The 95838-nt window shown below is 61.9% G+C and carries 99 protein-coding genes; 80 read left to right on the top strand and 19 right to left on the bottom strand.

Translation table 11 applies throughout. The annotated features are described in order from the left end of the window. Window positions 1-366, bottom strand: a 366-nt coding sequence (locus B5G42_RS18475) for a hypothetical protein (protein WP_206406166.1), incomplete at its 3' end; no start/stop codon positions are given. Window positions 367-378: 12 nt separating this feature from the next. Beyond that, complete coding sequence (locus B5G42_RS07190) at window positions 379-792, bottom strand: S-layer homology domain-containing protein (protein ID WP_087268452.1); 414 nt, start codon at window positions 790-792, stop codon at window positions 379-381. A 182-nt stretch (window positions 793-974) separates the two neighbouring features. On the opposite strand from B5G42_RS07190, the gene B5G42_RS07195 reads away from it, so the two are divergent. The 3 genes from B5G42_RS07195 to B5G42_RS07205 are packed head-to-tail and all read left to right on the top strand — an operon-like array spanning window position 975 to window position 4943. Then, the gene (locus tag B5G42_RS07195; RefSeq protein ID WP_242961156.1) at window positions 975-1823 is read left to right on the top strand and encodes an undecaprenyl-diphosphate phosphatase; all 849 of its coding nucleotides are present in this window, start codon (window positions 975-977) and stop codon (window positions 1821-1823) included. A gap of 49 nt (window positions 1824-1872) precedes the next feature. Beyond that, a complete protein-coding gene (locus tag B5G42_RS07200; protein ID WP_087268455.1) occupies window positions 1873-4530 on the top strand; it encodes a DNA translocase FtsK in 2658 nt (885 codons plus the stop codon). Window positions 4531-4535: 5 nt separating this feature from the next. Continuing rightward, on the top strand, window positions 4536-4943 hold the full coding sequence (locus B5G42_RS07205) for a GNAT family N-acetyltransferase (RefSeq protein WP_162611063.1): 408 nt from the start codon (window positions 4536-4538) through the stop codon (window positions 4941-4943). Window positions 4944-5221: 278 nt separating this feature from the next. Here B5G42_RS07205 and B5G42_RS07210 read toward each other — a convergent pair whose 3' ends face one another. From B5G42_RS07210 to gltX, 3 genes are all read right to left on the bottom strand, one after another. Then, window positions 5222-6400, bottom strand: coding sequence for an iron-containing alcohol dehydrogenase (locus B5G42_RS07210; protein WP_087187869.1), 1179 nt, complete (start codon window positions 6398-6400; stop codon window positions 5222-5224). Window positions 6401-6593: 193 nt separating this feature from the next. Next, window positions 6594-7952 (bottom strand): PepSY1/2 domain-containing protein, encoded by a 1359-nt coding sequence (locus B5G42_RS07215; RefSeq protein WP_087268461.1) that lies wholly within the window; start codon window positions 7950-7952, stop codon window positions 6594-6596. 54 nt (window positions 7953-8006) lie between these two features. Continuing rightward, the gene (gene gltX, locus B5G42_RS07220) at window positions 8007-9491 is read right to left on the bottom strand and encodes a glutamate--tRNA ligase (protein ID WP_087268464.1); all 1485 of its coding nucleotides are present in this window, start codon (window positions 9489-9491) and stop codon (window positions 8007-8009) included. Between the two features lie 179 nt (window positions 9492-9670). Between gltX and trpS the strand changes: the two genes are divergently transcribed. From trpS to B5G42_RS07240, 4 genes are read left to right on the top strand one after another with little or no spacing between them, the layout of a single operon-like run. Beyond that, entirely contained in the window at window positions 9671-10672 is a 1002-nt protein-coding gene (gene trpS, locus B5G42_RS07225; protein WP_087187872.1) for a tryptophan--tRNA ligase, read from the top strand. A 22-nt stretch (window positions 10673-10694) separates the two neighbouring features. Further along, the gene (locus B5G42_RS07230; protein WP_087187873.1) at window positions 10695-11810 is read left to right on the top strand and encodes an MraY family glycosyltransferase; all 1116 of its coding nucleotides are present in this window, start codon (window positions 10695-10697) and stop codon (window positions 11808-11810) included. Then, a complete protein-coding gene (gene wecB / locus B5G42_RS07235) occupies window positions 11807-12955 on the top strand; it encodes a non-hydrolyzing UDP-N-acetylglucosamine 2-epimerase (protein WP_087187874.1) in 1149 nt (382 codons plus the stop codon). The genes B5G42_RS07230 and wecB overlap by 4 nt, the downstream gene beginning before the upstream one ends. Before the next feature lie 52 nt (window positions 12956-13007). Continuing rightward, window positions 13008-13763 carry a hypothetical protein gene (locus B5G42_RS07240; protein WP_087268467.1) on the top strand — a complete coding sequence of 252 codons (756 nt, stop codon included), beginning with the start codon at window positions 13008-13010 and terminating at the stop codon, window positions 13761-13763. Here the strand turns inward: B5G42_RS07240 and B5G42_RS07245 are convergent. From B5G42_RS07245 to B5G42_RS07255, 3 genes are read right to left on the bottom strand one after another with little or no spacing between them, the layout of a single operon-like run. Continuing rightward, on the bottom strand, window positions 13760-14035 hold the full coding sequence (locus tag B5G42_RS07245) for a hypothetical protein (protein WP_087187876.1): 276 nt from the start codon (window positions 14033-14035) through the stop codon (window positions 13760-13762). The genes B5G42_RS07240 and B5G42_RS07245 overlap by 4 nt on opposite strands. Then, window positions 14028-14447, bottom strand: a complete 420-nt coding sequence (locus B5G42_RS07250) for a hypothetical protein (RefSeq protein ID WP_087268470.1) — start codon at window positions 14445-14447, stop codon at window positions 14028-14030. Before B5G42_RS07250 ends, B5G42_RS07245 begins: the two co-directional genes overlap by 8 nt. 24 nt (window positions 14448-14471) lie before the next feature. Then, window positions 14472-14732, bottom strand: a complete 261-nt coding sequence (locus B5G42_RS07255) for a hypothetical protein (RefSeq protein ID WP_087187878.1) — start codon at window positions 14730-14732, stop codon at window positions 14472-14474. A gap of 72 nt (window positions 14733-14804) precedes the next feature. On the opposite strand from B5G42_RS07255, the gene B5G42_RS07260 reads away from it, so the two are divergent. Both B5G42_RS07260 and B5G42_RS07265 read left to right on the top strand, forming a co-directional pair. After that, entirely contained in the window at window positions 14805-15272 is a 468-nt protein-coding gene (locus B5G42_RS07260) for a YfcE family phosphodiesterase (RefSeq protein WP_087268473.1), read from the top strand. A 12-nt stretch (window positions 15273-15284) separates the two neighbouring features. Then, window positions 15285-16076: a type III pantothenate kinase gene (locus B5G42_RS07265; protein WP_242961157.1), complete on the top strand. Its 792-nt coding sequence runs from the start codon at window positions 15285-15287 to the stop codon at window positions 16074-16076. Between the two features lie 50 nt (window positions 16077-16126). Here the strand turns inward: B5G42_RS07265 and B5G42_RS07270 are convergent, their stop codons facing one another. The 7 genes from B5G42_RS07270 to nth all read right to left on the bottom strand — a co-directional run bounded on the left by B5G42_RS07270 (window position 16127) and on the right by nth (window position 22231). Then, entirely contained in the window at window positions 16127-16906 is a 780-nt protein-coding gene (locus tag B5G42_RS07270; RefSeq protein ID WP_087268478.1) for an ABC transporter ATP-binding protein, read from the bottom strand. Further along, window positions 16899-17846 (bottom strand): ABC transporter permease, encoded by a 948-nt coding sequence (locus B5G42_RS07275; protein WP_087268481.1) that lies wholly within the window; start codon window positions 17844-17846, stop codon window positions 16899-16901. The genes B5G42_RS07270 and B5G42_RS07275 overlap by 8 nt, the downstream gene beginning before the upstream one ends. Before the next feature lie 96 nt (window positions 17847-17942). Beyond that, the gene (locus B5G42_RS07280) at window positions 17943-18962 is read right to left on the bottom strand and encodes an ABC transporter substrate-binding protein (RefSeq protein WP_087268484.1); all 1020 of its coding nucleotides are present in this window, start codon (window positions 18960-18962) and stop codon (window positions 17943-17945) included. Between the two features lie 183 nt (window positions 18963-19145). Further along, window positions 19146-20168: a rod shape-determining protein gene (gene mreB / locus B5G42_RS07285; protein ID WP_087187880.1), complete on the bottom strand. Its 1023-nt coding sequence runs from the start codon at window positions 20166-20168 to the stop codon at window positions 19146-19148. A 189-nt stretch (window positions 20169-20357) separates the two neighbouring features. After that, the gene (locus tag B5G42_RS07290) at window positions 20358-21014 is read right to left on the bottom strand and encodes a ComF family protein (RefSeq protein WP_087268487.1); all 657 of its coding nucleotides are present in this window, start codon (window positions 21012-21014) and stop codon (window positions 20358-20360) included. Beyond that, window positions 21011-21190, bottom strand: a complete 180-nt coding sequence (locus B5G42_RS07295) for a hypothetical protein (RefSeq protein ID WP_087187882.1) — start codon at window positions 21188-21190, stop codon at window positions 21011-21013. The genes B5G42_RS07290 and B5G42_RS07295 overlap by 4 nt, the downstream gene beginning before the upstream one ends. A 393-nt stretch (window positions 21191-21583) precedes the next feature. Further along, a complete protein-coding gene (nth, locus tag B5G42_RS07300; RefSeq protein WP_087268490.1) occupies window positions 21584-22231 on the bottom strand; it encodes an endonuclease III in 648 nt (215 codons plus the stop codon). 138 nt (window positions 22232-22369) lie between these two features. Here nth and glyA point away from each other — a divergent pair, with 138 nt between their 5' ends. The 68 genes from glyA (at window position 22370) to B5G42_RS07630 (ending at window position 88261) form a co-directional block, all read left to right on the top strand. Continuing rightward, window positions 22370-23611, top strand: coding sequence for a serine hydroxymethyltransferase (glyA, locus tag B5G42_RS07305; RefSeq protein ID WP_087268493.1), 1242 nt, complete (start codon window positions 22370-22372; stop codon window positions 23609-23611). 142 nt (window positions 23612-23753) lie between these two features. Further along, window positions 23754-24824: an S-layer homology domain-containing protein gene (locus B5G42_RS07310; protein WP_206406167.1), complete on the top strand. Its 1071-nt coding sequence runs from the start codon at window positions 23754-23756 to the stop codon at window positions 24822-24824. 275 nt (window positions 24825-25099) lie between these two features. Then, window positions 25100-26371: a replication-associated recombination protein A gene (locus B5G42_RS07315; RefSeq protein WP_087187886.1), complete on the top strand. Its 1272-nt coding sequence runs from the start codon at window positions 25100-25102 to the stop codon at window positions 26369-26371. Window positions 26372-26447: 76 nt separating this feature from the next. Continuing rightward, window positions 26448-27419: a M23 family metallopeptidase gene (locus tag B5G42_RS07320; RefSeq protein ID WP_242961158.1), complete on the top strand. Its 972-nt coding sequence runs from the start codon at window positions 26448-26450 to the stop codon at window positions 27417-27419. A gap of 15 nt (window positions 27420-27434) precedes the next feature. Continuing rightward, entirely contained in the window at window positions 27435-28001 is a 567-nt protein-coding gene (locus tag B5G42_RS07325) for a site-2 protease family protein (RefSeq protein WP_242961159.1), read from the top strand. A 138-nt stretch (window positions 28002-28139) separates the two neighbouring features. Beyond that, complete coding sequence (gene rplS, locus B5G42_RS07330; protein WP_087187964.1) at window positions 28140-28481, top strand: 50S ribosomal protein L19; 342 nt, start codon at window positions 28140-28142, stop codon at window positions 28479-28481. A 367-nt stretch (window positions 28482-28848) separates the two neighbouring features. Next, entirely contained in the window at window positions 28849-30843 is a 1995-nt protein-coding gene (locus tag B5G42_RS07335) for an amidohydrolase family protein (RefSeq protein WP_087268505.1), read from the top strand. A 135-nt stretch (window positions 30844-30978) separates the two neighbouring features. Beyond that, window positions 30979-31833 carry a ribosome biogenesis GTPase YlqF gene (gene ylqF / locus B5G42_RS07340; protein ID WP_087268509.1) on the top strand — a complete coding sequence of 285 codons (855 nt, stop codon included), beginning with the start codon at window positions 30979-30981 and terminating at the stop codon, window positions 31831-31833. Between the two features lie 14 nt (window positions 31834-31847). After that, entirely contained in the window at window positions 31848-32453 is a 606-nt protein-coding gene (locus tag B5G42_RS07345; RefSeq protein WP_206406168.1) for a ribonuclease HII, read from the top strand. Next, complete coding sequence (locus B5G42_RS07350) at window positions 32450-32821, top strand: YraN family protein (RefSeq protein WP_087268515.1); 372 nt, start codon at window positions 32450-32452, stop codon at window positions 32819-32821. Before B5G42_RS07345 ends, B5G42_RS07350 begins: the two co-directional genes overlap by 4 nt. Before the next feature lie 14 nt (window positions 32822-32835). Continuing rightward, window positions 32836-33780: a dipeptidase gene (locus B5G42_RS07355; RefSeq protein WP_087268517.1), complete on the top strand. Its 945-nt coding sequence runs from the start codon at window positions 32836-32838 to the stop codon at window positions 33778-33780. Next, the gene (gene thrC, locus B5G42_RS07360; RefSeq protein WP_087268519.1) at window positions 33768-35255 is read left to right on the top strand and encodes a threonine synthase; all 1488 of its coding nucleotides are present in this window, start codon (window positions 33768-33770) and stop codon (window positions 35253-35255) included. Before B5G42_RS07355 ends, thrC begins: the two co-directional genes overlap by 13 nt. Further along, entirely contained in the window at window positions 35256-35936 is a 681-nt protein-coding gene (locus B5G42_RS07365; protein ID WP_087187895.1) for a metallophosphoesterase, read from the top strand. It abuts the gene before it with no gap. Between the two features lie 118 nt (window positions 35937-36054). Beyond that, the gene (gene tig, locus B5G42_RS07370) at window positions 36055-37488 is read left to right on the top strand and encodes a trigger factor (RefSeq protein ID WP_087268522.1); all 1434 of its coding nucleotides are present in this window, start codon (window positions 36055-36057) and stop codon (window positions 37486-37488) included. A 120-nt stretch (window positions 37489-37608) separates the two neighbouring features. Beyond that, window positions 37609-38190, top strand: a complete 582-nt coding sequence (locus B5G42_RS07375; RefSeq protein WP_087187897.1) for an ATP-dependent Clp protease proteolytic subunit — start codon at window positions 37609-37611, stop codon at window positions 38188-38190. Between the two features lie 94 nt (window positions 38191-38284). Further along, a complete protein-coding gene (gene clpX / locus B5G42_RS07380; protein WP_087268525.1) occupies window positions 38285-39598 on the top strand; it encodes an ATP-dependent Clp protease ATP-binding subunit ClpX in 1314 nt (437 codons plus the stop codon). Window positions 39599-39706: 108 nt separating this feature from the next. Then, window positions 39707-42106, top strand: coding sequence for an endopeptidase La (gene lon / locus B5G42_RS07385; protein ID WP_087268529.1), 2400 nt, complete (start codon window positions 39707-39709; stop codon window positions 42104-42106). A 45-nt stretch (window positions 42107-42151) separates the two neighbouring features. Continuing rightward, window positions 42152-42751, top strand: coding sequence for a ribosome biogenesis GTP-binding protein YihA/YsxC (yihA, locus tag B5G42_RS07390; protein WP_087187900.1), 600 nt, complete (start codon window positions 42152-42154; stop codon window positions 42749-42751). Then, window positions 42748-43500, top strand: a complete 753-nt coding sequence (locus B5G42_RS07395) for a fumarylacetoacetate hydrolase family protein (protein ID WP_087268531.1) — start codon at window positions 42748-42750, stop codon at window positions 43498-43500. The genes yihA and B5G42_RS07395 overlap by 4 nt, the downstream gene beginning before the upstream one ends. Window positions 43501-43605: 105 nt before the next feature. After that, window positions 43606-44301: a tyrosine-protein phosphatase gene (locus tag B5G42_RS07400; RefSeq protein ID WP_087268534.1), complete on the top strand. Its 696-nt coding sequence runs from the start codon at window positions 43606-43608 to the stop codon at window positions 44299-44301. Window positions 44302-44304: 3 nt separating this feature from the next. Continuing rightward, a complete protein-coding gene (locus tag B5G42_RS07405) occupies window positions 44305-45015 on the top strand; it encodes a site-2 protease family protein (protein ID WP_087268535.1) in 711 nt (236 codons plus the stop codon). Window position 45016: 1 nt separating this feature from the next. Next, a complete protein-coding gene (locus B5G42_RS07410; RefSeq protein WP_343286693.1) occupies window positions 45017-45838 on the top strand; it encodes a segregation and condensation protein A in 822 nt (273 codons plus the stop codon). 3 nt (window positions 45839-45841) lie between these two features. Beyond that, complete coding sequence (gene scpB / locus B5G42_RS07415) at window positions 45842-46507, top strand: SMC-Scp complex subunit ScpB (RefSeq protein WP_087268538.1); 666 nt, start codon at window positions 45842-45844, stop codon at window positions 46505-46507. Then, the gene (locus B5G42_RS07420) at window positions 46504-47139 is read left to right on the top strand and encodes a DUF2953 domain-containing protein (protein ID WP_087268541.1); all 636 of its coding nucleotides are present in this window, start codon (window positions 46504-46506) and stop codon (window positions 47137-47139) included. Before scpB ends, B5G42_RS07420 begins: the two co-directional genes overlap by 4 nt. 3 nt (window positions 47140-47142) lie before the next feature. Then, entirely contained in the window at window positions 47143-47589 is a 447-nt protein-coding gene (locus tag B5G42_RS07425; protein WP_087268544.1) for a GerW family sporulation protein, read from the top strand. A 26-nt stretch (window positions 47590-47615) separates the two neighbouring features. After that, complete coding sequence (locus tag B5G42_RS07430) at window positions 47616-48692, top strand: D-alanyl-D-alanine carboxypeptidase family protein (RefSeq protein WP_087268547.1); 1077 nt, start codon at window positions 47616-47618, stop codon at window positions 48690-48692. Window positions 48693-48759: 67 nt separating this feature from the next. Then, window positions 48760-49467, top strand: coding sequence for a pseudouridine synthase (locus B5G42_RS07435; RefSeq protein ID WP_087268549.1), 708 nt, complete (start codon window positions 48760-48762; stop codon window positions 49465-49467). A gap of 225 nt (window positions 49468-49692) precedes the next feature. Further along, complete coding sequence (locus B5G42_RS07440; protein ID WP_087268553.1) at window positions 49693-50562, top strand: MurR/RpiR family transcriptional regulator; 870 nt, start codon at window positions 49693-49695, stop codon at window positions 50560-50562. Further along, the gene (locus B5G42_RS07445) at window positions 50559-51812 is read left to right on the top strand and encodes an NAD(P)/FAD-dependent oxidoreductase (protein WP_087268556.1); all 1254 of its coding nucleotides are present in this window, start codon (window positions 50559-50561) and stop codon (window positions 51810-51812) included. Before B5G42_RS07440 ends, B5G42_RS07445 begins: the two co-directional genes overlap by 4 nt. A 1-nt stretch (window position 51813) precedes the next feature. Then, window positions 51814-52494 carry a (d)CMP kinase gene (gene cmk / locus B5G42_RS07450; protein WP_087268559.1) on the top strand — a complete coding sequence of 227 codons (681 nt, stop codon included), beginning with the start codon at window positions 51814-51816 and terminating at the stop codon, window positions 52492-52494. Further along, the gene (locus B5G42_RS07455; protein WP_087268562.1) at window positions 52491-53087 is read left to right on the top strand and encodes a lysophospholipid acyltransferase family protein; all 597 of its coding nucleotides are present in this window, start codon (window positions 52491-52493) and stop codon (window positions 53085-53087) included. The genes cmk and B5G42_RS07455 overlap by 4 nt, the downstream gene beginning before the upstream one ends. Then, window positions 53084-55027, top strand: a complete 1944-nt coding sequence (locus B5G42_RS07460) for a bifunctional 4-hydroxy-3-methylbut-2-enyl diphosphate reductase/30S ribosomal protein S1 (protein WP_087268565.1) — start codon at window positions 53084-53086, stop codon at window positions 55025-55027. The genes B5G42_RS07455 and B5G42_RS07460 overlap by 4 nt, the downstream gene beginning before the upstream one ends. Window positions 55028-55254: 227 nt before the next feature. Continuing rightward, the gene (locus B5G42_RS07465) at window positions 55255-55731 is read left to right on the top strand and encodes a CarD family transcriptional regulator (RefSeq protein ID WP_087187914.1); all 477 of its coding nucleotides are present in this window, start codon (window positions 55255-55257) and stop codon (window positions 55729-55731) included. 93 nt (window positions 55732-55824) lie between these two features. Then, complete coding sequence (ispD, locus tag B5G42_RS07470; protein ID WP_087268568.1) at window positions 55825-56556, top strand: 2-C-methyl-D-erythritol 4-phosphate cytidylyltransferase; 732 nt, start codon at window positions 55825-55827, stop codon at window positions 56554-56556. Further along, the gene (ispF, locus tag B5G42_RS07475; protein WP_087268571.1) at window positions 56553-57026 is read left to right on the top strand and encodes a 2-C-methyl-D-erythritol 2,4-cyclodiphosphate synthase; all 474 of its coding nucleotides are present in this window, start codon (window positions 56553-56555) and stop codon (window positions 57024-57026) included. Before ispD ends, ispF begins: the two co-directional genes overlap by 4 nt. A 59-nt stretch (window positions 57027-57085) precedes the next feature. Continuing rightward, entirely contained in the window at window positions 57086-57340 is a 255-nt protein-coding gene (locus B5G42_RS07480) for a DUF3343 domain-containing protein (RefSeq protein ID WP_087268574.1), read from the top strand. Next, window positions 57337-58464, top strand: coding sequence for an aminotransferase class V-fold PLP-dependent enzyme (locus B5G42_RS07485; RefSeq protein ID WP_087268577.1), 1128 nt, complete (start codon window positions 57337-57339; stop codon window positions 58462-58464). The genes B5G42_RS07480 and B5G42_RS07485 overlap by 4 nt, the downstream gene beginning before the upstream one ends. A 230-nt stretch (window positions 58465-58694) precedes the next feature. Next, window positions 58695-59582, top strand: coding sequence for a diadenylate cyclase CdaA (cdaA, locus tag B5G42_RS07490; RefSeq protein WP_087187919.1), 888 nt, complete (start codon window positions 58695-58697; stop codon window positions 59580-59582). Beyond that, entirely contained in the window at window positions 59563-60807 is a 1245-nt protein-coding gene (locus tag B5G42_RS07495; protein WP_087268580.1) for a CdaR family protein, read from the top strand. Before cdaA ends, B5G42_RS07495 begins: the two co-directional genes overlap by 20 nt. A gap of 40 nt (window positions 60808-60847) precedes the next feature. Continuing rightward, window positions 60848-61276 (top strand): SoxR reducing system RseC family protein, encoded by a 429-nt coding sequence (locus tag B5G42_RS07500; RefSeq protein ID WP_087187921.1) that lies wholly within the window; start codon window positions 60848-60850, stop codon window positions 61274-61276. Then, window positions 61276-62145 carry a DUF5685 family protein gene (locus tag B5G42_RS07505; protein WP_087268583.1) on the top strand — a complete coding sequence of 290 codons (870 nt, stop codon included), beginning with the start codon at window positions 61276-61278 and terminating at the stop codon, window positions 62143-62145. The genes B5G42_RS07500 and B5G42_RS07505 overlap by 1 nt, the downstream gene beginning before the upstream one ends. Beyond that, window positions 62142-62735, top strand: coding sequence for a J domain-containing protein (locus B5G42_RS07510; RefSeq protein ID WP_087268586.1), 594 nt, complete (start codon window positions 62142-62144; stop codon window positions 62733-62735). Before B5G42_RS07505 ends, B5G42_RS07510 begins: the two co-directional genes overlap by 4 nt. 3 nt (window positions 62736-62738) lie before the next feature. Next, window positions 62739-63278: a hypothetical protein gene (locus B5G42_RS07515; RefSeq protein WP_087268589.1), complete on the top strand. Its 540-nt coding sequence runs from the start codon at window positions 62739-62741 to the stop codon at window positions 63276-63278. 91 nt (window positions 63279-63369) lie between these two features. Continuing rightward, entirely contained in the window at window positions 63370-64236 is an 867-nt protein-coding gene (locus tag B5G42_RS07520) for a YicC/YloC family endoribonuclease (protein WP_191434774.1), read from the top strand. 11 nt (window positions 64237-64247) lie between these two features. Further along, window positions 64248-64517, top strand: a complete 270-nt coding sequence (locus tag B5G42_RS07525) for an extracellular matrix/biofilm regulator RemA (protein WP_087187926.1) — start codon at window positions 64248-64250, stop codon at window positions 64515-64517. After that, window positions 64517-65125 carry a guanylate kinase gene (gmk, locus tag B5G42_RS07530; protein ID WP_164475015.1) on the top strand — a complete coding sequence of 203 codons (609 nt, stop codon included), beginning with the start codon at window positions 64517-64519 and terminating at the stop codon, window positions 65123-65125. The genes B5G42_RS07525 and gmk overlap by 1 nt, the downstream gene beginning before the upstream one ends. A gap of 6 nt (window positions 65126-65131) precedes the next feature. Further along, window positions 65132-65332, top strand: a complete 201-nt coding sequence (rpoZ, locus tag B5G42_RS07535) for a DNA-directed RNA polymerase subunit omega (RefSeq protein WP_087187928.1) — start codon at window positions 65132-65134, stop codon at window positions 65330-65332. A gap of 250 nt (window positions 65333-65582) precedes the next feature. After that, on the top strand, window positions 65583-68048 hold the full coding sequence (gene priA, locus B5G42_RS07540) for a replication restart helicase PriA (RefSeq protein WP_242961160.1): 2466 nt from the start codon (window positions 65583-65585) through the stop codon (window positions 68046-68048). A gap of 13 nt (window positions 68049-68061) precedes the next feature. After that, window positions 68062-68556: a peptide deformylase gene (gene def, locus B5G42_RS07545; protein ID WP_087187930.1), complete on the top strand. Its 495-nt coding sequence runs from the start codon at window positions 68062-68064 to the stop codon at window positions 68554-68556. After that, window positions 68553-69503, top strand: coding sequence for a methionyl-tRNA formyltransferase (gene fmt / locus B5G42_RS07550; protein ID WP_087268604.1), 951 nt, complete (start codon window positions 68553-68555; stop codon window positions 69501-69503). Before def ends, fmt begins: the two co-directional genes overlap by 4 nt. Next, on the top strand, window positions 69500-70747 hold the full coding sequence (locus B5G42_RS07555; protein ID WP_087268607.1) for a glycosyltransferase family 39 protein: 1248 nt from the start codon (window positions 69500-69502) through the stop codon (window positions 70745-70747). Before fmt ends, B5G42_RS07555 begins: the two co-directional genes overlap by 4 nt. Before the next feature lie 12 nt (window positions 70748-70759). Further along, entirely contained in the window at window positions 70760-71458 is a 699-nt protein-coding gene (locus tag B5G42_RS07560) for a zinc metallopeptidase (protein ID WP_087187933.1), read from the top strand. Window positions 71459-71461: 3 nt separating this feature from the next. Continuing rightward, window positions 71462-73432: a 16S rRNA (cytosine(967)-C(5))-methyltransferase RsmB gene (rsmB, locus tag B5G42_RS07565; RefSeq protein WP_087268610.1), complete on the top strand. Its 1971-nt coding sequence runs from the start codon at window positions 71462-71464 to the stop codon at window positions 73430-73432. 1 nt (window position 73433) lies between these two features. Next, entirely contained in the window at window positions 73434-74462 is a 1029-nt protein-coding gene (gene rlmN, locus B5G42_RS07570; RefSeq protein WP_087268613.1) for a 23S rRNA (adenine(2503)-C(2))-methyltransferase RlmN, read from the top strand. Between the two features lie 85 nt (window positions 74463-74547). Continuing rightward, window positions 74548-75279, top strand: coding sequence for a Stp1/IreP family PP2C-type Ser/Thr phosphatase (locus B5G42_RS07575; protein ID WP_087187936.1), 732 nt, complete (start codon window positions 74548-74550; stop codon window positions 75277-75279). Window positions 75280-75296: 17 nt separating this feature from the next. Then, on the top strand, window positions 75297-77420 hold the full coding sequence (pknB, locus tag B5G42_RS07580) for a Stk1 family PASTA domain-containing Ser/Thr kinase (RefSeq protein ID WP_087268615.1): 2124 nt from the start codon (window positions 75297-75299) through the stop codon (window positions 77418-77420). A gap of 1 nt (window position 77421) precedes the next feature. Beyond that, window positions 77422-78303, top strand: a complete 882-nt coding sequence (gene rsgA / locus B5G42_RS07585; protein WP_087268619.1) for a ribosome small subunit-dependent GTPase A — start codon at window positions 77422-77424, stop codon at window positions 78301-78303. Next, window positions 78288-78938: a thiamine diphosphokinase gene (locus B5G42_RS07590; RefSeq protein ID WP_087268622.1), complete on the top strand. Its 651-nt coding sequence runs from the start codon at window positions 78288-78290 to the stop codon at window positions 78936-78938. Before rsgA ends, B5G42_RS07590 begins: the two co-directional genes overlap by 16 nt. 129 nt (window positions 78939-79067) lie before the next feature. After that, window positions 79068-79232 carry a hypothetical protein gene (locus tag B5G42_RS18115; protein WP_158098701.1) on the top strand — a complete coding sequence of 55 codons (165 nt, stop codon included), beginning with the start codon at window positions 79068-79070 and terminating at the stop codon, window positions 79230-79232. Window positions 79233-79235: 3 nt separating this feature from the next. Continuing rightward, window positions 79236-79337: a stage V sporulation protein SpoVM gene (gene spoVM / locus B5G42_RS17865; RefSeq protein WP_140399822.1), complete on the top strand. Its 102-nt coding sequence runs from the start codon at window positions 79236-79238 to the stop codon at window positions 79335-79337. Window positions 79338-79411: 74 nt separating this feature from the next. Next, entirely contained in the window at window positions 79412-80938 is a 1527-nt protein-coding gene (locus tag B5G42_RS18855) for a DUF3794 and LysM peptidoglycan-binding domain-containing protein (RefSeq protein ID WP_087268625.1), read from the top strand. 134 nt (window positions 80939-81072) lie between these two features. Continuing rightward, window positions 81073-81276, top strand: coding sequence for a 4Fe-4S binding protein (locus B5G42_RS07600; RefSeq protein WP_087268628.1), 204 nt, complete (start codon window positions 81073-81075; stop codon window positions 81274-81276). Further along, complete coding sequence (locus tag B5G42_RS07605; RefSeq protein WP_087268631.1) at window positions 81273-81893, top strand: 4Fe-4S binding protein; 621 nt, start codon at window positions 81273-81275, stop codon at window positions 81891-81893. Before B5G42_RS07600 ends, B5G42_RS07605 begins: the two co-directional genes overlap by 4 nt. 4 nt (window positions 81894-81897) lie before the next feature. Next, window positions 81898-82194 carry an ArsR/SmtB family transcription factor gene (locus tag B5G42_RS07610; RefSeq protein ID WP_242955348.1) on the top strand — a complete coding sequence of 99 codons (297 nt, stop codon included), beginning with the start codon at window positions 81898-81900 and terminating at the stop codon, window positions 82192-82194. A 188-nt stretch (window positions 82195-82382) separates the two neighbouring features. Next, the gene (locus B5G42_RS07615) at window positions 82383-84293 is read left to right on the top strand and encodes an acyl-CoA dehydrogenase family protein (protein WP_087268633.1); all 1911 of its coding nucleotides are present in this window, start codon (window positions 82383-82385) and stop codon (window positions 84291-84293) included. 176 nt (window positions 84294-84469) lie between these two features. After that, the gene (locus B5G42_RS07620; protein WP_087268636.1) at window positions 84470-85681 is read left to right on the top strand and encodes an FprA family A-type flavoprotein; all 1212 of its coding nucleotides are present in this window, start codon (window positions 84470-84472) and stop codon (window positions 85679-85681) included. 506 nt (window positions 85682-86187) lie between these two features. After that, window positions 86188-87666 (top strand): stage IV sporulation protein A, encoded by a 1479-nt coding sequence (spoIVA, locus tag B5G42_RS07625; RefSeq protein WP_087268638.1) that lies wholly within the window; start codon window positions 86188-86190, stop codon window positions 87664-87666. Between the two features lie 100 nt (window positions 87667-87766). Further along, window positions 87767-88261, top strand: coding sequence for a hypothetical protein (locus B5G42_RS07630; protein WP_087268641.1), 495 nt, complete (start codon window positions 87767-87769; stop codon window positions 88259-88261). 58 nt (window positions 88262-88319) lie between these two features. On the opposite strand, the gene B5G42_RS07635 is transcribed toward B5G42_RS07630, so the two are convergent. The 4 genes from B5G42_RS07635 to B5G42_RS07650 all read right to left on the bottom strand — a co-directional run bounded on the left by B5G42_RS07635 (window position 88320) and on the right by B5G42_RS07650 (window position 92590). Next, entirely contained in the window at window positions 88320-90599 is a 2280-nt protein-coding gene (locus tag B5G42_RS07635; RefSeq protein ID WP_087268662.1) for a xanthine dehydrogenase family protein molybdopterin-binding subunit, read from the bottom strand. 2 nt (window positions 90600-90601) lie between these two features. Continuing rightward, window positions 90602-91075, bottom strand: coding sequence for a (2Fe-2S)-binding protein (locus B5G42_RS07640; protein ID WP_087268644.1), 474 nt, complete (start codon window positions 91073-91075; stop codon window positions 90602-90604). Then, the gene (locus tag B5G42_RS07645) at window positions 91072-91869 is read right to left on the bottom strand and encodes an FAD binding domain-containing protein (protein ID WP_087268646.1); all 798 of its coding nucleotides are present in this window, start codon (window positions 91867-91869) and stop codon (window positions 91072-91074) included. Before B5G42_RS07645 ends, B5G42_RS07640 begins: the two co-directional genes overlap by 4 nt. A 103-nt stretch (window positions 91870-91972) precedes the next feature. Continuing rightward, window positions 91973-92590 (bottom strand): Crp/Fnr family transcriptional regulator, encoded by a 618-nt coding sequence (locus B5G42_RS07650; RefSeq protein WP_087268649.1) that lies wholly within the window; start codon window positions 92588-92590, stop codon window positions 91973-91975. 126 nt (window positions 92591-92716) lie between these two features. Between B5G42_RS07650 and leuC the strand changes: the two genes are divergently transcribed. From leuC to leuB, 3 genes are all read left to right on the top strand, one after another. Further along, a complete protein-coding gene (gene leuC, locus B5G42_RS07655) occupies window positions 92717-93976 on the top strand; it encodes a 3-isopropylmalate dehydratase large subunit (protein ID WP_087268652.1) in 1260 nt (419 codons plus the stop codon). A 149-nt stretch (window positions 93977-94125) separates the two neighbouring features. Next, complete coding sequence (locus B5G42_RS07660) at window positions 94126-94611, top strand: 3-isopropylmalate dehydratase small subunit (protein ID WP_087268654.1); 486 nt, start codon at window positions 94126-94128, stop codon at window positions 94609-94611. Continuing rightward, window positions 94608-95684, top strand: a complete 1077-nt coding sequence (gene leuB / locus B5G42_RS07665) for a 3-isopropylmalate dehydrogenase (protein ID WP_087187951.1) — start codon at window positions 94608-94610, stop codon at window positions 95682-95684. The genes B5G42_RS07660 and leuB overlap by 4 nt, the downstream gene beginning before the upstream one ends. Window positions 95685-95838 lie beyond the last annotated feature (154 nt).

A 95838-nucleotide genomic window follows, 5' to 3' on the forward strand; every position in this document is an offset into this window, starting at 1 on the left:
GGCAGCGACAAAGCCTTTAATTTCTGCTACCGGGGCGAGGGGCGCGGGAATGGCGGCCCACAGGCCCTGTTCTACCGCGGCATAGCCGGTGGCGCCGTAGACCGGCAGCTCCAGCCCGCCGGTCAGCTTGGGGACGCTCCGGTCCAGGGTATGGTCCTCATCCCACACAGGTACGGTTGGGGTGGGGGTCGGTGTAGGCTCCGCGCTGGGGGTGGGAGAAGGCTCCGGAGTGGTGGTGGGGATGGGAGTCTGCGTGGGGGAAGGCGAGGGCGGCGTTGGAGAGGGCTCCGGCTGTGGGGCGGCGCAGGCGGCCAGACCGGCCAGCAGGGCCAGGGCGCACAGCAGAGCGGCGGCGCGTCTCATCATACCCATTCTCCTTTATTGTTCCAGCATCTCAACCACACGGCTGAGCACAGTGGCGGCCTCGGCCCGGGTGGAGGTGGCCAACGGCATCAGAGCATTGCCGCTGCCGCCCTGGAACAGCCCGGCGGCAGAGGTGCGGGCGGCGGCTTCCAGGGCCCAGAAGGCAATGTCGCCGTCATCGGCAAAGCCCAGGCCGTTTTCGTCGGGCAGGTCCAGGCAGCGGTCGATGATGGTCATCATCTCCTGCCGGGTAATGGGTCGATCAGGAGCAAAGATGTTTTCATCGGAGCCAGCCACCAGACCCAGTCGGACGGCCTGATGGATGTAGTCGGCGGCCCAGGTGTTTTCCACATCGGCAAAGAGGGGTTCCTCCACACCTTTGGGTGCCTGAGGCAGAGCATTCTTCTGCGCCAGGGCAGTGTACAGCATAGCGGTAAATTCCGCAATTTTTTCAACTGGTGGGAAAAAGGATGGAAAAACTCCGCCGGATATGATATGATAAAAACTAACCGCCCTGACGCAGTATACCGCGTACAGGGGCGATGTACCGGGGACGAACTCATTTTCAAACGGGTTTCGATTCCCAAAAATCGTGAATGGAGGAAGTCGTTTTGAGCTATTTGATGGCCATCCTCATGGGGATCATCCAGGGTGTGGCGGAGTTTCTGCCCATCTCCAGCTCCGGCCACCTGGCCCTATTCCAGCAGTTCTTCGGTATGGAGAACGTAGAAGAGAAGTACATGATGTTTACGGTGATGCTCCACTTCGGTACCCTGCTCTCGGTGCTGGTGGTCTATTGGAAGGATGTGGCGGAGATGATCCGGGAATTCTTCCTGGGTATTGCCGCCCTGGCAGGGAAGGACACCGGTACACCTCCACCCCCTGCCCGGCGGATGGTAATGCTCATCATCATCGCCACTCTGCCCCTGTTTATAATGGTGCTGCTCCAGGATGCGGTAAACGCTCTGTTTGCCAGTTCCATTATGGTGTCCATTGCGCTGCTGGCCACCGGCTTTATCCTTTTTTTCTCTGACCGGCTGGCCCATGGTCGCAAGACCGCCAAGAACGCCACCGTGGTGGACGCTCTCATCGTGGGCTGCAGCCAGGCGCTGGCGGTGATCCCCGGCCTGTCCCGCTCCGGTACCACCATCTCCGTGGGTATGCTGCGGGGCTTTGACCGGGCCTTTGCCGTCCGCTTCTCCTTTCTGATGTCCCTGCCCGCCATTGTGGGCGCCAATATCCTGGAGCTGAAGGACGCGGCGGAGAGCGGCTTTGTAACCTCTGAACTGCCCATGTACCTGGTGGGTGTGGCGGTGGCTGCCGTGGTAGGCTATTTCGCCATTCGGTTGGTCAAGAGCCTGTCCGACAAGGGCAAGTTCGGCAAGTTCGCCTACTACTGCTGGGCGGTGGGCCTGGGCAGCCTGATTGCCGGAATTGTAAAGACTGTGGTGCTGAAATAAGCACTGCCGCTGTAAAGCGGAAAACCCGACCCTGAAAGGATCTGATACCATGGCCACAGCAAAAAAGAAAAGCACGGGAGGAAAGCGTACCACTGCAAACCGGTCTACCTCTTCCCGTACAACTGCTAGCCGGAAAAAAGCCGCCTCCCGTCCGGTGCGCCGGGAGGTGGGGGCTGTGGTGTGTCTGCTGCTGGCCATTTTTGCCGCCTTGGGCTACTTCCACATCCAGGCCATCTTTATCGACTTCTTCTGCGGACTGGTCAAGGGCCTCATCGGCTACGGCTATCTGCTGCTGCCTCCCATGCTGTTGGTGGCCAGCGGTATTCTGGCCTTCCATCGGGGCCGCCCGGTGCGGCTTCGGGTGTGGTGCGCTCTGCTGCTGCCGGTGCTGGCAGGCGGCTTCTTCCACCTGCTGCTGGCCCAGGCTGCCTATGCCTGGGATATGAAGCTGCCGGAACTGCTCTGGAAACAGGGCGAGGCTTTGGCCAGCGGCGGTGTGATCAGCGGTGTGATTGCACTGGGTCTCACGGCTGTGTTCAGCAAGATCGGCGCCGGTATCATTTTTGTGCTGCTGGCTGTGATCCTGGTTATGGTGTGCTTCCATATTTCTCCCACCGATGTGGTGGACAGGCTTCGCAGCCGTCCGGAGTACGAGGAGGAGGAGATCCCCGAGCCCCGTCCCCGCCGGAAGAAAGCCGAGCGTGAGCCGGAACCTGTCCGGGAGGGCCGCAGACAGCAGCCCCAGATCGACATCCCGGTGGACGACGGTCCCCTGGTGGGCAAGAAGCGGGAGCCCAAGCCCATTGAGAAGAAGGAGCGCTTCTTCAACCGCAAGCCTTCGGTGCCCACCCCCGACCAGGTGCTGACCGGCACTACCCAGGCCCAGACGGAGGCGCCGGAGGAGGAGGCCCTGCCCTTTGCCGCTCCGGCGGAGATCCGGCATGAAGCCGTCCAGCCCCAGCCTGTGGTCCAGCCGGAGCCGGAACCCATTCCGGAGACTCAGCCTGTGCCTGAGATCGTGCGGGAGCCCGCCGTGCCCCCCACCTCCGCCAAGGCCCGCCAGAAGGAGGAGACCGCCCAGGTTGTCGCCGAGGTGGCCCAGGACATTGCCCGAAGCCTGGAGGAAGAGCCTGTGGCTTACCAGTATCCCCCTGTCTCGCTGTTGACGGAAGGGGAGGGGGTATCCAGCTCCGATGTGGCGGGGGAGCTGCGGGTCAATCAGGCCCGTCTGTCTGATACCATCCGCTCCTTCGGCATCGACGCCAGCATCTCCAACGTGACCCGGGGCCCCTCGGTGACCCGGTATGAGCTGGAGCTGGACCAGGGCGTGCGGCTCAACAAGCTGACCAACCTGGCCGACGATATCGCTCTGGCTCTGGGCGCCACCGGCGTGCGTATCGCCCCCATCCCCAACCAAATCTCCATGGTGGGCATCGAGGTACCCAACCGCTTGGTGTCCCCGGTGTACATCCATGACGTCATCGACTCCCGGGAATTCCGGGACAACCCCTCAAAGGTATCCTTTGCCGTGGGCAAGGACATCGGCGGCAACAATATTGTGGGCAACATCGCCAAGCTGCCCCACCTGCTGATCGCCGGTACCACCGGCTCCGGTAAGTCGGTGTGTACCAACTCCCTCATCATCTCTCTGCTGTACAAGGCTACGCCGGAGGAGGTCCGCCTCATCATGGTGGACCCAAAGATGGTGGAGCTGGGCATCTACAACGGCATTCCTCATCTGCTCATCCCGGTGGTTACCGACCCCAAGAAGGCCGCCGGCGCCCTCCAATGGGCGGTGGTGGAGATGATGAAGCGATACCGGGCGTTCTCCGAGATCGGCGTCCGGGACCTGGCCTCCTACAATGCCCACGCCGCCAAGACCGACGACATGGAGAAGATGCCCCAGATCGTGGTGGTCATCGACGAGCTGGCCGACCTGATGCTGGTGGCTGCCAAGGAGGTGGAGGAATCCATCTGCCGGGTGGCCCAGATGGGCCGTGCTGCCGGTATGCACCTCATCATCGCCACCCAGCGGCCCTCTGCCGACGTGATCACCGGCCTGATGAAGGCCAACATCCCCAGCCGTATCGCCTTCGCCGTGGCCTCCTCTCTGGAGTCCCGTATTATTCTTGATACCACCGGCGCGGAAAAGCTGGTGGGCCGGGGCGATATGCTGTATTTCCCCCTGGGTTCCGGCAAGCCCCAGCGTGTTCAGGGCTGCCTGATCTCCGATGAGGAGGTGGCCGCCGTGGTGGGCTTCATCAAGCAGAACAGCGGCGGGGCCGAGTACGATCAGGAGATCATGCACGACATCGAAAAGCACGCCGCCGAGAAGGAAAAGGGCTCCAAGGGCGTGGGCGGCTCCGAACCCGAGGATGTGGGAGACGACTACGACGAGCTGCTGCCTGCCGCCATCGAAGTGGTGGTGGAGACCGGTATGGCCTCGGTGTCCATGCTCCAGCGGCGGCTCAAGCTGGGCTATTCCCGTGCCGCCCGTCTGGTGGACCAGATGGAGGAGAAGGGGGTCGTTGGACCCTTTGAGGGCTCCAAGCCCCGGCAGGTACTCATCAGCAAGGAACAGTGGCAGGAGATGCAGTTCAAGCAGAATATGGCTGGCGGCGCGCCGGAGCCGGTGCCCGATGAGCTGGAGTTTGAGGGGGACGCCATTCCCCAGAGCCGGGATATGCCCCCCTTTGATATGGAGTGATGGGAATGGAGCAGTTTGTAATCCGTCCCGCCAACGAGGGGGCCGGTGAGGCCATCCACGCCGGACTGCGGGCCTATAACCGGAAGTTTGTGCCGGATACGGCGGATCTGTCCCTGGTGGTTATCGACCAGGCCAGGCGGATCATCGGCGGCTGCGATGCCTTCCGGATGGGGGAGCTGGCCATGCTGGATGTGCTGTGGGTGGCAGAGGACCACCGAGGCGCCGGTCTGGGCGCCTGCATCCTGGAGCAGCAGGAGGAGAACGCAGCCCGGCAGGGCGCCAAGCGGCTGGAGCTGAATACCTTCGGCTTTCAGGCCCCCCGCTTCTATGAGAAGATGGGCTACCACCGCTTCGGTGCGGTAGAGCAGGGGACCGGCAGCTACGGCCACTATTTCTATGTCAAAGAGCTGTAATCAAATCAAACAAGAGGAGCGCAGTCGCCGGACTGCGCTCCTCCTATCTTTATGAGACTGCCCAAAACCTGTATGGCCCAGATTTCGGAGGGAAAGATAGTGTGAAAGACTGCCCCGCAGGGCGATTCGAAGCGCAACCGCCACAAGGTGGCGGCACTTAGCGCGGAGATAAACCGTCAGGGTTGTCTTTCGCGTCTGATCAAAAAGATAACATACAAGAGGAGCGCAGCCCGACAGCTGCGCTCCTCTTGTATGTATGGGTAAGGGTTTGTGGGAGATCAGAAGTTGACTTCTTCACCGTAGTAGATGCAGGTGAAGAGCTTGGCCATGGTCTCGGGATCGATGGGACGGGGGTTGGAGCCGGTGCAGGCGTCGCCCACCGCGTTGGTGGCGATGGCGGTCAGCTTCTCCTTGAACTCGTCCTCGATGATGCCGAAGTCCTTCAGGGTGTTGGGGATGCCCATGGCGTCGTTCATGGAGCGGATCTTGGCACGCAGGCCCTCCACGCACTCCTCCACGGTGCCGGTGATGCCCATGGTCTTCGCGATGTCAGCATAGCGCTCCGCCACGCCGGGCGCTTTCGCGTTGTAGGCGATGACGTAGGGCAGGTACATGGCGTTGGCCAGGCCATGGGTGATGTGGCCGGTGGAGAAGGCGGCGCCGGTCTTGTGGGCCATGGAGTGAACGATGCCCAGCAGAGCGTTGGAGAAAGCCATACCGGCCAGGCACTGACCGTAGTGCATCTCCTCACGGCAAGTCATGTCGCCGTTGTAGGACTTGATGAGATCATGGTTCACAATGTCAATGGCCTTCAGGGCCAGAGGATCGGTAAAGACGGTGTGCAGGGTGGACACATAGGCCTCGATGGCGTGAGTCAGAGCGTCCATGCCGGTGTGAGCCACCAGCTTGGGGGGCATGGTTTCGGCCAGAGCGGGGTCGATGATGGCCACGTCGGGGGTGATGTTGAAGTCGGCCAGAGGATACTTGATGCCCTTCTGATAGTCGGTGATGACGGAGAAGGCGGTGACCTCGGTGGCAGTGCCGGAGGTAGAGGGGATGGCGCAGAACTTGGCTTTCTGACGCAGCTCGGGGAAGGAGAAGGGGGTGATCAGATCCTCAAAGGTGGTCTCGGGGTATTCATAGAAGGCCCACATTGCCTTGGCGGCGTCGATGGGGGAGCCGCCGCCCATGGAGATGATCCAGTCGGGCTGGAATTCCCGCATCACGGCAGCGCCGCTCATGACGGTCTCCACAGAGGGATCGGGCTCCACGTTCTCGATGAGCTTGGTCTCAATACCGGCTTCCTTCAGATAGGCAACCGCCTTGTCCACAAAGCCGAAGCGCTTCATGGAGCCGCCGCCCAGCACCAGTACCGCGCGGGTGCCCTTCAGATTCTTCAGATTTTCCAGGGCGTTGGGGCCGTAATAGATGTCTCTGGGAAGGGTAAAACGGGACATGGTAAATACCTCCGTATGTCTCATTAAATTTTAATCGTTAAATGTTTAACGATCTTACGGCCCCTATTATGGCACATTGTTAATTCTTTGTCAATCCATGAAGAAGAAACTATTCGTTCCAAACTTTTGGTTCTACCAATTTCCGCAAAAAAGCCACAGCAGGCATACAACTGTACGCCTGCTGTGGCTTTTATCATAGAACCAAGGTGCCGTTTTCGGCCTCCAGAAGAAGGAGAATGTGCTGCTGCTTGCCGGTTTGGGCGTTGACGTAGATGAGAACATGGGTGCCGTCCTGGGCCTGGCACTTGAATTCGTGGCATAATACCTCGTATTCGCCGCCGGTGGGGATGAGAGCCAACTGGTGGGAGAGAACGGTGAGGGAGTCGTCCACCAGGGCCTGGGCGGTCTGGGCGTCCACGGCGGGGGAGGACAGGTCCCGGCTGCCGTGGTGGGTCAGGTAGCCCGCCGCCTCAAAGCCCACCACCTCGCCGGTGTCCAGGGCCACCGACACCTTCACCAGATCGGGGTAGCAGTAGACGCCGTTCTCCACCGGGGCAAAGTTGATTGCCAGCACTCCGTCCTGCTCTATGAAATAGCTGGGGGCCATATTGGCGTAGCCTTTTTCCGCCAGGAAGGCGGCGGCTTTTTCACAGCCCTCCGTCCGGCTGAGCACCGGCTCTCCGGCGGTACGGGAGGAGAATACCTCCAGGATCTGTCCGCCCTGACAGGTGACCTGGATATAGAGCTGTCCGCCGTCCACCATGGCGGTAAAGCCGTAGGAGGGCAGATTGCCCTCGGACTTGGCGGTGAGAGTGAATACCTCAGGCCGCAGGTCCAGGAAAGCCGCCGCCGCTTCGCGGGCCTGCTCCTCAGTGACCTGGGGCAGGCCCTCCAGCATCCGGGGGGTGCGGCCGTCCAGGTGCTGGGAGAAGGGGCCGTCGTAGATCAGGGTGGGTACCTCGGGGAAGTCGGACTCCACGCTTTGGAAGGCGGAGCCGCCGTTGACCTGACCGCTGCCGTCCTCGGCCGCCAGCCGCTCCCGGGCCTCCGCCAGATCCTCCGGCCGGATAGCCCCGGCGCTCAGCTGAGCCTGGAGGGTCTCCAGGGTGAGGGAGAGTTCGCCGGCCGCCTCGGACAGCTGGAACAGGGCGTCCCGGTGCTCGTCGGTGCATACCAGCTCCGCTGAGGTCCCCTGGGCCAGGGCCATGGCGTAATCACCCGCCCGGGCCAGGAAGGCGGCAGTCTGCTCCAGCTCCACATTGCCGTAGGGCAGCTCGCCCAGAGCAGCCTGGGCGGCCTGAGCCTTGGAGTAGGCCTGGGCGCACAGGGAGGCGAACAGGGCGGGGGAGGTGGCGTGGCTCATTTTGGTCAATGCCACCTCCAGTTCTCCCGTGGCGGTGGTCAGCTCGGCGAAGGCATGGCGGTAGCCGTTGTCCAGCAGCCGCCGGTACTGAGCGGCCCGGACATGGCCCTGAACGGCAAAGCCGGCGGTAATGACAAAGGCCGCCGCCAGAAAGCTGACAGCCAGCACCCGAATCTTTTGTTTTGACATAAAAACGCCCCCTTTTCCTCTAGTATGGGGAAAAGGGGGCATACTATGTGACACTTATTTTGCCAGCTGAGCCATACCCAGCTTGATGCGGCGGAGGGTTTCCTCCTTGCCCAGAATGTGGCACAGCTCCACCGCGCCGCCGGGGGTGACCGCCTTACCAGACAGGGCGGTACGCACCGGCCACATGATGCGGCCGTTCTTCAGCTCCAGCTTCTGAGCCAGGCCGATGAGGGCGTCGTGGATGGCGTCGTAGGTCCACTCGGGCAGATTCTCCAGCACGGGCAGCACCTGCTCCAGGGCCTCCAGGGAGTTCTCCTCGTTGGTCTTCATCTTCTTGTGGCAGTAAAGCTCATTGGAGTACTCGGGCAGGGCGTCGAAGAAGTCCACCTGAGGAGCGATGTCCAGCCAGGTGTCGCACCGGGGCTGCACCAGGGGAGCGATGAGCTTCAGGTCAATGCCCTCGGTCTTGACGGCTTCCTTCAGGTAGGGCTCGGCGCCCTCATAGAAGGCCTCGGGGGAGAGGGCGCGGAGATAGTTGGCGTTGAAGTATTTCAGCTTTTCGATGTCAAAGATGGCGGGGGACTTGGAGATACCGCCGATGTCGAACACATCAGCCAACTCGCTGAGGGTGAAGAACTCCCGCTCAGCGTACTCGCCCTTGGGGGACCAACCCAGCAGGGTGACGTAGTTTACGACCGCCTCGGACAGGTAGCCCATGGCGATGAGGTCCTCGTAGGAGGGGTCACCCTTGCGCTTGCTCATCTTGTTGTGCTGGTCACGCATAACGGGGGAGCAGTGGATATAGGTGGGCACCTCCCAGCCGAAGCCCTCGTACAGCAGGTTGTACTTGGGGGCGGAGGACAGGTACTCGGAGCCGCGGACCACATGGGTGATGCCCATGAGATGGTCGTCGATGACGTTGGCGAAGTTATAGGTGGGCAGACCGTCCCGCTTCATGAGCACCTGGTCGTCCAGGGTCTTGTTCTCCACGGTAATATCGCCGAACACAGCGTCGGAGAAGGTGGTGGTGCCCTCAGCAGGGATGCGCTGGCGGATGACGTAGGGCTCGCCGGCGGCCACCCGGGCCTTGGCAACCTCCGGGTCCAGATCCCGGCAGGGATCAGCGGCCCGGTCAAAATCGCCGGAGTCCTCCTCGGATTCGGTCTTTTCACAGAAGCAGTAGTAGGCGTGACCCTTCTCCACCAGCAGCTCGGCAAACTTGCCGTACAGGTCCCGGCGCTGGGTCTGGATGTAGGGGCCCACAGGGCCGCCCAGATCGGGACCCTCGTCCCAGGTCAGGCCGCACTTGCGCAGGGTGTTGTAGATGACGTCGGTGGCGCCCTCCACCAGACGGCCCTGGTCGGTGTCCTCGATGCGGAGAATGAATTTACCGCCGTTGTGACGGGCGATGAGCCAGGTGTACAGGGCGGTACGCAGGTTGCCGACGTGCATATAGCCCGTGGGGGAAGGGGCGAAACGGGTGCGCACGCCGTCGTGGGGGATGCGGCCCTCCAGTTCCTCAAACCAGTTCAGATCCATACAGATCCCTCCCTTGAACAAAATACCCGGGTGACGGGTGTCAAATCGTAACCTTTATTCTACCGTTTCAGCCCTAGAATTGTCAATAGTGCGGCCCTGTTATTCTTGTCAACCGCCGGGAAATGTGGTATTATATCGTCAACTATGCAGAAATCTCTTGACAAGGGTGTGAACCTGTTATGGAAACGAATAAGAAAGTCATCTTCAGCGGCATCCAGCCCAGCGGCGCCCTCCACCTGGGCAACTATCTGGGAGCCCTGCGCAACTGGGTAGCCCTGCAGGACGAATATAACTGTGTCTACTGTGTGGTGGATGAGCACGCCATTACCGTGCGGCAGGACCCCGCCGCCCTCCGCCGCCAGACCATCGAGCTCTTTGCCCAGCTGGTGGCCTGCGGCATCGACCCGGAGAAGTCCATCCTGTTCATCCAGTCCCACGTCCCCGCCCATGCCGAGCTGGCCTGGGTGCTCAACTGCTACACCATGTTCGGTGAGCTGTCCCGCATGACCCAGTTCAAGGACAAGTCCGCCAAGCACGCCGACAACGTCAACGCCGGTCTGTTCACCTACCCCTCCCTGATGGCCGCCGATATCATGCTCTATCAGGCCGACCTGGTACCGGTGGGGGAGGACCAGAAGCAGCACGTGGAGCTCACCCGCAACATTGTCCAGCGCTTCAACGGCATCTACGGCGATGTGTTCACCATGCCTGACGCCTATATCCCCAAGGTGGGCGCCCGGGTCATGAGCCTGAACCAGCCCGACAGCAAGATGAGCAAGTCCATCCCCGAGGGCTGCGTTTACCTGATGGACAGCCCCGACGATATTATGCGCAAGTTCAAGCGTGCCATCACTGACAGCGACACGGAAAACTGTGTCCGCTATGACCGTGCCAACAAGCCCGGCGTGGCCACCCTCATTGACATCTATGCCGCCGTTACCGGCAAGACCTATGAGCAGATCGAGGTGGAGTTTGAGGGCAAGGGCTACGGCGCCTTCAAGCCCGCTGTGGGTGAGGCCGTGGTGGAACTGCTCCGGCCTGTCCGGGAGGAGACGGTGCGACTGCTGGGCGACAAGGCCTATCTGGAGGGCCTGTACCGCGCCGGCGCAGAGAAGGCCGCCTCGGTGGCCCAGCGGACCCTGCGTAAGGTCCATAAAAAAGTGGGCTTCATCCCCCGCTGAGAGATAAAGGAGCATCTTTCCTATGCCAATCAATTCCGAGCTTCCCCTGCTGGGGATGGTGGCGGCCGCTCTGGTGGTGGCCTTTCTGGTGGCGCTGATTGCCACGCCGGTGGTCAAGAGCCTGGCCTTTAAGGTGGGCGCGGTGGACGTACCCAAGGACAACCGCCGGATGCACGATCATCCTATTCCCCGGATGGGAGGCCTTGCCATTTACCTGGGCTTCCTGCTCAGCGTACTGCTCTTCCTGGATCTGAACGCCCAGATGCGGGGAATGCTGCTGGGCGCCACCATCATCGTGGTGCTGGGTATTTTTGACGATATCTATGCTCTGGGCGCCAAGCTGAAGTTTCTGATCCAGATCGGCGCCGCCCTGGTGGCGGTGCTCTCGGGCAATGTCATCGAGACCCTGTCCAATCCCAACGTCTTTTCTTCCAATCTGTACTGGGATCTGGGCTGGCTGTCCATCCCGGTGACGGTGCTGTGGATCGTGGCCATCACCAACGCCGTCAACCTGATCGACGGCCTGGACGGCCTGGCCTGCGGTGTCTCCACCATCAGCTCCATGACGCTGCTGGTCATCGCCCTGGTGGTCAGCGAGGGCGACGTGGCCCTGCTTATGGCCGCTCTGGCCGGCGGGTGTATCGGCTTTTTGCCCTACAACATGAACCCCGCCAAGATCTTCATGGGCGACACCGGCTCCACCTTCCTGGGTTATATCCTGGCGGTGGTGTCGGTCAACGGCCTGTTCAAGTTCTATACCATTATCTCCTTTGCCGTGCCCTTCCTGATGCTGGGCCTGCCCATCTTCGACACCTGTTTTGCCTTCATCCGCCGCATTGCCCACGGCCAGAGTCCCATGCACGCTGACCGCAGCCATGTGCATCACCGGCTCATCGACATGGGCTTCAACCAGAAGCAGGCGGTGGCGGTGCTCTATATCATCAGCGGTATTCTGGGCCTGTCCGCCGTGGTGCTCACCACCAGCGGACCGGTGAAGGCCATGCTGCTGCTGATGGCCTTGTGTTTTGCCGGCGCCATTGCCGGACATATCTTTCTGAGCAATAACCGGAAGGATATGGAGAAGGGAAAAGCATCTGAGGAGCAGCCGGAAGAAAGTCCGGAGGAGGAGCAGAAATGAAAGAGATCCGTGTTATGACCATCTTCGGCACCCGGCCGGAGGCCATTAAAATGGCCCCCCTGGTGCAGGAGCTTCAAAACCGTCCGGGCATCACCTCCATCTGCTGCGTCACCGCCCAGCACCGACAGATGCTGGACTCCGTGCTGGACATCTTCCATCTGAAGCCGGACTACGACCTGAATATCATGGAGCCCCGACAGACTCTGTCCACCATCACCACCAAGTGTCTGCTGGGCATGGAGGAGGTGCTGGAGCAGGCCAAGCCCGATCTGGTGCTGGTTCACGGCGACACCTCCACCACCTTTGCCGGTGCTCTGGCCGCCTTCTACCATCAGGTCAAGGTGGGCCATGTGGAGGCCGGCCTGCGGACGTGGGACAAGTACTCCCCCTTCCCGGAGGAGATGAACCGGAAGCTGGTGGGCGACATTGCCGACCTGCATTTCTGTCCCACGAAGAGCAACGTGGCCAATCTGGCCCGGGAGGACATCACCGACGGGGTGTTTATCACCGGCAATACCGTCATTGACGCCCTTAAGACAACGGTTGTAAAGGATTATCACTTTTCGACTGAGCTGCTCAACCAGCTGGACTATGAGCACAAAAAAATCATTCTGGTCACCTGTCACCGGCGGGAGAATTACGGCCAGCCCATGGCCAATATCATGACCGCCCTCCGCCGGGTGGCGGAGTCCTTTGAGGATGTGGAACTGGTGTATCCGGTCCACCTGTCTCCCGTGGTGCGGGAGGCGGCGGCCAAGTACCTGTCCGGCCACCAGCGCATCCACCTCATCGATCCTCTGGACGTGGAGGAGATGCACAACCTGATGGCCCGGTCCTATTTGGTGATGACCGACTCCGGCGGCTTGCAGGAGGAGGCCCCGGCCCTGGCACGGCCTGTGCTTGTCCTGCGGCGGGAGACTGAGCGGCCCGAGGCCGTGGAAGCCGGTACCGTCAAGATCGCCGGTACTGAGGAGGAGACCATCTTCCGTATGGCTTCTGAGCTGCTGACCGACGAGAAGGCCTACCATGAAATGGCCCACGCAGTCAACCCCTACGGCGACGGCTTTGCCTGCCGCAGAATTGTGGATGCTATCGAGTGGCAGTTCGGCCTGAGAAGTGATAAGCCGGAGGAGTTCGGCGTTTAAGCAAGTTTGTGAATAGATCAGATCCCTTGGTCGAGCCTGAGGAGGGAGCGGCATGGAACGGCGCAATCGGAATATCCTGGTGGTGCTCATCGGCATCGTCATTACCGTTGCCATGCTCTCCAGCTTTGGACTCGGCCTTTTTGCGCCTGATACCGCCAAAATCCAGCTTCCTACCCCGGCGGCCAGCCAGTCCCAGGAGCCGGCAGGGGAGGAGGAGTATGTGCGGGTGGAGATCACCACTGAGACAGTACAGTATGTGGTGGAGCACACCCTGACTCGGCCGGAGAGCTACGGACGGAATGTGACCATTGAGGATTTCTGGGGAGAGGGCCAGAGCGGTGTTACCCACGCTACCGTGTGGGTGGATGATGGCTGGACCCACACCACCGCCACGCTGCCCGGAGGTACCGTCCGCCATTCCATTGTAGGGGATGATCAGTTCTGGCTCTGGTATGAGGGGAATAGCCGGGTGCTTACCGGGGCGGCGGATGAGGACTCCGCCGATCTGGAAGGTCAGCGTATCCCCACCTATGAGGATGTGCTCAAGCTGAAGCAGTCGGATATTGCCGATGCCGGCTATGAGGAGAAAGAGGGCGTCTCCTGCATCTTTGTGGAGACCGTGCCTGACAGTCAGGGTTATGTAGAGCGATACTGGATCTCCACGGACAGCGGCCTGCTCTCCTGTGCGGAAACCAGGCTGGAAGGTCAGCTGATTTATCGGATGAGCGCCTTTTCGGTGGACCGGCCCGTGCCGGAAAACGCATCCTTTGTGCTGCCCGATGGTACGGTGCTCCACGACCTGAGTTAATTGAGTCCCAACAGTAACACCAGAGCCAGGGTGATGACCAGTTCCATGTCGTCCCCCTCCAGAAAGAGAAAGAGCAGGATGAGCAGAAGCAGCACATCCCCGGTGTCCAGACTGTCCAGCTTCAGGCTTTTCAGCAGCTCACCCAGCGCGCCCGCTTTCTTTTTGCCCCCCGCCTTTGGGGGGCGCTTCTCTTCCCGGGGCGGGGGAGAGGGGGCATCCTCCTGGGGTATCCTGGTATAGGAGGTGCCGTTGGGGATGTAGCGGTTATACATCGTCCTCCTCCTCTCCGCGGTCACGGAACATCCGCAGCGCTGTCCGGATCACCCGGGTAAGCCGGGCGATGCGGACGGCCTGATCCATCTTTTCCTGCCGCTCCGGCTTGAGAAAGGGCTTGAGTGCGGCCAACAGGGCGGTCTTTTTATCGTCCTGGGCCGAATACTCCGACAAAAGCCCCATCCCCATCCGCAGCAGCCTGGGGTCCAGCCCGTCCAGGGCGGACAGGGGGGAGGGAGTGTCGCTCTCTGCCGGCGGCTGGTCGGCCGGTTCAGACTCCGGTTCTGCCGCGGGCTGTTCGGATGCCTGCTCCTCCTGCTTGCCCGAGAGGGACTGGGCCAGGGACATGATCTGTTCCATGGCTTGGGGATTGCCCAGGATCTGGTTGAGTTGTTCTTCCAACTGGGCCACGGGCCATCCCTCCTTGTCGTAAAATCAGTCCTGTTTGGGAGCGGTTTGATTGAGCCGTTCCACCAGTTTGGCGCCCTCTGGGTTCTGCATCACCTGGCGCACCATGGCCAGCAGATCTTTGGTATCCCCCAGAGCGGCGGATGCGGCGGCGGTTTTCAGCTTGCCGCCGGCATTTTGATTGAGCAATTCCATCAGCCGCTGGGCATCCGGAGAGTGGATCACCTGCTCCAGCAGGGCCCGGTTGTGCTCCAGGGCGGCGGTGGGATCGGTTTTGTTCTGACCCATATCATCAACTCCATCCCTAATATATAGTGGCGTTCACTTCATTATATGTACCGCCCTTGAGAAGGTGATTGTATGAAACTGCTGATTTTTTCTGATTCCCATGGCAATGTGGCCAATATGGAGGATGTGGTGCGGCTGGAGAGTCCTGATCGCATCCTCCATCTGGGGGATTTGGCCCGGGACGCCGAGGACCTGGCCGCCAAGTTCCCGAACATCCCGGTAACCTACGTCCCCGGCAACTGCGACGGACGGCGGCCCGACCTGCCGGAGGAGCGGGTTTTTACCCTGGAGGGCTGTAAGATTCTGATGACCCACGGCCACATCTACCATGTGAAGATGGGTATGGGAATGGCGGTGCGGGCGGCCAGGGAAGCAGGGGCCCATCTGCTGTACTTTGGCCACACCCATGAGGCCTTCTGCGAGTTTGAAAACGGGATGTGGATCGTGAATCCCGGTTCGGTTGGTACCTTTGGACCTCACACCTACGCTGTGGCTGTCCTGGAGGATGGCGGCGCGGTGTGTTACCTCAGTCATTTATAAGAGAAGGGAAGGATGGCTATGCTGCTTGCGGTGGACGTGGGCAACACCAATATGGTGTTCGGCATTTATGAGGGGGCGGAGCTGAAGGGCAGCTTCCGCACCATGACGGACAGCGACCGCACCTCTGATGAGCTGGGGCTGCTGGTGTGCCAGTATTTCCAGCGCTTTGGCCTGGAGCTGGACCAGATCGAGGATGTGGTGATCGGCTCGGTGGTGCCCCAGGTGATGCACACCCTTACCAACGCCATGAAGAAGTATGTGGGCAAGACCCCTCTGGTGCTGGACGACGGTCTGGACCCCAGGCTGCCCTATGTGCCCTGCGCCAGCGAGGAGCGGCTGGGGCCAGACCGGGCGGCGGCGGACATCGCCGCTATGGCCAAATACGGGACGCCCCTTATTGTGCTGGACTTCGGTACCGCCACAACCCTGGACGCGGTGAGTCGGGACGGGGTGTACCTGGGCGGCTGTATCACCGCCGGGGTACGGGTATCTATCGACGGGTTGTTCCAAAAGACTGCTTTGCTGCCCCGGGTGGAGCTGGTGAAACCGGCCACCGTGCTGGGCACCACCGCCGTGGGCCAGATCCAGGCGGGAGCGGTGATGGGTTATATCGGAGCCATTGAATACCTGATCCGTCAGGCCAAGAAGGAGATCGGCGAGCCGGACGTGAAGGTGATCGCCACCGGTGGGCTGGCCCGGATGGTGGCGGACAATACCGACCTCATCGATGTGGTGGACCCCCAGCTGGTGCTGGACGGCCTGCGCATCATCTATGAGCGGGAGAAGGGCATACAGAGCCTGTAAGTAAAAATGCCTGGGTACCTTGGTACCCAGGCATTTTTGATTCGTTTCTCCTATTCGCTGAGGAGCATCCGGTCATTCTCCACATGGAACTTGTCCAGCAGGTCCTGAACGGTGAGATTCTGCTTCTCCTCCCCCCGAATGTCCGCCACGATCTGGCCGCTGTCCATCATGATGAGCCGGTTGCCGTGGGCAATGGCATCCCGCATATTGTGGGTGATCATCAGGGTGGTGAGCTTGTCCCGGCGGACGATCCGCTCGGTGGTCTCCAGCACCTTGGCCGCCGTCTTGGGGTCCAGGGCGGCGGTATGCTCGTCCAGCAGCAGCAGCTTGGGCTTTTTCAGGGTGGCCATCAGCAGGGTGAGGGCCTGCCGCTGGCCGCCTGAGAGCAGGCCCACCTTGCTGGTGAGCCGGTCCTCCAGCCCCAGGCCCAGGATGGCCAGCTTCTCCCGGTACTGCTTGCGCTCGGCGTTGGTGATGCCGTAGCGCAGTCCCCGGCCCTGGCCCCGGCGGAAAGCCAGCGCCAGATTTTCCTCAATGCCCATGGTGGCGGCGGTACCCATCATGGGGTCCTGAAAGACCCGGCCGATGAATTTGGCCCGCTTGTGCTCGGGCAGCTTGGTCACATTCTGGCCGTCAATGGAGATGGTGCCGCTGTCGGGAGGGAAGACCCCGGCTACCAGATTGAGCAGGGTGGATTTGCCTGCGCCGTTGCCGCCGATGACGGTAACGAAGTCCCCGTCCTCCAGCGTGAGGGACAGGCCGTTCATGGCCCGTTTTTCGTTGATGGTGCCGGCGTTGAAGGTCTTGTAGAGATCACGCACCTCAAGCATTGCGCGATGCCTCCTTTCGAACCGTCTTGGTGAAGTACTTGCCCTTCCAGTAGGGGATGCTGAGGAACAGGGCCACCACCACGGCGGAGAGCAGCTTCAGGTCGGTGGACTCCAGGCCCAGGCGCAGCACGAACTGGAGCACGATGTAGTAGATGATGGAGCCGATGACGGCGGAGAGCAGCTTCAGGGCGAAGTTTCGGAACACCTTGCCCAGCAGCACCTCGCCGATGATGACGGCGGCCAGGCCGATGACGATGGCGCCACGGCCCATATCCACGGTGGAGCTGCCCTGATACTGGGCCAGCAGAGCGCCGGACAGGGCCACAAGGCCGTTGGACACCACCAGACCCAGTACCTTGCACCAGTTGGTGTTGATGCCCTGGGCCCGGGCCATGGCCTGATTGGCGCCGGTGGCACGCAGGGCGCAGCCCAGCTCCGTGCCGAAGAACCAGTAGAGCACGGCAATGAGCACCACCGTAAAGATGGCCAGCAGGAACAGGGGATTGGTCAGGTCAAGCTCCCGGATGTAGCGGGAGGAGACCAGCAAATCCTGCTTGTCCACGCTGAGGGCCAGGGTGGCCTTAGTCTTGGCGTCGCTCCAGAGAGCCATGATGCGCAAGTTGATGGAGTAGAGGGCCAGCTGGGTCAGGATACCGGCCAGAATAGCGGGGATGCCGCAGGCGGTGTGGAGCAGGCCGGTAATCAGTCCCGCCAGCATTCCGGCGATGACGGCCATCAGCAGGGCCAGCCAGGGGTTCCAGCCCTGGCTGATAAACAGGGCCGCCACCGCGCCGCCGGTGGCCAGGGAGCCGTCCACCGTCAGGTCGGCAATATCCAGGATGCGGAAGGTGATATATACCCCGATGGCCATGATGCCCCAGGCCAGTCCCTGGCCGAAGGCGCCGGGCAGAGAGTTGAAAAATGAGAACAGGAAGTCCATGATTCTGCCTCCAAATGATTAAAATCTTGCATCGCATACCGGAAAAGGGCGGAGAAGGGAAGTCCCTTCTCCGCTCTTTTGTCTGGGCGTGGGTGCTCAGGCGATGGGCTCGTAGTCCTCAGGCATGGTCAGCCCCAGAGTCTCGCAGTTGGCGGCGTTGTACATCTTGGTCACCGTGGGGGCGTACTCGATGGGCATGGTGGAGATGTCCGCCTCGCCGGTCAGGATCTGGGCGGCCATCTCACCGGTCTTGTAGCCGATGTCGTAGTAGCTGATGGACAGGGTGGCCACACCGCAGCCGGAGCAGATACCGGACTCACCGGCGATCACCGGCACACCGGCAGGGAGAACCACGTTGGCGATGGTCTCAGTGTTGGCGGCGGCGGTATTGTCGGTGGGGATGTAGATCACGTCGGAGCTGTCACAGGCGGTCTGGGTTACGGAGGACAGGTCGTTGACGTCGGTGAAGGCATACTGGGTGCAGGTGTAGCCCATATCCTCCAGATAGCCCTGGATGGTCTGTACCTGATAGACCGAATTGGGCTCGCCGGAGCAGTAGAGCAGGCCCACGTTCTTGGCGTCGGGGAAGAGCTCCTGAAGCATAGCGGCCTGCTGGTCCAGGGGGGCCAGGTCGGAGGTGCCGGAGATGTTGCCGCCCACGGTGCCGGTCCAGTCGGTGATGGAGAGGGCAGTGGCGTAGTCGGTCACCGAGGTGCCCAGGATGGGGATATCGGCAGTGGCAGAGGCGGCGGCCTGGAGGGGATAGGTGGCGTTGGCCAGAATCAGGTCCACCTGATCGGCCACAAAGCCATCCATGATGGTGCCGCAGTTGGCATATTCGCCGCCAGCGTCCTGCTCCTCAAAGGTCACCTGGCCGGGCAGCTTCTCATTGAGGGCGTCTTTGAAGCCCTGCGTGGCGGCGTCCAGCGCATCGTGGGTCATCTGCTGGCAGATGCCTACGGTGTAGGTCTCGCCGCTGGCGGCGGGTTCTCCGCCGGAGGGAGTCTGGGAGTTGCCGGCGGGGGAACTGGCGGCGCCGGAAGTGCCGCCGCCGCAGGCGGTGAGGGTGAGGGCCAGTGCGCCGGTGAGCAGTCCGGCTGAGATACGCTTATTCATGAGATTGACCTCTTTTCCTTGTTTGCCTCCCCATATCTGAGAGATACAGGAAGCACTTATACTGATTTTGCAGTTTAGCACTTAAAAGGCCAAAAGTCAAGTATGATATTTTTTTGACGAACATAGAGCAAAAAAACGGAGTGCTGCAAGAATTGCAGCACTCCGGAAGAAATTCGGCAAGATTTAATTCATCTGCTTGCGGCGGGACAGGTTGATTGTGCCGTCCTGCATGGAGTCCACGTCGTCCAGGCTCTTGCCGGTGCCGTAGGCCACGCAGGAGATGGCGTCATCGGCCACATGGGTCTCGATGCCGGTGTGGGACTCGATCAGCTTGTCAAAGCCCCAGACCAGGGAGCCGCCGCCGGTCATGACAATACCGTTGGTGGAGATGTCGGCCACCAGCTCGGGGGGAGTACGCTCCAGCACGCCGTGGATGGCCTCCAGAATGCGGGTGGAGACCTCCTCGAAGGCCTCGATCATCTCGCTGGAGGACACGGAGAACACTCGGGGCAGGCCGGTCATCAGGCAGCGGCCCTTGATCTCGATGGTCTGCTCCTCGGGGCGGGGGAACACACAGCCGATCTGCATCTTCAGTTCCTCGGCAGTACGCTCGCCGATGAGCACGTTATGCTTGCGGCGGATATACTTGACAATGGCCTCGTCGAACTGGTCGCCGGCGATCTTGATGGAGGTGGACTCCACGATGCCGGACAGGGAGATGACGGCGATATCAGTGGTGCCGCCGCCGATGTCCACGATCATGTGGCCGTCGGGCTTGGCGATGTCGATACCGGCGCCGATGGCAGCGGCCACGGGCTCCTCAATGAGGTACACCCGGCGGGCGCCGGCCTGGATGCCGGCGTCAATGACGGCACGCTCCTCCACCTCGGTGATGCCGGAGGGGACGCAGATGACGATGCGGGGCTTGAAGAGCCGGAAGGAGGTCACCTTGCGGATGAACTCCTTGAGCATACGCTCGGTCATGTCGTAGTCGGAGATAACGCCCTCCCGCAGGGGACGGATGGCCACGATGTTGCCGGGGGTACGGCCCAGCATCTGCTGAGCCTCGGTGCCCACTTTGAGCAGCTTGCCCGTATTCTTGTCAATGGCCACCACGGAGGGCTCCCGCAGGACCACGCCCTTGCCCTTTACATAGACCAGGATAGAAGCAGTACCCAGGTCGATACCGATATCTTTACTGAACATACCTGCACCTCGACGTTTTACTCTGTATGATGAATGGTGATGACTGACCAGAAAGCCAACTCAGTCAAACAAGACTGGATACAATGCCCCAGTCTGAATCCTCTATATTATACAGAAGTATGCCCGCCATTTCAACGTAAATTTCCGCTAATTTTCTGAATTTTCCCGGCAGATGACCGGTCAGTCCGCCTATCTGGCCCGGGCCAGGGCGGCGCACACCACATCCTCTGCCCCCATGGTACGCAGGGTGCGGGCGCATTCGGACAGGGTGGAACCGGTGGTTACCACATCGTCAATGAGCAGGACCCGCTTTCCCGCCACCAGCTCCGGGTCCACCGGGGTATAGGCGCCCAGTACATTGGCCCGGCGCTGGGCATCCTCGGTGATGCCGGACTGGGGATCGGTATTCCGCTCCTTCCGCAGGGTCTCCACCGCCACATCTCCCAGCTCCAGAGCGGCGGCGCTGGCCAGCAGGAAGGCCTGATCATAGCCACGCTCCCTCTTTCGCCGGTCGGAGAGAGGCACCCAGGTGATGAGATCGTACCGCCCGTCCAAATGATCATGGACACACTGGGCCACCAATTTGCCGTATACTTTATGATAGCCACGGCGTCCTTTGAATTTGTACCGGTGGATGGAATCCCGCACCTTAGCCTGATAACGCAGCGGCGCGGCACACAGAGAGAAAAATTCCCCTGTCAGTTCCGCTTCGCCGTCGGTGAGCCAGGGCAGTTCCCGCTGGCAGCGCCGGCAGAAGCCGCTTTCGCCGGAGTCCAGCACCTTCCCGCAGAACACGCACTTGGGCGGGAAGAGCAGGTCCAGCACAAAGCCCAGCGGCCCGCTCATTTTGATCCCTCCGCCGGAATCGGCCCGTGCTCCTTTTCAAATTCCCGGATGCAGCTTTGGATCAGATAATGTGCCTGTCCATTGATGGTTCTGCCCTCATAAGATGCAATATACCGCAGTTTCTGATGGATCTCAGGCGTGACCCGTAAGCCAATGTGTTTGACTTCTTTTCCCATATCTTTCACACCTCCATCCTGCTTTGCGTGCGATTGCACGCATCCTGGATATATAGTATGAAAGTTTGGGTGGAATATGGGGGAGTGCACAAAATTGCACGCACAAAATTCGACTAGATGGGATGGGCGGGCGGGTGTGGGCGCCCGCCCCTACAAACAGACTTCCAAGATTGATGTAGGGGCCGATGTCCTCATCGGCCCGTCCCCAGGGGGGGTACATCCAATAGGGGGGAGACCGCAGTCTCCCCCCTGATTGGTCGTTTTAAGGAGAGGGGATTTCAAAGGGGAGAGGGAAATCGAAATCCCTCTCCCCTTTGACGGTTCTTTGGTGCCTTTCTGTCCGCACAGAAAGGCACTCGCCCAACAGGGCGAAACTATTTGGAACTAATCGGCTTAATCTCCAACGCTCTTCTGAAAATGGTCGCACCAAGGCCGCAGGGTACAGTTTTGGCAGTCGGGCCGCCGGGCCACGCACACTGCCCGGCCGTGGAGCACCATCCGGTGGCAGAAGTCGCTGGATTCCTCCGGGGGAAGGATCTTCCGCAGCTGCATCTCGGTCTTGACCGGGTCCTTGGTGCCGTCGGTGAGGCCAAGCAGGCCGGTAATGCGGATGCAGTGGGTGTCGGCCACCACCACGCCGGGGGTCTTGTATACGTCGCCCAGGATCAGATTGGCGGTCTTGCGGCCCACGCCGGGCAGCTTCAGCAGGTCCTCCATATTGTCGGGTACCACGCCGCCGTACACATCCACCAGCATCCTGGCGGCGGCCACGATGTCCCGGGCCTTGGCCCGGAAGAAGCCGGTGGAGTGGATGTAGGTCTCCACCTCGATGACGTCGGCCTCCGCCAGGGATTCCAGAGTGGGGAAGCGGGCGTACAGGGCGGGCGTGACCATATTGACCCGCTCGTCGGTGCACTGGGCAGCCAGACGGACGGCGAAGAGCAGCTCATAGGGCTTGGGATATTGCAGGGAACACAGGGCGTCGGGGTAGAGGCGCTTGAGCTCCTCCACAATGGCAATGACATCCTGATGGTCTTTCATAGGATCACCTCGTTAGACAATATAACACACAACGCAGCAAAAAACGAGAGGGTTTTTCCTATGGTGACGATTGTAATTTTGGGAATCATCCGGTATAATGAGTTAAATCGCTAAAATTTTGAAAGGTGGCGACAGACATTGGTCAAGGATATCATGGAATTTCTTACCGCCCAGGACCCGGAGGTAGGTCAGGCCGTTGAGGCGGAGTACGCCCGGCAGCAGCGCAACATTGAGCTCATCGCCTCTGAGAACTTCGTCAGCCAGGCGGTGCTGGCCGCGGCGGGTACGGTGCTCACCAATAAATATGCCGAGGGCTATCCCGGCAAGCGGTACTACGGCGGCTGCCAGTGCGTGGACGTGGTGGAGGAGATCGCCCGCAAGCGGGCCTGCCAGCTCTTCGGAGCCGACCACGCCAATGTGCAGCCCCACTGCGGCGCCAACGCCAACTTCGCTGTGTATCAGGCTCTGTGCGAGCACGGCGACACCGTGCTGGGCATGGATCTGGCCAACGGTGGCCACCTGACCCACGGCTCTCCCGTCAACTTCTCCGGCAAGAACTACAACATGGTGGCCTATGGTGTCAATGAGCAGGGCTATATCGACTACGACCAGGTCCGGGATCTGGCCAAGAAGCATCAGCCCAAGATGATCCTGGCTGGCGCTTCCGCCTACCCCCGCGTCATCGACTTCAAGACCTTTGCCGACATCGCCCATGAGGTGGGGGCCTACCTCTTCGTGGATATGGCCCACATCGCCGGTCTGGTGGCTGCCGGGCTCCATCCCAACCCGGTGCCCTACGCCGATGTGGTGACCACCACCACCCACAAGACCCTCCGGGGTCCCAGAGGCGGCATGATCCTCTGCAAGGAGGAGCTGGCCAAGAAGATCGACTCCGCCATTTTCCCCGGCAGCCAGGGCGGCCCTCTGGAGCACATCATCGCCGCCAAGGCGGTGGCTCTGGGCAAGGCCCTCAAGCCGGAGTTTAAGACCTACCAGCAGCAGATCGTGAAGAACGCCGCCGCTCTGGCGGACGCCCTGCTGAAGGAGGGCTTCGACCTGGTGTCCGGCGGCACCGACAACCACCTGATGCTGGTGGACCTGCGGCCCGCCCACCTCACCGGCAAGGAGATGGAGCACCGCCTGGACGAGGTTAACATCACCGTCAACAAAAACGCCATCCCCAATGACCCTGAGAAGCCCTTCGTTACCTCCGGTATCCGGGTGGGCACCCCTGCCGCCACCAGCCGCGGCTTTGTGGAGGAGGATATGAAGGTCATTGCCCAGGTGATGTGGCAGACCGCTACCAACTTCGAGGGCAACCAGGAGAACCTGCGTGCCCAGGTGGCCCAGCTCACTGCCAAATACCCCCTGTACGAATAAGTGTTGTTCACAAGGCCGCCTTCGGGCGGCCTTGTGTCATTTCTGAAATTTTTATAAAAATCCTGTCACAAATGCCCCGGCTGGAGGGTTTTTGTAGTAGAATAAGATTAGAAACGTCCAAGCAGAAAGGAAGGTCATGATCATGAAACGAATTGCATCTCTAGCCCTTTCCCTGGCATTGCTGCTGGGCTGCCTGCCTACTGCCATGGCGGTGGAGGACGGCCCCTCTCCCTGGGCGGAAGAGGAGGTGAGCCGTGCGGTGGAGGTTGGCCTGGTGCCCCAGTCCCTTCAGGAGGATTGGCAGCAGCCTATGACCCGAGGCGAGTTTGCCATGATGGTCATCCGCTATCTGGCCGTGACCTATGGCCGAACCGATGAGCAGCTGGTCAACGACTATATGACCTACTGCCCCGACCGCAACGACGAATTCTGGGGGGAGGAGGACTTCGGCGACGGGCTGACCTGGTGGCAGCGGTTCTCCGATGAGAAGAGCGGCTCCTGCTTCACAGATCTGCCCACGGGAGAGCAGCGAGGCTATATCCAGGCTGCCTACCACATGGGCCTGGTCAACGGCAAGGGGGACGGCACCCTCTATGACCCGGAGGGTACCATTACCCGGCAGGAGGCGGCCTGTCTGTTGGCCCGGGTCTATCAGAAGCTGGACCCGGAGGACCACCGGATTGCGCTGTACAGCGGCTATACCGACTATAGCGAAATGGCCATCTGGGCCATAGACAGCATTGCTTCCGTGGTGGGACTGGACATCATGGGAAGCACCTCTACCTCCGCGCTGACCTTTGACCCGCTGGGCACCTACAGCCGGGAGCAGGCGGCAGTTACCTTCCTGCGGCTGTATAAGGACGCCCCGGTGAGTGCCACCAAGGGCAACGTGATCAATCTGGAGGAGGCGGCCTATCAGCAGGAGCTGTGGGAGGTGTTCCACAAGGGCGACCCCGGCACCAACATCCCGGAGTTCCAGGCGGATACGCCCTGGGGCACCGTCCTGGCCATCCGCCACCGGAATATGATGCATTTTTCCGAGGAACTGCTGGTCATCTACCGGGACGGACGGGTGCAGGTGCTGTCGGCGGCCAAGATAGGCTCTGACTGGTCGGTGAACGACAGCCAGGACACGTTTTCTTACACAGTAGACGGGGTGCAGTACCAGCTGGACCTGACAACCAGGCAGGTGACCCCGCGCTCCGGGAGCTGAAACATCCCGTGGGACGGGAATTTTCCCGCCCCGTTCCCTTTACGAATACTCGAACGCGTGTTAGAATGGAGCGGAAGTAATTCCGCTCCATTCTGCTTGGACTGAGGAAGGAACCTCCGGGGTTAAGGTTTCGGAGGGAAAGATAGTGTGAAAGAAAACCGTCAGGGTTGTCTTTCGCGTTCAGTCAAATACATTTTGAACCTTTGTGAAAGGTTCAAAATGGCATGGAGCGGAAGTAATTCCGCTCCATTCTGCTTTTAAGGGAGGTCGTTCCCATGACATACCGGCCTTTGGCGGACGAGATCCGGCCTCAATCTCTGGACGAGGTGGTGGGCCAGCGCCACATATTGGGGGAGGGAGGGTTGCTCCGCCGCATCATTGAGGGAGGCAACATCCCCAATCTGGTGTTTTACGGCCCATCGGGCACCGGCAAGACCACGGTGGCTAACATCATCGCCAAGCGCACCAACCGGCCCCTCCACCGGCTCAACGCCACCACCGCCTCCATCTCCGACATCAAGGAGATCATGGCTCAGATCGGCACCATGCTGGCCCCCGACGGGGTGCTGCTCTACCTGGACGAGATCCAGTATTTTAATAAGAAACAGCAGCAGTCTCTGCTGGAGTTCATGGAGAACGGCAAGATCACCCTGATCGCTTCTACCACCGAGAATCCCTACTTCTATGTCTATAACGCGGTGCTCAGCCGCTCCAGCGTCTTTGAATTCAAACCCCTCACCGCCGCCGACGTGCTGCCCGCCGTGGAGCGGGGCATCCGACTCATGGGGGAGCGGCTGGAGGGCGAGGTAGTGTGCGAGGAGGGCGTGAAGGAGCATATCGCCTCCGCCTGCGGCGGGGACGTGCGCAAGGCAATGAACGCGGTGGAGCTGCTCCTCAACTCCGCCAAGCGGGAGCAAGGAAAGCTCCTTGTCACTCTGGCCGACGCCCAGACGGTGGCTCAGCGCTCCGCCATGCGGTATGACCGGGAGGGGGACGACCACTACGACATTGCCTCCGCCCTGATGAAGTCTCTGCGGGGCTCCGACCCGGATGCCGCCTGCCACTATCTGGCCCGGCTGCTGGAGGCGGGGGACCTGATCACCGCCATCCGGCGGCTGCTGTGCTCGGCCAGCGAGGACGTGGGCATGGCCTATCCCCAGGCGGCCCTCATCGTTAAGGCTCTGGTGGACAACGCCCTCCAGCTGGGCCTGCCTGAGGCACGGCTGCCGTTGGCCCAGGCGGCCATTCTGCTGGCCACCGCCCCTAAATCTAACTCGGTGTACAAGGCTATTGCCGCTGCCCAGGCTGACATCCGCAAGGGCAAGACGGGGGACTATCCCCGGCACCTCCAGAACGTCCACGCCGATTCGGCCGGGATGGAGCGGGAGCAGGGGTACCTCTACCCCCACGATTTCCCCAACCACTGGGTGAAACAGCAGTATCTGCCCGACGCCCTGGCGGGCAGTCACTATTATCAGTACGGAGATAACAAGGTGGAACAGGCCGCCAAACGCTACTGGGACGCCATCATGGGGGGCAAACCTTAAATCGGGTTGTCCGCATAAACCACTGCTCTGCCGCATATAGATAGCCCACACTCATACAGAAGGGATGCGGGCCGGCATGAGAGAGCAGCGAAGCAGAGTTGCCAGCAGAAGAACGGGACAAAAGAAGGGAAAAACAGTGCTGGGCCCACGGGAGAGGCGGCGGATCACCCAACTGGTGGTCTGCCTGGCACTGTTTTTGGCGGTATTCATTGGAAAAGGGATCTTCCCGGAGCGGATCGCCGACCTGCGGGAGCAGGTGTTGGGACTGCTGCGGGGGGACACGGATTTTCAGGCGGTCTTTGCCGACCTGGGCCAGTCTATCTCCAAGGGAGAGCCGATGTTGGATACCCTGGGGGATGCCTGGAGCCAGATGCTGGGCGGGGAAGAGGCCAAGACCGGCGGAACGGCGGGGGAGAACGCCCTCTATGCCGCCCAGGCTGCCTGGCTCAGCGGCTTTGGCCGTCAGGAAGGCACCGGGACCCTGGGGCTGAAGATTGACCCCCAGGCTACCCCGGCGGTGGCCGCCACACCGGCGCCCCAGCCGGAGGTCACCCCAGAGCCGACTCCCACTCCTGAACCGGCGGTGGAGCACGTGGACTACACCGGTCCCGCTCTGCCGGACAACACCTCCATGGATAAGTACCGGCTGGATGTGGGGGAGACAGTGAGCCCGGTGATGGGGGTGCTCACCTCACCCTTTGGCTGGCGGGAGCACCCGGTGGACGGGGAGGAGAAGTTCCACAACGGGGTGGATCTGGCGGTGAACACCGGTACCCAGGTCAAGGCCTTTGCCGACGGAGTGGTAGACTATATTGGCGACGACCCCGATCAGTACGGCCTCTATCTCCAGATCAGCCACGCCAACGGGGTGAAGAGCTTTTACGCCCATTGCAGTCAGCTGCTGGTCAGTCAGAGCCAGACGGTGAAGGCAGGGGACACGGTGGCCCTGTCCGGCGACACCGGCAATACCACCGGACCCCATTTGCATCTGGAGCTGCGGTTCAACGGGGTGCGGATCAATCCCATCTACTATATCGAGACCAACTGAATGAGATGGGGGCGTGTGGAGATCACGGCAGGGGCCCTGCTGCTGTGGGCCCTGCTGTACTATCTGGACAGCGGGGGGTTGGTGCTCCAGGCTTTGGCGGCCTGCGCCCTCCATGAGCTGGGCCATTATGCCGCCATCCGGCTGCTGGGAGGCAGAGTGGCCCGGCTGAAACTCTCCTGCGTGGGGGCGGAGATGGCCCTGTCTGCACGCTGTCCCCTGGGCCCCGCCCGGGAGCTGGCGGCCACCCTGGCTGGACCGGCGGTCAATCTGTTGTGTGCCTGGATCTGTTCTGGACTGGGGGAGGCCTGGTGGTGCTTTACCGGCCTCCATCTGGCTCTGGGCCTGTTTAATCTGCTGCCGGTGGGACCGCTGGACGGAGGCCGGGCGCTGAACTGCCTGCTGACCCTGGCGGGCAGGGAGGACTGGGCACAGCCGGTGGTGGGCCTGCTTTCCGTTGGGCTGTCCATGGGCCTGACCATGGGGGCGCTGTTGCTGTGGCGGGTAGGGGAGGGCAACCTGACCTTGCTGCTGGTTGCTCTGTGGCTGTCCGCCATCCCGCTGCGGAAAACCAAGAAAAAATGAAAAATCTGCTTGCAATTTGTGGTGGGGCATGATATACTATCTCGGACTCAATAAAGGGCGGTCCTCTGCGGCTGCTGTCCAGAGAAGGACGGCGGGAATATGGCCGGTAAGAACGCCTATCAACAGGAGGAAAATCAAATGGATCTTATGCAGGCTTTCAGCGCCAAGTATCAGAAGGCTGAGCCCCCCGTGGCCAATGTGGGCGACACCGTCCGTGTGCACGTGCACATCAAGGAAGGCAACCGCGAGCGTATCCAGGTCTTTGAGGGCACCGTGATCGCCAAGAAGCACGGCGGCATCGAGGAGACCATCACTGTTCGCCGCGTGTCCTACGGCGTTGGTGTGGAGAAGGTGTTCCCCATCCACGCTCCCGCTGTGGACAAGATCGAGATCGTCCGCAAGGGTAAGGTGCGCCGCGCCAAGCTGTATTATCTGCGTGACCGCGTGGGTAAGAGCGCCAAGGTTAAGGAGCGCATCTAATCGCATTGGATTTATCCGAAAAAGGAGAGAGGCAGTTGCCTCTCTCCTTTTTTTATGTCTAAAAGTGGTTAGAATATGCAAACTATTTGCCATCTTGCACAAAAATGCATTTCCAAATTGAGAACGACGAAGTTTGATATTCTTGTTTTGGTTATAATTCATAAAGAAACTGAAATATTTTTAAGGTTTTTAAATGGTTTCAGACAGAATAGAGGAATACAGAGGCATAAATGGACTTTTTAAAAACCGTCTTGCAAAAGAAAATGCTTCATGATACGCTACAGGCAAGAGCAAGAGGAAAGGAGGATAGGCCCAATCGCACACACCGGGAAACTGAGAAAGAAGAATCAAATAGGAGGCGAAATTCATGTCACGCAAAGGCTTTGGACGCATTCTTGGCACGATTTTGGCACTTACCATGCTTCTCTCCCTCTTCCCCGCCTCTGCGGCGGCACCCGAAGCTGCCGACAGTGTATACCGCAACGGCAATATTTATACGGTGGATGAGGAGTTCACCGTGGCCAGCGCCATTGCCGTCAAGGGCGACCGGCTGGTCTATGTGGGCGATGAGGCCGGTGTGGAGGCCTACATCGGCGCCGGCACCAAGGTGGTGGATCTGGGCGGCAACACCGTGATCCCCGGCCTGATCGAGGGCCATATGCATATCAACGGTCTTGGCGAAAGCCTGCTTCAGATCGATGCCTTCTGGAAACCCAAGGAGGACATTCTGGCCGCGGTGAAGGAGGCGGCCGACGCGGCCCAGCCCGGCGAGTGGATCCGCGGCCGGGGCTGGATGAACACCGTGTGGGAGGACAGCGACTATCCCACCAAGGAGGAGCTGGACGCGGTGGCCCCCAACAACCCGGTGTACCTCACCCGGGCGGACGGCCATATGTGCTGGGTGAACTCCATGGCTTTTGAGCTGGCGGGCATCACGAAGGATACCCCAAATCCCCAGGGCGGCGAGTATCTGAAGACGGAGGACGGAGAACTGCTGGGCTGTGTGACCGATACCGCCATGAGTCCGATCAGCGCCCTGCTCCCCGCGTTCTCCATCGAGGAGCAGAAGCAGGCCCTGCTGCTGGCCCAGGATCAGCTGTTCTCCTACGGGCTCACTTCGGCCATGAACGCCGGCACCTCCGTGGAGACCCTGAACGAGGTGTACAAGCCCCTGTATGAGGACGGCAGTCTGAAGCTGCGCGCTTATATTCTGATGTCCCTGTCCTCCACCGAGGGGGCTCAGGCCGATTATCTGCGCAACAATAAGCCTCAGGACGGTCTGTATAATGAACACATGGACGTCCGGGCGGTCAAGCTGTTCAGCGACGGCTCCCTGGGGGCCCGCTCCGCCGCCATGCTGGAGGAGTACAGCGACCGGGCCGGTCATCTGGGCAATTACAGATCCTCCGACGAGGAGATGTACCAGCTGGTGAAGCTGGCCTATGATAACGGCTATCAGACGGGCAGCCACGCCATCGGCGACGGCGCCAACCACCAGCTGCTGGACGCCTATGAGTGGGTGATGGAGGAGAATCCCAGAGAGGATCCCCGCCTGCGCATCGAGCACTTCCAGATCCTGACCCTGGAAGACATCCAGCGGGCCATTGATATGGGGGTCCTGCCCTCCATGCAGACCACCCACGCCACCTCCGATATGCTGGTGGCCGAGGACCGCATCGGCGCCGAGCGGCTGAAGGGCGCCTACGCCTGGCGCACCATCATTGACAGCGGCAGTATCATCATCAACGGCTCCGACGCCCCCGTGGAACTGGTCAATCCCTACCATGGCCTGTATGCCGCGGTCACCCGCAAGGACCGTCTGGGCGAGCCGCCCGAGGGCTGGCATGCCGAGCAGTGCATGACCCGGGAGGAGGCCCTGCGCTCCTTCACCATCTGGGCGGCCTACGGCGAGTTCAACGAGGACATCAAGGGCTCCCTGGAGGTGGGCAAGCTGGCCGACCTCGTGGTGCTGGACCGCGATATTATGACCTGCCCCGAGGAGGACATCAAGGACACCCAGGCCCTGATGACGGTTTCTGGCGGCGAGGTAGTCTTTACCCGGGACAACAGCAAGCCCACCATTATGTGGAACGGCCTGCCCCTGACCTTTAACAGCCCCTTCTACACCGAGCCCGGCACGATTTATGCGCCGCTGAGCGATCTGGCCAACGGCCTGACCGCCACTGTGACCCGGGACGGCTCCAAGGCCACCATCACTGTGGAGGACAAGACCGCTGAGGTGGAGATCAAGACCGTCAACGGTGTGGAGTATGTGGGTGTGCGCGCCCTCTTTGAGGGTCTGGGCCGCAACGTGACCTGGTACGGCCTCAGCTCCTGTGTCTCTGTCGGCTGGCTCAAGTAAATTCTCTGTTCCGCAAAGCGGCTCCGGATTGATCCGGAGCCGCTTTTTTGTGCGTGTTTGCTCTTTTCAAACTACTATATCTTGTGTATAATGGAGCATAAAATCTATTCTAACCGAACCAAAGGAGGCGGGAGCATGAATATCCAATGGTATCCCGGCCATATGACAAAGACCCGGCGGCAGATCCAGGCGGATCTGAAGCTGGTGGACCTGGTGGCGGAGATCATCGACGCCCGTATTCCCATTTCCAGCCGCAACCCGGATATCGATGAGATCGTGGGCGATAAGCCCCGGCTCATCATCCTTAACCGGGCGGATCAGGCCGACCCGGCCATGAATAAGGTGTGGGGGGACTGGTTCCGCCAGCGGGGCTGGTGGGTCATGGAGACCAACGCCCGGGACGGCAAGGGAGTCAACCAGTTCTCCACCGCCATTAAGTCTGCCCTGAAGGACAAGATCGAGCAGTGGAAGGCCAAGGGCCTGGTGGGCCGCCCTGTGCGGGCCATGGTGGTGGGTGTGCCCAACGTGGGCAAGTCCACCTTCATCAATCAGGTGGCCAAAAAGAAGTCCGCCAAGGCGGGCAACAAGCCCGGCGTCACCCGGGGCAAGCAGTGGGTCAACGTGGACCCGGGCCTGGATCTGCTGGATACCCCCGGTATCCTGTGGCCCAAGTTTGAGGACGAGATCACCGGAATGCACCTGGCCTTTACCGGCGCAGTGAAGGATGAAATCATGGACCGGGAGACCCTGGCCTGCCACCTGATGGAGATTTTGGGACAGCGGTATCCCCAGGCCATCACCGACCGCTACAAGGTGGAGTCCCAGCCCGGCCTGGCCGGTTGGGAGCTGCTGGAGGCCTGCGGCCGCAAGCGGGGCTTCTTGATCTCCGGCGGCGAGGTGGACACCGAGCGTATGGCACGGGTGCTGCTGGAGGAGTACCGCAGCGGCAAGCTGGGTAACTTTACCCTGGAGACCCCCCAAGAGGTGTAAAGGAGATATACTGTATGGATCTGTGGGAACTAGAGCGGGACTGCTGGGCCCAGGGCCATGAATTGGTATGTGGCTGCGACGAGGCGGGGGCAGGTCCCCTGGCCGGCCGAGTATATGCCGCCGCGGTGATCCTGCCCCGGGAGTTGCTGATCCCCGGCCTCAACGACTCCAAAAAGCTGACCCCTAAAAAGCGGGATCAGCTCTACGATCTGATTATAGAGCAGGCCCAGGCCTGGAGCGTGGCATGGGTAGAGGCAGAGGAGATTGATGAAACCGATATCCTCAGCGCCCGGATGAACGCCATGCAGCGGGCCATTGACGGCTTGAGCGTCAAGCCCGACTTCGCCCTAATCGACGGTAACCGGGACCATGGAAAGCACGGAGCCGTCACCACGCCCCACGCAACAGTTGTAAAGGGAGATTCCCTGTCGGCATCTATTGCCGCCGCCTCCATTCTGGCCAAGGTGAGCCGGGACCGGTACATGGAGGAGATGGCGAAACAGTACCCCCAGTACGCCTTTGAGCAGCACAAGGGATACCCTACAAAACTCCACTATGAGCGGCTGCGGCAGTACGGGCCCTGTCCCATCCACCGCCGCACCTTCCTGAAAAAGCTGTGAGCGGGGGAGAGGCCAAGCTGCTGGGCCGTTGGGGGGAGGCCAAGGCGGCGGAGCTGCTGCGGCAGCGGGGCTATACCATCGTTGCCGCCGGTTATCACTGCCGATTTGGAGAAATCGACCTGATTGCAACGACTGACAAGTATTTATGCTTTATAGAAGTGAAGCTGCGGAAGAATGATTCCTTCGCCCCCGGACGGGCGGCGGTGGACCGGCGGAAGCAGCAGAAGCTGCGTACCACGGCGGAGTGCTGGCTGGCGGAGCACCCTGACATGGGGCTTCAGCCCCGGTTCGACGTGGCGGAGCTGTATGCGCCCCAGGGCATGGCTACCCGGGAACCGGAGTTTCACTATTGGGAAAATGCGTTTTAAAGGAGGCGGGTGCCTTGCCGGAGATCGACGTCTTTGACGGACACTGTGATACGGTGCTGAAATGCTGCCTGGAGGGGGGCGGCTTTGGCCGCAATTCCTATCATGTGGATCTGGAGCGGGGGAGAGCCTTCCGCCGGTACGCTCAATTCTTTGCCCTTTTTGGTCAGCCGGAGGATTTCCCCGGGCTTACACCCCGGGAGACCTTTGAGCGGGAATACCAGCTCTTTTCCCGGGAAATGGAGGCCAACGCCTCTGTGATTACCCACTGCCGGACGGCAGAGGAGGCGGAGAAGGCCTTCGCCGCCGGGAAGATGGCCGCCTTCCTGTCTGTAGAGGGGGCGGAGCTGCTGGACTGTTCTGTGGAACGGCTGGAGGAGGCCTGTGCTTTGGGTGTCCGGGCGGTCAATCCCACCTGGAACCGGGCCAACGCTCTGGGCGGCACCAACGCAGAGGACACCGACAAGGGCTTGACCGTTCAGGGAAAGGCCTTTGTCGGCAAAGCGGAGGAGCTGGGAGTGCTGGTGGATGTGTCCCATCTGTCCGACCCGGGCTTCTGGGATGTGGCGGATACCCTGTCCGGTCCCTTTTTTGCCAGTCATTCCAACAGCCGGTCTGCGTTTTCTCATCCCCGGAACTTGACCGACGGGCAATTTACTGCCATAATAGAGCATGGCGGCGTGGCGGGACTGAACCTCTACGCTGAGTTTGTGGGCGGTAAGGCGGATCTGGAGGCCATTGCCGCCCATCTGGACCACTGGCTGGAGCTGGGGGGCGAGAAAAACATCGCCCTGGGGGGCGATCTGGACGGATGCAGCCCCCTGGCCGGCAGCATGGCCGGAGTCCAGGACTATGAACGGCTTTACCACTTCCTGCTGGAGCGGGGCTACGGCCTGGCCCTGGTGCAGGATCTGTTCTTCAATAATCTGATGAGGGTAGTGAGCAAAGTATGTACTATGTAAGCACGAGAAACAAACAGGACCGCTGCACCGCAGCTCAGGCCATTGCCCGGGGACTGGCCGCCGACGGCGGCCTCATGACCCCCGAGGTATTCCCCAAGCTGTCTCCCAACGGCCTGAATACCATGCGGGATATGTCCTACCAGCAGCGGGCGGTCTTTGTGATGAACTCCTATCTGGACGACTTCACCTCCTCCGAGCTGACCTCCTTTGCCAGCAAGGCCTACGGCGGCGCCAAGTTTGACGTACCTGAGGTGGCTCCTGTCCGGCAGGTGGACGACAAGACCTACTGCTTGGAACTGTGGCACGGCCCCACCTGTGCCTTCAAGGACATGGCGCTGCAGATGCTGCCTTACCTGCTCACCGCCTCCCTGAAGAAGAATCAGGAGTCCAAGACGGTGTGCATTCTGGTGGCCACCTCCGGCGACACCGGTAAGGCTGCCCTGGAGGGCTTCCGGGACGTGGACCGCACCCGCATTCTGGTGTTCTATCCCAAGGACGGCGTGTCTGCTATCCAGGAGCTGCAGATGAACACCCAGGAGGGCGGCAACGTGGGAGTCTGCTCCGTAGTGGGCAACTTTGATGACGCCCAGACCGGCGTGAAGAAACTCTTCTCCGACGAGGCCCTGCGGGAGCAGCTGGCAGAGCGGGAGTATTTCCTGTCCTCCGCCAACTCCATCAACTGGGGCCGGGTGCTTCCTCAGATCGTCTACTATATCTCGGCCTACTGCGACCTGCTGCGAGACGAGAAGATCAACAAGGGGGACCCCATTAACGTCTGCGTCCCCACCGGCAACTTCGGCAACATCCTGGCGGCCTACTACGCAAAGGAGATGGGCGTGCCCATCAACAAGCTGATTTGCGCCTCCAATGCCAACAACGTGCTCACCGACTTTATCCGCACCGGTCAGTACGACCGCAACCGCACCTTCTACAATACGATGTCCCCCTCCATGGACATCCTGATCTCCTCCAACCTGGAGCGGATGCTCTTTGCCCTGAGCAACCATGACGACGCCGAGGTGCGGGGCTATATGAACCAGCTGAACACCGTGGGAATGTATAAGGTAAGCCCCGCCATCCAGACCAAGCTCAGCCGCATCTTTGCCGCCGGCTGCTGTGATGATGCCCAGACCCAGAAGGTCATCGGTCAGATGTGGCAGGAGCACAAGTATCTCATCGATCCTCACACCGCCGTTGCCTTTGACGTGCTGGATCAGTATCGGAAGGAGACCGGCGACGAGACCCCCGCCGTGGTGGTGTCCACCGCCAGCCCCTTCAAGTTCTGCGACAGCGTGCTGGGCGCCTTGGGCGTCACCGAGCTGGCGGAGGGCACCGCTATCCTGGATCAGCTGGCCGAGCTCACCGGCGTGCCCGTGCCTGCTCCTCTGGCTGCCCTCAAGAATAAGAGCGTGCGCTTTAACCAGACCGTCTCCAAGGAGCACATGGTGGACCAGGTGCTGGAGATGCTCAAGTAAATGGCCCTGTTTGTCATTGGCGATACCCACCTCTCCCTGGCCTCCAATAAGCCCATGGACGTGTTCGGCGGCGGCTGGGAGGGCTATGTGGACAAGCTGCGGGAGGGCTTTCAGGCGGTAGGCCCGGAGGACACGGTGGTGCTGTGCGGCGATCTGTCCTGGGGTATGAGCCTGGAGGAGGCGGAGGCCGACTTCGCCTTTCTGGACAGCCTGCCCGGCGTCCGCAAGCTGATGCTCAAGGGCAACCATGACTACTGGTGGAATACCGCATCCAAGATGAACCGCTTTTTTGCCGAGAAGGGCTTTTCTACCCTGAAGATCCTCCACAACAACTGCTACGAATACGGTGAGTACGCTCTGTGCGGCACCCGGGGCTGGTTTTACGAGGAAAAAGGGGACCAGAAGGTGTTCAACCGGGAACTGATCCGGCTGGAGGCCTCTTTAAAGGCGGCGGGGGAGAGAAAGAAGTTATGTTTTCTCCACTACCCGCCCCTGTATCAGGGCTACCGCTGTGCGGAGATCATCGCACTGCTTGAAAAGTATGAGGTGGAGGCCTGTTATTACGGCCATCTGCACGGCGGAAGCCACCGCTTGGCGGTGGAAGGAAAGTACGGTCCGGTGGTCTATCATCTGGTGGCGGCGGACTATGTGGGGTTCCAGCCCCAAAAAATCCTGGAATAATTGAAAAAAACTATGGCAATTTCCGCGCACATCTGATAATATATAACGGATAACGCGAAAGCTGCCCCGTCCTGGACCCCTGTCCGGGCCCCGGGGCTGACAGGAGGAAGTTAACAAGATGAATGTCAAAAGCGTCGAGAAGCAGGAAAAGAGCGCCGTTCAGCTGGTCATCGAGATCGGCGGCGAGGAGTTTGAGGCCGCGGTCCAGAAGGCTTATCTGAAGCAGCGCAACAAGATCAACGTGCCCGGCTTCCGGAAGGGCAAGGCTCCCCGGAAGATCATCGAGGGTATGTTCGGCTCCGGCGTGTTCTATGAAGATGCCATCAACGAGCTCTATCCCAAGGCCTATGCCGATGCCGTGGAGCAGGAGAAGCTGGACGTGGTGTCCTGGCCCAACGTGGAGGTTCTGGAGGCCGGCAAGGACGGCCTGACCTTTAAGGCCACCGTCACTGTCCGTCCCGAGGTGAAGCTGGGCGAGTACAAGGGCCTCACCGCTGAGAAGGAAGAGGTCAAGATCACCGACGAGGACATCGACAACGAGCTCAAGCCCTACATCAACCGCGCCAGCCGTATGGTGACCGTGGAGCGTGAGGCTCAGAACGGCGACACCGTGGTCATCGACTTCGAGGGCTTCAAGGACGGCGTTCCCTTCGACGGCGGCAAGGCCGAGGGCCACAGCCTGGAGCTGGGTTCCGGCGCCTTCATCCCCGGCTTTGAGGATCAGCTGGTTGGCACCAAGGCCGGCGACGAGAAGGACGTGAACGTCACCTTCCCCGAGGACTATCACGCCGAGGATCTGGCCGGCGCCCCCGTGGTGTTCAAGGTCAAGGTCCACGAGGTCAAGGAGAAGCAGCTGCCCACCGTGGATGACGAGTTCGCCAAGGATGTGTCCGAGTTTGACACCCTGGAGGCCTTCAAGAAGGATCTGGCCGACAAGCTGACCGAGCGCCGTGAGGCCCAGGCCAAGCGCGCCTTTGAGGCCGCTATCATGGAGCAGGTCATGGACAACATGGAGGTTGAGATCCCCGACGCCATGGTGGCCTACGAGACCGACCAGATGGTGGAGGATATGGCCCGCCGCATCCAGGCTCAGGGCATCCCCTTCGAGCAGTATATGGCTATGACCGGTATGACCATCGACATTGTCCGCTCTCAGGCCGCCGCCGCCGCCATGGAGCGGGTGCGCCGTGACCTGGCTCTGGGCGCCGTTGTGGCTGCTGAGAACATTGAGATCAGCGACGAGGACCTGGAGGCCGAGTATAAGCGCCTGGCCGACGAGTACCACATGGAGCTGGATCAGGTGAAGGCCGCCGCTCCCGCTGAGGACGTGAAGAAGGGTCTGGCCATCCAGAAGGCCGAGCAGGTCATCTATGACAGCGCCAAGGTGGGCAAGACTCCCGCCAAGAAGAAGACCACCAAGAAGAAGGCTGAGGAGGCCGAGGGTGAGGCTGCCGAGGGCGAGGAGAAGCCCAAGAAGCGCCGCACCACCAAGAAGAAGACCGAGGAGGCTCCCGCTGAGGAGGCTCCCGCTCAGGAGAAAACTGAGGAATAAGACGCCGTGAGGCGGGCATACTTTGAGGTAAGCCTGCCCAAGGGTGGGGATGGTCCGGGGCCCGGGTCTCTGAGAGGGAGGCCCGGCGCCCCGACATCAGAATAAAGGAGTTTCGCAATCATGAGCTTAGTACCCTATGTAGTGGAGCAAACCAATCGGGGCGAGCGGTCCTACGACATTTTCTCCCGCCTGCTCAACGACCGCATCATCTTCCTGGGCGAGGAGGTCAATGCCACTACCGCCAGCCTGGTGGTAGCCCAGCTGCTCTACCTGGAGGCCCAGGACCCGGACAAGGACATTCAGTTCTATATCAACAGCCCCGGCGGCTCCGTCACCGATGGTATGGCCATCTATGATACCATGCAGTACATCAAGTGTGATGTATCCACCATCTGCATCGGTATGGCGGCCAGCATGGGGGCCTTCCTGCTCTCTTCCGGCGCCAAGGGCAAGCGCCTGGCACTGCCCAACGCGGAGATCATGATCCATCAGCCCTCCGCCGGCACCCAGGGCCAGATCACTGATATGGCCATCCACCTCAAGCGCCTGGAGATCATCAAGAAGCGTATGAACCAGATCCTGGCCGACAACACCGGTAAGAATGTAGCGGAAGTCACTGCCGCCTGTGAGCGCGACAACTTCATGTCCGCTGAGGAAGCCAAGGAGTTTGGCCTGATCGACAAGGTCATCTATTCCCGGTAATCTGCGGGGGAGCGGGGAGGAAACGCCCCGCTCCCTTTCCGGCTTTTTACCTGCTCCCATCTGCAACCAATCCAGAGTACGACGAGGTAACGATATGCCAAAAAACGACGAGCGCAAAAGCGTACGCTGTTCCTTTTGCGGCAAGCACCAGGACCAGGTGGCCCGCATCATCGCCGGCCCCGGGGCCTATATTTGTAATGAGTGCGTCCACCTGTGCATGAGCATTCTGGACGACAACTACGACCCGGAGGAGGCCCTGTCCCCCGATATCCCCGATGTGATCCCCACTCCCCGGGAGATCCGGGATGTGCTGGACCAGTATATCATCGGCCAGGAAGACGCCAAGGTGGCCCTGTCCGTGGCGGTATACAACCACTATAAGCGCATCTACTTCGGTGGCGGGGAGGATGTGGAGCTCCAGAAGAGCAACATCCTGCTCATGGGCCCCACTGGCTGCGGCAAGACCCTGTTTGCCCAGACCCTGGCCCGCATCCTGAAGGTGCCCTTCGCCATTGCCGACGCCACCACCCTCACCGAGGCGGGCTACGTGGGCGACGACGTGGAGAACATCCTGCTGCGTCTGGTCCAGGCCGCCGACTACGACATTGAGCTGGCCGAGCGGGGCATCATCTATGTGGATGAGATCGACAAGATCGCCCGTAAGAGTGAGAACACCTCCATCACCCGCGACGTGTCCGGCGAGGGTGTGCAGCAGGCCCTGCTGAAGATTCTGGAGGGTACCGTGGCCAATGTGCCCCCCCAGGGTGGCCGCAAGCACCCCCATCAGGAGTTCATCCAGATCAACACCAAGAACATCCTCTTCATCTGCGGCGGCGCCTTCGACGGCATGGAGAAGATCATTGAGCAGCGTCTGGACAAAAAGACCATCGGCTTCGGCGCCGAGATCCAGAGCAAGAAGGAGAAGGATACCGCCATCTTCAAGGAGGTCCAGCCCCACGACCTGCTGAAGTTCGGCATCATCCCCGAGCTGGTGGGCCGTCTGCCGGTGATCACCACCCTGAACGCCCTGGACAAGGACCAGCTGGTGCGCATCCTCACCGAGCCCAAGAACGCCCTGGTGAAGCAGTACCAGAAGCTGCTGGAGTACGATATGGTGGATCTCACCTTTGACACCGCCGCCCTGGAGGCGGCCGCCGACAAGGCTATTGAGCGTGGTATCGGCGCCCGCGGACTGCGGGCGGTGCTGGAGGAAGTCATGACCCAGGTCATGTACGACGTGCCTTCCGATCCCACCATCACCAAGGTGACCATCACCGCCGAGAGCGTCAAGGACCATGTGCCTCCCACGGTGGAGCACGACCCGGAGCGCACCCACCGGCCCAGGCTGGGCGGCGCGTCCCTCCGTGCCGAGCACGGCGGAAAGGCCCCAAAGGGCAACGTGTCCTGAACAGAACAGCCATAAGACCAATATAGGAGACAGGAACCGGGAGACTGGGCAGGACCGGCCGCCCCCGGTCCTGTCTCCTGTTTCATATTCCCGAGAGGAGGGAAGTCCATGCAAACCAATCTGCCCGCGGTCATGCCCGCCCTGGCCCTGCGGGGCCTGACCATTTTTCCCAATATGATGCTCCACTTTGACGTGGGCCGGGAGGCCTCCATCAAGGCCCTGGACGAGTCCATGACCTCCGGCCAGCCTATTTTCCTGGTGGCCCAGCGGGACATGGCGGTGGAGGAGCCTAAGGAGGCCGACCTCTACCGGGTGGGTACTATCAGCACCGTCCGCCAGATTCTCCGCCTGCCCGGCGGTAATGTGCGGGTGATGGTGGAGGGCGTCAGCCGCGGACGGCTCCAGTGCCTGACCCAGACCACGCCATACTTCACCGCCCAGGTGGAGGAGATCCCGGAGGAGACCACCTTCCGCCGCTCTGCCCGCACCGAGGCGCTGATCCGTCAGACCTACGAGCTGTTTGAGAACTACATCGACCTGGCCCCCAAGATGACTCCCGACATTCTGCTGTCGGTGCTCTCCAGCGAGGAGCCGGGCTATATTGCCGACTACATCGCCCAGAACCTGCCCATGCGCACCGGGGACAAGCAGGCCATTCTGGAAGAGTTGCGCCCCGTCCGCCGGCTGGAGAAGCTGTGCCAGAACCTCCGCCGGGAGGTGGCCATTCTGGAGCTGGAGCACCAGATGCAGGACAAGGTGCGGGACCAACTCACCCGGAGCCAACGGGACTATGTGCTGCGGGAGCAGCTGAAGGTCATCCAGCAGGAGCTGGGGGAGGACGGCCAGGGGGACAGCGAGCTGGAGGAGTACCGCCAGCGTATTGCCCAGGCCAAGCTGCCCCAGGAGGTGGCGGACAAGCTGACCAAGGAGCTGGGCCGGCTGGAGAAGCAGCCCTTCGGCTCCGCCGAGGCTACCGTGCTGCGCAACTACCTGGACACTGTGCTGGAACTGCCCTGGGGCAAGTATACCAAAGAGCGGGTCAACGTGGAGGCCGCCCGGAAGGTGCTGGATGGGGACCACTACGGCCTGGAGAAGGTAAAGGAACGTATCCTGGAGTTCCTGGCCGTCAAGCAGCTTTCTCCCCAGATGAAGGGGCAGATCATCTGCCTGGTAGGCCCGCCCGGCGTGGGTAAGACCTCCATTGCCACCAGCGTGGCCCACGCCATTCATCGGAATATGGCCCGCATCTCTCTGGGCGGCGTCCACGACGAGGCTGAGATCCGGGGCCACCGCAAGACCTATGTGGGGGCTATGCCCGGCCGCATCATTGCCGCCATCAAGCAGGCCGACAGCTGCAATCCGCTGCTGCTGCTGGATGAGATCGACAAGCTGGGCAACGACCAGCGGGGCGATCCCGCCTCCGCGCTGCTGGAGGTGCTGGATGCCGAGCAGAACGCTACCTTCCGGGACCACTTCCTGGAGGTGCCCTTCGATCTGTCCGACGTGCTCTTCATCACCACCGCCAACACCCTGGACACCATCCCCAAGCCCCTGCTGGACCGGATGGAGGTCATTGAGCTGAGCAGCTACACCGACGAGGAGAAGGTGGAGATCGCCAAGCGCCACCTGATCCCCAAGCAGATCAAGCGCCACGGCCTGACAAAGGCCAAGTTCAAGCTGTCCGACGACGCACTGCGTACCCTCATCCGGGGTTACACCCGGGAGTCCGGTGTGCGTATCCTGGAGCGGCAGATCGGCGCCCTGTGCCGTAAGGCCGCTATGCGCCTGGTGACAGGAACTGTAAAGTCGGTCAGCGTTACAGAGAAAAATCTGGAGGAGCTGTTGGGCATTCCCCGGTATCACCCCGACCACATCCCCCAGACCGAGCAGGTGGGCGTAGTCAATGGTTTGGCCTGGACCAGCGTGGGAGGAGAGATCCTGGAGGTGGAGGTGGCCGTGGTGCCCGGCACCGGCAAGGTGGAGCTTACCGGCAACCTGGGCGACGTGATGAAGGAGTCTGCCCATGCCGCCCTGACCTATATCCGCAGCCGGGCCGCCCAGCTGGGCATTGAGGCCGACTTCCACAAGACAAAGGATCTCCATATCCACTTCCCGGAGGGAGCGGTGCCCAAGGACGGCCCCTCCGCCGGCATCGCCATCACCACCGCCATGGTGTCCGCCCTCACCGGGCTGCCGGTCAAGACGGAACTGGCGATGACAGGCGAAGTTACTTTACGGGGCAGAGTGCTGCCCATCGGCGGCCTGAAAGAAAAGACCATGGCCGCTTACCGCAACGGCATCCGCACCGTTCTCATCCCGGCGGACAATGAGAAGGACCTGGAGGAGATCGATCCCACCGTCAAGGCGGGCCTGCGGTTCGTGCCTGTGGAGCAGGTGGATCAGGTGCTGGCTGAGGCTCTGGACCTGAAGGTATGTGAACCTGCCCAGCCGCTGGCCCAGCCCCACACCGGGGCCCAGACCGCCGAGCGGCCCAATCTGCGCCAGTAAGACGGGGGCAAACCCCCGCTGCGCATACACATTTGGGAGGTAATTATGCCCATCAATCTGCAAAAAGCGGAATTTGTCCGCTCCGCCGCCAAGGCGTCTGATTTTCCCCGGGACCGGCTGGCCCAGGTGGCCTTTGCCGGCCGCTCCAACGTGGGCAAGTCCTCAGTGATCAACCGGCTCCTGAACCGGAAGAACTTTGCCCGGGTGGGCGCAGCCCCCGGCAAGACCACCCACATCAACTACTTCCTCATCGACTCCGCCTTCTATCTGGTGGACCTGCCGGGCTACGGCTATGCCAAGGTGTCCCTGGCGGAGAAGCAGCGGTGGGGCCGGCTCATGGAGGAGTGGTTTGCGGACAACTCTCTGATGACACTGGGGCTGATGATCGTGGATTCCCGCCACAAGCCCACCGCCGACGACTGTACCATGGCTCAGTGGTTCAAGAACAGCGGGAAGCCCTTTGCCGTGGTGGCCAACAAGCTGGACAAGCTGCGCAAGAGCGACATCGAGCCCAATCTGGCCCGCATCCGGGAGACCCTGGAGCTGGATGATAGTGTAAAGGTAATTCCCTTTTCGGCTGAGAAGGGAGATGGAAAACAGGAACTGCTCAATCTGATTCTGGACCACGCGGAGGGACTGGCATGAGATATGTGAAGCTGCTGCGGGACGGCAAGGGCGTATGGGGTGTGCTCCAGGGGGACCTGGTGCGCACCCTGACCAAGCCTCCCTTTGAGGAGATCTGCTACGACGGGGAGAGTCTGCCTCTGGAGGCCTGCCGCCTTCTGGCCCCCTGCGAGGCCACCAAGATCGTGTGCGTGGGCAAGAACTACTACGACCACGCCATGGAGATGGGGGAGGGGGTACCTGAGCAGCCCATCCTCTTCCTGAAGGCCCCCAATACCCTCAACCACCCCGAGGGAACCGTCCACGCCCCCGCCTTTGTGGAGCGGCTGGACTACGAGGGGGAGCTGGCCTTCGTCATCCGCCGCCGGGCAAAGGATGTAAAGGCAGAGAACTTTGCAGACTATATCCTGGGCTACACCTGCCTCAACGATGTCACCGCCCGTGACGTGCAGAAGGGGGACGGCCAGTGGACCCGGGGCAAGAGCATGGACGGCTTTGCCCCTCTGGGCCCCGTGGTCACCGACGAGGTGGACCCCGACGCTCTGGCCATCGAGACCCGGCTTAACGGGGTGGTGGTCCAGCAGGGGAACACCAGCCAGTTCATGACGGCGGTGCCTCAGCTGCTGGAGTTCATCACCGCCTCCATGACCCTGGAGCCCGGCGACGTGGTGACCACCGGCACCCCGGCAGGGGTGGGACCCATGGCCCCCGGTGACACCGTGGAGGTGACCGTTCAGGGCATCGGTACCCTGCGGAACCACATCATCTGAGCAGAGGCCGGACCGGCTGGGCAAACCCGCCGGTCCGGCTTGTGTTTTTCGGGAAAATTTGATATAATCGGAATCAAATTATGGACAGAACTGAGGTGAAATGGAATGGAGCGGCGAATCGTGCTGGGGAAGATGCTCAACCTGCGGGATCTGGGCGGCTACCCTACGGCGGATGGGAGGACCACCCGGTGGGGCGTTCTGCTGCGGGGGGACAAACCTATGGGATTGACCGACGCCGATGTCCAGCTTCTGCTGGAGCGGAACATCACTACTATCATCGACCTGCGCAGCCCGGCGGAGGCGAGACAGTTCCCTGACGAACTGACGGCCCGTTCCGGCTTCTCCTGCCATTTCATTCCCATGTCTACCGGCGAGAAACTGCCCAACGAGGAGGAGCTCATCGGCCTGGGCTATTTCCGCACCTTGGAGCGGAAGGACACCATACGCTCGGTGCTGGAGACCATCGCCGACGCACCCGGTGGCGTGCTCTTCCACTGTATGGCAGGGAAGGACCGCACCGGCTGCATCGCCGCCCTGCTGCTCACTCTGGCGGGAGTGGACCGGCTGGATATCCTGGCCGACTATCAGGTGTCCCAGACCTATATCCGCCCGGTGATCCGGTGGATGCGGGAGACCCGCTCCGACCTGCCCGCCTATGTGGGCCTCTCCAAGCCGGAATATCTGGAGGATTGCCTGGAGAGGTTGGAGGGGGCCTACGGCTCTGTTTTGGACTATCTGTATGCCGCCGGACTGACCGATCCGGTACTGGACCGGCTGAAACGCAAACTGTTGGAGGAATGACCATTGGGTTCTCTGCGTGAATTTGCCCAGCATATGGACTGGTGGGGACTTGTGACTCTGTTCATCAGCGCCGTGGCCGCCCTGCTGTGCATTACCCTGCATGAGCTGTCTCACGGCTTTGTGGCCTACCGGCTGGGGGACCCCACCGCCAAAAACGCCGGGCGGCTCACCCTCAATCCCATCAAGCATCTGGACCTCATCGGCCTTTTGATGATGGTGGTGGTCAAGGTGGGCTGGGCCAAGCCGGTGCCGGTGGATATGCGCTACTTCAAGCATCCCAAACAGGGTATGGCCATCACCGCCCTGGCGGGACCGATAGCCAACTTCCTCACCGCCCTGGCGGCGGTGGCTCTGGCCTCCGTTGTCTGGCACTTCGCCCCCATCAGCAAGGGCAGCCTGCTGGCCCTGTGTTTCCTGTCCAATATGGCCCTGCTGGGGGTTGGCATGGGGCTGTTCAACCTGATCCCCATTTCCCCGCTGGACGGATCCAAGATCCTGTTCGCCTTCCTGCCCGACAGGACCTACTATACCATCCTCAAGTATGAGAAATATGTGATGGGCCTGCTCATCATCCTGGTGCTGCTGGGGGTGTTCAACAAGCCCCTGACCTTCCTGATGGTCCAGTGCCTGCGGGGGCTGTGCGCCATCACCGGAATGCCGCTGGAATGGCTGCTCTATCTCCAGGACGTTTCCACTATTCTGAACCTGTTTTGAGGTGAGTGCCATCGAAACGCCCATTTACCATCTGGAAAAAGTGGTCAAGAACCGGGAGGATATGGAGGACTTCAACGGTCCCCTGGACCTGATCCTCCATCTGCTGAGCAAGAACAAGATGGAGATCAAGGACATTCAGATCTCCCTGATTCTGGACCAATATCTGGCCTGGATGGACCAGCGGCGGCAGCTGGACCTGGAGGTGGCCAGCGAGTTCGTCACCATGGCGGCCCAGCTGGTCTACATCAAGACCCGGATGCTGCTGTCCATCCACGATGAGGAGGCCCTCACCGAACTGGAACAGCTGATGGCCTCCCTGGAGGAGCATCAGCGGCGGGAGGACTATGTCCGTATCAAGGCGGTGGTGCCCACCCTGTCCGACCGCTATGCGGTGGGGCGGGACTACCTGACCAAGCCGCCGGAGGCCATCCAGGCGGACAAGACCTACCGCTACGTCCACAAGCCTGAGGACCTGCTGAAGGCCATGAAGTCGGTCCTGGCCCGGACCGACCACCGACTGCCGCCCCCTATGGCCGCCTTCGAGGGCATCGTGGGCCGGGAGCCCTACCCGGTGGCCGACAAGGCCGACGAGATTCTGGAGCGGCTGGCCCGGTTCGGGGTCACCCGGTTTTCCGCCCTGTTCCGGGGCAACCGGAGCCGGTCGGAGATCGTGGCCACCTTCATTGCTGTGCTGGAACTGTGCAAGGCCCGGCGGGTGCGCCTGGCCGGGACGGAGCAGGACTGCACCATCACCAGCACCGGGGAGGGCGGGGAAGAGCCCGACTACTCCACCGATGTTTATGAGCTGTCAGACGGGGGATAATCTATGGAAGTAAAGGAAATCGAATCGGCCATCGAGGGCATCCTCTTTGCCGCCGGGGAGCCGGTGGGAGTGGAACGGCTGTGCCTGGCCCTGGACCTGGACCGGGGCACCGTGGACACGGTGTGCAAACGCATGGCCGACCGCTACAGCTATGAGCGCCGGGGCATCCGGCTGGTGCGGCTGGAGACCAGCTATCAGCTGTGCTCTGCCCCTGAGTTCGCCCCCTACATCCGAAAAGCCTTTGAGACCCGCCGTCCGGCCCGGCTGAGCCAGCCCGCTCTGGAAGTGCTGGCCATCATTGCCTACCACCAGACTGCCACCCGGGCCTATGTGGACCAGGTGCGTGGGGTGGACAGCTCCTACACCATCGGCCTGCTGCTGGAGCGGGATCTGATCGAGGAGTGCGGCCGCCTGGCAGTGCCCGGTCGGCCCATCCAGTACCGCACCACCCAGACCTTCCTGCGGTCCTTCGGCCTGTCCAGCCTGGACGAACTGCCCGAGCTGCCCAATATGCCGCCGGAGGACGGACAGATTACCCTGGAGATGCAGGCGGCGGTGGAGCGGCTGAAGGCGGCGGAGGAAGGGGAGAACCTGTCCGCCATTACCGAAGAAGAGATCGAGGAAGCCGCCAGGGAGCTGGCCAAGTCTGAGGAGGAGTCTGGGGCATGATTGTGCTGCTGGTTCTGGGGATCGTGGTCCTGGCGCTGGTGCTGCTCAGCCTGATCCGGGTGGGGGTATGGGCGGAGTACGCCCAAAAGACCTTTACTGTTCGGCTGCTGGCAGGGCCGGTGCGGGTGACCCTCTTTCCCCGGAAGGCCAAACAGCCCAAACCGGCCAAGGCAAAAAAAGTTAAGGCATCCAAGCAAAAAAAGTCCAAGCCTCCAAAGAAGCCCAAGACGGCGGGGGAGATCTTTGATCTGGTGAAAGAACTGCTGCCGGTGGTGACCGACGCCGCCGGGCAGCTGCGGCGGAAGATCCGCATTGACCAGCTTTATTTGGACGTGGTTGTTGCCTCCGCCGATCCGGCCAAGACGGCGGTGAATTACGGCAGACTCAACGGGGCCATCGGTATGTTTTGGCCCCTGGTGGAGCAAAATTTCAAGGTGAAGGAGTGGCGCATCCGCACCAACGTGGATTTTACCACCGAGCATCCCACTGTATATCTGCGGGCGGCGGCCACATTGACCATCGGGCAGATCCTTGCCTTGGGCGTCCGGGTGGCATCCAAGGTACTGCCCATCCTTTCCAAACAAAAAAGCGGGAGCAAATCCCGGCAGGAAACACAGAAAGAGGCGGTTTAAGCTATGGAAAAGCATCCTATCGGAGATCTGATGGGCGAGATCGTGGACAAGGTCCGTGAGATCGCAGACGCCAACACCATTGTGGGCCAGCCCATCGTCACCGGCGAGGTGACCATCATCCCCATCTCCCGGCTCAGCGTGGGTGTGGGCTCCGGCGGCACTGAGTTTGGCAGCAAGCACAAGAAGCCGGAGGACAACAGCTGCTTCGGCGGCGGCGCCGGGGCGGGCATCAACCTGATCCCGGTGGGCTTCCTGGTGGTCAAGGACGGCTCGGTGAAGCTGCTGCCTGTGGCGCCTCCCGCCGCTACCACTGTGGACCGGGTGGTGGAGATGGTGCCCGAGGCCATCGACAAGATCACGGACTTCATTGAGAAGCAGCAGGAGAAGAAAAAGGCAGAGAAGGCCGCCAACCCGGGCACGGATAAAACGGGATTTGAGGGCATATACTAACGGCATCGATGTGAGGTGATGCTGTTTTGAAACGCTGGTGCGCCCTTTTGCTGGTTCTGTCTCTGCTGGTTCTGCCCGTTTTCGGGGCAGAACCCACCCTGTCCGCCTCCTCGGCCATCCTGATGGACAAAGAGAGCGGGCGGGTGCTCTATGAGAAAAACGCCCGGGAACAGAGGAGCATCGCCAGCATCACCAAACTGATGACCGCCCTGGTGGCGGTGGAACTCCATCCCGACCTGTCCTCCACGGTAACCATCAAGCGTGAGTGGACGGGGGCGGAGGGCTCTTCCATGTACCTCAAGCCGGAGGAGAAGGTCACCCTGGAGGCCCTGCTCTACGGGCTGATGCTCTCCTCGGGCAACGACGCGGCCCTGGCCATTGCAGGCTACTGCGGGGGAGACGTGGAGAGCTTCGTGGCGGAGATGAACAAAAAGGCCGCCCAGTTGGGCATGAACGACACCCACTTTGCAAATCCAAACGGTCTGGATGACCCGGACCACTACTCCACCGCCTACGATATGGCCATCCTGGCCCGGGCGGTACTGGAGCGGGAGGAACTGCGGACCATCGTTTCCACCCGGTCTATCTTCATTGCCGGGCGGAGCCTGACCAACCACAACAAACTGCTGTGGCGGTATGAGGGGTGCACCGGCCTGAAAACGGGCTACACCGACGAGGCGGGACGGACCCTGGTGTCCAGCGCCTTGCGGGATGTCCAGGAGCTCATCGCCGTCACCCTCAACGCCCCCAACGACTGGGCCGATCACGCCGCCCTCTTTGACTACGGCTTTGCCACCTATCCCCGGACCCTGGTGGCGTCGGCGGGGGAGTGGACCCACATTCCGGTGACGGGCAGTCTGTGCCCTTTCACCCGGGTGAGCACCGTGTCCGACTTCTATTACCCGCTGGCCCAGGGCGAGACCGTCCAGCGTACGGTGGACCTGCCGGAGGAGGTGGAGGCCCCGGTGGAGGCCGGGTTCCCGGCGGGGAGCCTCACACTCACCCTGAACGGGGATGAGATCGGCCGGCTGCCCCTGCTCTACCAGACGGGGGCGGTCAACAACGTGGCCCCTCTCCGGTGGTGGCAGCGGCTGTTTGGATGAATTTGACACAATACAGAAGAGGTCTGCCGTTTTACGGCAGGCCTCAACTGCGGAAAGGAGACTGCCGGTGGAAGAACGGCTGCAAAAAATACTCTCGGCCAACGGCGTTTGCTCCCGCCGGGCGGCGGAGGGCTGGCTGGCGGCGGGCCGGGTGACAGTGAACGGCAAGCCTGCCGTTGTAGGCGATAAGGCCGACCCGGACAAAGACGATATCCGGGTGGACGGCAGGCCCATGAAGGGTCCTGAAAAGCGTACTTATCTGATGCTCAACAAGCCAAGGGGCTATGTCACTACCCTGTCCGACGAGAAGGGACGGAAAACGGTGGCCGACCTGGTACAGAACTGCGGCGTCCGGGTATGGCCGGTGGGCCGTCTGGACCTGGATTCGGAGGGGCTGCTTATTCTCACCGACGACGGGGAGCTGACCCAGCGGCTCATCCATCCCAGCCATGAGGTGGAGAAGGAGTATCTGGTGTGGGTGAAAGGAGATATCCCCGCCGCTCTGCCGGTGCTGCGGAGTCCCATGGAGCTGGACGGTGTGCCCCTCAGTCCTGCCCAAGTGGAGCGAGCGGGGGAGGGGATTCTGTCCGTCACCATCCATGAGGGGCGCAACCGGCAGGTGCGGCGGATGTGCGCCGCCGCCGGACTCCAGGTCACCCGCCTGCGCCGGGTGCGGGAGGGAGCCCTCACCCTGGGAGAGCTGAAGCCGGGCCGCTGGAGAGTCCTCAGCGGGGAAGAAGTGGCCCTGCTGGAGCAGGTCCCACCCAGAGCCTGAGGGACTTTTTGCAGGAAATGATAGAATTCTTGCAAAAAGGGGATTGCTTTTCTTTCGGAAAACCAGTATGATAGTGTTTACTGAATCAAGGGACGTACCGCGGCTGCGCGGCCGTCTTTCTGTCCGGTCTGTCCACGGTCACACCGGGGGATGGACCGGGATTCTTTGTCATCAAGGTTAACGGCGTTATGTCGACAGGGATCAGAACGCCGGGAGGTACTGGTTATGCCGAAAGATATTCTCTCTACCATTCAATCTGAAATGAATACCTTCTCCAAGGGGCAGAAGCTCATCGCCAACTTCATCCTGGAGTCCTACGACAAGGCCGCCTTCATGACGGCCAGCAAGCTGGGCAAGACGGTGAAGGTGAGCGAGTCTACCGTGGTGCGCTTTGCCGCCGAGCTGGGCTACGACGGCTATCCCGCCATGCAGAAGGCCCTGCAGGAGATGATCCGCAGCAAGCTCACCTCTATCCAGCGCATCGAGGTGACCAACGACCGCATCGGAGACCACGACATTTTGTCCATGGTGATGCAGTCCGACATTGAGAAGATTCGCCTGACCATGGAGGAGACCGATCAGACCCAGTTCCAGCGTGCAGTGGACGCCATCGTCAAGGCCCGACACATCTATATTCTGGGCGTGCGCTCCGCTGCCGCCATCGCCAGCTTTATGGGGTTCTATTTTACCCTGATCTTCAACAATGTGACTATCATCCACACCACCTCCAGCAGCGAGGTCTTTGAACAGCTGCTTCACATCGGGCCGGAGGACGTGATCATCGGTATCAGCTTCCCCCGGTACTCCCGCCGGACAGTGAAGGCCATGCAGTTTGCCCACGACCGGGGGGCGGAGGCCATTGCCATTACCGACTCGGCGGCATCCCCGCTGGCCCCCTATTCTACCATCACCCTGCTGGCCAAGAGCGACATGGCCTCCTTCGTGGATTCCCTGGTGGCCCCCCTCAGCCTGGTCAACGCCCTGATCGTGGCCATCGGCCGGAAGAAGAACGACGACCTCTCTCGTACCTTTGAGAGTCTGGAACGAATCTGGGACGAGTATGAGGTCTATGAGAAGGTGGACGAAAACCCTTGAGTGAGATCATCGTGATCGGCGGCGGCGCCGCCGGGTGTATGGCGGCCCTGGCCGCCGCGGAGCAGGGCGTGTCCGTTACCCTGCTGGAGCGCAACCCTAAGCTGGGCCGCAAGCTGTACATCACCGGCAAGGGCCGGTGCAACGTGACCAACCACTGCACGGTGCAGGAGTTGCTGCAAAATATTCCCGGCAACAGCCGGTTCCTGACCAGCGCCGCCACCCGCTTTACTCCCGAGGAGGCGGAAGCCTTTTTTGAAGGTCTGGGTGTGCCCCTGAAGGTGGAGCGGGGTAACCGGGTGTTTCCCCAGTCCGACAAGGCCGCCGACATCATCGACGCCCTGCTGCGTGCCCTGCGGAAGGCCCGGGTGGACATCGTTCAGGACCGGGCTGTCGGCCTGATCCTGGAGGAGGGATGCATCACCGGCGTGAAAGGGGAGAAGGGGACCTATCCCTGCAAAGCGGCGGTGGTGGCCACCGGCGGCGTGTCCTATCCGCTCACCGGCTCTACCGGCGATGGCTACGACTTTGCCCGGGCCCTGGGTCATACCATTGTGGAGCCCCGGCCTTCTCTTGTGCCTCTGGTGGCGGAGCAGGCCTTCTGCGCCCAGATGCAGGGTCTCAGCCTGCGGAACGTGGCCATCCAGGTGAAAAACAGCAAGAAAAAGACGGTGTATGCCGAGCAGGGGGAGATGCTCTTCACCCACTTCGGTATCACCGGACCCCTGATCCTCTCCGCCTCCGCCCATATGCGGGACATGGGGAAGGAGCACTACTACATCCTGCTGGATCTGAAACCCGCCCTGGACCAGGAGAAGCTGGACGCCCGGGTGCTCCGGGACCTGGGGGAGGGTGCCAACAAGGACTTCCGCCATGTGCTGGAGGGGCTGGTGCCCCGGCTTATGGTGCCGGTGGTGCTGGAGCTGACCAGCATTCCCGGTGACCTGAAGGCCAACTCGGTGACCAAGGGGCAGCGCCGCCGGTTGGTGGAGACCCTCAAGTGCATTCGCATCGATATTTCCGGACCCCGGCCCATCGCCGAGGCCATTGTCACTGCCGGCGGCGTCAAAACTTCTGAGGTAGACCCCCATACCATGGCCTCCAAGAAGGCTGGCGGGGTCTTTTTTGCCGGGGAAGTGCTGGATGTAGACGCCTACACCGGCGGCTTTAATTTGCAGATCGCCTGGTCCACCGGCCGGGCGGCGGGACGAGGCGCGGCGGAGTTCGTCCGTCCCTCCAAGGAGGCAGAGTGATATGACCAAGCACAGGAGCATTGCCATCGACGGACCCTCCGGGGCGGGGAAATCCACCCTGGCCCGGGCGCTGGCAAAGGCGCTGGGTTATCTGTATGTAGACACCGGAGCTATCTACCGTACCGTTGGCCTGCGGGCCTTTCGTACCGGCGCAGACCCGGAGGACAGAGAGGCGGTGATCGCCCTGCTGCCCGGCCTGGACATCGGTCTGGGCTACGGGGAGGACGGGGAGCAGCGGATGTACCTCAATGGAGAGGACGTATCCCAGGCCATCCGGCAGCATGAGATCTCTCGGTATGCCTCCTGCGTGTCCGCCATCCCTGAGGTGCGTGCCTTTCTGCTGGACCGCCAGCGAAAACTGGCCCAGGAGCACGATGTGGTGATGGACGGCCGGGATATCGGCACTGTGGTGCTGCCCCAGGCTGACGTAAAGATCTTCCTCACCGCCGCTCCCGAGGCGCGGGCCCGCCGCCGCTGGCTGGAGCTGAAGGAGCGGGGCCAGAGCGCCGATTACGAAGCGGTGCTGCGGGACGTGAAGGAGCGGGATGAGAAGGACAGCACCCGCTCTGCCGCACCTCTGCGTCAGGCGGAGGATGCGGTTTTGGCCGATACCACCCAGCTGGACCTGCAACAAAGCTTGGACCTGCTGATTCAGATTGCAAAGGAGCAGTTGCAGGCATGAATATCATCTATATCCTGGCCTATATCGTTCTCTGGCCGGCCTTTCGTATCTTTAAACCCACCCGCTGCATCAACAAGAAGAACTTTCCGGAGGGGGGCGCCCTGCTGTGCGCCAACCACACCCGGATGAGCGACCCCCTCTTTGTGGCCTACGCCCTGGGCCTGAAGCACCAGATCCACGTCATGGCCAAGGAGGAGGTCATGCACTGGCCCATCATCGGCTGGATCCTGAAGCACGGCGGCATTTTCGGCGTCAAACGGGGCCAGGCTGACATCGGGGCCATCAAGACCGCCATGAAGTATCTGAAAAACGGAGAGCTGCTGCTCATGTTCCCCGAGGGTACCCGTCATCAGGACGGGGATATGGGAGACGCCAAGACGGGCGCCGCCATGCTGGCTGTCCGCACCGGCGTGCCCATCGTGCCCATATATGTTCCGGCGGAAAAGCGGTGGTTCCGCTGGAATCCGGTGGTCATTGGAGAGCCCTATTACCCCAAAACCGCCGGAAAGCGGCCCACGCCGGAGGAGTATAAGAGCATTGCAGAGGACCTGATGAGACGGATCGAGGCTTTGCAGCCTCAGGCGGGACGATGAGGGTGGAACTGGCCCGGTCCGCCGGATTCTGCTACGGCGTCCGGCGTGCGGTGGAGCTGGCGGAACAGGCCGCCAAAAGCGGCAGACCCTGTGCCATGCTGGGCCCCATCATCCACAATGGCAGCGTCATTGACTATCTGAAGGAGCAGGGCGTGGCGCTGATCCAGTCTCCCGACCAGGTACCGCCCGGTACTGCCGTCATCATCCGCTCCCACGGGGAGGGGCGGGCGGTCCACAAGGCCCTGGAGGAGCGTGGCTGTCCCGTGATCGACGCTACCTGTCCCAATGTCTCCCGCATCCACCGCATTGTGGAGGAGGCGGAGGGGGAGGGCAGGCAGGTGCTCATTATCGGGATGCCCGACCACCCGGAGGTGGCTGCCATCGCCGGCTGGTGTGCCCACCCCGTTGTGCTGGAAGGGGAACAGGCTCTGGCCCAGTGGCTGGAGGAGGACCCCAAACGGCGGGAACTGCCCATCACCATGGTGTCTCAAACCACCTCCACGCACTTTATCTGGACAGAGTGCGTAAAAAAAGCAAAAAAAGAGTGTACAAATTTAAAAATTTTTGATACAATATGTAATGCTACGTATAAACGGCAGTCTGAGGCTCAGGCGCTGGCCGCCAAAAGCGATGCTATGGTCGTCATCGGCGGGCGGGAAAGCTCCAACACCAAACGGCTGGCCGAGTTATGCAAAGCGCTCTGTCCCATGGTCGTTTGGATCGAACGGGCGGCAGAGCTGGAACCTTCCACCCTGTACCGGAAGGCTTCTATTGGAATCACTGCGGGCGCGTCCACGCCTGAGTGGATTATAAAGGAGGTCTATGACAAAATGAGCGACGAAAACATTGAGATCGAGGAATCCTTCGCTGAAATGCTGGAGAAATCGATCAAGACTTTAAATACAGGGGAGAAGGTCACGGGCGTTGTCACTGGCATTACGCCCACTGAGATCTATGTGGATCTTGGCACCAAGCACGCCGGCTACATACCGGTGTCCGAACTGACCGACGACCCTACGGTCAAGGTCGAGGACCTGGTAAAGGTTGGCGATGAGATCGAGACTTACGTCATGCGCGTGAACGACCAGGAGGGTGTTGTCACCCTTTCCAAGAAGCGCCTTGACACCGTGAAGAGCTGGGAAGACGTGGAGCAGGCCAAGGAGGATCACACCACCGTCGAGGGCGTGGTCACCGAGGAGAACAAGGGCGGCGTCGTCGTGTCCATCAAGGGCGTGCGCGTCTTCGTGCCCGCTTCCCAGACCGGCCTGCCCCGTGACACCCCCATGAGCCAGCTGGTCAAGCAGAAGGTGCGCCTGCGCATCACCGAGGTCAACCGCGCCCGTAAGCGCGTGGTGGGCTCCATCCGCGCCGTCGAGGCCGAGGAGCGTGCCGCCAAGGCTGCCGAGGTGTGGGCCAACATCGAGGAGGGCAAGCGCTACACCGGTACCGTGAAGAGCCTGACCTCTTACGGTGCCTTCGTGGACATCGGCGGCGTGGACGGCATGGTCCACATCTCCGAGCTGTCCTGGTCCCGCATCAAGCACCCCTCCGAGGTCGTCTCTGTGGGCGACACCGTTGAGGTGTATGTCATCTCCTTCGACCCCGAGAAGAAGAAGATCTCTCTGGGCATGAAGGACCGCTCCCAGAACCCCTGGGAGGTCTTCACCAGCAAGTATCAGCCCGGCGACGTGGCCAATGTCCGCGTGGTCAAGCTGATGACCTTCGGCGCCTTTGCCGAGATCGTGCCCGGTGTGGACGGTCTGATCCACATCTCCCAGATTGCCGATCACCGCATCGACAAGCCCGGCGACGTGCTGAGCGAGGGCCAGATGGTGGACGTGAAGATCATCGACATCGACTACGACCACAAGAAGGTCTCCCTGTCCATCCGCGCTCTGCTGGAGGGCGGCGACGAGGAGGCTGCTCCCGAGGAGGAGTAATTCCGTCACCCAACCGGGGACGCCAGTGATGGCGTCCCCGGTTTTTTGCATTTTGGACCACAGAGCAGCACAGCGGAGGCTTTTTTGCCCGGATTCCCCGCTTTTTTACACAGACGCAAGGGATTTTACTTGCAAAGCATTGAAATCCGGTCTATAATGAACTTGTATCGGATAAAACAAGGTGAGGAGTGTATAGGAACCGGACAGATCTGCTTGGAGGTGGGATCGTGTTTCAGGTAGGGGACAAAATCGTTCACCCGATGCATGGTGCTGGTATTGTGGACAGCATCGTGCAGAAGAAAATCAACGGTGTCGTACGGGAGTACTACATTCTCAAGCTGCCTGTGGGCGGGATGCTGGTCATGATCCCCACGGAGAACAGCGAGGAGATTGGTGTGCGCCCGGTGATCAACGGGGAGGAGGCGGAACGCGTCATTGCCGCCATTCCCGGCATCGAGGTGGATATGACCCCAAACTGGAACCGCCGTTACCGGGAAAATATGCTCCGGCTGAAAAGCGGGGATTTGCTGGAAGTGGCTCGGGTGGTAAAGGGACTGACCCACCGGGATGAGGAGCGGGGCCTCTCCACCGGAGAGCGCAAGATGCTCCACTCCGCCAAACAGATTCTGATCTCAGAGATCGTGCTCTCCCAGAACGCCAGCTATGAGGACGTGGAAAAGCGCATCAATACCGCTATGGCGTAATAGGATACAACGGAGGGACGGCCAACCGCCCCGCCCATATCAAGCGATAAAAAGGGGCCGGCAGGCTCCTTTTTTGTAGAAGGAGGAACCAACATGGCAGGCATATTCTCCCGGCTGTTTCATCGGGACAGGCCGGAATCCCTCCGCTGCGGCGCGGTGGTGCCTGCGGCGGGCAGCTCCACCCGGATGGGGCAAGACAAAGTGCTGCTCCCCCTGGACGGGGTGCCGGTGATCATCCGTACCCTGCGGGCCCTGGACAACTGCCCCCTCATTGACGAGATCGTGGTGGTCACCCGGGAGGATTTGATCGTGCCCATCAGCGGTCTGTGCCGGGATGCCACCCTGTCCAAGGTGCGAAAGGTAGTACGGGGCGGGGAGACCCGCACCCAGTCGGTACTGGCCGGGGTGGAGGAGCTGAGCCGCTCCATCGAGCTGGCCGCCATCCACGATGGCGCCCGTCCTCTGGTGAGCCAGAAGGTACTGGAGGAAGCGATCCGCCGGGCGGCCCAGTGCGGCGCCGCCGCCCCCGCTGTGCCGGTGAAGGATACAGTAAAGGTGGCCCGGGACGGTCTGGTGGAGTCCACCCCCGACCGGTCGGTGCTCTACGCCGTCCAGACCCCCCAGGTGTTCCAACGGGATCTGATTCGAGGGGCCCTCACCAAGGCACTGGAGGCGGATGCCGACCTCACTGACGACTGCTCCGCTGTGGAGCGGCTGGGTATCGGGGTGGCTCTGACCCAGGGCGATTACTGCAACCTGAAACTGACCACGCCGGAGGACGTGGCTATGGCTGAGGCCCTGCTGGCCTGGAGGGAAGAAGTATGAGAATCGGACACGGATATGACGTACATAAGCTGGTGGAGGGCCGGAAGTTGATTTTGGGCGGGGTAGACATCCCCTGGGAGAAGGGGCTGCTGGGCCACTCCGACGCCGACGTACTGACCCACGCTATTATGGACGCCCTGCTGGGGGCGGCGGCCCTGGGGGACATCGGCAAGCTGTTCCCCGATAACGACCCGGCCTACGCCGGGGCGGACAGCCTGGTGCTGCTGGAGCGGGTGGGGGAGCGCCTCACCCAGGCCGGGTACCGGGTGGGCAACATTGACGCTACCATCCTGGCTCAACGCCCCAAGCTGGCCCCTCACATTTCCCAGATGAGGGCCAATCTGGCCGCCCGGCTGGGACTGGACGTGGATCAGGTCAGCGTGAAGGCCACCACCGAGGAGGGCCTGGGCTTTACCGGGACAGGGGAGGGTATGGCCGCCCACGTTGTCTGTCTGCTGGAGTCCATTTAAATGCACGGTTCACCCTTTGCTCCTCTTGCACATATGCTGGTGCGAGAGGAGCGTTTTTTATGGTCTATTATCTCATTGTCTGCCGCTCCCTGACCTATGCCCAGCGGACAGCCGCCGCGCTGGAGCGGGCGGGGATCACGGCCCGCATTCTTCGATCCCCCAAACTCATCGACCGGGAGGGGTGCAGCCACTCGGTGAAGGTGGCCGAGCGCAGCCTTACCAACGCCCTGGTGATCCTCAACCGGGCTGGCCTCACACCCAAGCGGATTTTCCTCCAGGCGGAGGACGGCGGCTACCGGGAGGTGGGGCTGTGATCTATCTGGACAGCGCCGCCACCACCCTGCAAAAGCCCCCCGCTGTGGCCCGGGCGGCGGCCTGGGCGGTGGGAAATCTGGCCAGCCCCGGCCGGGGCGGCCATCTGCCCGCCCGCCGGGCGGCGGAGACCGCCTTTGCCTGCCGTCAGGCGGCGGCCGACCTCTTCGGCATGGAGAGCCCTGAGCAGGTGGTGTTTACCTTCAACGCCACCCACGGCCTGAACATCGCCATCCGCTCCCTGGTGAAGCCGGGGGACCGGGTACTCATCTCCCCCTGGGAACACAATGCCGTCACCCGGCCGCTCCACGCCCTGGGGGCGGAGATCATGGTAGCCAAAGCCCCGCTGTTTGACTGGCAGGGGCTGCTGGACGCTTTTGAGGCCGGGCTGGAGGCGGACCCGGCGGCGGTGGTGTGCACCCACGTCTCCAATGTGTTCGGTTTCATCCTGCCCATGGAGGAGATTGCCGCCCTGTGCCGCCGCCGGAGGATTCCCCTCATCGTGGACGCATCCCAGTCTGCCGGCTGTCTGCCGGTGCGGCAGGAGAAGCTGGGGGCGGCCTTCATCGCCATGCCCGGCCACAAGGGGCTGTACGGCCCCCAGGGGACCGGGCTGCTCCTCTGCGCCGGGGAGGCGGTCCCTCTGATCCAGGGTGGTACTGGCAGCGCCTCCGCCCTCCAGACCATGCCCGACTATCTGCCAGACCGGCTGGAGGCGGGGACCCACAATCTGCCCGGCATTTCCGGACTGCTGGCGGGGCTGCGCTATGTGACCGCCCGCACGCCAGAGACTATCGGCAGGAGAGAGGGAGCTCTCATCCGACGGGCCGCCCAGGGGCTGGCCCGGCTGCCCCATGTAAAAGCTTTTCAGGCACGGGACCCGGCCTGTCAGAGCGGCGTGCTCTCCTTCCAGGTGGAGGGGATGGACTGTGAGGCGGTGGGGGAGACCCTGAGCCGCCGGGGCATCGCCGTGCGGGCGGGGCTCCACTGCGCCCCCCTGGCCCATGAAAACGCCGGCACTCTGGAGGCGGGCACCGTCCGGGCCAGTGTCTCCGATTTCAACACGGCGGCGGAGGTGGACCGGTTTGTGTGGGAGGTCTCCCGGCTGGTCCAGTCCTCCCGCTGAGCGAAATGCCCTCCAAGGCCCTCGGCCCGGAGGGTCTTTTGCTGCCAGGAAAGCGTCGGACCCCGTCGGATCTGAGGGAACGGTGAGCGGAATTCACAGAAAATTGATCTTGCTTACCCTTGTCAATCACAGGGGAATACAGTATAATAAATTGGTTAAAGTAGGTCGGTTCAACAGGACCGGCCAGGGAGCAATGACCGGCGCCGCCGGAGAGCGGGAGACGTGGGAGTATGGAAGGCATTTTATATCTGCTGCAGCAGCTCAAAGGGATGGTGACCCCCATCGGGATCTTCGATATCATCGACATCCTGATTATGGCGTTTATCATCTATAAGCTCATTATGCTCATCCGCCGCACCAGCTCCGGGGCGGTGGCAAAGGGCATTTTGGTGCTCATTGTGGCCCTGTGGGCCTCCAGCCTGCTTCAGCTTAACACCGTTAATTTCCTGCTGGGCAGGGTGGTGGAATGGGGCGTTGTGGCTCTGGTGGTCATTTTCCAACCGGAGATCCGCCGCTTCCTGGAGCAGATGGGCCGTACCAGCCTGGGCCAGGTTTTTACCCACGCTGAGGAACGCAACGAGCTGGATGGGGCCATCACCCAGACGGTGGAGGCCTACGCCTCTCTGTCCAAGTCCAAGACCGGTGCGCTGATGGTGTTTGAGCGGAAGAATATGCTGGATGATGCCATCAAGACAGGCACTGCCCTGGACTGCTCGGTGAGCGCCGAGCTGCTGAAAAACATCTTCTGGAACAAGGCCCCCCTCCATGACGGCGCCGTCATCGTCCGGGGCGGCCGGATCGTGGGCGCGGGCTGTATGCTTCCCATGTCGGGCAACGTGAATCTGTCCCGGGAGCTGGGTATGCGCCACCGGGCGGGCATCGGCGCCAGCGAGCACACCGACGCGGTGGTGGCCATCGTGTCGGAGGAGACCGGCTCCATCTCGGTGGCGGTGGGCGGGATGCTCAAGCGGCATCTGGCCCCCGAAACCCTGGAACGGCTGCTCCGCAATGAGCTTATGCCCGAGCAGGAACAGACCGAAGCTCCGTCCAAGTTCAAATTTATGTCGCTGTTCCGGGGCGGAAAGGGGGAGAAGCTGAATGGTGAGAAAGATCACTGATTCCAAGTGGTTCTATATTCTGGTCTCCCTGCTGCTGGCCTTCGCCCTTTGGATCTATGTGGGCAAGGAGGCCAACCCCCTGACCACCGGTACCGTCCGCAACGTACAGGTGGTATTCAGCGGCCTGGACGTGCTGGAAGAGCGGGGCCTGATGATCTCCCAGGGAGCCGATCAGATGGTGAGCCTCAATATCCAGGCCCGCCGGGAGGTGTTCAACCGCCTGTCCCAGGGGGATGTGACGGTGAATATCGATGTGTCCGGTATTACCGAACCGGGTGAGCAATCCATTCCCATCACCACCCGTATCATCAGCTATCCCCGATCCATCACCTCCACCGACGCCATCGATCTGCGGTATACAAGCCCCTCTACTGTGGACTTTACCGTGTCCCGCTGGACAGAAAAGGATGTGCCGGTACAGGCGGTCTTTGAGGGCAGTGTGGCTGAGGGCTATCAGCGGGGCGAGTTCTCCATCACCCCGGAGACCATTACCATCAGCGGCCAGGAGGAGCTGGTCAACGAGGTGCAGTATGCCCAGGTGACCGCGGCTCAGCAGGACCTGACCAGCACCTACAGTGAGCAGTGTCCGGTGACCCTCATGGATGCGGACGGAAACGCGGTGACTGGGAGCAACATTCAGGCCGATCCCCAAACCGTTCTGGTGACCCTGCCGGTGGAGGTGCTCAAGGAAGTACCCCTCACCGTCAACCTCATCGAGGGCGGCGGCGCTACGGCGGCCGACGCCAAGGTGACCTTCAGCCCCACCGACACCATCATGGTGTCTGGCGATCAGGCTGATGTGGAGGGCCTGAAGGAAATCTCCCTGGGTGATATCAAACTGGCCGACGTATACGGCACCAATGTGTTTACCAAGGAGATTGAGCTCTCCCCGGAGCTGACCAACGTCAGCGGCATTACCGAAGTGAATGTGACGGTGACCATTCAGGGTCTGGCTACCCGCACCATGAAGGTGGACAACATCGAGATCATCAACACGCCCGAGGGCTATGAGGCGGAGGCCATCACCAAGTCGTGCAGCGTCCTCATCCGGGGCCCGGAGGAGGAGGTCAATGAGATCACCGAGTCCCAGCTTCGGATCGTAGCCGACCTGTCCAACACCGATCCCTCCACCGGCAGCCGCACTGTCCCGGTCAAGGTCTATCTGGATGGCAGCAGCAGTGTGGGCGTGGTGGGCGAATATGCCATATCCGTATCCCTGACGTAGGTTTCTGTCATAGAACAAAGAGAAAATTCAAGGTGATCCCATGATTCAAACTGCAAAAGTAACCAAAGTATTTCCCGATGGCCGGGCGGAGGTGGCGGTGAAGCGTCAGTCCGCCTGCGGCCACGACTGCTCCAAGTGCGGCGGCGGATGCAGCGAGCTGATGGTCAGCTCCACCGTGGCCGTCATGGCGGCCAACCCGGTGCGGGCCATGCCCGGCGACATGGTGCGGGTGGAGTCCTCCACCGGCGGCATTCTGAAGGCGGCTGTGGTGGTCTATCTGGTGCCTTTTATCCTGTTTTTCCTGGGCTATTTTATCTGCGCTGCCTTTCAGCTGAGCAGCGGCATCAGCGCCGCGGTGGGCGGCATCGGCTTTGCCCTGGGCGTGCTGCTGGCGGTGCTGCTGGACCGGCAGGTCCGCCGCAACCGCTCCATTACCTTCTGCATCACCGCCATCAATCCCGCTGACTGATGTTCGGCTATGTGCGTCCCTGGCGGGACGAACTGAAGGTGCGCCAGAACCGGGACTATGAGGCCCTCTATTGCGGGGTATGCCACGCTCTGGGCAAGCGCCACGGCTTTCTGGCCCGGATGTTCCTCAACTACGACTTCACCTTCCTGGCTATGCTGCTGGACGGGGCCAAGCCGGAGCCTGCCTCCAGGCGATGTCCCGCCCGGCTGTGGTGCAGGAAGAAGACCTGCGTCCTCTCCGGCGGAGTGGACGCGGCTGCCGATGCCGGCACCATCCTCAGCTACTGGAAGCTGCGGGACACGGTGGACGACAGCGGGTTTTGGAAGGGTTTGCCTGCCCGGCTACTGTCCCGGCTGCTCCGCCGTGGCTACCGGAAGGCTGCCGCCGCCCGGCCTGATTTTGACGGCCAGGTGCGCCAATGTCTGACGGAGCTGCAGGAACTGGAGGGGGAGAAGTGTTCCTCCATCGACCGGACGGCGGACACCTTTGCCCGGCTGCTCACCGCTGCCGCGCCCCCCTCAGGGGACCGGGCACGGGACCGGGCCATGGAACAGCTGCTCTACCACATCGGACGGTGGATCTACCTGGTGGACGCCTGGGACGATCTGGAGGAGGACAAGCGTACCGGCTCCTACAATCCCATCCTGACCCGCTTTGACGGCAGGCCGGAGGAGGGACGGGAGACCATGCGCACCACTCTGCGTCACTCCCTCAATCTGGCCCGGTCCGCCATGGCCCTGCTGGAGCTGGGCCACTGGCAGGAGACGGTGGAGAATATCCTCTATCTGGGCCTGCCCGCCGTGGAAGAACTGGTTTTTACCGGCCAATGGAAGGCCGCCAATCATACAGACAGGAGAAAACATACATGAGCGATCCTTACAGCGTATTGGGTGTAAAGCCCGACGCCAGCGACGACGAGATCAAGCGGGCGTACCGGGAACTGGCCCGGAAGTACCATCCCGACAACTATCAGAACAATCCTCTGGCCGATCTGGCGGAGGAGAAGATGAAGGAGATCAACGAGGCCTACGACGCCATCACCAAGATGCGCTCCGGCGGCGGCCACCAGGGCGGAAGCTATCAGGGCGGCTATCAGCAGTCCTACGGCTCCTCCTCCCAGGGCTCCAGCCTGTACAACCAGGTCCGCCAGGCCATCAACATGGGGGATCTGAGCCGGGCCGAGCAGCTGCTCCGCTCCGCCCCCAACCAGGATGCCGAGTGGCACTTCCTCACCGGCTCTCTGGCCTACCGGAAGGGTTGGCTGGACGAGGCCACCCAGCACATCCAGATGGCCTGCAACATGGACCCCTCCAACGCCGAATACCGTCAGGCCCTGATGATGATGCGTCAGGGCGGCCAGGCCTACCGGCCCTACGGCTACGGCAGCGGCCCCGACGCCTGCGATATGTGTACCGCCTGTATGTGTCTCAACTGCCTGTGCGGCGGCTGCGGGAACTGAGCCATGGCAGGGCGTGGTTCTTATCGCGGCGGCGCGGGCCGGACAGCGCTGGTGGGCCTGCTCACCGGCTTGTCCCTCATCTCCCTCTACCTGGCCTTCCTGGCGCCCAGCGGCAAGCTGGCGCTGGTGGCGGTGGCGGGGGTGTTTCCGGCAGGGGCGGTGGTGTCCGCCAGCCTGGCCGCCGGGTTCTTCTGCTACGGCGCCACCGGTATCCTGGGTCTGCTCCTTGTCCCCAGCAAGAGTGTGGCGCTGCTCTACCTGATTTTCTTCGGATTGTGGCCCATGGTGAAAAGCTTGCTGGAGCGGCTGCCCAGCCGGGTACTGGAATGGGTGGGCAAGCTGGTCTGCTGCAACATCGCCCTGGCGGTGCTGTGGTTTGGGCTAAAGGCACTCTTTCTGCCCTTTTTGCCCGCCGCCCTCAGCCAGAGCTGGATGGTCTTTGCTGCCGGCAACATCGGCTTTGTCATCTATGACATCGGCTTTTCCAAGCTCATTGCCTTCTATGTGGCCCGGGTGGACAGGGGCTTGCGGAAGAACCGGTAGTCTGATATAATATGTAAGATTAGATGCTTTCCTCCCGCCCGGCGGCGGGAGACACTATACACGACAGGGGGAACCCCATTTGGTCAAGAGTATGACCGGCTATGGCCGGGGAGAGGCCAACCTGAACGGCCGTCCCATCACGGTGGAGCTGCGCTCGGTGAACAACCGCTATCTGGACTGCACCGTCAAGCTGCCCCGCATCTATGTGTTTGCCGAGGACGCGGTGAAGAGCCGGGTGCAGAGCCGGATTTCCCGGGGTAAGGTGGACGTGTATATCACCATCGGCCCCTCCGCCAATGGCGACGTGGCCATTTCGGTGAACAAGCCTGTGGCCGACGGCTATTACGCCGCCCTTAAGGACCTGCGGGATACCTACGGCCTGCGGGACGACATCTCTGTATCCCTGCTCTCCCGGTTCCAGGACGTGTTCCTGGTGGAAAAGACCCAGGAGGACCTGGAGGCCCTGTCTGCCGATATCTGTACGGTGCTGGATCTGGCGCTGGATGACTTTGACGCCATGCGCACCCGGGAAGGGGAGAAGCTGTGCCAGGACGTCCGGTCCCGGGCGGCCACCATCGAGGGCCTGGTGTCCAAGGTGGAAACCCGCTCTCCCGGCATCGTGGCCGACTATCGTGCCAAGCTGGTGGCCCGGATGAATGAGGTGCTCCAGAATACTCAGATCGACGAGAGCCGCATCCTCACCGAGGCGGCCATCTATGCCGACAAGGTGGCGGTGGATGAGGAGACTGTCCGCCTGCGCAGCCATCTGTCCCAGCTGGACCATATGCTGAGCCAGGGCGGCGCCATCGGCCGCAAGCTGGACTTTTTGATTCAGGAGTTCAACCGGGAGGCCAACACCATTGGCTCCAAGTGCAGCGATATTGAGACCGCCGGCTATGTGGTGGATATCAAGGCCGAGATCGAGAAGATCCGGGAACAGATCCAGAACATCGAGTAAGGAGCGGCCCCATGAAACTGATCAACATCGGCTTTGGCAACATGGTATCGGCGGGACGGCTTATCGCCATCGTCAGTCCGGAATCCGCCCCCATCAAGCGTATGGTGCAGGAGGCCCGGGATAAGGGCAACCTGATCGACGCCACTTATGGACGGCGTACCCGGGCGGTGCTCATCATGGACAGTGACCACATCGTGCTCTCGGCCCTCCAGCCGGAGACGGTGGCAGGCCGACTGGGCGGAAAAGAGACAGAAGCCGCAGAGGAGGAAGAAGCGCCTTGATGGGAAAGAAAAAAGAACATGGCACGCTCATCGTGCTGTCCGGCCCCTCGGGAGTCGGAAAGAGCACCGTGATCGCCGAGCTGCTCAGCGAACGCAAGGACATCCATTTTTCCGTGTCCTTCACCACCCGGCAGCCCCGGGTGGGCGAGGAGAACGGAGTGAACTACAACTTCGTCGCCCGCGAGGAATTTGAGCGGATGATCGCCAACGACGAGCTGTTGGAATACGCCGAATATGTCCATAATTACTACGGCACCTCTCTGCGGGTGATCCGGGAGAAGCTGGATGCCGGTATCGACGTGCTGCTGGACATCGAGGTCCAGGGCGCCGCCAAGGTGCGTGCCAAGTGCCCCGACGCGGTGTGTATCTTCATCGTACCCCCATCCTTTGAGGAGCTGTCCCGCCGGCTGCACCGCCGTGCTACCGACAGCGAGGAGGTCATCCAGGGCCGGCTCCAGAAGGCCCGGGAGGAATACCGGGAGATCCCCAATTACGACTATCTGGTGGTCAACGACAAGGTGTCCGACGCGGCGGAGGAGATCATCTCCATCCTCACCGCCGAGGGATGCCGCACCAAAAACCGCATGAATCTGGTAGAAGGAGTCTGATCGAATATGATGCTCGAACCCCCTATGAACAAACTGCTGGAGCAGGTGCCCAGCCGCTATATGCTGGTGAACGTGGTGGCCCAGCGGGCCCGTCAGGTGGCCACCGAGGCGGAGGACGCCGGCATCTCTCTGGACGATAAGCCTGTCACCATCGCCATCCGTGAGGTGGCCGAGGGTAAGGTGGAGCTGAACCAGGAAGAGGCCTGATATGAGAGGAATGAGAGGCAAGCGACAGACTTTCCGGCCTGTCGCTTGCCTCGGGCTGTCCTTAGGCCTTGTTTGAAGATTGTCAACAAGCCCAATCGGCGGGCCTTTTGCCCCCTGGACGGCACTATTTTTCCTTGAAATCCGTCAGGATTCCTGCAAAAAAATTGCTTGCCAGCGGCCAAAATTCCTCGTCGCTGGGCATATCGCCAATATTCAAACAAAGCCTAGGGGAAATGGGAAGGAGATGGACATGGTAGCGAAAATCGCCCTCAAGGCCGCCACCTACGCCATCGACAAGCCCTACGACTACGCTGTGCCTGCCGAGCTAACTGCTACTCTGCGGCCTGGGATGCGGGTCATTGTGCCCTTCGGCGCGGGCAACCGCCGCACCGAGGGCATTGTGCTGGCCCTGGAAGCCCAGGGCCCGGCAGGTGTGTCCCTAAAGCCGGTGCTCACCGTGCTGGATGACAGCCCGGTGCTGGACGGTGAGGCCATCAAGCTGGCCCTGTGGATGCGGGAGCGGTGGTTCTGTACGGTGTACGATGCCGCCCGGGCCATGCTGCCGGCGGGGCTGTACTATGCCCTCCAGGACCAGTGGAAGGTGGCCGAGGGGGTGGACCGGGAGGCGGCCTTTGAGGCCGCCGGCAAGTCGGACCACGCCCGGCAGGTGGTGGAGCTGCTCTTTGCAAACGGCGGCTGCGCCGATGTGACCGCCATTCGGGAGGCCTTCGGCACCAAAGACCCCAATCCCGCCCTTAAGCTGCTGCGGGACAAGGGGATCATCACCCTGGAGACCAGTGCCGCCCGGGGCGTGGGGGACAAGACCGAGCAGGTGGCCACCCTGGCCATGCCCGCCCAGGAGGCCCTGGATCAGGCTGCCGCACGGCGGCGAACCGCCCCGCTGCAATACGCGGTGGTGGAGCTGCTGTGCGCCATCGGCGAAGCTTCCGCCAAGGAGCTGTGCTACTTTACCGGGGCCAGTTCGTCCACCCTCCGCGCCCTGGCCAAAAGCGGGGTCATTGCTCTGGAAAAGCGGGAGGTCTACCGCCGGGTACAGGTGGAGGGCGTGGAGCAGCTGGCCGAGCCGGTACTCAACGGCGAACAACAGGCCGCCTTTGACGGCCTCAACGCTTTGGCTGCCGGAAATAAGGCCGCCGCCGCGCTGCTCTACGGCGTCACCGGCAGCGGCAAGACCCAAGTATACCTAAAATTGATCTATGAAACCCTGCGGCGGGGGAGAACCGCTCTGGTGCTGGTGCCCGAGATCTCCCTGACTCCTCAGCTGATGCGGCTGTTCTCCTCCCACTTCGGGGAGCAAATCGCCGTGCTGCACTCCTCCCTGAGAGCGGGGGAGCGGTACGACGAGTGGAAGCGCATCAAGGCGGGGGAGGCCCGGGTGGTCATCGGTACCCGCTCCGCTGTCTTTGCCCCCCTGAAGGACCTGGGCCTCATTGTTTTGGATGAGGAGCAGGAGGGGACCTATCAGTCGGAAAACGTGCCAAAATACCACGCCCGGGACGTGGCCAAGTTCCGCTGTGTCCAGCACAAGGCCCTGCTGCTGCTGGCCTCGGCCACCCCGTCCATTGAGACCATGTACCAGGCCCGGCAGGGCGCCTACCAGCTGTTTACCCTGAAACAGCGGTACAATCAGCGGCCTCTGCCCCCGGTAGAGATCGTGGATATGAAGGGGGAGCTGCGCTCCGGCAACGGCACCGACCTGAGCGGCGTGCTTACCCGGGCCCTGGCAGATACTGCTGATCGGGGTGAGCAGGCCATTTTACTGCTCAACCGCCGGGGTGCCAGTCGGATGGTGAGCTGTGGGGAGTGCGGCGAGGTACCCACCTGCCCCCGGTGCTCCGTCCACCTCACTTACCACTCGGCCAACGGGCGGCTCATGTGCCACTACTGCGGTCACTCCCAGCCTTTGCCCCCTGCCTGTCCGTCCTGCGGCGGTACCCTGAACTTCATCGGGGCTGGTACTCAGAAGGTGGAGGAGGAGCTGACCGAGGCTTTGCCCGGTTGGGAGGTGCTGCGGATGGATGCCGACTCCATTTCGGCCACCCACAGCCACGAGAAGCTGTTCGCCCGGTTTGAACGGGAGAACATCCCGGTGCTGCTGGGCACCCAGATGGTGGCCAAGGGTCTGGACTTTCCCAACGTGACTCTGGTGGGTGTCATCAACGCCGACCAGTCCCTGTATGTAGACGACTACCGGGCGGGTGAGCGCACCTTCTCTCTGCTCACCCAGGTGGTGGGTAGAGCGGGCCGCGGAGCCCGGGGGGGACGGGCCGTCATCCAGACCTATACCCCCGACAACGACGTGATCCGCTGCGCCGCCCGCCAGGACTACGACGGCTTCTATCAGCAGGAGATCGCCCTGCGGCGTCTGCGGGGCTGCCCGCCCTTCCGGGATCTCTTCGTGCTCACCGCCTCAGGCAAGCTGGAGGCGGCGGTGCTGCGGACCTGTATGCGGCTGCGGCGTACTTTGGAGGGCTGGCTGAGGCTGCCCGCCTATGAGGGATTGGAGGTCCAGCTGCTGGGTCCCGCCCCGGCCTCCATCGCCAAAATCAACGAGCGCTACCGCTACCGGCTCACCATGGCCTGCGCCAACACCAAGCCGGTGCGTGATATGATCGCCGCCCTGCTGCGGGCGGCCCAGACCGATAAAGAAAACAAAGGGGTGTCGGTGACTGCCGACGTGAACCCACTGGATTAGGAGGAAGAACATTATGGCACTGCGTACCATTCTTACCGACGGCGATCCCGCCCTGCACAAGGTCTGCCGTCCTGTGACCCAGTTTGATGAAAAGCTCCACGACCTGTTGGACGACATGAAGGAGACGCTGGCCAAGGCCAACGGCGCCGGACTGGCTGCTCCCCAGGTGGGCATCCTCCGCCGGGCGGTCATCGTGGTGGATGCCAACGATGAGATGCTGGAGCTGGTCAATCCGGAGATCATTGCCCGGGAAGGGGAGCAGGAGGGCTTTGAGGGCTGCCTGTCCGTTCCCGGCCGCTGGGGCGTGGTGAAGCGTCCCATGAAGGCCAAGGTGCGGGCTCAGGACCGCAACGGCAACTTCTTTGAGGTGGAGGGCGAGGAGATCGTGGCCCGCTGCTTCTGCCACGAACTGGACCACCTGGACGGCCACCTGTTTACCGAGCTGGCTGGCCGCCTGTACACCAACGAGGAGTTGGAAGAGATGATGGCGGAGGAGGACGACGCATGAGAATCCTCTTTATGGGTACGCCCGATTTCGCGGTGCCCTCTCTGGAGGCCCTGATTCAGGCGGGTCACCAGATCTGCGGGGTGTTCACCCAGCCCGACAAGCCCAAGAACCGGGGCATGAAGCTTCAGGCTCCGCCGGTGAAGGAGTGCGCCCTGGCCCACGATATCCCGGTGCATCAGCCCACCAAGCTGCGGGACGGCACCGCTCTGGCCCTCATCCAGGAGCTGGCCCCCGAGCTCATCGTGGTGGCCGCTTACGGCCGCATTCTGCCCGACGACATTCTGGCCGCGCCCCCCAAGGGTTGCATCAACGTCCACTCGTCCCTGCTGCCCAACTACCGGGGCGCCGCTCCCATCAACTGGGCGGTGCTCAATGGGGATAAGGAGACCGGCGTGACCATCATGCACATGGCCCACGACCTGGACGCCGGAGACATCATCTCTCAGGCATCCACCCCCATTGATCCCGATGAGACGGTGGTGACCCTCCACGACCGGCTGGCTGTGCTGGGGGCCCAGCTGCTGGTGGAGACGGTGGCTCAGATCGACGCCGGAACCGCCAAGCGCACCCCTCAGGACCATGACAAGGCCACCCTGGCTCCCATGCTGAGCCGGGAACTGTCCCCCATGGACTTCAATCGCGCCGCCCGTCAGCTCCACGACCAGGTCCGGGGCCTGATTCCCTGGCCCGCCGCCGTGACTACCTTGGGAGACAAGCGGTGTAAAGTATTTAAAACTGTCGTTTCTGAGGAGCGCACCAACACTGCTCCGGGCACTGTTCTGGCCGCCGGGAAGGATGGCCTGGCGGTGGCCTGCGGGGAGGGCACCGTGCTGCGGCTGGAGGAGATCCAGCCTGACGGCGGCAAGCGCATGAAGGCTGCTGACTACCTGCGGGGCCATCCCATTGAGGTGGGGACCGTGCTGTCCCTGCCGGAGCAGGGGAAATGAACCTGATCTGGACCCTGGCGGTCACCGGCGTGGTGGCCGCTCTGGGTTTGTACCTGGTGCTGCGGTGGCTGGGCCGGGCCGGTGTGCCGGTGCCCCTGGCCGCCAAAGGACTTGCAGCCAAGGGCTATATGCCTGACAGCAGAGAATGTGTAAAGGCATTTGCCGTTACATTTGGATTCCGTATTTTGATCTTCCTGCTGGTGGGGCTGGCAGCCTGTTTCGTGCTTTATCCCGGCTCCGGTCCCGACGCCTTCCTGTGGATCTGGAAGAAATGGGACGGCCTGCACTACGTCAATCTGGCGGAGCTGGGCTATTCCGGCTATGTGGAGGACGGGAAAAATCTGTTTCTGGTGTTTTTCCCCTTGTATCCCTGGCTGATGCGGGTGATTTCCCTTATCACGGGCAATACTATGGCGGCGGGGCTGCTGATTTCCTTTGCCTGTTACGGGGCGGGCTGCGTCTTTCTCTACAAGCTGGCCGCCTTTGAGCTGGGCAGGGGAGGCGCCCGGCGGACGGTGCTCTTTCTGTCGGTGTATCCCTACGCCTTCTTCTTCGGCGGCATTATGACGGAGAGCTTGTTCCTGCTTACCACCGCCGCGGGGCTGTGGTACATCCGCCGCCACCGCTGGTGGCTGGCGGGGATATGGGGGCTGTTGGCCGCCATGACCAGGATGCACGGCGTCCTGCTCATTGGGGCAGCAGCTGCGGAGCTGGTGGAGCATATGGGCCGTTTTGATTGGAAAACCATTGCCCGCAGACTGCCCGCCCTACTGCTGCCGGCTGTGGGCACCCTGATCTATTTGACCCTCAACTGGTCTGTAACTGGCAACCCATTTGCCTTTACAGTTATGCAGCAGCACTGGAGTCAGGGTTTTTGTCCCATTGCCGATACCATGTGGTATGTGCTGCAAAACGCCCTGAGCTACCCTACGGAGCTGGTGCGGTACCAGATTTGGATCCCCACCATTGTGCTCTTCCCGGTATTTTTTGCCCTGCTGGTATGGGCACGGAACAAGTTCCGGGGTATGTACACCCTGTACGGCTTTGTCTACCTGGTGCTCAACTACTCTCTGTCCTGGCTGCTCAGCGCCGGACGCTATCTGTCCTGCGCCCTGCCGTTCTTCCTGTTCGCCGCCGCCCTCACCGAGGGGAGACCCAAGCTGACAGCGGCGATCACCACCGCCATGGGGGCGGGATTCCTGCTCAATCTGTTCTGGTTCCTCACCGGGGGCCAGGTCATGTGACTGGAGGTCATTATGCCCTTTTTCTACTATTTTGACACCTATTACTGGATCATTCTGGTGCCAGCTATGCTCATCGCCCTGCTGGCCCAGATCAACGTGTCGTCCACCTTCAACCGCTATTCCCGCATTGCCAGCCGCCGGGGCCTTACCGGCGCACAGGCTGCGGAGGAGGTACTGAAGGCCCACGGGGTGTACGGCGTGCGCATCACCCGGGTGTCCGGTAAGCTTACCGACCACTATGATCCCCGGACCAATACCATCCGCCTGTCCGACGCGGTGTACGGCTCCACCAGCATCGCCTCGGTGGGAGTGGCCGCCCATGAGGCGGGCCACGCCGTCCAGTACGCCCAGGAGTACGGTCCTATCAAACTGAGAGGGGCCATCATCCCGGTATGTAACTTCAGCTCCCAGATCTCCATCCTGCTCATTATCCTGGGCTTTGTCCTGTATTCCAGGCCCCTGTTTGCCGTGGGTGTGGTGCTCTTTGCCGTGGCCGCCTTCTTCCAGGTGGTCACCCTGCCTGTGGAGTTCAACGCCTCCCGCAGAGCCATCCAATCTTTGCAGGATACCCATATGCTGGACGACCAGGAGCTGCGTGGGGCCAAGAAGGTGCTTGGGGCTGCCGCCATGACCTATGTGGCCGCTCTGCTGGTGTCCATTGCCCAGCTGCTGCGCTATATCCTGGCTTTTAACAGCCGCCGGAGGGATTGACATATGACTGCCAGAGAAGCGGCCCTCCGGGCCCTGGTGGCCTGCGAACAGCAGGGCGCCTGGTCGGACGGCTTTTTGAAGAAGATCCTGCGTACCGCCGGACTGGACAGCCGGGACGCAGCCCTGACCACCCGGCTGTGCTTTGGTGTGCTCCAGAACAGGCTGCTGCTGGACTACTACCTGGGCAAGCTGTCCACGGTGAAGCTGGAAAAGATGGAGCCCGCTGTCCGCAACAGCTTGCGGCTGGGGGCCTATCAAGTGTTATTCCTTGACAGAGTGCCCGACCACGCCGCCGTCAGCGAGGCGGTGGATCTGGCACGGAAGGGCTCCAAGAATCCCCGGTCCGCCGGTCTGGTGAACGGTGTGCTTCGGTCCCTGGTGCGGCAGAAGGACAGCCTGGAGCCGCCGGAGGACCCGGCGGTGCGGTACAGCCATCCCCAGTGGCTGGCCGACCTCTTTACCCGCCGGCTGGGCAGGGAGGAGGCCGCCGCCCTTATGGCGGCCAACAACGGGGAGCCGCCCACCTGCGCCCAGGTGAACACCACCAGGGCCACGGTGGAAGAAGTGACCGATTCCCTCCGGGCGGAGGGAGTGGAGGTCCAGCCTCATCCCTGGCTGCCAAACTGCCTGCTGCTGTCTCACACCGGCAGCCTGGAGGAGCTGACCGCCTTCCGGGAGGGCCTCTTTTACATTCAGGACGCCGCCGCCAAGCTGGCGGTGCTGGCCGCCGACCCCAGAGAAGGCATGGACGTGCTGGACGCCTGCGCCGCCCCCGGCGGCAAGTCCTTTGCCGCCGCCATTGCCATGTGGGGCGAGGGAAAGGTGGTCTCCTGCGACATCCACCCACATAAGATGGACCTGATCCAGGCGGGAGCCAAGCGGTTAGGCCTGGACTGTATTACAGCGGAAGTGCTGGACGGCAGGGAGTGTAAAGAAGAATTCCTTGACGGATTTGACTTGGTATTGGCCGACGTGCCCTGCTCCGGCCTGGGTATCATCCGCAAGAAGCCGGACATCCGCTATAAGGACCCCAAGCCCCTGGAGGGGCTGCCCCGGGTCCAGAAGGCCATTCTGGACAATGTGTGCCGCTACGTCCGTCCAGGCGGTGTGCTGCTCTATGCCACCTGCACTCTGCTGGAGCGGGAGAATGAGGACGTAGTGCGGGCATTTTTAGACAAGCATAAAGACTTTACATTAGAGCGTTTTCAGTTGCCCGGCGACTTTGAAGGCGCCAGGGAGGGCATGGTGACCTGCTGGCCCCACCGCCACGGCACCGACGGCTTTTTCTTCGCCAAGCTGCGGCGGATGCGGGGGGTGTATGAGGTCCGGCCCAACGAGGGCATGGGTCCCTTCGCCCTGGGCATGACCCAGGCCGAGGCGGAGGACGCCCTGGACAAGTTGAATGAGGAAGAGCACCAAGCCGTGGAGGTGTGGCACCGCTTCGGCGGGTACGGCTCGCCCCAGAGCTTCCAACTGGAGTATGAGGACGGAAAGCTGAGCCGCATTGGACTGGACCGGTGCGAGGATCTCAAGGTCCTGTACCGAGGCCTGGATCTGATGGGTACCCACGCCGAGGACCTGATCCTGGCCCTGGCCAAAGAGACCGGCTATGTGTGTGACTGTGAGGACCATGAGCTGGCCTGTACCTATGAATTTCCCGCCCTGGGTCTGGAGCTGTGGCGGGAGAGCGCTTACCACCCCAAGCTGCTGGCGGTTCCGGAATTCCAGGAGCTGATTCAGGCGCTGCCGGAAAATCTGGAGTATGAGCAGGACCATGGCTGGTGCTTTGCCCAGGTGTGGGTCCAGACCGGGTCCTTCCGGGCCCAGTGTCCTCTGGAGCCAGGCCCGGCCCCTTATGCCCACCCCGTCAAGCCAACGCCTCCGGAGCGGGAGCCCACGGCGGAGGAGATGATTGCGTTCCTCCATAGAAAATACGGACTGATACCGCCGGAAAGGCCCGGCAGGGGAGAGTAACATGACTGACATCAAATCTATGGATCTGGCGGAGATGACCGCCTATTTGAAGGAGTTGGGGGAGCCCGCCTTTCGGGCCAAACAGGTCTTTCAGTGGCTCCACCGGGGGGTGCGCTCCTTCGATGAGATGACCAACCTGTCCAAGGCCCTGCGGGAGAAGCTGAAGGCCGACTGCATCCTGTGTCCGCCGGAGGTGGAGCGCAAGCAGGTGTCCGCTCTGGACGGCACCATCAAATACTTATGGCGCTTATCCGACGGAAACTGCATTGAAACCGTTTTGATGCGCTACCATCATGGGAATACTGTGTGTATCTCCTCTCAGGTGGGCTGCCGCATGGGGTGCGCCTTCTGTGCCTCCACTCTTGGTGGCAAGGTAAGAGACTTGACACCTGCTGAGATGCTGGACCAGGTGCTCTTTACGCAGATCGATTCCGGCCACACCATCAGCAATATTGTGCTCATGGGCATCGGCGAACCCCTGGACAACTTCGATACGGTGCTGCGGTTCCTATCCCTGGTCAACAGCCCCGACGGACTCAACATCGGGATGCGCCACATCTCTCTGTCCACCTGCGGTCTGGTCGAAAAAATTGACAAACTGGCCGAGCATCAGTTACAATTAACCCTATCGGTATCCCTCCATGCCCCCGACGACGAGACCCGCAGCAAGCTCATGCCGGTGAACAGAAGCGTGGGCGTGGAGAAGCTCTTTGACACCTGCCGCCGGTATTTTGAAAAGACCGGGCGGCGGATCTCCTATGAGTACGCCATGGTGGACGGGGTGAACGATTCCGACTGGCAGGCTGACCTGCTGGCCAGTCACCTGAAGGGCACCCCGGGCCATGTGAACCTGATCCCCCTGAACCATGTGGCGGAAAGCCCTCTCAAGCCCAGCCGCCGGGTGGCCCAGTTCCAGAAGCGCCTGGAGTCCCACGGCATCACTGCCACGGTGCGGCGCAAGCTGGGCGGGGACATCGACGCCTCCTGCGGTCAGCTCCGCAGGAAGGCCATGCTGCATACCGATGATTAAGCTGCACTGGCTAAACGCCAGTTCCATTGTTTTGCCGCAGGCCCGGGCAGCAGGGCCGACCGGCTGGAAAAGAGGCTGATTCACTATGATCAAAGCGTGGGGCATCACCGATAAAGGCGTGGTGCGTACCCAGAATCAGGACGGGTATTACTTAGATGTGCCGTCGGAACACCTGGCTGTGGGCGTGGTGTGCGACGGTATGGGCGGCGCCAAGGCGGGCAACATCGCCAGCCTCATTGCCGTGGAGACCTTCGTGGATACCCTCCAGCACGCCCAGGGCGAGCCGGATACCCCGCCGCCGGCGGTGCTGGCCCGTGCGGCGGAGGAGGCCAACGGCGCGGTATACCGCCGGGCCAGTTCCGATCCCGACTGCTTCGGTATGGGCACCACCATGGTGGCGGTGATGGTGGTGGAGAACACCGCCTACCTGCTGAACATCGGAGACAGCCGGGCCTACCACATCAACGAAGAGGGGATCACCCGGCTCACCCGGGACCACTCGGTGGTGGAGGACATGGTGGCCCGGGGAGATATCACCCCGGAACAGGCCCGCACTCATCCCCGAAAGAACCTGATCACCCGGGCTCTGGGCGCGGAGGAGCGCATCCGGGCCGACCTGTATGAGCGGGAGCTGGTCAGCGGAGACTACCTGCTGCTGTGCTCCGACGGGCTGAGCAACATCCTCTCCGACCAGGAGCTGCTCTATGAAGTCATCCACGGGGGAGATCCCGCCGGCTGCTGCCAGCGGCTGCTGGACATCACCATCTCAAGAGGTGCGCCGGACAACGTGACGGCGGTCCTCTTCCAGATCCTTTGAAAAGGGGGTAATGAACTATGGATCAGTACATAGGGAAATTACTCGACAACCGATATGAAATTCTGGAGCGCATCGGCATCGGCGGCATGGCCGTGGTGTACAAGGGCCGGGATCACCGGCTCAACCGGCTGGTGGCCATCAAGATCCTGAAGGAGGAGCTGGCCTCTGACGCCGAGTTCCGCCGCCGCTTCCACGATGAGTCTCAGGCTGTCGCCATGCTGTCCCATCCCAATATCATGGCGGTGTACGACGTGTCCCACACGCCCGAACTGGACTATATCGTCATGGAACTGCTGGACGGCATCACCCTCAAGCAGTATATGCAGAAGAAGGGCGGCAAGCTGGCCTGGCGGGAGGCCCTTCACTTTATCACCCAGATCATGAAGGCCCTGTCCCACGCCCACAGCCGGGGCATTATCCACCGGGACATCAAGCCCCACAATGTGATGGTGCTGCGGGACGGTTCCCTGAAGGTGGCCGACTTCGGCATCGCCCGGCTCACCTCCTCGGCACAGGCTACCCTGACCCAGGAGGCCCTGGGCTCGGTCCACTATATCTCCCCCGAGCAGGCCCGGGGCAGCCACATCGATGCCCGCAGCGACATCTACTCCGCCGGTGTGGTGCTCTATGAGATGATCACCGGCCGCCTGCCTTATGAGGGGGACTCCCCGGTGGCGGTGGCCATCCAACATATCAATTCCATCCCCCTGTCTCCCAGGGAGATCGATCCGGAGATCCCCGAGGCCCTGGAGGCCATCACCATGAAGGCCATGGCCTCCGACGTGAACCAGCGGTATATCTCCGCCGACGCCATGCTGGCCGACCTGGAGGAGTTCCGCAAGAATCCCTCCATCAACTTTGACTATACCCCGGCGGATCTGCTGGTCACCGAAGGGGATGAGCCTACCCAGGTGCTGGGGGCCAATACACCCAGTAATGTGCGGACCCAGCCCGCCCACGCCGACCGCTATGAGGAGGATACCTGGACCCGGTCCAGAGGTCCCCGGCGGGAGGAGGACCCCCGCAGCCGTACCAAAAATAAGCGGTACGAGGATGACTATGAGGAGGTCCGGGGCGCCAACAGCCGTCTGCCCATCTTCCTGGCCATCGGTGCGGTGGCTCTGTTCCTGGTGGGCATGGGTGTGTTCCTGTGGTTCTCCTTCTTCAATGGCCTGGGCGGCGGCAGTTCCACTCAGTATAATGTGCCCAAGCTCATTGGCATGACCGTGGAGGAGGCCGAGCAGCACTCCGACGTGGTGGAGGCTGGCTTCCATATCGTGGTCGGCAATACGGTGGACAGCAGTCTGCCTGCCGGTCAAATCGTATCTCAGGACCCGGAGAGCGGCCGTAACGCCCAGGCGGGCGCTACCATTACCGTGGATCTGAGTAAGGGCAGCGACTCCGACGAGCTGGAGGAGGGCGTTATGCCCAACCTGGTGGACCGCGACAAGCGGATCGCCATCAGCGAGCTTAACGCCCTGGGCTACAGCGAGGAGAAGGGCAACCTGGTGATCCAGGAGGAGGCCAGCGAGGACGTGACCAAGGATTACGTCATCTCCACCGATCCCAAGGCCGACGCCAGCCTGGAGGGCGTGGACAAGGTGACCTTGGTGGTGAGCACCGGCCCGAAGGAGGAGCCGGTGACCGTCATCAACTTTGTGACCATGACGGAGCAGGACGCCCGTGACGCCGCCGACAAGCTGGGCCTGACGGTCTCTGTGGAAGAGGTGTACGACGACTCGGTGGAAGCTGGCCATGTGTGCTGGCAGAGCATCGATCCCAACACCGAGGTGGAGAAGGGCCAGACCATCCGCCTGCGGGTGAGCAAGGGTTCCGACCCCTCCGCCGGCGAACCCACCACCCAGCCCAGCACCGATCCCAATGAGTCCACTCCGCCCACCGACCAGCCCACCGAGTCCCCCAGCAGCCAGCTGAAAACCATCTCCTACACCGTCAATCTGCCCCGGGATCGGGACAGCGTGGAGGTGGTAATCACGGTGGACGGACAGGAGCAGTACCGCAAGACCCTGGATACGGTTCAGCAGCTGGTGACGGTGTCCCTGAAGGGCAGCGGCACCCAGACCGTCGGCGTCTACTTCGACGGCCAGCTCAGCCTGAGCGAGCCCAAAGACTTCGGCTGATATGGAAGGGATCATCTTAAAAGCCCTCAGCGGCTTCTACTATGTGGACGACGGCTCCGGCAGGCTCACCGCCTGCCGGGGTCGCGGCAAATTCCGCCACCAGAAGGTGAGCCCCCTGGTGGGGGACCGGGTGGAGTTCACTCCCCTGGAGGGGGAGAGCGGCATCCTGGACGCCATTCTGCCCCGGAAAAATGAGTTCCAGCGCCCGGCGGTGGCCAACATCGACCAGCTGGTGGTGGTGGCCTCCGGGGCCATTCCGGTCACCGACCCCTTCCTCATCGATCGGGTGGTGTCCATTGCCGAGGGGCGGGACTGCGAGAGCATCATTGTCCTCAACAAGTGCGATCTGGACGGGGCGGACAGCCTGTATGACACCTACACCAAGGCGGGCTTCACTACCCTGCGGGTGAGTGCCGAGACAGGGGAGGGCATTGACGCCCTCTCTACCGCAATCTCTGGAAAGGTTTCTGCCTTTACAGGAAACTCCGGTGTGGGCAAGTCCTCCATTCTCAACGCCCTCCAGCCCGACTTCCATATTCGGGTGGGCGAGGTGTCCGACAAGCTGGGCCGTGGCCGCCACACCACCCGCCATGTGGAGTTGTTCCGGCTGGACAGCGGGGCCATCGTGGCCGACACCCCCGGCTTCTCCTCCTTTGATACTGAGGAGATGGAGCTGCGGCGGCCGGAGGAGCTGCAATACACCTTCCGGGAGTTCGCTCCCTATCTGGACCAGTGCCGGTTTACCGGTTGCGCCCATGTAAAGGAAAAAGGCTGTGCAGTCCTTGCGGCGGTAAAAGCAGGGGAGATCCCGGCCAGCCGTCACCAGAGCTATGTGCGGCTGTACCAGCAGGCAAAGGAAGTGCCGGAATGGCAGAGAAAATAACCAAACAGGCCCTCATCGTCGGCGCAGCCCCCTGCGCCGACCTGGCTTTTCTGGGGGCGTATCTGGAGGGAAAGGACTGGACGGTGATCTGCGCCGACGGCGGGCTGCAAACCGCTCTGGCCGCCGGGCTGAAACCGGACTACCTCATCGGGGACTGGGACTCCGGCGGCGGCCCCGCCGGGGACGTGCCCTATGCCACCTTGCCGGTGGAGAAGGACTTTACCGACCTCCAGGCGGCGGCCCACTGGGCCTTGGAACAGGGGTGCAAAGAGCTGCTGCTGTGCGGCTGCACCGGCGGCAGGCTGGACCACACCGCCTCCAATCTGGTGCTGCTGGAGTGGATCGCCCGCCGGGGCGGCAAAGCTGTCATGGCCGACGGGGACAATGAGGTGCGTTTTCTGGAAAACGGCGGTCTTATGCTGGAAGATGCGCCCCACTACCACTATCTGTCCATCATCCCCCTTGACAAAACTGTAAAGGGTGTTACCTTGTGTGGCGTCAAATACCCTCTGGAAGGAGCGGAACTCACCCGTGGGGATACCCTGACCGTCAGCAACGAGCCCTCCGGGCCGGTGATGGAGATCTCTGTGGAGGAGGGGGCAGTGCTGGTGATCCGCAGCCAGCGGGAACCATAAAAGCATACTGAATACCTCATGTGGGGCGGCAAAAGCCGCCCCCTGTTTTATCGTCCGCCTTTGAGGCATGAACACAACCGCCTTCCTGCGCGTATACTGGGACAGAACCAGTGAAGGGAGGCGGCTGTTTTGACGTTGGAGGGCAAGAAGGCTCTTGCCGCGGCGGCGCTGTGCGGCGCGGGCGCGGTGCTGCTGTTTCGTCCGGGCACTCTGGCGGTCTTTGTGGCCGGGGCCTGGATGGGCCGCCGGGGCTTTGGCTGGCTCAAACGATATTGGCTTGACAGGGAGGCATAAGGTATGAAGATCGTGGTAGTGAAGTCCCCCAAAGCCCTCAGCAGCCTGCTGAGGCTGGTATTCGGCATCAAAAAATCCGACCTGGCGCCGGAAAGCCGGTCATAGCCGGACCACCTTGTACATATATTGCCCTAGCAGCAATCAGTCTGGGCAATGGCCCGTACAAGGAGTGGAACGCTATGGAACTGGAACTGGAACGGACGGCGCTGGACGGATTTCGCGGGGTGCTGGACGCCGCCGTGGCGCAGGAGGAGACGGTAGAGAGCATCGTGCCCGACGCCTGCCCGGACCTGCTGGAGGTCTGCGATACCGAAGGTGTGGTGTGCCTCCATAGGAAGGAGGCCATGGAGGGCCGGGTGGAGCTGTCCGGCACCATCCACGCCCTGCTGCTCTGCCAGCCCGACGGGGAGGTGGGTCTGCGGCGGCTGGAGGTGGATCTGCCCTTCACCTGCACCGCCGATTCCCCCGACATCACCCCCGGCTGCAAGGTGGTGGCCCAGCCCCGGCTGCGGGGGGCGGACGCCCGGCTGGTCAACCCCCGGAAGGTGCTGGTGCGGGCTGACCTGGTGGTGGACGTACAGGTGTTTGCACCGGTGTCTGACTGGGCTCCCGCCTCGGTGCTGGACCCGGAGCAGGCGGGGGTGGAGCAGCTCAGTCAGAGCTGTGACACCTGTGTGACAGTGTGTGTACAGGAAAAACCCTTCCCATTCAGCGACGAGCTTACCCTGGCGGGCAGCCGCCCGGAGGCCGAGGCCCTGCTGAAGTGGCGGGTGTCCCTGGAGTGCGGGGAGGCCAAAGTCATCGGCAGCAAGCTGATTTTCAAGGGCTCCGCCCGGCTCCAGGTGCTTTACCGCTGTGCCGACGGCGGGCTGAGCACCGGGGAGTTCGAGCTGCCCATCTCCCAGCTGATGGAGGTGAGCGGCGCCGGGGAGGAGGCCATGTGTCAGGTGGGCCTGATCCTCACTGATCTGAGCTGTGAGCTGGACGACGGGGACGGCCGCACCATCAGTGTAACCATGGGCCTGCTGGCCCAGGCGGTGATCCGGGAGGAGCGGAGCCTCACCCTGCTTACCGACGTGTACTCCACCCTCTATCAGCTGGACAACGAGATCCGCACCATGGACCTGAGCCGGGTGGCTGACCGGGGAGAGCGGGAGGTGGCCGTCCGGGAGCTGCTGGAAACCGGCGTGGCCCCCCAGGACGTGCTGGACGCCTATGTGACCATGGGAGACGTGACCCAAAACCGGGAGGGGGAGCGGGTATCCCTCACCGTTCAGGCCAATGTACATCTGCTCTGCCGCACCGAGTCGGGGGAGACGGCGGCTGTCACCCGCATCATCCCCGTATCCTGCCCGGTGGATCTGCCCGAGGGGGCACGGTGCTCCTGCCGGTGTTCCTGCACCGCCCCGGTGTATGGGGCGCCTGCCTCTGGGGGCGCGGAGGTCCGGTTCCCGGTACGCTTTGCCTGGCTGGCCCTTACCGGCAGCAAGGTTGCCGCCGTCAGTGCCGTGTCCTTCGATGAGAATGCCCCCATTGACCACGCCGGTCAGCCCTCCATCGTGCTGCGGATGGTGAGCGGGGGAGAGCGGCTGTGGGACATCGCCAAGGCCTACGGCACCACCGCCCGGGACGTGATGCAGGCCAATGCCCTGGAGGAGGAGGAGCTACCCGACGGACAGCTGCTGCTCATCCCAAGAAAACGATAAGCCGAGAAAATGGCCGCCATTTGGCGGCCATTTTTGATGGAGCGCGCATCGCCCCGATTTTTCCGCTTGCATTCCGGCGGTGGTTCTGTTATATTAGTAATTGCTTAATTACTTAATTGCTAGGAGGACGATCTATGGCGTCGAAGCGTTATGCCGCTGTGGGGAAGCACTGCGTGGCCTGCGGCTGCTGTGTAAAGGTGTGCCCCATGTCGGCCATCTCCATCTGGCGTGGAGTCATCGCCCAGGTGGACCGGGAGAAGTGCGTGGGCTGCGGCAAGTGCGCCAAAGAGTGCCCGGCTGGCACCATTGAACTGCGGGATCGGGAGGTGGGCGCATGAACAAGAAAAAACACTGGTACGACTATCTGTGGATCGTCACCCCCATCTATCTGGGATTGGGGTTCTTCAACATCCTCTTTGCCTGGCTGGGCATGATCTTCTTCTGTCTGCCACTGCTCATCGCCATCTTCGGCGGCAGCAAGCTCTACTGCAACCGCTACTGCGACCGGGGGCAGTTCCTGTCCCTGCTGGGTGAGCGGCTCAAGCTGTCCCGGAACAAGCCCACCCCCCGGTGGATGCGGACCAAAGCCTTCCGGTACGGCTTTCTCATCTTTTTCTTCGTGATGTTTTTCCAGATGCTCTTTACCACCTACCTGGTAGGGGCGGGAGCCAGAGACATTGGGGAGTTCGTCAAGCTGTTCTGGACCTTCCAGGTGCCCTGGCACTGGGCCTATCACGGCACCCTCTTTGCTCCCTGGGTGGCCCAGTTCGCCTTCGGGTTCTACTCCATCATGCTTACCTCCACCCTTATCGGCCTTATCGTTATGGTGCTCTTTAAGCCCCGGACCTGGTGCGTGTTTTGCCCCATGGGCACCATGACCCAGCTGATCTGCACCCTGCGGGCAGGCAAGGCCCCGGCGGGGGCCTGCGCCGCCTGTTCCGGCTGCCGGAGGTAAGCATATGGACGAACAACTGCGGGAAAAGGCCCAAACCATCGCTTCGCTTATGGCCCAGATGGCCAACGAGAACCGGCTGCTCATCCTGTGCGCCCTGCTGGACGGACCCAAGACGGTGGGGGAGCTGGGGGAGAGCGTGCCCAACATCACCGCTCCCGCCCTGTCCCAGCACCTGCACAAGCTGAAGGATGGGGGACTGGTCCAGGCGGAGAAGCACGGCCAGTTCGTTACCTATTCCATCAAAGACAGCCGCCTTCAGGCCCTGATGGCGGTGCTGAAAGAACAATATTGTGCCCAATGAACAGACAGCGCGTCCCATTTGATGTGGGATGCGCTGTCTGTTCTTCTAATTCCTGGTTCTCATATGGGAAATATTTTGTTAAAATGGTGAAATTCCTATTGACATACTCTGTTAGGATGTGTTAATATGCCCATAGAAGATAATGATTCTCATTACTGATTAAAAATATAGACAAGGAGGACGACACCATGCTGTTTAAGACCACGGAACAACACGAGGCCCTGCGGGCTCAGATCCGGGCCTTCGCTGAGGCGGAGGTGAAGCCCCAGGCCTTCCTGATGGACAAGGAAAATCTCTTTCCCGACGAGGCCATCAAGAAGCTGGGGGAGATGGGGCTCATGGGCATCCCCTATCCCAAGGAGTACGGCGGCGCCGGACTGGACGCCCTGAGCTACGCCATCGCGGTGGAGGAGCTGTCCCGGGTGGACGGCGGCACCGGCGTCATCCTGTCGGCCCACGTGTCCCTGGGCTCCTGGCCCATCTTCGCCTACGGTACTGAGGAGCAGAAGCAGAAGTACCTGGTGCCCCTGGCAAAGGGCGAGAAGATCGGCGCCTTTGGCCTCACCGAGCCCAACGCCGGCTCGGATGCCGGCGGCACTGAGACCACCGCCGTGGACAAGGGGGACCACTGGCTCCTCAACGGCGGCAAGATCTTCATCACCAACGCCCCCAAGGCAGATACTTATGTGGTCTTTGCTGTGACCACCCCCGACATCGGCACCCGGGGCATCTCCGCTTTCATCGTGGAGAAGGGCTGGGAGGGCTTCACCTTCGGCGACCACTACGACAAGATGGGCATTCGTTCCTCCTCCACCGCTGAGCTGATCTTCAACGATGTGAAGGTGCCCAAAGAGAACCTGCTGGGCAAGGAGGGCCAGGGCTTCAAGATCGCCATGTCCACCCTGGACGGCGGGCGCATCGGCATCGCGGCCCAGGCGCTGGGTATCGCCCAGGGGGCCTATGAGGCCGCCGTGGAATACGCCAAGGAGCGGGTCCAGTTCGGCAAGCCCATCGGCTTCAACCAGTCCATCGGCTTCAAGCTGGCCGATATGGCAACCAAAATCCGCTGTGCCCGTATGCTGGTCTACTCCGCCGCCGACCTGAAGGAGCACCACGAGCCCTACGGCACCGAGTCTGCCATGGCCAAGATGTACGCCTCCGACATCGCCCTGGAGGTCACCAACGACGCCGTCCAGATCTTCGGCGGCACCGGCTTCCTCAAGGGCATGGACGTGGAGCGGATGTACCGGGACGCCAAGATCACCACCATCTACGAGGGCACCAACGAGATCCAGCGGGTGGTCATCTCCTCCGCTATCATGGGCAAGCCCCCCAAGAGCGAGGGTGGCTCCTCCAGCCGGCCCAAGAAGCCCGCCCCCGTCACCGGCGTGCGCAAGCGCATCCTGCTGAAGGAGGGGAGCGCCGCCGATCAGGTCAACGCTCTGGTGGAGCACTTGAAGAAGGATGGCCATGACTTTACTGTTGGTATCCCCATGGATACCCCCATCAGCCAGGCCGAGCGTGTAGTTTCCGCCGGTCAGGGCATCGGGGACAAGAAGAACATGAAGCTGGTGGAGAATCTGGCCAAGGCTGCCGGCGCCGCCATTGGCTCCTCCCGCCCGGTGGCCGAGACGCTGAAGTATGTGCCCCTGGACCGGTATGTGGGTATGTCCGGCCAGAAGTTCAAGGGCAATCTGTACATCGCCTGCGGCATCTCGGGCGCCATCCAGCACCTGAAGGGCATCAAGGACGCCTCCACCATCGTGGCCATCAACAAGAACGGCAACGCACCCATCTTCAAGAACTGTGACTATGGCATCGTGGGCGACGTCAACGAAATCCTGCCTCTGCTGGCCGCCGCCCTGGACACCGGGGAGAAGCAGCCCGCGCCTCCCATGGTGAAGATGAAGCGCCCCGCGCCTCCCAAGCCCGAGCCCATCGGCAAGCGGTATGTCTGCGGCGGCTGCGGCTACGAGTACGTGCCCGAGCTGGGCGACCCAGACGCCGAAGTGGCCCCCGGCACCCTGTTTGAAAACCTGCCCGAGGAGTGGGTGTGCCCCGAGTGCGCCGAGAGCAAGGATATGTTCATTGAGGCCTGAGTGCGCAGGCGTGCGCAGCAGGGCCACAGTGCGCCGCGCAGACGAAAAAACAGGCGACGCCCGGTGGGCGGAGCGGCATTTTTCGCGGAGCGGGGAACAGTGGGCCGTAGCGGAGCCGCCGGAGCATGACAACATCGTGCGCGGAGACGCGCAACCATATAGAAGGAGGGACTATCATGTATTGTGTCCGCAATGTGACGGAAGATCTGTACTGGGTGGGTGCCAACGACCACCGGCTCCACCTGTTTGAAAACATCCATCCCATTCCCCGGGGCGTCAGCTACAACGCCTATCTGCTACTGGACGAAGAGACCGTCCTCTTTGACACCGTGGACTGGTCCGCCTGCCGCCAGCTGCTGGAGAACGTGGAGCATCTGCTGGGGGAGCGGCCCCTGGACTACCTGGTTATCAACCACATGGAGCCTGACCACGGCGCCTCCATCGAGGAGATCCTGCTGCGCTGGCCCCAGGTGAAGGTGATCTCCACCGAGAAGTCCTTCCTCTTCATGCGCCAGTTCGGCTTCCAGATCGACGGCCATGAGCTCATCGAGGTGAAGGAGGGGGACACCCAGACCTTCGGCAAGCACACTGTCACCTTCGTGGCGGCCCCCATGGTCCACTGGCCTGAGGCCATGGTTACCTTCGACACCACCAACGGCGTTCTCTTCTCCGCCGACGCCTTCGGCTCCTTCGGAGCCCTGGACGGCAAGATGTTCGCCGACGAGGTCAACTTCGACCGTGACTGGATCGACGACGCCCGCCGCTACCTCACCAACATCGTGGGCAAGTACGGCCCCCACATCCAGCTGCTGCTGAAGAAGGCCGGCACCATTCTGGACCAGATCAAGTACATCTGCCCCCTCCACGGTCCCGTATGGAGGAAGGATCTGGGCTACTTCATCGACAAGTACGACAAGTGGAGCCGCTACGAGCCGGAGGAAAAGGGCGTCATGATTGCCTACGCCTCCATGTACGGCAACACCGAGGCCGCCGCCCAGGCGCTGGCCGCCAAGCTGTGCGAGAAGGGCGTCACCAACGTGTGGGTGTATGACGTATCCAACACCCATGTGTCCTACCTGGTCAGCGAGTCCTTCCGGCTGAGCCACATTGTGCTGGCCAGCGTCACTTACAATCTGGGCATCTACCCCGTGATGCACGACTACCTCATGCACCTGAAGGGCCTCAACCTCCAGAACCGTACCTTTGCCCTCATCGAGAACGGCTCCTGGGCACCCAAGTCGGGCGACCTGATGCAGAAGTTCGTGGATGAGGAGCTGAAGAACATGACCGTCCTCAATGACCGTCTGTCCATCGCCTCCGCCCTCCACGCCGACAAGGCTGCCGAGCTGGAGTCTCTGGCCGACTCCATTGTGGAATCCATGCAGTAACCTTCCGGGACCCCGCTTCGGCGGGGTCCTTGAGACTGTCGAAAAAGTGGCACGCCACTTTTTCGAGTAGGTTGCAGTCTGCCGCGCGCAGATTTTGCCCGCCATAGGCGGACAAAATCCACACTTGCAGCCTGAGAAGTGTTTTCAGTCACGCACATGTCGCGACTGAAAACGGATTTGACTTTATTCGCGCCTGCGGGCGCGAACTCTGCGAGGCTTTTTCGACAAGCTGCAGGGCCTGTTGCAAAATAGCTGTTTTGCACAAGCCTGTCATTGCGAGCCAGTGCGCGCACTGGCGTGGCAATCCGTTTCCCCGGCAAAAGGGGCGGATTCCCACGAAAAACGGCCGCCCACCGGGCGGCCGTTTTTCTCGGAATGACGGGTCTTTGTACGAGCTGCGCATTTTGCAACAGGCCCTTTTCCGTCCTCCATGAATAATCCACGGCTTATCCCCATACCTATGTAGAGAAAACGCCGGCTTAACATGGCCGAAGGAGGAATTGCCAGTGGAACAACGCAAGCTCTATGAGGATATCGCCCTGCGGACTGAGGGGGATATCTATATCGGCGTGGTGGGGCCGGTGCGGACTGGAAAATCCACGTTCATCAAGCGGTTCATGGAGACCATGGTCATCCCGGGCATCGAGAACGTCTACCGCCGGGAGCGGGCCAAGGATGAGCTGCCCCAGAGCGGCTCGGGCCGCACCATCATGACCGCCGAGCCCAAATTCGTCCCCGAGGAGGCGGTGGAGGTCACCATGGACAGCGGGGCCACCTTCAAGGTGCGGCTCATCGACTGCGTGGGCTATCTGGTGCCCGGGGCGGTGGGCTCTCTGGAGGACGACGTGCCCCGGATGGTGACCACACCCTGGTTCCCCGAGCCCATCCCCATGACCGAGGCCGCCGAGATCGGCACCAGGAAGGTCATTGCCGAGCACTCCACCATCGGCATCGTGGTCACCACCGACGGTACCGTTACCGACATTCCACGGGAGGACTACCTGGAGGCGGAGGAGCGGGTCATCACCGAGCTGAAGGAGCTGGGTAAGCCCTTCCTGGTGGTGCTTAACTCCGCCCAGCCCCGGTCGGAACGGGCTCAGGCCATCCGGGCGGACATCGCCTCCCGATATGATGTCACCTGCGTGTGCGTCAACTGCCTGGAGCTGGAGGAGGAGGCAGTGACCGGCATCATCAAGGGGGTGCTGTACGAGTTCCCGGTGAAGGAGCTGGATCTGTTTCTGCCCCCCTGGGTGGATGCCCTGCCCTGGGATCACCCTATCAAACACGGACTGTACGCCGCTATCCGGGAGAGCGCCAAGGGGATGCGCCGCATCCGGGACGTGGAGAGCACGGTGGCCGCCATGGGGGAGTGCGACACGGTGAGCCGTGCCCAGGTCACCTCCATGAATCTGGGCACCGGTCTGGCCGCCGCCGACCTGGAGCTGCCCCGCAGCCTGTTCTACGACACCCTGTCCCAGCAGTCCGGCTTCACCATCCACGACGATGGGGACCTGCTGGAGCTTTTGAGCCGCCTGTCCCGGATCAAGGCCGAGTACGACAAGGTGGCAGGCGCTCTGGAGGAGGTGAAGGCTACCGGCTACGGCATCGTGGTGCCCGGCACCGACGAACTGGTGCTGGAGGAGCCGGAGATCGTCCGCCAGGGCGGCCGGTACGGGGTGCGCCTCAAAGCCTCGGCCCCCTCCATACATATGATAAGGGCGGACATTGAGACCGAAGTCTCTCCCATCGTGGGCAACGAGAAGCAGAGCGAGGAGATGGTCAACTTCCTGCTTCAGGAGTTTGAGGGGGACACCAAGGCCATCTGGCAGTCCAACATCTTCGGCAAGTCCTTCCACGAGCTGGTCAGCGAGGATCTGAACGCCAAGCTCAAGCGGATGCCGGAGGACGCCCGGTCCAAGCTGCAGGAGACCCTCCAGCGCATTATCAACGAGGGTTCCGGCGGGCTGATCTGCATCATCCTGTAAGAAAAGGCGGGAGCATGGCCGGTACGTCTTGCTTCGGACTGGGAAATGTTGTATCGTATCAGGCAGAGAGGACCCAGAAAGAGAAGAAGGAGAGATCCCGATGAAAAGACGTACCCTGTGTGTGTTGGCCGCCGTGCTGGTGTGCCTGGCCGGCTGCTCCGGCGGCGACGGCCTGGTGGGAAATATCTATACCTACGACCATGTGTCCATTGAACTGCCGGAGGGCTATGAGGTGGACGAGAGCGGTTCCTTCCCCATCATCTACTGCCCCGACTACCCGGCGCGGACCGACAACATCAACATCCTCAAAACCTCAGCGGACAGCATCGACAACTACGACGAGGACGTGATCGACAACTACTACGCCACCTCCCTGAACGGGTACAGCGGGATGCTGTCCTTTGAGAAAACCACGGTGGGGGGCGTTGACGCCATCATCTGTTCCTATGGCGTCGGCATGAACGGCGTGGACATGATAGGCACCCAGTACTATCTGTTCGGCAAGGACTTTACGGATGTCATTACCTTCACCAGCGTATCCGGCGACTATGACGACGACTTCGAGGACATTGCTCAGTCCATCACGGTCCATTGAGCACAAGAGAAAAACCGCTGCAATCCACAGGGATTGCAGCGGTTTTTTGTGTCTTGGATCAGGGTTCCATGCCCATGAGGATCTTCTCGGCGGTGATGGGCAGAGAGCGCACCCGCACGCCGGTGGCGTTGTACACCGCCTGGGCGATGGCGGGGGAGGGGGTATTGATGACCACCTCGCCGATGGACTTGGCCCCGAAGGGACCGTTGGGCTCGTAGCTCTCCTCAAACTCCACTCGGATCTCCGGCAGGTCGGTGCGGCAGGGGATTTTGTAGGTCATGAAGGTGGAGTTGACCATCTGGCCATTGGGGTCGTAGTTGATGTCCTCCAGCAGGGCCATGCCGATGCCCTGGGCGATGCCGCCCTCGGCCTGGACCCGGGCCAGGTTCTTGTTGATGACGGTGCCGCAGTCCACCACGCCCACATAGTCCACGACCTTGGTCTCGCCGGTCTCCAGGTCCACCTCCACCTCGGCAAAGCCCGCCATGAAGGGCGGGGGAGAGGTGGGGCTGCAATGGCTGGCGGTGGCGGTGAGCCACTGGGTGCCCTCGCCCACCACCAGGTCCTGAGCCAGCTTGTCCAGAGTGATGGAGGTCTCCGGGTTGGTGCGGTCGTACACCTTGTCCCCGTCAAACTCCGCCCGCTCGGGGTGGATGTTCAGGCGGCGGGCCCCCTCAGCGGCGATCTTTTCGTTGAGCTCGGTGCAGGCCTTCACCACCGCCATGCCGGTGACGTAGGTGGTGCTGGAGGCGTAGGAGCCGGTATCAAAGGGGGAGTGGTCGGTATCCACCCCGTCCACGGTGATGCGGTCCATGGGGCAGTTGAGAATCTCGGCGGCCATCTGGGCCAGGATGGTGTCGCAGCCGGTGCCCATATCGGTGGCGCCGATCATCAGGGTATAGTAGCCGTCGTCGTTGAGCTTGATGGTCACCGACGCGGTATCGATGGCAGAGATGCCGGAGCCCTGCATGGTCACCGCCATGCCCACGCCCCGGACGCGGTGGTCGTCCACCTTGACGCAGGGGTACTTCTCCTTCCAGCCGATCATCTCCATGCCCCGCTCAATGCACTGGGGCAGCTTGCAGCTGGTGAGGGGCTCGTTGTAGTAGGCGGCCATGTGCTCCCCCACCCGGGGCAGGTTCATAAGCCGCAGCTGGGCCGGGTCCATGTTCAGCTTCTCCGCCAGCTCGTTCATGGCGGACTCCATGGCAAAGCAGCCCTGGGTGGCGCCGTAACCGCGGAAGGCACCGGCGGCCATGGTGTTGGTATACACCACGTCCCAGGAGAAGCGGAAGGCGGCCTGCCGGGCGTAGAGGGGGATGCTCTTGTGGCCCACCAGGCCGATGGTGGTGGAGGCGTGCTCGCCGTAAGCACCGGCGTTGGACAGGGCGTGCATATCCACCGCCTTGATGGTGCCGTCCTTCATGGCGCCCACTTTGACGTGGACCCGCATCTGGTGGCGGCTGTTGGAGGCCTGGAAGGACTCTTTCCGGGTATACACGATCTTGGCGGGCTTGCCGGTGCGCAGAGTGACCAGGGCGGGGAAGAGCTCACTGACCAGGGTCTGCTTGGCGCCGAAGCCGCCGCCGATGCGGGGCTTCACCACCCGCACCATGTTCTTGGGCAGGCCCAGAGCACGGGCGATGGTGCGGCGGCAGTGGAAGGGCACCTGGGTGGAGGATACCACGTTGAGCCGCCGGTTATGGTCCAGATAGGTATAGGTGCGGAAGGTCTCCATCATGGCCTGGGCGTTGGCCTTGGTATAATAGGTCTGATCCACCACCACGTCGCAGGCAGCCATGGCGGCATCCACGTCGCCGTCGGCGTCGCAGCCGCTGGACACCAGGTTGCGCTTCTGGTCGCCGCCGATGTCGAAGTGGTGGAAGTAGTCATCCTCCGAATGAACCACAATGGGGTTGTCCAGAGCGGTCTCAAAGTCCAGCACCGGCTCCAGGATGTCGTACTTCACCTGGATCATCCGCAGGGCCCGGGCCACGCAGTCCTTGTCCCGGCCTGCCACGATGGCCACCGGGTCGCCCACATAGCGGACGGTGCGCTCCAGGATGTAGCGGTCGTAGGGGGAGGGCTCCGGGTAGGACTGGCCTGCCAGGGTATAGCGGATCTGGGGCACGTCCTCCCAGGTCAGGATGCAGGAAATGCCGGGCACCCGGCTGGCGGCGTCCTTGCGGATAGACTTGATGCGGGCGTGGGCGTGGGGGCTGCGGAGCACCTGCACCACCAGGCAGTCACGGGGCACCATGTCCTCGGTGTACACGCCCTTGCCGCCGGTGAGGGCGGCGCCGTCCAGCTTGGGGATGGCCTGATTGACGAATTTCAGATTCATGCCTGACCCTCCTTCTCCCAGGGCTTGTCGTGGAGCCAGGCCCGCAGGGCCCGGGTCTGACCGGCGTAGCCGGAGCAGCGGCACAGGTTGCCCGCCAGATAGTTGGAGATTTCCTCCTCGGTGGGGTCGGTGAGCTCCCGGCGCATGGCCAGCACAGCCATGATGAAGCCGGGGCTGCAATAGCCGCACTGCTCGGCGCCCTGGGCGGTCATGTATCGGCCGAAGGAGGCGGCCTCGTCCTTCACACCCTCCAGGGTGGTGACGTGGAGGCCGTCGGCCCGGGCGGCGGGGTAGGAGCAGGACAGCACCGGCTTGCCCTCCACCCACACGGTACACAGGCCGCAGTTGCTGGTGTCGCAGCCCCGCTTCACGCTGACGTAGCCGTACTTGCGCAGAAACTCCAGCAGCATCATATCGTTGGGGATGTGCTTGTTGTACAGCATCCCGTTGACGGTGATCTTGACTTTCATCCCTTGTTCTCCTCCATGCACTGCTCTGCCGCCCGGCGCACCAGTACAGCGGCCAGCTTCTTCCGGTAGTCGGCCCCCGCCCGCAGGTCGGTGCCGTAGGTCAGCTCCTCAGCGGCGGCCTGTCCGGCGGCTGCGGCCCCCTTGCCCTCGTTGAGGCAGGCGGCGGCGCTTTCGCACCGCACTGCCCGGGCGGGACGGGCACCCACCGACACGGTCCACTGGCCGCCCCGGCAGCTCACCGCCGCGGCCAGGGTGGGGAAGTCGGTGGTGGAGCGGCGGACGCTCTGATAGGCGGCCCGGCGGCCGTCGTCTTTGATGCGTACCTTCAGCAGGATATCGTTGAAAGCGATGGGGGAGGCCATGAACTCCGCCAGGGGGAGCTCGCCGCCCCGATGGAGCACCACGGTGGCGTCCAGCGCCAGCAGGGCGCAGGTCAGGTCGGAGAAGCCGAACCGGGAGAATACAGAGCCTCCCACGGTGGCGCAGTTGCGGAAGGGTACCCCCACGATGTGGGATACACAGTCCCCCAGAATGCCGTCAAAGCGGGAGGTGACGGCGGGGTGAGTCTCCAACTGATGGAGGGTGACCGAGGCCCCCAGCTCCAGATAGCCGTCCTTCACTTCGATCTGGTCCAGGCCCAGCCGGGTCAGGTCAATGGCGCGGCCAATGCGGCGGCGGCCCATTTTCAGCCAGCAGCAGCCACCCAGAATGACGCTGGTCCGGGTGTCCCGCTGGAGCAGCTCGTCGGCCTCGGCCAGGTTCTCGGGGAACACATAGCTCTTGATGGTGAACAAATCTAATTCCTCCCCATAAATCGGGTTTTCTCGCGTTTTACAGAAAGTTTATTATACCGGCTTCTGCCAGAAATGTACAGGGGAAATCATAAAAATACAAGGTTCAGTTTCCATCCTGCAAAAAGCCCTCCAGGCCCCGGCGGTCTGTCAGCTTCAGGCTCTTGTAGCCAGTCTTGATCCAGCCCCGTTTGTCTAATTCCCCCAGCACCCGGCTTACCGTTACCCGGCTCACCCCCACCGAGGCACCAATCTCCTCATGGGTGCAGCGCACCGTATCCTCCGGCCAGGGCAGGATGGTCAGCAGGTGGCGGGCGATGCGCTTGTCCGCCTGGAGGAAGTCCCCGTCCACATGGCCGGACAGCATCCGCACACGGCGGGCCAGATCCTCCAGCATGGCGATGGCCAGATCGGGATGGGCGGCAAAGACCTGGGTCAGGTGCTGCCGGTCCACCGCCACCAGCTGGCATTTGGTCACCGCCATGGCGGAGGATACCCGGGGCTGGCCGTCAAAGAAGGCGGCCTCGCCCATCAGCTCGCCGGCATGGGGGAGGGTGAGGATACGCTCCTCGCCCTCGGGGGAACTGATGAAGCACTTGGCGGTGCCCGATACAATATAATAAAAGCAATCCGCCCGGGTGTCCTGGAGATAGATCAGCTCTCCCGGCTCCTTGTGCAGAATGGGCTGGCCGTCGGCCAGAGGCGTCCAGATGTTGCGCAGCATGGCGGTTTCCTCCTTTCGGGCGGGGACAAGCCCTGCCCTTACGGTAAGATTGTAGCATGGTTTACATTCTTCTGGCAAGGGGGTATGGTATGCTGATACCAACAAGAAATAAGGAGGCGCCCTCGTATGGGAATGACCATGACCCAAAAGATCCTGGCCCGCCACGCCGGACTGGACCAGGTGGTACCCGGCCAGCTGGTGGAGGCCAAGCTGGACCTGGTGCTGGGCAACGACATCACCGCGCCCGTCGCCATCACCGAGTTCCGCAAGGCGGGACTGACTCAGGTATTTGATCAAGACAAGATCGCCCTGGTGCTGGACCACTCCACCCCCTGCAAGGACATCAAGTCCGCCCAGCTGTGCGCCCAGGCCCGGGAATTTGCCAAGGAATTCAACATCACCCACTTCTATGACGTGGGCTGCATGGGCGTGGAGCACGCCCTGCTGCCCGAGAAAGGCCTCACCGCCCCCGGCGAGTGCATGATCGGCGCCGACTCCCACACCTGTACTTACGGCGCGGTGGGTATGTTCTCCACCGGCGTGGGCTCCACCGACATGGCCGCCGGTATGGCCACCGGCCTTGCCTGGTTCAAGGTGCCCGCCGCCATCAAGGTCACCCTCACCGGCAAGTTCCAGCCCTATGTGTCCGGTAAAGACGTGATCCTCCACCTGATCGGTATGATCGGCGTGGACGGCGCTCTGTACAAGTCCCTGGAGTTCGCCGGGGAAGGGGTAGGGGAGCTGTCCATGGACGACCGCTTCACCATCGCCAACATGGCCATTGAGGCGGGCGCCAAGAACGGCATCTTCCCGGTGGACGACAAGACCCGGGCCTACCTGAAGGGCCGTGTTACCCGTGAGTGGGAGGCGGTGGAGGCCGATCCTGACGCCGAGTACGAGCGGGAGATCGTCATTGATCTGAACACCCTCCAGCCCACGGTGGCCCTGCCCCATCTGCCCTCCAACACCCGCACCATCGACCAGGTGGAGGGCACCCACATCGACCAGGTGGTCATCGGCTCCTGCACCAATGGTCGTTTGGACGACCTGCGGCAGGCGGCGGCGGTCCTCAAAGGCCGCAAGGTGGCCGACGGGGTGCGCTGCATCGTCATCCCCGCCACCCAGCAGATCACCCTGGACGCCATGGCCGAGGGCCTGATCCAGACCTTCATCGAGGCGGGCTGCGCCGTGTCCACCCCCACCTGCGGCCCCTGCCTGGGCGGACACATGGGCGTGCTCTCCGACAACGAGCGGGCCATCTCCACCACCAACCGCAACTTCGTGGGCCGCATGGGCCCCGTGTCCTCCGAAATCATTCTGGCCAACCCCGCTGTAGCCGCCGCTTCTGCGGTGGCGGGCTGCGTGGCCGATCCCCGAACGCTGTAAACAGCGTTCGGGCCCCCATATTTTTCTTCCTCGGGGCAAGTGAATTGCCCCTGCGGCAAGGTTTTGCAGTGCAAAACGCTTGCACGCGCCACTTGGCGCGTCCCGCCTGCGGCGGGTCCCAAGGCACCAAATAAGAAAGGGTGACATCCTTGAAAGTATATAAGTACGGCGACAACGTGGATACCGACGTGATCATCCCCGCCCGGTACCTCAACGCCCCCGACGAAAAATCCCTGGCCTCCCACTGCATGGAGGACATTGACGCCAACTTCGCCTCCACCGTGGAGCAGGGCGACATCATCGTGGCCGGGGCCAACTTCGGCTGCGGCTCCTCCCGGGAGCACGCCCCCCTGTCCATCAAGGCCTGCGGCGTGAAGTGCGTCATCGCCCCCTCCTTCGCCCGCATCTTCTACCGCAACGCCATCAACATCGGTCTGCCCATCATGGAGAGCCCCGAGGCTGCCGCCGCCATCCAGGCGGGGGACACTGTGAGCGTGGACTTTGCCGCCGGCACCATCACCGACGAGACCCAGGGCAAGACCTGGCAGGCCGCGCCTTTCCCGGCCTTCGTGGACAACATCATCCAGGCCGGCGGCCTGCTCAACTCCCTGAAAGCGCGAGGTGTGGCCAAATGAATTACAAAATCGCTTTGATCCGGGGCGACGGCATCGGCCCCGAGGTAGTGGGTGAAGCCGTCAAGGTGCTGGAGGCCGTGGGCAAGAAGTTCGGCCACAGCTTTACCTATGAGGACGTGCTGCTGGGCGGCTGCGCCACCGACGCGGTGGGGAAGAGCTACCCCGACGGCACCGCCGAGAAATGCAAGGCCTGCGACGCCGTGTTGCTGGGCGCGGTGGGCGGCCCCAAGTGGGGTTCCGACAAGCCCGCCGAGCAGCGGCCCGAGACCGCCCTGCTGGCCATCCGCAAGGATCTGGGCCTGTACGCCAACCTGCGCCCCGCCGCCCTGCGGCCTGCCATGGCGGACGCCTGCCCCCTGAAGAAGGAGACTGCCGAGAAGGGCATTGACCTGATGATGGTCCGTGAGCTCACCGGCGGCATCTACTTCGGCCAGCGGGAGAAGTATGACACCCCCGACCGGGGCGTGGAGTGCGCCGACCGGATGGCCTATTCCGAGAAGGAGATCGAGCGCATCGGCCGCCGTGCCTTTGAGCTGGCCCGCCTCCGCCGGAAGAAGGTGTCCTCCGTGGACAAGGCCAACGTGCTGGAAACCTCCCGCCTGTGGCGCTCTGTCATGCACCGTCTGGCGGAGGAGTATTCCGACGTTCAGTACGAGGACGTGCTGGTGGACAACTGCGCCATGCAGCTGGTCCGTGATCCCGGCCAGTTTGACGTGGTGGTCACCGAGAATATGTTCGGCGACATCCTGTCCGACGAGGCAAGCATGGTCACCGGCTCCATCGGCCTGCTGCCCTCCGCCTCCATCGGCGACACCGCCCCCGGCCTCTACGAGCCCATCCACGGCTCCGCCCCCGACATCGCGGGCCAGGACAAGGCCAACCCCATCGCCACTATCCTGTCGGTGGCCATGATGTTCCGCTACTCCTTCCACCTGGCCGCCGAGGCCGACGCGGTGGAGGCCGCCGTGGACGCTGTGCTGGCCGAGGGCTGGCGCACCGCCGACATCGCCGAGCCGGGGGTCACCCCCATCGGCACCAAGCAGATGGGCGATCTCATCTGCGCCAAGATCTAAGGAAAACAGGGAAGAGGCGGCAGTGCCGCCTCTTCTCAGCTTGTAGAAAAACCTGCTGTGACAATCAAGCCAGAGCAGGTTTTTTGCATGAAAAGTAAAAGAACAGAGAAAAAGGAAGAAGATTTCCTCTCCATCTTGTTGGTTTGCGGAGATC

The organism is Flavonifractor sp. An91, from assembly GCF_002159225.1.
Classification (GTDB): domain Bacteria; phylum Bacillota; class Clostridia; order Oscillospirales; family Oscillospiraceae; genus Flavonifractor; species Flavonifractor avicola.

Excerpts from the sequence above, each read along its gene's own strand:
- B5G42_RS07190 (WP_087268452.1), bottom strand. The coding sequence starts at position 792 with ATGCTGTACACTGCCCTGGCGCAGAAGAATGCTCTGCCTCAGGCACCC.
- B5G42_RS07200 (WP_087268455.1), top strand. The coding sequence starts at position 1,873 with ATGGCCACAGCAAAAAAGAAAAGCACGGGAGGAAAGCGTACCACTGCA.
- B5G42_RS07205 (WP_162611063.1), top strand. The coding sequence starts at position 4,536 with ATGGAGCAGTTTGTAATCCGTCCCGCCAACGAGGGGGCCGGTGAGGCC.
- B5G42_RS07210 (WP_087187869.1), bottom strand. The coding sequence starts at position 6,400 with ATGTCCCGTTTTACCCTTCCCAGAGACATCTATTACGGCCCCAACGCC.
- B5G42_RS07215 (WP_087268461.1), bottom strand. The coding sequence starts at position 7,952 with ATGTCAAAACAAAAGATTCGGGTGCTGGCTGTCAGCTTTCTGGCGGCG.
- gltX (WP_087268464.1), bottom strand. The coding sequence starts at position 9,491 with ATGGATCTGAACTGGTTTGAGGAACTGGAGGGCCGCATCCCCCACGAC.
- trpS (WP_087187872.1), top strand. The coding sequence starts at position 9,671 with ATGGAAACGAATAAGAAAGTCATCTTCAGCGGCATCCAGCCCAGCGGC.
- B5G42_RS07230 (WP_087187873.1), top strand. The coding sequence starts at position 10,695 with ATGCCAATCAATTCCGAGCTTCCCCTGCTGGGGATGGTGGCGGCCGCT.
- wecB (WP_087187874.1), top strand. The coding sequence starts at position 11,807 with ATGAAAGAGATCCGTGTTATGACCATCTTCGGCACCCGGCCGGAGGCC.
- B5G42_RS07240 (WP_087268467.1), top strand. The coding sequence starts at position 13,008 with ATGGAACGGCGCAATCGGAATATCCTGGTGGTGCTCATCGGCATCGTC.
- B5G42_RS07245 (WP_087187876.1), bottom strand. The coding sequence starts at position 14,035 with ATGTATAACCGCTACATCCCCAACGGCACCTCCTATACCAGGATACCC.
- B5G42_RS07255 (WP_087187878.1), bottom strand. The coding sequence starts at position 14,732 with ATGGGTCAGAACAAAACCGATCCCACCGCCGCCCTGGAGCACAACCGG.
- B5G42_RS07260 (WP_087268473.1), top strand. The coding sequence starts at position 14,805 with ATGAAACTGCTGATTTTTTCTGATTCCCATGGCAATGTGGCCAATATG.
- B5G42_RS07265 (WP_242961157.1), top strand. The coding sequence starts at position 15,285 with ATGGCTATGCTGCTTGCGGTGGACGTGGGCAACACCAATATGGTGTTC.
- B5G42_RS07270 (WP_087268478.1), bottom strand. The coding sequence starts at position 16,906 with ATGCTTGAGGTGCGTGATCTCTACAAGACCTTCAACGCCGGCACCATC.
- B5G42_RS07275 (WP_087268481.1), bottom strand. The coding sequence starts at position 17,846 with ATGGACTTCCTGTTCTCATTTTTCAACTCTCTGCCCGGCGCCTTCGGC.
- B5G42_RS07280 (WP_087268484.1), bottom strand. The coding sequence starts at position 18,962 with ATGAATAAGCGTATCTCAGCCGGACTGCTCACCGGCGCACTGGCCCTC.
- mreB (WP_087187880.1), bottom strand. The coding sequence starts at position 20,168 with ATGTTCAGTAAAGATATCGGTATCGACCTGGGTACTGCTTCTATCCTG.
- B5G42_RS07290 (WP_087268487.1), bottom strand. The coding sequence starts at position 21,014 with ATGAGCGGGCCGCTGGGCTTTGTGCTGGACCTGCTCTTCCCGCCCAAG.
- B5G42_RS07295 (WP_087187882.1), bottom strand. The coding sequence starts at position 21,190 with ATGGGAAAAGAAGTCAAACACATTGGCTTACGGGTCACGCCTGAGATC.
- nth (WP_087268490.1), bottom strand. The coding sequence starts at position 22,231 with ATGAAAGACCATCAGGATGTCATTGCCATTGTGGAGGAGCTCAAGCGC.
- B5G42_RS07310 (WP_206406167.1), top strand. The coding sequence starts at position 23,754 with ATGAAACGAATTGCATCTCTAGCCCTTTCCCTGGCATTGCTGCTGGGC.
- B5G42_RS07315 (WP_087187886.1), top strand. The coding sequence starts at position 25,100 with ATGACATACCGGCCTTTGGCGGACGAGATCCGGCCTCAATCTCTGGAC.
- B5G42_RS07320 (WP_242961158.1), top strand. The coding sequence starts at position 26,448 with ATGAGAGAGCAGCGAAGCAGAGTTGCCAGCAGAAGAACGGGACAAAAG.
- rplS (WP_087187964.1), top strand. The coding sequence starts at position 28,140 with ATGGATCTTATGCAGGCTTTCAGCGCCAAGTATCAGAAGGCTGAGCCC.
- B5G42_RS07335 (WP_087268505.1), top strand. The coding sequence starts at position 28,849 with ATGTCACGCAAAGGCTTTGGACGCATTCTTGGCACGATTTTGGCACTT.
- ylqF (WP_087268509.1), top strand. The coding sequence starts at position 30,979 with ATGAATATCCAATGGTATCCCGGCCATATGACAAAGACCCGGCGGCAG.
- B5G42_RS07345 (WP_206406168.1), top strand. The coding sequence starts at position 31,848 with ATGGATCTGTGGGAACTAGAGCGGGACTGCTGGGCCCAGGGCCATGAA.
- thrC (WP_087268519.1), top strand. The coding sequence starts at position 33,768 with ATGTACTATGTAAGCACGAGAAACAAACAGGACCGCTGCACCGCAGCT.
- B5G42_RS07365 (WP_087187895.1), top strand. The coding sequence starts at position 35,256 with ATGGCCCTGTTTGTCATTGGCGATACCCACCTCTCCCTGGCCTCCAAT.
- tig (WP_087268522.1), top strand. The coding sequence starts at position 36,055 with ATGAATGTCAAAAGCGTCGAGAAGCAGGAAAAGAGCGCCGTTCAGCTG.
- B5G42_RS07375 (WP_087187897.1), top strand. The coding sequence starts at position 37,609 with ATGAGCTTAGTACCCTATGTAGTGGAGCAAACCAATCGGGGCGAGCGG.
- clpX (WP_087268525.1), top strand. The coding sequence starts at position 38,285 with ATGCCAAAAAACGACGAGCGCAAAAGCGTACGCTGTTCCTTTTGCGGC.
- lon (WP_087268529.1), top strand. The coding sequence starts at position 39,707 with ATGCAAACCAATCTGCCCGCGGTCATGCCCGCCCTGGCCCTGCGGGGC.
- yihA (WP_087187900.1), top strand. The coding sequence starts at position 42,152 with ATGCCCATCAATCTGCAAAAAGCGGAATTTGTCCGCTCCGCCGCCAAG.
- B5G42_RS07395 (WP_087268531.1), top strand. The coding sequence starts at position 42,748 with ATGAGATATGTGAAGCTGCTGCGGGACGGCAAGGGCGTATGGGGTGTG.
- B5G42_RS07400 (WP_087268534.1), top strand. The coding sequence starts at position 43,606 with ATGGAGCGGCGAATCGTGCTGGGGAAGATGCTCAACCTGCGGGATCTG.
- scpB (WP_087268538.1), top strand. The coding sequence starts at position 45,842 with ATGGAAGTAAAGGAAATCGAATCGGCCATCGAGGGCATCCTCTTTGCC.
- B5G42_RS07420 (WP_087268541.1), top strand. The coding sequence starts at position 46,504 with ATGATTGTGCTGCTGGTTCTGGGGATCGTGGTCCTGGCGCTGGTGCTG.
- B5G42_RS07425 (WP_087268544.1), top strand. The coding sequence starts at position 47,143 with ATGGAAAAGCATCCTATCGGAGATCTGATGGGCGAGATCGTGGACAAG.
- B5G42_RS07440 (WP_087268553.1), top strand. The coding sequence starts at position 49,693 with ATGCCGAAAGATATTCTCTCTACCATTCAATCTGAAATGAATACCTTC.
- cmk (WP_087268559.1), top strand. The coding sequence starts at position 51,814 with ATGACCAAGCACAGGAGCATTGCCATCGACGGACCCTCCGGGGCGGGG.
- B5G42_RS07455 (WP_087268562.1), top strand. The coding sequence starts at position 52,491 with ATGAATATCATCTATATCCTGGCCTATATCGTTCTCTGGCCGGCCTTT.
- B5G42_RS07460 (WP_087268565.1), top strand. The coding sequence starts at position 53,084 with ATGAGGGTGGAACTGGCCCGGTCCGCCGGATTCTGCTACGGCGTCCGG.
- ispD (WP_087268568.1), top strand. The coding sequence starts at position 55,825 with ATGGCAGGCATATTCTCCCGGCTGTTTCATCGGGACAGGCCGGAATCC.
- ispF (WP_087268571.1), top strand. The coding sequence starts at position 56,553 with ATGAGAATCGGACACGGATATGACGTACATAAGCTGGTGGAGGGCCGG.
- B5G42_RS07480 (WP_087268574.1), top strand. The coding sequence starts at position 57,086 with ATGGTCTATTATCTCATTGTCTGCCGCTCCCTGACCTATGCCCAGCGG.
- cdaA (WP_087187919.1), top strand. The coding sequence starts at position 58,695 with ATGGAAGGCATTTTATATCTGCTGCAGCAGCTCAAAGGGATGGTGACC.
- B5G42_RS07495 (WP_087268580.1), top strand. The coding sequence starts at position 59,563 with ATGGTGAGAAAGATCACTGATTCCAAGTGGTTCTATATTCTGGTCTCC.
- B5G42_RS07500 (WP_087187921.1), top strand. The coding sequence starts at position 60,848 with ATGATTCAAACTGCAAAAGTAACCAAAGTATTTCCCGATGGCCGGGCG.
- B5G42_RS07505 (WP_087268583.1), top strand. The coding sequence starts at position 61,276 with ATGTTCGGCTATGTGCGTCCCTGGCGGGACGAACTGAAGGTGCGCCAG.
- B5G42_RS07510 (WP_087268586.1), top strand. The coding sequence starts at position 62,142 with ATGAGCGATCCTTACAGCGTATTGGGTGTAAAGCCCGACGCCAGCGAC.
- B5G42_RS07515 (WP_087268589.1), top strand. The coding sequence starts at position 62,739 with ATGGCAGGGCGTGGTTCTTATCGCGGCGGCGCGGGCCGGACAGCGCTG.
- B5G42_RS07520 (WP_191434774.1), top strand. The coding sequence starts at position 63,370 with ATGACCGGCTATGGCCGGGGAGAGGCCAACCTGAACGGCCGTCCCATC.
- B5G42_RS07525 (WP_087187926.1), top strand. The coding sequence starts at position 64,248 with ATGAAACTGATCAACATCGGCTTTGGCAACATGGTATCGGCGGGACGG.
- gmk (WP_164475015.1), top strand. The coding sequence starts at position 64,517 with ATGGGAAAGAAAAAAGAACATGGCACGCTCATCGTGCTGTCCGGCCCC.
- rpoZ (WP_087187928.1), top strand. The coding sequence starts at position 65,132 with ATGATGCTCGAACCCCCTATGAACAAACTGCTGGAGCAGGTGCCCAGC.
- priA (WP_242961160.1), top strand. The coding sequence starts at position 65,583 with ATGGTAGCGAAAATCGCCCTCAAGGCCGCCACCTACGCCATCGACAAG.
- def (WP_087187930.1), top strand. The coding sequence starts at position 68,062 with ATGGCACTGCGTACCATTCTTACCGACGGCGATCCCGCCCTGCACAAG.
- fmt (WP_087268604.1), top strand. The coding sequence starts at position 68,553 with ATGAGAATCCTCTTTATGGGTACGCCCGATTTCGCGGTGCCCTCTCTG.
- B5G42_RS07555 (WP_087268607.1), top strand. The coding sequence starts at position 69,500 with ATGAACCTGATCTGGACCCTGGCGGTCACCGGCGTGGTGGCCGCTCTG.
- B5G42_RS07560 (WP_087187933.1), top strand. The coding sequence starts at position 70,760 with ATGCCCTTTTTCTACTATTTTGACACCTATTACTGGATCATTCTGGTG.
- rsmB (WP_087268610.1), top strand. The coding sequence starts at position 71,462 with ATGACTGCCAGAGAAGCGGCCCTCCGGGCCCTGGTGGCCTGCGAACAG.
- rlmN (WP_087268613.1), top strand. The coding sequence starts at position 73,434 with ATGACTGACATCAAATCTATGGATCTGGCGGAGATGACCGCCTATTTG.
- B5G42_RS07575 (WP_087187936.1), top strand. The coding sequence starts at position 74,548 with ATGATCAAAGCGTGGGGCATCACCGATAAAGGCGTGGTGCGTACCCAG.
- pknB (WP_087268615.1), top strand. The coding sequence starts at position 75,297 with ATGGATCAGTACATAGGGAAATTACTCGACAACCGATATGAAATTCTG.
- rsgA (WP_087268619.1), top strand. The coding sequence starts at position 77,422 with ATGGAAGGGATCATCTTAAAAGCCCTCAGCGGCTTCTACTATGTGGAC.
- B5G42_RS07590 (WP_087268622.1), top strand. The coding sequence starts at position 78,288 with ATGGCAGAGAAAATAACCAAACAGGCCCTCATCGTCGGCGCAGCCCCC.
- spoVM (WP_140399822.1), top strand. The coding sequence starts at position 79,236 with ATGAAGATCGTGGTAGTGAAGTCCCCCAAAGCCCTCAGCAGCCTGCTG.
- B5G42_RS18855 (WP_087268625.1), top strand. The coding sequence starts at position 79,412 with ATGGAACTGGAACTGGAACGGACGGCGCTGGACGGATTTCGCGGGGTG.
- B5G42_RS07600 (WP_087268628.1), top strand. The coding sequence starts at position 81,073 with ATGGCGTCGAAGCGTTATGCCGCTGTGGGGAAGCACTGCGTGGCCTGC.
- B5G42_RS07605 (WP_087268631.1), top strand. The coding sequence starts at position 81,273 with ATGAACAAGAAAAAACACTGGTACGACTATCTGTGGATCGTCACCCCC.
- B5G42_RS07610 (WP_242955348.1), top strand. The coding sequence starts at position 81,898 with ATGGACGAACAACTGCGGGAAAAGGCCCAAACCATCGCTTCGCTTATG.
- B5G42_RS07615 (WP_087268633.1), top strand. The coding sequence starts at position 82,383 with ATGCTGTTTAAGACCACGGAACAACACGAGGCCCTGCGGGCTCAGATC.
- B5G42_RS07620 (WP_087268636.1), top strand. The coding sequence starts at position 84,470 with ATGTATTGTGTCCGCAATGTGACGGAAGATCTGTACTGGGTGGGTGCC.
- B5G42_RS07630 (WP_087268641.1), top strand. The coding sequence starts at position 87,767 with ATGAAAAGACGTACCCTGTGTGTGTTGGCCGCCGTGCTGGTGTGCCTG.
- B5G42_RS07640 (WP_087268644.1), bottom strand. The coding sequence starts at position 91,075 with ATGAAAGTCAAGATCACCGTCAACGGGATGCTGTACAACAAGCACATC.
- B5G42_RS07650 (WP_087268649.1), bottom strand. The coding sequence starts at position 92,590 with ATGCTGCGCAACATCTGGACGCCTCTGGCCGACGGCCAGCCCATTCTG.
- leuC (WP_087268652.1), top strand. The coding sequence starts at position 92,717 with ATGGGAATGACCATGACCCAAAAGATCCTGGCCCGCCACGCCGGACTG.
- leuB (WP_087187951.1), top strand. The coding sequence starts at position 94,608 with ATGAATTACAAAATCGCTTTGATCCGGGGCGACGGCATCGGCCCCGAG.